Origin of the sequence: Pseudomonas sp. TUM22785 (genome assembly GCF_028198105.1) — a bacterium.
Classification (GTDB): Bacteria; Pseudomonadota; Gammaproteobacteria; order Pseudomonadales; family Pseudomonadaceae; genus Metapseudomonas; species Metapseudomonas solani.
Map to the genome: position 1 here is coordinate 1734162 of NZ_CP116239.1, position 110372 is coordinate 1844533.

At 67.3% G+C, this 110372-nt stretch carries 111 protein-coding genes and 2 pseudogenes (2 of these 113 cut by a window edge); 58 read left to right on the forward strand and 55 right to left on the reverse strand.

Features of this window, described 5'->3' with window-relative positions; all coding sequences use genetic code 11:
• Positions 1-267, reverse strand: the beginning of a protein-coding gene (locus tag PI990_RS08180) for a COG3650 family protein (RefSeq protein ID WP_021219233.1). 396 nt of this gene lie to the left of the window's left edge; the window shows 267 of its 663 coding nt (coding positions 1-267); it begins with the start codon at positions 265-267; its stop codon lies off the left edge, out of view.
• 70 nt (positions 268-337) lie between these two features.
• On the opposite strand from PI990_RS08180, the gene PI990_RS08185 reads away from it, so the two are divergent.
• The gene (locus PI990_RS08185) at positions 338-733 is read left to right on the forward strand and encodes a DUF488 domain-containing protein (protein WP_271660328.1); all 396 of its coding nucleotides are present in this window, start codon (positions 338-340) and stop codon (positions 731-733) included.
• Between the two features lie 3 nt (positions 734-736).
• Here PI990_RS08185 and PI990_RS08190 read toward each other — a convergent pair whose 3' ends face one another.
• Entirely contained in the window at positions 737-1336 is a 600-nt protein-coding gene (locus tag PI990_RS08190) for a short chain dehydrogenase (protein WP_043242784.1), read from the reverse strand.
• Between the two features lie 115 nt (positions 1337-1451).
• On the opposite strand from PI990_RS08190, the gene PI990_RS08195 reads away from it, so the two are divergent.
• Positions 1452-2366, forward strand: coding sequence for a LysR family transcriptional regulator (locus tag PI990_RS08195; RefSeq protein WP_271660329.1), 915 nt, complete (start codon positions 1452-1454; stop codon positions 2364-2366).
• 208 nt (positions 2367-2574) lie between these two features.
• On the opposite strand, the gene PI990_RS08200 is transcribed toward PI990_RS08195, so the two are convergent.
• From PI990_RS08200 to PI990_RS08220, 5 genes are all read right to left on the reverse strand, one after another.
• Entirely contained in the window at positions 2575-3276 is a 702-nt protein-coding gene (locus PI990_RS08200) for an ABC transporter ATP-binding protein (protein WP_021219237.1), read from the reverse strand.
• Between the two features lie 3 nt (positions 3277-3279).
• Entirely contained in the window at positions 3280-4047 is a 768-nt protein-coding gene (livG, locus tag PI990_RS08205; protein WP_021219238.1) for a high-affinity branched-chain amino acid ABC transporter ATP-binding protein LivG, read from the reverse strand.
• Positions 4047-5306 (reverse strand): high-affinity branched-chain amino acid ABC transporter permease LivM, encoded by a 1260-nt coding sequence (locus PI990_RS08210; RefSeq protein WP_021219239.1) that lies wholly within the window; start codon positions 5304-5306, stop codon positions 4047-4049. Before PI990_RS08210 ends, livG begins: the two co-directional genes overlap by 1 nt.
• A complete protein-coding gene (gene livH / locus PI990_RS08215) occupies positions 5303-6226 on the reverse strand; it encodes a high-affinity branched-chain amino acid ABC transporter permease LivH (protein ID WP_021219240.1) in 924 nt (307 codons plus the stop codon). The genes PI990_RS08210 and livH overlap by 4 nt, the downstream gene beginning before the upstream one ends.
• A 116-nt stretch (positions 6227-6342) precedes the next feature.
• Positions 6343-7464, reverse strand: a complete 1122-nt coding sequence (locus PI990_RS08220; protein ID WP_021219241.1) for a branched-chain amino acid ABC transporter substrate-binding protein — start codon at positions 7462-7464, stop codon at positions 6343-6345.
• Positions 7465-7763: 299 nt separating this feature from the next.
• On the opposite strand from PI990_RS08220, the gene PI990_RS08225 reads away from it, so the two are divergent.
• From PI990_RS08225 to PI990_RS08240, 4 genes are all read left to right on the forward strand, one after another.
• Positions 7764-8081, forward strand: coding sequence for a DUF2288 domain-containing protein (locus PI990_RS08225; RefSeq protein ID WP_021219242.1), 318 nt, complete (start codon positions 7764-7766; stop codon positions 8079-8081).
• 327 nt (positions 8082-8408) lie between these two features.
• Positions 8409-9293: an NAD(P)-dependent oxidoreductase gene (locus PI990_RS08230; protein WP_184491406.1), complete on the forward strand. Its 885-nt coding sequence runs from the start codon at positions 8409-8411 to the stop codon at positions 9291-9293.
• Positions 9290-10069 (forward strand): hydroxypyruvate isomerase family protein, encoded by a 780-nt coding sequence (locus PI990_RS08235; RefSeq protein WP_271660330.1) that lies wholly within the window; start codon positions 9290-9292, stop codon positions 10067-10069. Before PI990_RS08230 ends, PI990_RS08235 begins: the two co-directional genes overlap by 4 nt.
• 210 nt (positions 10070-10279) lie before the next feature.
• A complete protein-coding gene (locus PI990_RS08240) occupies positions 10280-11620 on the forward strand; it encodes a spinster family MFS transporter (RefSeq protein WP_043242830.1) in 1341 nt (446 codons plus the stop codon).
• Between the two features lie 232 nt (positions 11621-11852).
• Here PI990_RS08240 and rapA read toward each other — a convergent pair whose 3' ends face one another.
• Positions 11853-14702, reverse strand: coding sequence for an RNA polymerase-associated protein RapA (gene rapA, locus PI990_RS08245; protein WP_021219246.1), 2850 nt, complete (start codon positions 14700-14702; stop codon positions 11853-11855).
• 156 nt (positions 14703-14858) lie between these two features.
• Between rapA and PI990_RS08250 the strand changes: the two genes are divergently transcribed.
• The 4 genes from PI990_RS08250 (at position 14859) to ccoM (ending at position 16229) form a co-directional block, all read left to right on the forward strand.
• Positions 14859-15155 (forward strand): aspartate-semialdehyde dehydrogenase, encoded by a 297-nt coding sequence (locus PI990_RS08250; RefSeq protein WP_271660331.1) that lies wholly within the window; start codon positions 14859-14861, stop codon positions 15153-15155.
• A 41-nt stretch (positions 15156-15196) separates the two neighbouring features.
• Positions 15197-15793 (forward strand): alpha-ketoglutarate-dependent dioxygenase AlkB family protein, encoded by a 597-nt coding sequence (locus PI990_RS08255; RefSeq protein ID WP_043242776.1) that lies wholly within the window; start codon positions 15197-15199, stop codon positions 15791-15793.
• Positions 15790-15945 (forward strand): hypothetical protein, encoded by a 156-nt coding sequence (locus PI990_RS08260; protein WP_021219249.1) that lies wholly within the window; start codon positions 15790-15792, stop codon positions 15943-15945. Before PI990_RS08255 ends, PI990_RS08260 begins: the two co-directional genes overlap by 4 nt.
• 164 nt (positions 15946-16109) lie before the next feature.
• On the forward strand, positions 16110-16229 hold the full coding sequence (gene ccoM, locus PI990_RS31440; RefSeq protein WP_021219250.1) for a cytochrome c oxidase subunit CcoM: 120 nt from the start codon (positions 16110-16112) through the stop codon (positions 16227-16229).
• 216 nt (positions 16230-16445) lie between these two features.
• On the opposite strand, the gene PI990_RS08265 is transcribed toward ccoM, so the two are convergent.
• The 4 genes from PI990_RS08265 to PI990_RS08280 are packed head-to-tail and all read right to left on the reverse strand — an operon-like array spanning position 16446 to position 20062.
• Complete coding sequence (locus PI990_RS08265) at positions 16446-17531, reverse strand: ABC transporter permease (protein ID WP_265167878.1); 1086 nt, start codon at positions 17529-17531, stop codon at positions 16446-16448.
• Positions 17531-18475, reverse strand: coding sequence for an ABC transporter ATP-binding protein (locus PI990_RS08270; RefSeq protein WP_271660332.1), 945 nt, complete (start codon positions 18473-18475; stop codon positions 17531-17533). Before PI990_RS08270 ends, PI990_RS08265 begins: the two co-directional genes overlap by 1 nt.
• Positions 18468-19430 carry an HlyD family secretion protein gene (locus tag PI990_RS08275; RefSeq protein WP_271660333.1) on the reverse strand — a complete coding sequence of 321 codons (963 nt, stop codon included), beginning with the start codon at positions 19428-19430 and terminating at the stop codon, positions 18468-18470. The genes PI990_RS08270 and PI990_RS08275 overlap by 8 nt, the downstream gene beginning before the upstream one ends.
• Complete coding sequence (locus tag PI990_RS08280) at positions 19427-20062, reverse strand: TetR/AcrR family transcriptional regulator (protein WP_021219254.1); 636 nt, start codon at positions 20060-20062, stop codon at positions 19427-19429. The genes PI990_RS08275 and PI990_RS08280 overlap by 4 nt, the downstream gene beginning before the upstream one ends.
• Before the next feature lie 175 nt (positions 20063-20237).
• Between PI990_RS08280 and PI990_RS08285 the strand changes: the two genes are divergently transcribed.
• The 3 genes from PI990_RS08285 to PI990_RS08295 are packed head-to-tail and all read left to right on the forward strand — an operon-like array spanning position 20238 to position 23303.
• On the forward strand, positions 20238-22226 hold the full coding sequence (locus PI990_RS08285) for an FUSC family protein (RefSeq protein ID WP_271660334.1): 1989 nt from the start codon (positions 20238-20240) through the stop codon (positions 22224-22226).
• A complete protein-coding gene (locus tag PI990_RS08290; RefSeq protein ID WP_111260609.1) occupies positions 22213-22419 on the forward strand; it encodes a DUF1656 domain-containing protein in 207 nt (68 codons plus the stop codon). The genes PI990_RS08285 and PI990_RS08290 overlap by 14 nt, the downstream gene beginning before the upstream one ends.
• An 11-nt stretch (positions 22420-22430) precedes the next feature.
• The gene (locus PI990_RS08295) at positions 22431-23303 is read left to right on the forward strand and encodes an efflux RND transporter periplasmic adaptor subunit (RefSeq protein WP_271660335.1); all 873 of its coding nucleotides are present in this window, start codon (positions 22431-22433) and stop codon (positions 23301-23303) included.
• On the opposite strand, the gene PI990_RS08300 is transcribed toward PI990_RS08295, so the two are convergent.
• The 3 genes from PI990_RS08300 to PI990_RS08310 all read right to left on the reverse strand — a co-directional run bounded on the left by PI990_RS08300 (position 23290) and on the right by PI990_RS08310 (position 26101).
• Positions 23290-24438 carry an MFS transporter gene (locus tag PI990_RS08300; protein WP_271660336.1) on the reverse strand — a complete coding sequence of 383 codons (1149 nt, stop codon included), beginning with the start codon at positions 24436-24438 and terminating at the stop codon, positions 23290-23292. The genes PI990_RS08295 and PI990_RS08300 overlap by 14 nt on opposite strands.
• Before the next feature lie 239 nt (positions 24439-24677).
• On the reverse strand, positions 24678-25148 hold the full coding sequence (locus PI990_RS08305) for a MaoC family dehydratase (RefSeq protein WP_021219258.1): 471 nt from the start codon (positions 25146-25148) through the stop codon (positions 24678-24680).
• Positions 25145-26101, reverse strand: coding sequence for an alpha/beta hydrolase (locus tag PI990_RS08310; protein ID WP_271660337.1), 957 nt, complete (start codon positions 26099-26101; stop codon positions 25145-25147). The genes PI990_RS08305 and PI990_RS08310 overlap by 4 nt, the downstream gene beginning before the upstream one ends.
• 274 nt (positions 26102-26375) lie before the next feature.
• Between PI990_RS08310 and fadD2 the strand changes: the two genes are divergently transcribed.
• From fadD2 to PI990_RS08365, 11 genes are all read left to right on the forward strand, one after another.
• Positions 26376-28064: a long-chain-fatty-acid--CoA ligase FadD2 gene (gene fadD2 / locus PI990_RS08315; protein ID WP_021219260.1), complete on the forward strand. Its 1689-nt coding sequence runs from the start codon at positions 26376-26378 to the stop codon at positions 28062-28064.
• Between the two features lie 285 nt (positions 28065-28349).
• Positions 28350-30035 carry a long-chain-fatty-acid--CoA ligase FadD1 gene (gene fadD1, locus PI990_RS08320; RefSeq protein WP_021219261.1) on the forward strand — a complete coding sequence of 562 codons (1686 nt, stop codon included), beginning with the start codon at positions 28350-28352 and terminating at the stop codon, positions 30033-30035.
• Positions 30036-30268: 233 nt separating this feature from the next.
• Positions 30269-31174 (forward strand): LysR family transcriptional regulator, encoded by a 906-nt coding sequence (locus PI990_RS08325; protein WP_271660338.1) that lies wholly within the window; start codon positions 30269-30271, stop codon positions 31172-31174.
• Between the two features lie 186 nt (positions 31175-31360).
• A complete protein-coding gene (locus PI990_RS08330; protein WP_271660339.1) occupies positions 31361-32893 on the forward strand; it encodes an MFS transporter in 1533 nt (510 codons plus the stop codon).
• Between the two features lie 13 nt (positions 32894-32906).
• On the forward strand, positions 32907-33968 hold the full coding sequence (locus tag PI990_RS08335) for an HlyD family secretion protein (protein WP_271660340.1): 1062 nt from the start codon (positions 32907-32909) through the stop codon (positions 33966-33968).
• Between the two features lies 1 nt (position 33969).
• Complete coding sequence (locus PI990_RS08340; RefSeq protein ID WP_271660341.1) at positions 33970-35418, forward strand: efflux transporter outer membrane subunit; 1449 nt, start codon at positions 33970-33972, stop codon at positions 35416-35418.
• 393 nt (positions 35419-35811) lie between these two features.
• The gene (locus PI990_RS08345; RefSeq protein ID WP_271660342.1) at positions 35812-36642 is read left to right on the forward strand and encodes an SGNH/GDSL hydrolase family protein; all 831 of its coding nucleotides are present in this window, start codon (positions 35812-35814) and stop codon (positions 36640-36642) included.
• A gap of 139 nt (positions 36643-36781) precedes the next feature.
• Positions 36782-40681 (forward strand): ATP-dependent RNA helicase HrpA, encoded by a 3900-nt coding sequence (hrpA, locus tag PI990_RS08350; RefSeq protein ID WP_271660343.1) that lies wholly within the window; start codon positions 36782-36784, stop codon positions 40679-40681.
• A gap of 3 nt (positions 40682-40684) precedes the next feature.
• The gene (locus PI990_RS08355; protein WP_442969321.1) at positions 40685-41221 is read left to right on the forward strand and encodes a DUF3087 domain-containing protein; all 537 of its coding nucleotides are present in this window, start codon (positions 40685-40687) and stop codon (positions 41219-41221) included.
• A 31-nt stretch (positions 41222-41252) separates the two neighbouring features.
• Positions 41253-41843, forward strand: a complete 591-nt coding sequence (gene pnuC / locus PI990_RS08360; protein ID WP_263403219.1) for a nicotinamide riboside transporter PnuC — start codon at positions 41253-41255, stop codon at positions 41841-41843.
• A 1-nt stretch (position 41844) separates the two neighbouring features.
• A complete protein-coding gene (locus PI990_RS08365) occupies positions 41845-42885 on the forward strand; it encodes an AAA family ATPase (protein ID WP_271660344.1) in 1041 nt (346 codons plus the stop codon).
• A 429-nt stretch (positions 42886-43314) separates the two neighbouring features.
• On the opposite strand, the gene PI990_RS08370 is transcribed toward PI990_RS08365, so the two are convergent.
• Positions 43315-44487: an MFS transporter gene (locus PI990_RS08370; protein WP_271660345.1), complete on the reverse strand. Its 1173-nt coding sequence runs from the start codon at positions 44485-44487 to the stop codon at positions 43315-43317.
• A 100-nt stretch (positions 44488-44587) separates the two neighbouring features.
• On the opposite strand from PI990_RS08370, the gene PI990_RS08375 reads away from it, so the two are divergent.
• Positions 44588-45487, forward strand: a complete 900-nt coding sequence (locus PI990_RS08375) for a LysR family transcriptional regulator (RefSeq protein ID WP_271660346.1) — start codon at positions 44588-44590, stop codon at positions 45485-45487.
• Here PI990_RS08375 and PI990_RS08380 read toward each other — a convergent pair.
• On the reverse strand, positions 45484-46254 hold the full coding sequence (locus tag PI990_RS08380; RefSeq protein WP_271660347.1) for a class I SAM-dependent methyltransferase: 771 nt from the start codon (positions 46252-46254) through the stop codon (positions 45484-45486). The two genes, PI990_RS08375 and PI990_RS08380, sit on opposite strands and share 4 nt — an antisense overlap.
• A 145-nt stretch (positions 46255-46399) precedes the next feature.
• On the opposite strand from PI990_RS08380, the gene PI990_RS08385 reads away from it, so the two are divergent.
• The 6 genes from PI990_RS08385 (at position 46400) to PI990_RS08410 (ending at position 52351) form a co-directional block, all read left to right on the forward strand.
• Complete coding sequence (locus tag PI990_RS08385) at positions 46400-46831, forward strand: HIT family protein (protein ID WP_184490771.1); 432 nt, start codon at positions 46400-46402, stop codon at positions 46829-46831.
• 516 nt (positions 46832-47347) lie between these two features.
• Positions 47348-48469: a beta-ketoacyl-ACP synthase III gene (locus tag PI990_RS08390; protein ID WP_271660348.1), complete on the forward strand. Its 1122-nt coding sequence runs from the start codon at positions 47348-47350 to the stop codon at positions 48467-48469.
• The gene (locus tag PI990_RS08395) at positions 48469-49080 is read left to right on the forward strand and encodes an RNA polymerase sigma factor (protein ID WP_271660349.1); all 612 of its coding nucleotides are present in this window, start codon (positions 48469-48471) and stop codon (positions 49078-49080) included. The genes PI990_RS08390 and PI990_RS08395 overlap by 1 nt, the downstream gene beginning before the upstream one ends.
• A complete protein-coding gene (locus PI990_RS08400; RefSeq protein ID WP_184490769.1) occupies positions 49074-49307 on the forward strand; it encodes an anti-sigma factor family protein in 234 nt (77 codons plus the stop codon). The genes PI990_RS08395 and PI990_RS08400 overlap by 7 nt, the downstream gene beginning before the upstream one ends.
• A gap of 270 nt (positions 49308-49577) precedes the next feature.
• The gene (locus PI990_RS08405) at positions 49578-50888 is read left to right on the forward strand and encodes an OprO/OprP family phosphate-selective porin (protein ID WP_184490768.1); all 1311 of its coding nucleotides are present in this window, start codon (positions 49578-49580) and stop codon (positions 50886-50888) included.
• A gap of 329 nt (positions 50889-51217) precedes the next feature.
• Complete coding sequence (locus tag PI990_RS08410; protein WP_271660350.1) at positions 51218-52351, forward strand: GNAT family N-acetyltransferase; 1134 nt, start codon at positions 51218-51220, stop codon at positions 52349-52351.
• Between the two features lie 21 nt (positions 52352-52372).
• Here the strand turns inward: PI990_RS08410 and PI990_RS08415 are convergent, their stop codons facing one another.
• The 5 genes from PI990_RS08415 to PI990_RS08435 form a co-directional block, all read right to left on the reverse strand.
• Positions 52373-52636 (reverse strand): DUF2790 domain-containing protein, encoded by a 264-nt coding sequence (locus PI990_RS08415; RefSeq protein ID WP_271660351.1) that lies wholly within the window; start codon positions 52634-52636, stop codon positions 52373-52375.
• Positions 52637-52998: 362 nt separating this feature from the next.
• On the reverse strand, positions 52999-54828 hold the full coding sequence (locus PI990_RS08420) for an ABC transporter ATP-binding protein (protein WP_271660352.1): 1830 nt from the start codon (positions 54826-54828) through the stop codon (positions 52999-53001).
• A gap of 53 nt (positions 54829-54881) precedes the next feature.
• Entirely contained in the window at positions 54882-55436 is a 555-nt protein-coding gene (locus PI990_RS08425) for a peptidylprolyl isomerase (RefSeq protein WP_271660353.1), read from the reverse strand.
• Between the two features lie 2 nt (positions 55437-55438).
• Positions 55439-56239, reverse strand: coding sequence for an alpha/beta fold hydrolase (locus PI990_RS08430; RefSeq protein ID WP_271660354.1), 801 nt, complete (start codon positions 56237-56239; stop codon positions 55439-55441).
• Positions 56240-56252: 13 nt separating this feature from the next.
• Positions 56253-57179, reverse strand: a complete 927-nt coding sequence (locus PI990_RS08435) for a LysR family transcriptional regulator (protein WP_043244406.1) — start codon at positions 57177-57179, stop codon at positions 56253-56255.
• 104 nt (positions 57180-57283) lie between these two features.
• Here PI990_RS08435 and PI990_RS08440 point away from each other — a divergent pair, with 104 nt between their 5' ends.
• The 3 genes from PI990_RS08440 (at position 57284) to rarD (ending at position 59713) form a co-directional block, all read left to right on the forward strand.
• On the forward strand, positions 57284-57598 hold the full coding sequence (locus PI990_RS08440; RefSeq protein WP_031286869.1) for a hypothetical protein: 315 nt from the start codon (positions 57284-57286) through the stop codon (positions 57596-57598).
• 170 nt (positions 57599-57768) lie between these two features.
• A complete protein-coding gene (locus tag PI990_RS08445) occupies positions 57769-58368 on the forward strand; it encodes an FMN-dependent NADH-azoreductase (RefSeq protein WP_271660355.1) in 600 nt (199 codons plus the stop codon).
• Positions 58369-58798: 430 nt separating this feature from the next.
• Positions 58799-59713: an EamA family transporter RarD gene (gene rarD / locus PI990_RS08450; RefSeq protein ID WP_271660356.1), complete on the forward strand. Its 915-nt coding sequence runs from the start codon at positions 58799-58801 to the stop codon at positions 59711-59713.
• Here the strand turns inward: rarD and PI990_RS08455 are convergent.
• Both PI990_RS08455 and PI990_RS08460 read right to left on the reverse strand, forming a co-directional pair.
• Entirely contained in the window at positions 59706-60122 is a 417-nt protein-coding gene (locus tag PI990_RS08455) for an NUDIX hydrolase (protein ID WP_271660357.1), read from the reverse strand. The two genes, rarD and PI990_RS08455, sit on opposite strands and share 8 nt — an antisense overlap.
• Complete coding sequence (locus tag PI990_RS08460) at positions 60119-60664, reverse strand: dihydrofolate reductase family protein (protein ID WP_271660358.1); 546 nt, start codon at positions 60662-60664, stop codon at positions 60119-60121. Before PI990_RS08460 ends, PI990_RS08455 begins: the two co-directional genes overlap by 4 nt.
• Before the next feature lie 201 nt (positions 60665-60865).
• Here PI990_RS08460 and PI990_RS08465 point away from each other — a divergent pair, with 201 nt between their 5' ends.
• The 4 genes and pseudogenes from PI990_RS08465 to PI990_RS08480 all read left to right on the forward strand — a co-directional run bounded on the left by PI990_RS08465 (position 60866) and on the right by PI990_RS08480 (position 64695).
• Positions 60866-62200, forward strand: a complete 1335-nt coding sequence (locus PI990_RS08465; protein ID WP_031286867.1) for a DEAD/DEAH box helicase — start codon at positions 60866-60868, stop codon at positions 62198-62200.
• 179 nt (positions 62201-62379) lie between these two features.
• A pseudogene (locus PI990_RS08470) lies at positions 62380-62691 on the forward strand (DUF1294 domain-containing protein); the annotation flags it as partial.
• A 137-nt stretch (positions 62692-62828) separates the two neighbouring features.
• A complete protein-coding gene (locus PI990_RS08475) occupies positions 62829-63884 on the forward strand; it encodes a phosphorylcholine phosphatase (protein WP_043244397.1) in 1056 nt (351 codons plus the stop codon).
• A gap of 82 nt (positions 63885-63966) precedes the next feature.
• Positions 63967-64695 (forward strand): substrate-binding periplasmic protein, encoded by a 729-nt coding sequence (locus PI990_RS08480; RefSeq protein WP_037020943.1) that lies wholly within the window; start codon positions 63967-63969, stop codon positions 64693-64695.
• A gap of 18 nt (positions 64696-64713) precedes the next feature.
• On the opposite strand, the gene PI990_RS08485 is transcribed toward PI990_RS08480, so the two are convergent.
• Both PI990_RS08485 and PI990_RS08490 read right to left on the reverse strand, forming a co-directional pair.
• The gene (locus tag PI990_RS08485; RefSeq protein ID WP_043244395.1) at positions 64714-64998 is read right to left on the reverse strand and encodes a hypothetical protein; all 285 of its coding nucleotides are present in this window, start codon (positions 64996-64998) and stop codon (positions 64714-64716) included.
• 68 nt (positions 64999-65066) lie between these two features.
• Positions 65067-66839 (reverse strand): S8/S53 family peptidase, encoded by a 1773-nt coding sequence (locus PI990_RS08490; protein ID WP_271660359.1) that lies wholly within the window; start codon positions 66837-66839, stop codon positions 65067-65069.
• Between the two features lie 152 nt (positions 66840-66991).
• Here PI990_RS08490 and PI990_RS08495 point away from each other — a divergent pair, with 152 nt between their 5' ends.
• The gene (locus tag PI990_RS08495) at positions 66992-67390 is read left to right on the forward strand and encodes a transcriptional regulator (protein WP_271660360.1); all 399 of its coding nucleotides are present in this window, start codon (positions 66992-66994) and stop codon (positions 67388-67390) included.
• A 214-nt stretch (positions 67391-67604) separates the two neighbouring features.
• Here PI990_RS08495 and PI990_RS08500 read toward each other — a convergent pair whose 3' ends face one another.
• Positions 67605-67913: a hypothetical protein gene (locus PI990_RS08500; protein WP_043244393.1), complete on the reverse strand. Its 309-nt coding sequence runs from the start codon at positions 67911-67913 to the stop codon at positions 67605-67607.
• Between the two features lie 204 nt (positions 67914-68117).
• Between PI990_RS08500 and PI990_RS08505 the strand changes: the two genes are divergently transcribed.
• Positions 68118-69407 carry a phospholipase gene (locus PI990_RS08505; RefSeq protein ID WP_371877134.1) on the forward strand — a complete coding sequence of 430 codons (1290 nt, stop codon included), beginning with the start codon at positions 68118-68120 and terminating at the stop codon, positions 69405-69407.
• Positions 69408-69532: 125 nt separating this feature from the next.
• The gene (locus PI990_RS08510; protein ID WP_263403239.1) at positions 69533-70156 is read left to right on the forward strand and encodes a hypothetical protein; all 624 of its coding nucleotides are present in this window, start codon (positions 69533-69535) and stop codon (positions 70154-70156) included.
• Between the two features lie 3 nt (positions 70157-70159).
• On the opposite strand, the gene PI990_RS08515 is transcribed toward PI990_RS08510, so the two are convergent.
• A complete protein-coding gene (locus PI990_RS08515; RefSeq protein ID WP_271660361.1) occupies positions 70160-70876 on the reverse strand; it encodes an rRNA pseudouridine synthase in 717 nt (238 codons plus the stop codon).
• Positions 70877-71005: 129 nt separating this feature from the next.
• Positions 71006-73324 (reverse strand): LTA synthase family protein, encoded by a 2319-nt coding sequence (locus tag PI990_RS08520; protein WP_271660362.1) that lies wholly within the window; start codon positions 73322-73324, stop codon positions 71006-71008.
• Between the two features lie 256 nt (positions 73325-73580).
• Between PI990_RS08520 and PI990_RS08525 the strand changes: the two genes are divergently transcribed.
• Positions 73581-74420, forward strand: a complete 840-nt coding sequence (locus PI990_RS08525) for a CvfB family protein (RefSeq protein ID WP_021216923.1) — start codon at positions 73581-73583, stop codon at positions 74418-74420.
• 190 nt (positions 74421-74610) lie between these two features.
• On the forward strand, positions 74611-74880 hold the full coding sequence (locus PI990_RS08530; protein WP_021216922.1) for a DUF3509 domain-containing protein: 270 nt from the start codon (positions 74611-74613) through the stop codon (positions 74878-74880).
• 174 nt (positions 74881-75054) lie between these two features.
• On the opposite strand, the gene PI990_RS08535 is transcribed toward PI990_RS08530, so the two are convergent.
• The 3 genes from PI990_RS08535 to PI990_RS08545 all read right to left on the reverse strand — a co-directional run bounded on the left by PI990_RS08535 (position 75055) and on the right by PI990_RS08545 (position 77194).
• Positions 75055-75381 (reverse strand): hypothetical protein, encoded by a 327-nt coding sequence (locus PI990_RS08535; protein ID WP_271660363.1) that lies wholly within the window; start codon positions 75379-75381, stop codon positions 75055-75057.
• A 266-nt stretch (positions 75382-75647) separates the two neighbouring features.
• Positions 75648-76172, reverse strand: a complete 525-nt coding sequence (locus PI990_RS08540; protein WP_271660364.1) for a DUF4124 domain-containing protein — start codon at positions 76170-76172, stop codon at positions 75648-75650.
• An 86-nt stretch (positions 76173-76258) separates the two neighbouring features.
• Complete coding sequence (locus PI990_RS08545; protein WP_271660365.1) at positions 76259-77194, reverse strand: DMT family transporter; 936 nt, start codon at positions 77192-77194, stop codon at positions 76259-76261.
• 123 nt (positions 77195-77317) lie between these two features.
• Between PI990_RS08545 and PI990_RS08550 the strand changes: the two genes are divergently transcribed.
• A complete protein-coding gene (locus PI990_RS08550) occupies positions 77318-78232 on the forward strand; it encodes a LysR substrate-binding domain-containing protein (protein WP_271660366.1) in 915 nt (304 codons plus the stop codon).
• Between the two features lie 112 nt (positions 78233-78344).
• Here the strand turns inward: PI990_RS08550 and PI990_RS08555 are convergent, their stop codons facing one another.
• Both PI990_RS08555 and PI990_RS08560 read right to left on the reverse strand, forming a co-directional pair.
• Entirely contained in the window at positions 78345-78521 is a 177-nt protein-coding gene (locus tag PI990_RS08555; RefSeq protein ID WP_021216917.1) for a hypothetical protein, read from the reverse strand.
• A gap of 100 nt (positions 78522-78621) precedes the next feature.
• The gene (locus PI990_RS08560) at positions 78622-78831 is read right to left on the reverse strand and encodes a cold-shock protein (RefSeq protein WP_021216916.1); all 210 of its coding nucleotides are present in this window, start codon (positions 78829-78831) and stop codon (positions 78622-78624) included.
• Positions 78832-79128: 297 nt separating this feature from the next.
• Between PI990_RS08560 and def the strand changes: the two genes are divergently transcribed.
• The 3 genes from def (at position 79129) to wecB (ending at position 82594) form a co-directional block, all read left to right on the forward strand.
• The gene (gene def, locus PI990_RS08565; RefSeq protein ID WP_043244388.1) at positions 79129-79668 is read left to right on the forward strand and encodes a peptide deformylase; all 540 of its coding nucleotides are present in this window, start codon (positions 79129-79131) and stop codon (positions 79666-79668) included.
• A gap of 104 nt (positions 79669-79772) precedes the next feature.
• The gene (locus PI990_RS08570) at positions 79773-81326 is read left to right on the forward strand and encodes a ComEC/Rec2 family competence protein (RefSeq protein ID WP_271660367.1); all 1554 of its coding nucleotides are present in this window, start codon (positions 79773-79775) and stop codon (positions 81324-81326) included.
• 113 nt (positions 81327-81439) lie between these two features.
• The gene (gene wecB, locus PI990_RS08575; RefSeq protein ID WP_271660368.1) at positions 81440-82594 is read left to right on the forward strand and encodes a non-hydrolyzing UDP-N-acetylglucosamine 2-epimerase; all 1155 of its coding nucleotides are present in this window, start codon (positions 81440-81442) and stop codon (positions 82592-82594) included.
• Between the two features lie 18 nt (positions 82595-82612).
• Here wecB and PI990_RS08580 read toward each other — a convergent pair whose 3' ends face one another.
• From PI990_RS08580 to PI990_RS08590, 3 genes are all read right to left on the reverse strand, one after another.
• A complete protein-coding gene (locus tag PI990_RS08580) occupies positions 82613-82951 on the reverse strand; it encodes a DUF2025 family protein (protein ID WP_271660369.1) in 339 nt (112 codons plus the stop codon).
• Between the two features lie 158 nt (positions 82952-83109).
• Positions 83110-83649, reverse strand: a complete 540-nt coding sequence (locus PI990_RS08585) for a hypothetical protein (RefSeq protein ID WP_271660370.1) — start codon at positions 83647-83649, stop codon at positions 83110-83112.
• Between the two features lie 173 nt (positions 83650-83822).
• On the reverse strand, positions 83823-83954 hold the full coding sequence (locus tag PI990_RS08590; protein WP_271660371.1) for a hypothetical protein: 132 nt from the start codon (positions 83952-83954) through the stop codon (positions 83823-83825).
• Between the two features lie 296 nt (positions 83955-84250).
• On the opposite strand from PI990_RS08590, the gene PI990_RS08595 reads away from it, so the two are divergent.
• The 3 genes from PI990_RS08595 to PI990_RS08605 all read left to right on the forward strand — a co-directional run bounded on the left by PI990_RS08595 (position 84251) and on the right by PI990_RS08605 (position 87555).
• Positions 84251-85054: a PP2C family protein-serine/threonine phosphatase gene (locus tag PI990_RS08595; protein WP_263403249.1), complete on the forward strand. Its 804-nt coding sequence runs from the start codon at positions 84251-84253 to the stop codon at positions 85052-85054.
• 22 nt (positions 85055-85076) lie between these two features.
• Positions 85077-86633: a serine/threonine-protein kinase gene (locus PI990_RS08600; RefSeq protein WP_271660372.1), complete on the forward strand. Its 1557-nt coding sequence runs from the start codon at positions 85077-85079 to the stop codon at positions 86631-86633.
• Between the two features lie 61 nt (positions 86634-86694).
• Entirely contained in the window at positions 86695-87555 is an 861-nt protein-coding gene (locus PI990_RS08605) for an FHA domain-containing protein (protein WP_021216907.1), read from the forward strand.
• Between the two features lie 26 nt (positions 87556-87581).
• On the opposite strand, the gene PI990_RS08610 is transcribed toward PI990_RS08605, so the two are convergent.
• From PI990_RS08610 to PI990_RS08625, 4 genes are all read right to left on the reverse strand, one after another.
• A complete protein-coding gene (locus PI990_RS08610) occupies positions 87582-88001 on the reverse strand; it encodes a DUF4019 domain-containing protein (protein ID WP_052351362.1) in 420 nt (139 codons plus the stop codon).
• Positions 87998-88294: a hypothetical protein gene (locus tag PI990_RS08615; protein ID WP_271660373.1), complete on the reverse strand. Its 297-nt coding sequence runs from the start codon at positions 88292-88294 to the stop codon at positions 87998-88000. The genes PI990_RS08610 and PI990_RS08615 overlap by 4 nt, the downstream gene beginning before the upstream one ends.
• Before the next feature lie 19 nt (positions 88295-88313).
• Positions 88314-88559 carry a hypothetical protein gene (locus PI990_RS08620; protein WP_184490746.1) on the reverse strand — a complete coding sequence of 82 codons (246 nt, stop codon included), beginning with the start codon at positions 88557-88559 and terminating at the stop codon, positions 88314-88316.
• A gap of 121 nt (positions 88560-88680) precedes the next feature.
• Positions 88681-89286, reverse strand: coding sequence for a glutathione S-transferase (locus PI990_RS08625; protein ID WP_271660374.1), 606 nt, complete (start codon positions 89284-89286; stop codon positions 88681-88683).
• Between the two features lie 127 nt (positions 89287-89413).
• Between PI990_RS08625 and PI990_RS08630 the strand changes: the two genes are divergently transcribed.
• Complete coding sequence (locus PI990_RS08630; RefSeq protein WP_271660375.1) at positions 89414-90313, forward strand: LysR substrate-binding domain-containing protein; 900 nt, start codon at positions 89414-89416, stop codon at positions 90311-90313.
• A gap of 54 nt (positions 90314-90367) precedes the next feature.
• On the opposite strand, the gene PI990_RS08635 is transcribed toward PI990_RS08630, so the two are convergent.
• Positions 90368-90760 (reverse strand): hypothetical protein, encoded by a 393-nt coding sequence (locus tag PI990_RS08635; protein WP_031286856.1) that lies wholly within the window; start codon positions 90758-90760, stop codon positions 90368-90370.
• Positions 90761-91787: 1027 nt separating this feature from the next.
• Entirely contained in the window at positions 91788-93053 is a 1266-nt protein-coding gene (locus tag PI990_RS08640) for an OprD family porin (RefSeq protein ID WP_021216892.1), read from the reverse strand.
• Positions 93054-93268: 215 nt separating this feature from the next.
• On the opposite strand from PI990_RS08640, the gene PI990_RS08645 reads away from it, so the two are divergent.
• Positions 93269-94603 (forward strand): CSLREA domain-containing protein, encoded by a 1335-nt coding sequence (locus tag PI990_RS08645; RefSeq protein WP_271660376.1) that lies wholly within the window; start codon positions 93269-93271, stop codon positions 94601-94603.
• Here PI990_RS08645 and PI990_RS08650 read toward each other — a convergent pair.
• The gene (locus tag PI990_RS08650) at positions 94582-95073 is read right to left on the reverse strand and encodes an Lrp/AsnC family transcriptional regulator (RefSeq protein ID WP_271660377.1); all 492 of its coding nucleotides are present in this window, start codon (positions 95071-95073) and stop codon (positions 94582-94584) included. The two genes, PI990_RS08645 and PI990_RS08650, sit on opposite strands and share 22 nt — an antisense overlap.
• Positions 95074-95214: 141 nt before the next feature.
• Between PI990_RS08650 and PI990_RS08655 the strand changes: the two are divergent.
• Together PI990_RS08655 and PI990_RS08660 are read left to right on the forward strand one after the other, a co-directional pair.
• A pseudogene (locus PI990_RS08655) lies at positions 95215-96465 on the forward strand (Zn-dependent hydrolase); the annotation flags it as partial.
• A 129-nt stretch (positions 96466-96594) separates the two neighbouring features.
• Positions 96595-97755: a diaminopropionate ammonia-lyase gene (locus tag PI990_RS08660; protein WP_271661280.1), complete on the forward strand. Its 1161-nt coding sequence runs from the start codon at positions 96595-96597 to the stop codon at positions 97753-97755.
• A gap of 47 nt (positions 97756-97802) precedes the next feature.
• Here the strand turns inward: PI990_RS08660 and PI990_RS08665 are convergent, their stop codons facing one another.
• Genes PI990_RS08665 through PI990_RS08675 form a run of 3 tightly spaced genes read right to left on the reverse strand, consistent with a single transcriptional unit; the run spans position 97803 to position 98625 of the window.
• Positions 97803-98075, reverse strand: coding sequence for a Rho-binding antiterminator (locus PI990_RS08665; RefSeq protein ID WP_271660378.1), 273 nt, complete (start codon positions 98073-98075; stop codon positions 97803-97805).
• Positions 98072-98338, reverse strand: a complete 267-nt coding sequence (locus PI990_RS08670; protein WP_271660379.1) for a DUF2024 family protein — start codon at positions 98336-98338, stop codon at positions 98072-98074. The genes PI990_RS08665 and PI990_RS08670 overlap by 4 nt, the downstream gene beginning before the upstream one ends.
• A gap of 56 nt (positions 98339-98394) precedes the next feature.
• Complete coding sequence (locus PI990_RS08675) at positions 98395-98625, reverse strand: glutaredoxin domain-containing protein (RefSeq protein WP_271660380.1); 231 nt, start codon at positions 98623-98625, stop codon at positions 98395-98397.
• 110 nt (positions 98626-98735) lie between these two features.
• Between PI990_RS08675 and PI990_RS08680 the strand changes: the two genes are divergently transcribed.
• The 3 genes from PI990_RS08680 to PI990_RS08690 all read left to right on the forward strand — a co-directional run bounded on the left by PI990_RS08680 (position 98736) and on the right by PI990_RS08690 (position 101009).
• Positions 98736-99299 carry a MarR family winged helix-turn-helix transcriptional regulator gene (locus tag PI990_RS08680; protein ID WP_043245904.1) on the forward strand — a complete coding sequence of 188 codons (564 nt, stop codon included), beginning with the start codon at positions 98736-98738 and terminating at the stop codon, positions 99297-99299.
• A 63-nt stretch (positions 99300-99362) separates the two neighbouring features.
• A complete protein-coding gene (locus PI990_RS08685; RefSeq protein ID WP_236234929.1) occupies positions 99363-99536 on the forward strand; it encodes a hypothetical protein in 174 nt (57 codons plus the stop codon).
• 123 nt (positions 99537-99659) lie between these two features.
• Positions 99660-101009, forward strand: a complete 1350-nt coding sequence (locus PI990_RS08690) for a CSLREA domain-containing protein (RefSeq protein WP_271660381.1) — start codon at positions 99660-99662, stop codon at positions 101007-101009.
• 437 nt (positions 101010-101446) lie between these two features.
• On the opposite strand, the gene PI990_RS08695 is transcribed toward PI990_RS08690, so the two are convergent.
• From PI990_RS08695 to PI990_RS08715, 5 genes are all read right to left on the reverse strand, one after another.
• On the reverse strand, positions 101447-102292 hold the full coding sequence (locus PI990_RS08695) for an aminoglycoside phosphotransferase family protein (RefSeq protein WP_271660382.1): 846 nt from the start codon (positions 102290-102292) through the stop codon (positions 101447-101449).
• Between the two features lie 23 nt (positions 102293-102315).
• On the reverse strand, positions 102316-102654 hold the full coding sequence (locus tag PI990_RS08700; RefSeq protein ID WP_111264020.1) for an FKBP-type peptidyl-prolyl cis-trans isomerase: 339 nt from the start codon (positions 102652-102654) through the stop codon (positions 102316-102318).
• 66 nt (positions 102655-102720) lie between these two features.
• On the reverse strand, positions 102721-103443 hold the full coding sequence (locus PI990_RS08705) for a transporter substrate-binding domain-containing protein (protein WP_271660383.1): 723 nt from the start codon (positions 103441-103443) through the stop codon (positions 102721-102723).
• Between the two features lie 105 nt (positions 103444-103548).
• Positions 103549-104676: a PilT/PilU family type 4a pilus ATPase gene (locus PI990_RS08710; RefSeq protein ID WP_271660384.1), complete on the reverse strand. Its 1128-nt coding sequence runs from the start codon at positions 104674-104676 to the stop codon at positions 103549-103551.
• A gap of 176 nt (positions 104677-104852) precedes the next feature.
• Entirely contained in the window at positions 104853-105134 is a 282-nt protein-coding gene (locus tag PI990_RS08715; RefSeq protein WP_111264017.1) for a peptidylprolyl isomerase, read from the reverse strand.
• A gap of 654 nt (positions 105135-105788) precedes the next feature.
• Here PI990_RS08715 and PI990_RS08720 point away from each other — a divergent pair.
• Positions 105789-106376 carry an eCIS core domain-containing protein gene (locus PI990_RS08720; protein ID WP_271660385.1) on the forward strand — a complete coding sequence of 196 codons (588 nt, stop codon included), beginning with the start codon at positions 105789-105791 and terminating at the stop codon, positions 106374-106376.
• Positions 106377-106382: 6 nt separating this feature from the next.
• On the opposite strand, the gene PI990_RS08725 is transcribed toward PI990_RS08720, so the two are convergent.
• The 3 genes in view from PI990_RS08725 to PI990_RS08735 are tightly spaced (at most 23 nt apart) and all read right to left on the reverse strand, a layout consistent with a single transcriptional unit that may run on beyond the window.
• Entirely contained in the window at positions 106383-107738 is a 1356-nt protein-coding gene (locus PI990_RS08725; RefSeq protein WP_271660386.1) for an HlyD family type I secretion periplasmic adaptor subunit, read from the reverse strand.
• Between the two features lie 9 nt (positions 107739-107747).
• Positions 107748-109907: a type I secretion system permease/ATPase gene (locus PI990_RS08730; RefSeq protein WP_271660387.1), complete on the reverse strand. Its 2160-nt coding sequence runs from the start codon at positions 109905-109907 to the stop codon at positions 107748-107750.
• A 23-nt stretch (positions 109908-109930) separates the two neighbouring features.
• Positions 109931-110372: the final stretch of a TolC family outer membrane protein gene (locus tag PI990_RS08735; protein WP_263403270.1), read on the reverse strand. The gene runs 914 nt beyond the window's last position; the window shows 442 of its 1356 coding nt (coding positions 915-1356); its start codon lies off the right edge, out of view; the stop codon is at positions 109931-109933.

Genomic DNA, 110372 nt, shown 5'->3' on the forward strand with positions numbered 1-110372 from the left:
GAGGTTGCCGCGCAGGTCGACGAACAGCGGGCCGGGGCCATCGTCCAGCAGGGTGGCGGCTTCCTGGAGGATGCCGGTGGCGCCGCTGTCGGCGACCACGAAGCGGCGCTGCTCGGAGCAGGGGCGGAACAGCAGATGGCCGGCGTCGGCGCTCAGCTCACCCTGGGTGCGTGGCGCCAGGGGCGCGGGTGCGTCTTCGGTGGCGAGCATCTGGCAGCCGGCGAAGAGGGGGAGCAGACTGAAAAGCAGTGGACGGACAACGCGCATCGGTGGGCCTCCTGAAGGGAGCGGCCACGTTACCGGGGCGCCTCGGTGATCTCAAGGGCGGGGAAGCAGGATGATCCAGTGCAGGCGGGTGTACGAGGAGAAGCGGGACGACGACGGCCAGCGGGTGCTGGTGGACCGGCTGTGGCCCCGGGGCTGCCGCAAGGAGGCGCTGGGGCTCGACGCCTGGTTACGCGAGGTGGCGCCTTCGGCCGAGCTACGCCGGGACTTCTGCCACGATCCGGCGCTGTTCGAGGAGTTCCGCCTGCGCTATCGCGGTGAGCTGGCCACCCACCCCGAGCATTGGCAGGGGCTGCTGCAGATGGCCCGGCAGGGCACCCTCACGCTGCTCTTCGCCGCCCGCGAGGAGCAGGCCAACAACGCCCGGGTGCTGGCCGAGTTCCTCGAGGAGGAACTGGACCGCGAAGGCCCGTCCAGCTCGCCGGTGTGTTACGCCGGCGAGGCTTGAGCCTTACCAGACGCGGTACACCTGGCCGGTCTGCGCGCCCTCGGCGCTCTTCGCATAGGCCAGGGCGGCGACGGCGGCCGGCACGGCCTTGTAGCCACGGAAGAAGGGGCCGTAGGAGGGCAGGGCCTCTTCGATCACCGTGGGGCTGACGCTGTTGATGCGCAGGCCGCGGGGCAGCTCGATGGCGGCGCTTTTCACGAAGCTGTCGAGGGCACCGTTGACCATGCTCGCCGAGGAGCCGGCGCGGATCGGGTCGTCGCTGAGCACGCCCGAGGTGAGGGTGAAGGAGGCGCCGTCGTTGGCGAACTCGCGGCCGATCAGCACCAGGTTCACCTGGCCCATCAGCTTGTCCGCCAGGCCCACGGCGAACTGCGCCTCGCCCATTTCCGCCAGCGCGCCGAAGTGCACCTTGCCGGTGGCGCTGATCAGCGCATCGAAGCGGCCGGTCTGCTCGAACAGGCGGCGGATCGACGCGGCGTCGCGGATGTCCACCTGGAAGTCGCCGCTGCTGTGGCCGACGCGGATGATCTCGTGGCGCTCCTTGAGCTCGTTGTCGATGGCCTGGCCGATGGTGCCGCTGGCGCCGATGAGGATGATCTTCATGGGTTCGATTCCTGCGTGTGTGGATGACTGAAGCCAGTGTAGAGTCGCTTTTGTTGTCGATAATCCAGGCAATCGGAAACCTGTGGTTCTCATATGGAAACAGTGAGGGGCTCCCATGAGCGAGATGGATGACCTGGCGGCCTTCGCCGTGCTGTTGGAGGCGGGCAGCTTCACCCGCGCCGCCGAGCGCCTGGGCTGCAGCAAGGGGCAGTTGTCCAAGCGCATGCGCCAGCTGGAGCAGGGCCTCGGCGCTACCCTGCTGCATCGCACCACGCGACGGCTGGACCTGACCGCCGCCGGCGCCGCGCTGCTGCCCGAGGCCCAGGCGCTGCTGGCCCAGGCCACCCGGGCGCGCCAGGCGGTGCAGCGCCTGCAGGAGGACATCAGTGGGCGGGTGCGCATCACGGTGCCGGTGTCCCTGGGGGAGACCTTCTTCGATGCCCTGCTGCTGGAGTTCACCCGTCGCTACCCCGAGGTGCGGGTGGAGCTGGACCTGAGCAACAGTTACCGCGACCTGGTCACCGAGGGCTACGACCTGGGAGTGCGCTCCGGCCCGCACCTGGACGAGCGCCTGGTGGCGCGGCCGCTGTTCTCCCTGGAGGAGATCACCTGCGCCGCGCCCGCGTACCTGGCCCGCCATGGCGAGCCCCAGGCACCGGCGGACCTGGCCGGGCACCAGTGCCTGCTCAACACCCATTACGCCGGCTTTGAAGAATGGCTCTACCACCGCCAGCGCCAGCTGGAGCGGGTCAGCGTGGCCGGCAACCTGGCGAGCAACCACTACAGCCTGTTGAAGAAGGCGGCGCTGTCCGGTGCCGGTATCGCCCGCTTGCCGTCCTACATGCTCCATGACGAACTGGCCGACGGCCGCCTGCAGTGGCTGTTGCGTGGCTACCAGACCCGGCAATCACCGGTGTTCCTCGTGCACCCCTACCAGGGCGGCCTGCCACGCCGCACCCAGGTGCTGATGGCGTACCTGCTGGACTGGTTCGAGCGCAGCCGCCAGGCGCTGGACAGGTTGGGGCTGTAGAGGGCTCCTGCTCAGCATGGGTTTCGCTGCGCTCGCGGAACGCCGCCCGACCCATCCTACGTCTGAGAAACCCAACGCAGCGGGGCTGGACAGTGCGATGTCGGGCCTCGTTGCGCTCGGCGCCAACCTGCGGCACGGCTCCCGGCCTTTGTTTCCGGCACCAATGAAAACGGCCCCGAAAGGGGCCGTTGTCGTATTGCAGCGGGGATCAGCCGCCCAGGTAGGCGTCGCGCACCTTGGGGTCGGTGAGCAGTGCTTCGCCGGTACCTTGCATGACGATGCGACCGTTCTCCAGCACGTAGCCGCGGTCGGCGAGCTTGAGCGCCTGGTTGGCGTTCTGCTCGACGAGGAACACGGTCACGCCATCACGGCGCAGCTGTTCGATGATGTCGAAGATCTGCTGGATGATGATCGGCGCCAGGCCCAGGGAGGGTTCGTCGAGCAGCAGCAGTTGCGGCTTGCTCATCAGCGCGCGGCCGATGGCGAGCATCTGCTGTTCGCCACCGGACATGGTGCCGGCGCGCTGCTCGAAGCGTTCCTTGAGGCGCGGGAAGAGGCCGAGGATCTTGTCCATCTGCTCGTCGTAATCACCCTTGGGCGTGAAGAAACCGCCCATGGCCAGGTTCTCCTCGACGGTCAGGCGGGCGAACACGCGGCGGCCTTCCGGCACCACCGCGATGCTCTTGCGCATGATGTCGCTGGATTCCTGGCCGACCAGTTCCTCGCCCAGGTAGCGGATGCTGCCGCTGGCGGCGCGCGGCGAGCCGCAGAGGGTCATCAGCAGGGTCGACTTGCCGGCACCGTTGGCGCCGATCAGGGTGACGATCTCGCCCTTGCTCACTTCCATGCTGACGTCGTGCAGCGCCTGGACCTTGCCGTAGAAGGTGGAAACCTTGTCGAAACTCAGCATGGCTCAGGCCTCCCCCAGATAGGCTTTGATCACATCCGGGTTGCTGCGGATCTGCTCCGGCGTACCGTCGGCCAGGGGGGTGCCCTGGTTGATCACGTAGATATGGTCGGAAATGCTCATCACCAGGTGCATGTCGTGCTCGATCAGCAGCACGGTGACGTTGTACTCGTTGCGCAGCAGGGCGATCAGGGCCTTGAGGTCCTCGGTCTCGCGCGGGTTGAGGCCGGCGGCCGGCTCGTCGAGCATGAGGATGCGCGGGCGCGTCATCATGCAGCGGGCGATTTCCAGGCGACGCTGCTGGCCGTAGGCGAGGGTACCCGCCGGGCGGTTGGCGACGTCGGTCAGGTTGACCTGCTCCAGCCAGTGCGCGGCGTAGTCCATGGCCTCGCGCTCGCTCTTGCGGAAGCCCGGGGTCTTGAACAGGCCGGCCAGGAAATTGGTGTTGAGGTGACGATGCTGGGCGACCAGCAGGTTCTCGACAGCGGTCATTTCCTTGAACAGGCGGACGTTCTGGAAGGTACGCACCACGCCCTTGCGGGCGATCTTGTGGCCCGGCAGGCCTTCGATCTGCTCACCGTCGAGGCGGATGCTGCCGCCGGTGGGCTGGTAGAAGCCGGTCAGGCAGTTGAACACGGTGGTCTTGCCGGCGCCGTTCGGGCCGATCATCGAGACCACCTGTTTTTCTTGGACGGACAGTGCCACGCCGTTGACGGCCAGGAGGCCGCCGAAACGCATGGAAAGGCCGCTTACTTCCAGGATCGGGCGGCTCATCACTTCAGCTCCAGGTGGGGACGTTGCATGGGCAGCAGGCCCTGCGGACGCCAGATCATCATCAGCACCATCAGGGCGCCGAACATCAGCATGCGGTACTCGTTGAATTCACGGGCGAGTTCCGGCAGCAGGATCATCACGATCGCGGCGAGGATGATCCCCAGCTGCGACCCCATGCCACCCAGCACGACGATGGCGAGGATGATCGCCGACTCGATGAAGGTGAAGGACTCCGGGGTCACCAGGCCTTGGCGCGCGGCGAAGAAGCTGCCGGCGAAACCGGCGAAGCAGGCGCCCAGGGTGAATGCGGAGAGCTTGATGATGGTGGGGTTCATGCCCAGTGCGCGGCAGGCGATCTCGTCTTCACGCAGCGCTTCCCAGGCACGGCCGATGGGCATGCGCAGGAGGCGGTTGATCACGAACAGGGTCAGCAGCACCAGCAGCAGGGCGATCAGGTAGAGGAACACCACCTTGTTCACCGAGTTGTAGGCAATGCCGAAGTACTCGTGGAAGGTCTGCATGCCTTCGGCCGCGCGGCGCTCGAAGGAGAGGCCGAACAGGCTCGGCTTCTCGATGTTGCTGATGCCGTTGGGGCCGCCGGTGATCTCGGTGAGGTTGCGCAGGAGAATGCGGATGATCTCGCCGAAGCCAAGGGTCACGATGGCCAGGTAGTCACCGCGCAGGCGCAGCACCGGGAAGCCGAGGATGAAGCCGAAGAAGGCCGCCATCAGGCCGGCGATCGGCAGGCATACCCAGAAGCCCAGGCCGTAGTAGTGCGACAGCAGCGCGTAGCTGTAGGCGCCCACGGCGTAGAAGCCCACGTAGCCCAGGTCCAGCAGGCCGGCGAGGCCGACCACGATGTTCAGGCCGAGGCCGAGCATCACGTAGATCAGGATCAGGGTGGCGATGTCCACCGCGCCGCGGGAGCCGAAGAACGGCCAGGCGAGGGCGACCACCACCAGGCCGAGGATGATCCAGCGCTGGGTGGAGGGCAGGGTGAGGAAGTTGCTGGTCTTGCTGGAGAGCTTCGGCAGCTTCGGCGCGTTTTCCAGGGCACTCGTCAGGCGGGTGCGGAACAACTGCCAGAAGAACATGGCGATGGCGCAACCGGCGATGGTCCAGAGCACGGCGGGGCTGGCGCCCTGCACCTGCAGGCTGATGCCCACGGTGCTGAGCTTCAGGCCCATCACCGGGTAGGCGACGGCCAGCACCAGCAGCGCGCTGAAGAACGCGGTCTTGAGGGATTTCTGGGTGATCATACTTTTTCGACCTCCGGACGACCGAGGATGCCGGTGGGTCGGAACAGCAACACCAGGACCAGCAGGCTGAAGGCCACCACGTCCTTGTACTGGTCACCGAAGATGTCGGCGCCGAAGGCTTCGGCCACGCCGAGGACCAGGCCGCCGAGCATGGCGCCCGGGATGCTGCCGATGCCGCCGAGTACCGCAGCGGTGAAGGCCTTGATGCCGGCGAGGAAGCCCAGGTGCGGGTTGATCACGCCGTACTGCATGCCCAGCAGCACCGCGGCGACGGCGGCCAGGGTGGCGCCGATGACGAAGGTGAGGGCGATGATGTTGTTGGTGTTGATCCCCAGCAGGTTGGCCATGCGGATGTCTTCCGCGCAGGCGCGGCAGGCACGGCCGAGGCGCGAGCGGGAGATGAACATGGTCAGGCCCATCATCACCAGGAAGGTGACGACGAAGATCAGCACCTGCATGTACGAGATGGTCACCCCGTTCATGGTGCTTTCACCGAACACGAAGTTCCCCGGAATCAGGTTGGGGATGGCTTTGTCCTTGGAGTCCTGCGCGAGTAACACCTCGTTCTGCAGGAATATCGACATGCCGATCGCGGAGATCAGCGGAATCAGCCGGTTGCTGCCGCGCAGCGGGCGATAGGCCACCCGTTCGATGCTGTAACCGTAGGCACTGGCGACGATGATGCTGGCGGAGAAGGCCGCGATCATGACGATGGGCAGGCTGTCGATGCCGAACATGGTGAGTCCGGCGATTACGATGAAGGCCACGTACGAGCCAATCATGTAAACCTCGCCATGGGCGAAGTTGATCATGCCGATGATGCCGTAGACCATGGTGTAGCCGATGGCGATCAAGGCATAGGTGCTGCCAACGGTCAGGCCGTTAACCAGCTGTTGCAGGTAGTGATAGAGATCAGGCATTCCCCAACTCCTCGGGCATCACGTAAAGCGGCGCTTGTGGCGCAGCGGAGCCCGTAAAACTCGGATAAACAAAGCCCACTGCGGGTGCAGTGGGCTCTGGGCTTAAGGCGGGAAGCTTATTTGGCTTCGGTTTTGGTGCCGTCCTTGTGCCATTCGTAAACCACGAAGCTGAAGTCCTTCAGATCGCCCTTCTCATCGAAGGAGAGGTTGCCGGTGGGGGTGGCGAAGCTGTTGGCGCGCAGGGCTGCGGCCACTTTGGCGGTGTCGTCTTCGCCGGCTTTCTTGATGCCTTCGGCAATCACTTGCACGGCGGCGTAGGCCGGGAATACGAACGGGCCGGTGGGGTCTTCGTTCTTGGCTTTGAAGGCATCTACCAGGGCCTGGTTCTTCGGATCCTGGTCGAAGGATTTCGGCAGGGTGACCAGCAGGCCTTCGGAGGCCGGGCCGGCGATGGCCGAGATTTCCTTGTTGCCTACGCCTTCCGGACCCATGAAGCGGGCTTTCAGGCCTTTCTCAGCCGACTGGCGCAGCAGCAGGCCCAGTTCCGGGTGGTAGCCGCCGTAGTAGACGAAGTCGACGTTGGCTTGCTTCAGCTTGGCGATCAGGGCGGAGAAGTCCTTGTCGCCGGCGTTGATGCCTTCGAACAGGGCGACCTTGCCGCCTTTGGCTTCCAGGGTCTGCTTCACGGCAGTGGCGATGCCTTCGCCGTACTGCTGCTTGTCGTGGATAACGGCGACGGTCTTCGGCTTGATGTGGTCAGCGATGAAGTTGCCGGCGGTCGGGCCCTGCAGGCTGTCCAGGCCGATGGTGCGGAACACCAGCTGGTAGCCACGGGAGGTGATTTCCGGGCTGGTGGACGCCGCGGTGATCATCAGGATGCCTTCGTCTTCGTAGATGTCGGACGCGGGCTGAGTGGAGCTGGAGCAGAGGTGGCCAACAACGTATTTGACGCCGTCGTTGACAATCTTGTTGGCTACGGCGACCGCTTGTTTCGGGTCGCAGGCGTCGTCGTAGACCACGCCTTCCAGTTGAGCGCCGTTCACGCCGCCAGCCTTGTTGATCTGCTCGATCGCCATCTTGGCGCCGATGAATTGCATCTCACCGTACTGGGCAACAGCACCGGTCACCGGGCCGGCCAGGGCGATCTTGATGGTGTCGGCGGCTACGGAGTAGCTGGCAACACCGGCGAGGGCCATAGCGGCGAACAGTTTGGAAATCTGCTTGGTAGCCTTGTTCATAGTGCTCCACTCTTATGTTTTTCGTTGTTTTTGTCCTGATTGCCTACAGGACAGGGTCCTTTGAGCCACCCCGCCATATCCCGCGGCAACTGTACCGGTACAGTGTAGAGTGCCGATTTGCGGCTTGAAAAGCCGACACATGGGGGCGGAATGTTCCTATGTCGCTAAATCGCAACAAACGTATAGAAAAACGGCGTGCCCTGGAGTGAGCGGGAGGCGTCAGGCTGGACTTGTGAACAAGATGGCCGGCGTTATCATTGCCCGCCCTGCAACCGTTACCTTTCCACTCAGAGCAAGCCATGAACGATTCATCAAGCACCCTCTATGCCAAGCTGCTCGGCGAGACCGCCGCCATCACCTGGGAGGAGCTGCAGCCCTTCTTCGCACGGGGCGCGCTGCTCTGGGTCGAGGGCGCGGAGGATCTGGTCGGCGTCGCCCTGGCGGTGGCCGAGGACGACAAGCCCAAGGTGGCCCAGCTGCTGGGCGCCGGCAGCCTCGCCAAGGTCGAGGAGAGCCGTGCCGAGGACCTGCTGGCACGAAACCCGAAGCTGTGGGCCGTGGTGGTGGCGCCCTGGGTGCTGGTCCAGGAGCGCGACGAGGCGCCGACCCGGCACTGATCCCCTGGCATTCCCGCGCGGACGACTCCGTTCGGGAATGCCTCCCTGCTCGATCCCGCCTTTCTAATCCCCTGACCCTCCGCGCCCGATGCGATATTCGGGGGCATGTCCCGCATCCGGCGCCTGATCGGGCGCACTGCCAGCGTTCGAGCACCCGCTCAAGGACGGGCCTTGGGGGTTTTTATGCCCTTATATGGCGCGCAGTGTTACCCGTTGCCTCCTTGTGGTGCGTGGCGAGTGGTGGGCGGCACCCCTTTACCTTTTCCGGTGCGTGCACGCCTTGACCGTTGGGTTTAGATTGGGCTCCCCGTTTTTCCGGAGCCCTCCATGACCCTCCCCAGCATCGCCTTCGCCGGCATCGGCCTGATGGGCCTGCCCATGACCCGCCGCCTGCTCGCTGCCGGCTACCCGCTGTCGGTGTGGAACCGCAGCCCCGACAAATGCGCCCCTCTCGAAACCCTCGGCGCCCGCCGTGTCGACAGCCCCGCTGCACTTTGCGGCAGCGCCGATATCGTCATGCTCTGCCTGGCCGATACGGCGGTGGTGCGCGAGGTGGTCTTCGGCCCTGGCGGCATCGTCGAACGCGCGAAGCCCGGTCAGTTGCTGGTGGATTTCTCCAGCCTGGAGCCCGCCGCCACACGCGAGATGGCCGCCGAGTTGGAGCGCCGCACTGGCATGCGCTGGGTGGATGCGCCGGTCTCCGGTGGCACCCCCGGTGCCGAAGCCGGCACCCTGGCGATCATGGCCGGCGGCCGGGTGGAGGATGTCGAGCGGGTACGCCCGGTCCTCGCCCACCTCGGCCAGCGCCTGACGCGCATGGGCGATGTGGGTGCCGGCCAGGTGACCAAGGTGTGCAACCAGATGATCGTCGCCTGCAATGCCCTGGTGATCGCCGAAGTGGTGGCCCTGGCGGAAAAGTCCGGTGTCGATGCCAGCCTGCTGGCCCCGGCGCTGGCGGGTGGCTTCGCCGACTCCAAGCCGCTGCAGATCCTCGCGCCGCAGATGGCCGAGAGCCGCTTCGAGCCGATCAAGTGGCACGTACGCACCCTGCTCAAGGACCTGGACACCGCCGTCAAGCTGTCCCGCGAGGAGGGCAGCGCTACGCCCATGAGCGGCCTGGCCGCGCAACTGATGCGCCTGCACGGCAGCCAGGGCAACCTGGCGCGTGACCCGGCGACCCTGGTCGAGATGTACCGCGAGGAGCAGGCATGAAGATCGCCGCCAACCTGTCCATGCTGTTCACCGAGGTGCCGCTGATCGAGCGCATCGGCGTCGCCGCGCAGGCGGGCTTCGAGGCCGTGGAAATCCAGTTCCCCTACGAACTGCCGGCCGGCGAGCTGAAGGCTGCGCTGGAGCAGGCCGGCCTGCCGCTGTTGCTGATCAACCTGCCCGCCGCCGACCTGCTGCAGGGCGGCCCGGGCCTGGCGGCGGTGCCGTCGCGCCAGGACGAATTCGACGCCGCCCTACGCCAGGTCTACGCCTACGCGGCGGTGGTCAACCCGCTGTTCGTCAACGTGCTGCCCGGCCGCCTGGCCGAGGGGCTGGACCGCGACACCGCGCTGGCGACCCTGGTGGCCAACCTGCGCAAGGCCGCCGACACCCTGCACCCGCTGGGTATCCAGGTGCTGGCCGAGGCCATCAACCCCATCGACATGCCGGGCTTCCTGATCAACACGCCGGAGCACCTGGATGAGCTGGTGCGCGCCGTCGACCGGCCCAACTTCGCCGCCCAGTTCGACCTCTACCACATGGCCCGCCAGGGGCTGGACGTGGCCGCCGGCATCCGCCTGCTGGCCGGGCGCATCGGCCATGTGCAGTTCGCCGACAGTCCCGGCCGTGGCGAACCGGGCTCGGGGGCGACGGATTTCCCGCCCTTGCTCGATGCACTGGACGCGAGCGGCTACGCCGGCTGGCTGGCCGCCGAATACCGGTCGGGCAAGCCGACCGGGGAGTCGCTCGGCTGGTTGCCCGCGTTCAAGGCCCGCTGAGGGGCTCTGGGGTAGCGGGCCGGTTCACCGCTCCGTTCGGAGCGGGAGCCTGTGAGCAGGACGATTCGGCGGAAGTGTTGGATTGTCCTACATAAAGCTGGCGAATGTTCGCAGACAGGAACGGTGCGCAAGGTCTAGATTGCGGCTTACAAGCCCGGCAGGCGGTTTGCCTGGCAGATAACAACAATCGAGACCGACCCCATGCAGCCTTTGCAGCCTTCCCCCCAGGCGGCGAACGCCTGGCGCGTTCTGTTCCTGCTGTTCCTTGCGAACCTGTTCAATTTCTTCGACCGCACCATTCCGGCCATCATCATCGAGCCGGTGCGCCATGAGTGGAGCCTCAGCGACTTCCAGCTCGGCCTGATCGGCACGGCCTTCACCCTCGTCTATGCCATCGCCGGCCTGCCCCTGGGGCGCATGGCCGACACCGGCTCGCGCAAGAAGATCATGGGCTGGGGCCTGGCGGTGTGGAGCGGCCTGACGGCGGTCAACGCCCTGGCCTGGAACTTCTGGAGCTTCCTGCTGATCCGCATGGGCGTCGGCATCGGTGAGGCCAGCTACGCGCCAGCCGCCAACTCGCTGATCGGCGACCTGTTCCCGGCCAACAAGCGCGCCCGCGCCATGGGCATCTTCATGCTCGGCCTGCCGCTGGGCCTGGTGCTGGCCTTCTTCACCATCGGTGCCATGGTCCAGGCCTTCGGCAGCTGGCGCGCGCCCTTCGTCATCGCCGCCATCCCGGGGCTGATCCTGGCGCTGTTCATGTTCTTCATCAAGGAACCGGCCCGTGGCGCGGCGGAGTCGGTCAAGGTCGACCTTTCGCCTGTGGATAAACCCTTGCGCCGGGTCCTGGCCATCCGCACCTTCTGGTGGCTGACCCTGGCGGGCCTCACCTTCAACTTCGCCACCTACGCCTGCAACTCCTTCATGGTGCCGATGCTGCAACGCTACTTCCTGCTGCCGCTGCAGAGCGCGGCCGTGGCCACCGGGATTATCTGCGGCGTCACCGGGCTGATTGGCCTCACCGTCGGCGGCTGGCTGGCGGACAAGGCCCACGAGAAATCCGAGCGCGGGCGCCTGCTGCTGGCCACCGGCAGCATGCTGGTCGCCACCCTCGCCACCGGCTTCGCGCTGTTCTCCGGGCGCATCGAGATCGGCCTGTTCGTGGGCGTGTTCAGCATCGGCTGGCTGTTCGCCTACACCTTCTATACCTGCGTCTACACCGCCATCCAGGACGTGATCGAACCGCGCCTGCGGGCCACCGCCATGGCGCTGTTCTTCGCCGGCCTCTACCTGCTCGGCGGCGGCCTCGGCCCGGTGGTCGTAGGCCTGCTCTCCGACCACTTCGCCCACGCTGCGATGTACGCCGCCGGTGCCAGCGAGATGACCGAGCAGTTCAAGGCCATCGGCCTGCACGACGCCATGTACCTGATCCCCGTGGCCCTGGGCCTGACCATGCTGGCGCTGTTCCAGGCCGCCCGCTGCTTCGGCCGCGATGCCCGCAGCATGCGTGCGGGGCTGGAGACGGGCAGCGTCAACGCGGTGCCGGCCTGAGGAATTCGTCTTTTGGATGAGGGCGGCGTTCCCTGAATGCCGTCTAGCCGGCGTGGGAGCGAATTCATTCGCGATGAACCCTGGCGCAAGGCCTCTCCTGTAACTCCGCTCGATGGGTTTCGCTTCGCTCTACCCATCCTACGAGCTGACCAGCCTACAGGCGCCGAAGCGGTTATGTAGGGCAAAGAAAAAGCGCGCCGAAGCGCGCTTTTTCATTTCCCGAGAACCTCGATCAACCCGCTACCAGCACGCGGATCGCCTCCAGGCGCAGGGCGGCTTTTTCCATCAGCGCCAGGCCGTCGTCACGCTGCTTGCGCAGGGCGTCGATCTCGCTGTCGCGGACGCTGGGGTTGACGGCCTTGAGGGCGATCATGCGCGCCAGCTCCTCGTCCAGCTCGGCGGTCAGGCGTTTCACCGCATCGGCCACGCGGGCTTCGTGACGCGGGCGGATCTTCGCTTCGGCGGCGTGGATCTGGGCCGAGAGCACATCGCGCTGGGCCTGGACGAACTTGTTGGCGCTGCCGCGCGGCACGCTTTCCAACTGGTCGTTGAGGGTGTCGAAGGCGACCTTGCTGGCCAGGTCGTTGCCGTTGGCGTCGAGCAGGCAACGCAGGGCGGCCGGCGGCAGGTAGCGGCCCAGCTGCAGGGAGCGGGGTGCCACCACTTCGCTGACGTAGAGCAGTTCCAGCAACACGGTGCCGGGTTTCAGCGCCTTGTTCTTGATCAGCGCCACCGAGGTGTTGCCCATGGAGCCGGACAGCACCAGGTCCATGCCGCCCTGCACCATGGGGTGTTCCCAGGTGAGGAACTGCATGTCCTCGCGGGACAGCGCCTGGTTGCGGTCGTAGGTGATGGTCACGCCTTCGTCGTCGCCCAGGGGGAAGCCGGCGTCGAGCATCTTCTCGCCCGGCTTGAGCACCAGGGCGTTCTCGGAGTGGTCCTCGCTGTCGATGCCGAAGGCGTCGAACAGGGCTTCCATATAGATGGGCAGGGCGAACTCGTCGTCCTGCTCGTGGATGGCTTCCACCAGGGCCTGGCCTTCGCCGGTGCCGCCGGAGTTGAGTTCCAGCAGGCGGTCGCGGCCGGCGTGCAGTTCGCCTTCCAGGCGCTTGCGCTCGGCCTCGGCCTCGTCCACCAGGGCCTGCCATTGCTCGTCGTCACCGCCGTCCAGCAGCGGCAGCAGGCGCGGGCCGAACTGGTGCTGCAGGGCGTTGCCGGTGGGGCAGGTGGCGAGGAAGGCGTTGAGGGCCTGGTTGTACCACTGGAACAGGCGCTCTTGCGGGCTGGTTTCCAGGTAGGGCACGTGCAGCTGGATGGTGTGCTTCTGGCCGATACGGTCGAGACGGCCGATGCGCTGTTCCAGCAGGTCCGGGTGGGCCGGCAGGTCGAACAGCACCAGGTGATGGGAGAACTGGAAGTTGCGGCCTTCGCTGCCGATCTCGGAGCAGATCAGCACCTGGGCGCCGAACTCCTCGTCGGCGAAGTAGGCCGCTGCACGGTCGCGCTCGAGAATGCTCATGCCTTCATGGAACACGGTGGCGGGGATGCCGGAGCGCACGCGCAGGGCATCTTCCAGGTCCAGGGCGGTCTCGGCGTGGGCGCAGATCACCAGCACCTTGAACTTCTTGAGCATCTTCAGGGTGTCGATCAGCCACTCGACGCGGGGGTCGAAGCGCCACCAGCGCTCGGCTTCATCACCGCTTTCCTGCTGCGCCTGGAAGCTGACTTCCGGGTACAGGTCGGGGTGCTCGCCCACCGGCAGCTCCATGTATTCCACGGGGCTCGGCAGCGGATAGGGGTGCAGGTTGCGCTCGGGGAAGCCCTGCACGGCGGCGCGGGTGTTGCGGAACAGCAGGCGGCCGGTGCCGTGGCGGTCCAGCAGCTCGCGCACCAGGCGCGCAGCGGCTTCGCTGTCGCCATCGGTGACGGCGGCCAGCAGGGCTTCGCCTTCGGCACCGAGGAAGCCGGAGATGGTGGCGTGGGCGCCGGGGGACAGGCGGCCCTGGTCCAGCAGCTCCTGCACGGCTTCGGCGATCGGCTTGTAGTTGGCGCTTTCGGCGCGGAAGGCTTCCAGGTCATGGAAGCGCGCCGGGTCGAGCAGGCGCAGGCGGGCGAAGTGGCTGTCCTGGCCCAGTTGTTCCGGGGTAGCGGTGAGCAGCAGCACGCCGGGGATGACCTCGGCCAGTTGCTCCACCAGGCGGTATTCATCGCTGGCCTGTTCCGGGTGCCAGACCAGGTGGTGGGCTTCGTCCACCACCAGCAGGTCCCAGCCGGCGGCGAAGGCGGCGTCCTGGGCCTTCTCGCTGTCCTTCAGCCACTCCAGGGAGACCAGCGCCAGTTGCGCGTCCTCGAAGGGGTTGCTGGCGTCACTCTCGAGGAAGCGCTCGGCGTCGAACAGGGCGACCTGCAGGTTGAAGCGGCGGCGCATTTCCACCAGCCACTGGTGCTGGAGGTTCTCCGGCACCAGGATCAGCACGCGGTTGGCGCGGCCCGAGAGCAGCTGGCGATGGATCACCAGGCCGGCCTCGATGGTCTTGCCCAGGCCCACTTCGTCCGCCAGCAGTACGCGCGGGGCGACGCGGTCGGCCACTTCACGGGCGATATGCAGCTGGTGGGCGATGGGTTGTGCGCGGGCGCCGCCCAGGCCCCAGAGGGAGGACTGCAGCAGGCGGCTCTGGTGTTGCAGGGTGTGGTAGCGCAGGCCGAACCAGTTCATCGGGTCGATCTGCCCGGCGAACAGGCGGTCGCTGGCCAGGCGGAACTGGATGAAGTTGGAGAGCTGGGTTTCCGGCAGGGTGCGTTCTTCGTGCTGCGCGGTGAGGCCGTGATAGACCAGCAGGCCGTCGATGTCGTCGACTTCCTGGACGGTCAGCTTCCAGCCGTCGAAGTGGGTGATCTCGTCGCCCGGCGCGAAGCGCACGCGGGTCAGGGGCGCATTGCGCAAGGCGTACTGGCGGGTTTCGCCCGTGGCCGGGTAGAGCACTGTAAGCAGGCGTCCATCCGATGCCAGGATGGTCCCGAGCCCCAGTTCCGCTTCGCTGTCACTGATCCAGCGTTGCCCCGGTTGGTACTGCTGCGCCATGCGTCTCTCCCACCATGCAAAAAAGCCGGCAAGTTTAACGGAACGCCGTGCCAAGAGCGACGGGACTTGCGCTCCATATGTCTGTTGCAGTGTAGCGAGCGGCGCTAAAGTAGTGACTCGCCCTGCCGACAGGCTGATCAGAGGAGGGCCAAAACCATGTTGCCGCCTATACCCCATAGCCTGGTGCCCGTGACCGCCCAGCAGGACGTGATCAAGCCGCGCCCGGACATACCGCCCGTCACCCCGGCGACGGAAAGCTCCGAGGAGAGCGCCATCGGCCTGGACCGGCGCCACCCCCAGGAGGCCGAGGAACTGCTTCGCGAGGAGCAGCGCCGCCGCCAGCGCCGTGGCTACACCGCCGAAGAGATCGCCGAGGGCGATGTCGAGCAGGCCGACGAAGCAGTGATCGAGCAGCTCCCGCGCCAGGGGCTGTGGGTGGATGTGGAAGTCTGAGGCGCGCATGATCCCCTGCCCGCACCTGATCGGTTGACCCCGTGGACCTGTTCGACGACATCCCCCTGGACCTGCCCGACGCCCACCTGCGTTACGAACCCCATTGGCTGGCCGCCGAAGAAGCCGACGAATGGCTGGCCCGGCTGCGCGAAGAAACCCCCTGGGAGCAACCCAGCGTCCACCTGCATGGCCGCGACTACCCGGTGCCCCGCCTGCTGGCCTGGTACGGCGACCCCGAGGCCGGCTACCGCTACTCTGGCCTGGTGCACCGGCCGCTGCCCTGGACGCCGCTGCTGGCGCAGATTCGCGAGCGCCTGCAGCAGACCGTCGGCCAGCCGCTCAACGGCGCGCTGCTCAACTACTACCGCGACGGCCAGGATTCCATGGGCTGGCACAGCGACGACGAGCCTGAGCTGGGCCGCGACCCGCTTATCGCTTCGCTCAACCTCGGCGGAACTCGGCGTTTCGACCTGCGTCGTAAGGGCAGTGGGCGCATCGAGCATTCATTGCAGCTCGGCCATGGCGCGCTGCTGGTCATGAGCGGCCCGACACAGCATCATTGGCAGCATCAGGTGGCGAAGACCCGCAGCCCTTGCGACCCTCGCCTGAATCTCACCTTCCGCTGGATCCGTTCATGAGCAATGACGAGAAACTGGTCGATTTCGGCGCCGAGCGTGACAAACGCATCCATGACCTGCACGAGAAACGCCTGAACGATGTGCGCAATGCCTTCGAGCAGGCCATGCCCCTGGGCAAGTCGAAAAAGCCGCGCAAGCCGAAAAAACGCTGAAACCCTCCGCTGTACCCCCCCTTTAAATTGACCTGGATCAGTTCCCCAACGGCCTTGCCGGTGGGGCTCTGCGCCTATTGATCCAGATCAATTTCCCCTTCCCGGTGCGGGCTTACCTTTGACCCATCGAAACACGGAACGCCACAAGAGAAGGAGGCACTCAAATGTTCATCGATGTAGTGGTTCTCGCCGGTATCGGGACCGTAGGTCTGATGGTCGCCTTCCTTGGAGGGTTCGGATATTTCATCTGGAAGGACTCCCACAAGCGCAACAAGAAGGCTTGAGTTCACCAGGTTCACAGGCACGCAAGGCACCTCGGGCGACTTCGGTCGCCCTTTTTTTCGTCCACGATTTTTACCCCGTGATGCTCCACGCCTTCACGTAGGGCGGGTGAAACCCGCGCGCGCTCTTGCTCCTACGGCTACGTATGAAACCGCGAGGTCCTCCGTAGCCCGGGCTTCAGCCCGGGACACCCACCCCACAGGGCCCAGGCCCGCCTCTCAATCCAGCCGCTTGTGCACCCGTGATACGGCGACGCCGAGCATCACCGCGGTGAAGGCCACCAGCGCCGCCATCTCCATCCATAACTCGGCCAGCGTGGCGCTGCGCAGCATGATGCCCCGCGCCAGGCGCAGGAAGTGGGTGAGCGGCAGCACCTCGGCGATCCACTGGGCGACGCGCGGCATGCCGGCGAAGGGGAACATGAAGCCCGACAGCAGTATCTGCGGCAGGAAGGTGAAGAAGGCCATCTGCATCGCCTGGAACTGGCTCTGCGCCAGGGTGGAGATGAACACGCCCAGGGTCAGGCTGGCGAAGATGAACAACAGCGCCGCCGCGTAGAGCGCCAGCAGCGAACCGCGCACCGGCACCTCGAACAGCAGCAGGCCGACGATGAGGATCACCGTCACCTGCACCAGGCCGATGCCGACGAAGGGCAGCACCTTGCCGATGGTCAGCTCCCAGGGCGAGACCGGCGTGGTGATCAGCATCTCCATGTTGCCGCGCTCCCGTTCGCGCACCAGGGCGATGGCGGTGAACAGCACCATGGTCATGGTCAGGATCACCCCGATCAGCCCCGGCACCGTGTTCAGCGGTGCCAGGCGCTCCGGGTTGTAGAAGTTCACCACCGACATCGCCTGGTTGCTGCGCCAGCCCTCCAGGGGGAAGCCCGCCAGTTGCCGGGCCGAGGCCTGCACCACCTGGTCGGAGCCATCCACCACCAGTTGCAGCGGCGGGCGCTCCGGGTCCTGGCGCTGGACGCGCGCCTCGAAATCCCGGGGAATCACCAGTGCGGCGCTGATGCGCCCGGCGCGCAGCAACTGGTCGATCTCCTGGGGGCTGCCCAGGTGGTAGCGGAAGTTCACCACCTGGCTGGAGCCGATCTCCGCCACCGCCTCGCGGGAGCGGGCGGTGTTGGCCTGGTCGAGCACCGCGGCGTCGAGGCCGCGCACATCCATGTTGATGGCGTAGCCGAACAGCACCAGCTGCATGATGGGGATGCCGACGATCATGGCGAAGGTCAGGCGGTCGCGACGCAACTGGCGCAGCTCCTTGAGGACGATGGCGCCCAGGCGGTGCAGGTTCATCACTTGGCCTCCGCTTTCTGCAGCGGCTGGTGGGTGACGGTGACGAAGACGTCCTCCAGGTTCGGCTCGGTTTCCTTCACCTCGGCCTCCACACCCTGCTCGGCCAGGCGCCGGGCGATGCGTTCATGGGCATCGGCCTCGGCGCTGAGCACCCGCAGCGAGGCGCCGATCTGAGCCATGGCGATCACCTCTTCGGCGCCCTGCAGCGCACGTTGCGCCTGGCGTGGCTGCGCGCATTCGATCAGCAGCGGGTGGCCGGGCAGGGCGCTCATCAGCTCGGCCGGGCTGCCATCGGCTACCAGGCGCCCGGCGTCGAGGATGCCCAGGCGCGTGCAGCGCTCGGCTTCGTCCATGTAGTGGGTGGACACCAGCAGCGTGGTACCGGCCTCGGCCAGCTCGAACAGCGAATCCCAGAATTCCCGGCGTGATTGCGGGTCCACCGCGCTGGTGGGTTCGTCGAGCAGCAGCAGGTCGGGCTTGTGCAGCACCGCGCCAGCCAGCGCCAGGCGTTGTTTCTGGCCGCCGCTGAGAGTGCCGGCGAGCTGCTTGCGGCGGTCCGCCAGCCAGTAGCGCTCCAGCAGTTCATCGATGCGCTGGCGCCCTTCGTTGCGGGGCAGGCCCTGCACGGCGGCGAGGAATTCCAGGTTCTCGCCGATGGTCAGGTCTTCGTAGAGGGAGAACTTCTGCGTCATGTAGCCGATGCGTCGCTTCAGCGCCTCGGCGTCGCGGGGGATCTGGCAGCCGAGCACCTCGATCTCGCCTTCGCTGGGCAGCAGCAGGCCGCAGAGCATGCGGATGGTGGTGGACTTGCCGCAGCCGTTGGGGCCGAGGAAGCCGAACACCTCGGCGCGGTTCACCTGGAGGTTGAGCCCGTCCACCGCCGCCAGCTGGCCGAAGCGCTTGGTCAGGCCCCGCGCGCGGATCACCGCCTCACCGTCACTCATCGCCCGGGCGCTCTGCATGCAGCGGCAGGCCGGCGGGCAGGCGCGCGGCGGCCTCGCCCTCCAGCACCAGTTCGGCGCGGTACACCAGGCGGCTGGCGTCGCTGCCGGTCAGGGCGTAGTAGGGGGTGAAGCTGGCCTCGCTGGCGATGCTGCGCACCCGCCCGCTGAACAGGCCGTCGACGCCCTCGATGCCCACCTGCAGGCGGTCGCCGATGGCGATGTGCGGGCGCAGCGGCGCGGGGATGAACAGTCGCGCATAGGGCGTCTCGCCCACCAGCAGGCTGGCCACCTCGGCATTGGCCGGTGGCTGGTCACCGGGGCGGAAGGGCAGGGCGTCGACCCGGCCGGCGCGGGGGGCGCGTATGTCCAGGTGCTCGCGGTCCACCTGCAGGCGCGCCAGCTCGGCACGGGCCGTCTGCAGCTCGGCATCGGCCTGGGCCAGTTGTTCCGGGCGGGTGCCGTTGGTGAGTTCGCGCAACTGCGCATCGGCGTTCTTCACCGCCGCATCGGCCTGGTCGCGGCTGGCGCGGGCGCGGTCACGTTCAGCGATGGCCACCTGGCCTCGCGCATAAAGGGCGGCGACCCGCTGGTAATTGCGCCCGGCTTCGGTGGCATCGGCGCGGTTGCGCACCAGGGTGGCGCGGGCGGCGTCGATGCTTTCCTGGCGTGCGCCGTTGCTCAGCTCATCCAGGCGCGCCTGGGCCTGGGCCACCTGGCCCCGTGCCTGGTCGAGGCGGGCGTCGAGGCGACGCGGGTCCAGCTCCAGCAGCAGTTGCCCGGCCTGCACCGAATCGCCTTCGGCCACCTTCCAGTCGAGGATGGTTTCCGAGGCCTCGGCGGGCACGCCGATCCGGTCCCACTCCAGGGTGCCGAGCAGCGGTTCGCTGTCGCGGCGATCGCAACCGCTCAACAGGGCCAGGCAAAGCAGGCCGGGAATGAAGGTGCGGGCGGTCATGGCGATACCTCCAGGCCGCGTTCGAGCAGGGCCAGGGTGTGGTTGACCAGGGCATCGTTGCCGATCTCCGGGTTGGCAAAGATGCCGCGCCAGAGCGGCGCTGCCGCGTGGGGCAGCATGGTCAGGCCGATCAGTGAGACCACCAGCAGACGCGGGTCGAGGTCCTTGTTGAGGGCGCCGCGCCCTTGGGCGGCGGCGAAGCGCTGGGCCAGCAGCACCGGGATCAGCGGGGCGATGCGCTGGGGCAGCTGCTCGCGCAGCACACCGCCTTCGCAGAGGATCTCGCGCACCCACAGCGGTGGAATCCAGGGGTGCTCTTCCACCGTGGCGCTGATGCCGCGCACGAACAGGCGCACCAGTTCCAGGGGATCGTCGCCGGCCTCTTGCAGGCGCGCGGCCAGGGTGCGGATCAAGGGCAGGAAACGCTCCTCCACCACCGCATCCACCAGGCGCTGCTTGTTGCCGAAGTAGTAATTGACCATCGCCGGCGTCACCCCGGTGCTCTGGGCGATGCCGCGCAGGCTGCTGGCATTGATGCCCTGGTGGGCGAAGGCGTCGCAGGCGGTGTCCAGCAGGCGTTCACGCTGCTGGGCTTCACCGCTGGGGCGTCCGGGGGCGCGGGGAGTGGTCATGGGGCTGTCCTGGGAGGCGATGGAAATTATTTAAATACTCATTTAATTAATTTTCAATGGGCAGTTTCACGATCTGCTGGACGGCAATTAGATAGCTTGCTAATAATTGTCGTCGTTGAATTCATCACCGGCCGAAGCGGCCTATCCTTCTGGCATTTCCTTCAAGGTCCTGCGCGTGCGCGATTCCCTGCGGGCGTTCGTCGCCCCCGACATCCCGGCTCTCCAGTTCGCCATCAAGACCCTCCTGGGCGGGGGGCTGGCGCTCTGGTGTGCGCTGCGTTTCGGCCTGGAACAACCGCAATGGGCGCTGATGACGGCCTTCATCGTCGCCCAGCCGCTGTCCGGCATGGTGGTGCAGAAGGGCCTGGCACGGTTGCTCGGCACCCTGGTCGGCACCGTCATGGCCGTGGTGGCGATGGCCCTTTTCGCGCAGACGCCCTGGCTGTTCATCCTCGCGCTGGCTACCTGGCTGGGCCTGTGTACCGCAGCCTCGACCATGCTGCGCAGCGCCTGGTCCTACTCCTTCGTGCTGGCGGGCTACACGGTGGCGATCATCGGCCTGCCGGCCATCGCCCATCCGCTGACCGTATTCGACCAGGCCGTGGCGCGCTGCACCGAGATCTGCCTCGGCATCATCTGCGCCACCGCTGTCAGCGCGCTGGTCTGGCCGCAACGGGTGGAGCGCCAGCTGGCGCGCCAGGCCGGCGATGCCTGGAACGCCGGCATCGCCGCCGCGCGTTCGGCGTTGCGCGGCGAGCCCCATGAACGCCAGGGCCTGCTCGGCGTGCTGGGGCGCATCGTCGCCGTGGACGCCCAGCGCGAGCACGCCTGGTTCGAAGGCAACCGTGGCCGCCAGCGCGCTGCCGCCCTGCGGGTGCTCAGCCGCGATTTGCTCAGCCTGCTGCGCCTGGCCCGGGGCGTGGCGCGGCAGTGGCGGCAACTGTCGGCGGGGGAGGCCGAGCGCCTGGCGCCCTGGATGGACGAGGTGCTGCAATGCCTGGCCGAGCCCGATGACGCCGCCTGCGAAGCCCTCGGCCAGCGCCTGCTGGACGCCGCCGAAGCCGATGACCTGGTGCCCGTGCAGCAGTATTGCCTGGGCCGCCTGGCGGTGATGCTGCGGCAGATGCGCGCCGCTGCCCAAGCCCTGCGCGCGGTGGAGCGCGGCGAGGCGCCGGACGATGCCGGCGCGCCGCTGTCCTGGCACCGCGACCTGCCCACCGCCTTGCTCTACGGCCTGCGCAGCAGCGTCGCCTTCGTCGGCCTGGCGTCATTCTGGCTGGCCACCGCCTGGACCTCTTCGGTGGGCGCGCTGACCCTCACCTGCGTGGTCTGCAGCCTGTTCGCCAGCCGCGAGAACGCCGAGCAGATCGGCCTGATGTTCCTGCGCGGCATCCTCTACGCGCTGCCGGTGGCCTTCTTCATCGGCCAGGTGGTGCTGCCGCAGATGAGCGGCTTCCCGCTGCTCTGCATGGCCCTCGGCGTACCGCTGTTCTTCGGCACCCTGGGCATGGCCAAGCCGGCACTGGGGGCGACGTCCACCTCCTTCTGCCTGCACTTCATCGTGCTTTGCGCACCGCAGAACACCATGCATTACGACGTGGCGCTGTTCCTCAACGAGGCCATGGCCATCCTCCTGGGCGTCGGCTTCGCGGTGCTGGTGTTCCGCGTCATCGTGCTGACCAACCCCGGCTGGCACGGGCGGCGCCTGCTCAAGGCCACCTTCCATGACCTGGGCCGCCTCACCCACCGCGCGCTGGCGGGCGCCGAGAACTGGTTCGGCGGGCGCATGGCCGACCGCCTGCTGCAGCTGGCGCGGCACTACCCGGCGCTGCCCAGCCAGTCGCGCAACCGCTGGGACGACGGCATCACCAGCCTCGACATCGGCGACGAACTGCTGCACCTGCGCCGCTGCCTGGCCGCCGGCGAGCGCTCGGTCGAGGCCTGCGAGGCGCGTTTCCTGCGCAGCATCGAGCCGCTGCTGGAGCGCGGGCCGGCGGCGTCGCTGGCGGGTGCGATGGACGAACCCTCGGAACAACTGATCCGCGCCCTGCGCGAGGCCGGCACCAGCATCGACCGGCGCCTGGCCCAGGCGGCCCTGCTGCAGCTGCGGCAGAGCTGGCGCCAATGGTGTGAACAACAGGAGGCGAGCCATGGGCTTGCGTGAATGGTCCCTGGGCGGCGTGCTGCTCAGCCCCTTTCTGATGTATGCGCTGGCGGCGCTGCTGGCGACGGGCCTGCTGCGCCTGGCCCTGCAGCGCGTCGGCATGGCGCGCTGGATCTGGCACGAAGCGCTGTTCGACTGTGCCCTGTATGTCTGTGTCCTGTCGTTGCTGGTCGCCTGGTTCGGGCACTGGTGAAGGAGAAACCCATGCGTTCCACCCTGCGTATCGTCATCACCCTGGCCCTGGTCGCCGCCGCCATCGTCGGTGGCTGGAGCCTCTGGCAGCACTACATGCTCTCGCCCTGGACGCGCGATGCGCGCATCCGGGCCGACGTGGTGGTGATCTCGCCGGACGTCTCCGGCTGGGTCGTCGACCTCAAGGTCCATGACAACCAGCAGGTGAAGGCCGGCGACCTGCTGCTCAGCGTCGACCGCGAGCGCTACCTGGCGGCCCTGGAGAAGGCCCGCGCGGTGGCCGAGACGCGCCAGCAGCAGCTGCGCCTGCGCGAGCACGAGGCCTCTCGCCGCGCCCACCTGGGGCCGCAGGCGATCAGCGCCGAGCTGAAGGAGAACGCGCAGATCACCGCCGACATCGCCCGGGGCGAATATCGCCAGGCCCAGGCGGACGTGAAGGTCGCCGAGCTCAACCTGGCCCGCAGCGAAGTGCGCGCGCCGCGCAGCGGACAGATCACCAACCTGCGCCTGGCCCAGGGCAACTACGCCAACGCCGGGCAGCCGGTGATGGCGCTGGTGGATGACGCCTCCTTCTATGTGCAGGCCTATTTCGAGGAGACCAAGCTGCCGGGCATCCACGTCGGTGCGCCGGTGAAGATCTGGCTGATGAGCGCCGGTCGCCCCCTGACCGGCTCGGTGGAAAGCATCAGCCGCGGCATCACCGACCGCAACGCCAGCCCCGACGGCCAGTTGCTGGCCAACGTCGAGCCCACCTTCAACTGGGTGCGCCTGGCCCAGCGCATTCCGGTGCGGATCAAGCTCGACCCGGTGCCGGACGACATCCAGCTCAGCGCCGGGATGACCGCCAGCGTCACGGTCGGGGACGAAACCATCATCCAGGAATGACCTGCGGCGCCCGTCGCGCCAGCAGCGCGCAGGCCAGGGCGGCGGCCACCAGCAGGCAGCCGACCCAGGGCGTCAGCAACAGGTCGCGGTGCGCGGCCAGGCCCCCCACCGCGCCGCCGAGGGCCACGCCCAGGTGCATCGCCGAGCTGTTCACCGCCACCGCCGCTTCGGCGCTCTGCGGGTGGCGGGCCAGCAGGTAGCTCTGCACCACCGGCGAGATCATCCAGCTCAGCGCACTCCAGGCCATCAGCAGCGGCACCGACAGCGGGCCTCCCACGGCCAGGGCCAGGCTGGCGAGGGCCAGCAGGAACAGGCCGGGCACCCCCACCAACGCCCGTTGCGGGGCCACCCGGTCCACCAGCAGCCCGCCGAGCCAGCCACCGCTCACCGCGGCCACGCCGAACAGAAGGAACATCAGGCCGCTGTCGCCGGCACCGCTGGCCTGCCCGGTGGCCAGCAGCCAGGGGCCGAGGAAGGCGAACAGGCAGAAGTGCCCGCCGATCATCAGCACCGAAACGCCGTGCCCCAGCGCCAGGGCCGGATGGCCGAGCTGCAGGCGCCAGGCGCTCCAGCCGGGGAGGGCGTCGGCGTGGCCAGTGGGCAGCAGGCGGTGCAGCAGCCAGGCCAGGGGCAGGGAGTACAGGCCGATGCCGGCGAACACCCAGCGCCAGCCGAAGGCGTCGCTGACCAGGATGCCCAGGGGCACCCCCAGCACCAGCGCAGCACTGACGCCCATGAACACCAGGCCGATGGCACGCCCCCGGAATTCCGGCGCGGCCATGCGTGTCGCCTGGGTGGTGGTCAGCACCAGGATCAGCCCGCAGCAGGCGGCCATGGCCACCCGTGCCAGGGCCAGCGCCAGGTAGCCGGGGCTCAGGGCCGCCAGCAGGTTGGCCAGGGCGAAACCCAGCAGCGTCAGGCACAGCAGGCGCCGCCGTTCCAGGGCACGGGTCGCCCACCACAGCAGCGGCGCGGCGATGGCCAGAGTGAGGGAAAACAGGCTGGTGAGCTGGCCGGCGGCGGCCACTTCCACGCCGAGGTCACGGGCGAGTTGCGGCAGGATGCCGACGACGATGTTCTCGTCGAGGCCGACGGCGAAGGCGGTAAAGGCGAGCAGGGCGAGGCGAAGATCCATGGCGATCCGAAACTCCCGGTGGGCAGGTTTCGGGCGCGTGGCCTTCGGTTATCCCTGTTGAGGTGATGAGCCCCGATTCTTCGGCAGCTCCGAGTGGAATTGAAGCACCGTTGGGAAGTCGGGTGTGGATCGGTACGGGGCAGTGTTGAGCCTCGTTCCTCGGCGCCAACCTACGGGGGATGCGCGAGCTGGAACGAAAAAGCCCGGCGATGGCCGGGCTTTTCCTACGTCTGCGGGGCTCAGCCGATGGTGATCGGCGGCAGCTCCGGCAGTTCGATGGCGAGGGACTGCTTGGGCGCGAGGACTTCGGCCTCGCCGTCCACCACCTGCTCGGCGTTCTGGTTGAACACGCGGGTGGCGATGCGCACGCGGTTCTTCGGCAGCTTCTCGAGGATTTCCAGTTCCACGGTCAGGGCGTCGCCGAGCTTCACCGGGCGGGTGAACTTCAGTTGCTGGCCGAGGTAGATGGTGCCCGGGCCGGGCAGCTCGCAGGCGATGGCCGCGCTGATCAGGGCGCCGCTGAACATGCCGTGGGCGATGCGCTCCTTGAAGATCGTGCCGGCCGCGTACTCGGCGTCCAGGTGCACCGGGTTGCGGTCGCCGGAGAGGGCGGCGAACAGCTGGATGTCACGCTCTTCCACGGTCTTGGCGTAGCTGGCCTTCTGGCCGACTTCGAGGGCGTCGTAGGTGAAGTTGGTTACCTGGGTCATGGGGTGTCCTTGTTCGGTTGGCAGTAGCGACTGTGGGCAAGGGCATGCTCCAGCCAGTCGAGCAGGTGGGCCGTCACCTCGTCACGGTTGGTCTCGTTGAGCAGCTCGTGGCGGGCGTCCGGGTAGATTTTCAGTTGCACGTCCTTGATCCCGGCCTCGCGCAGGGCGCGGGCGAGGTCGTCCAGGCGGCGGCCGTCGCTGACCGGGTCGCGTCCGCCGCCCACCACCAGCAGCGGCAGGTCGGGGTCGATCTGCGCCAGGTGCTTGACCGGGGTGATGTTCTGAAGCCCGCCGAGCAGGTCGAGCCACAACTGGTTGGTGCAGCGGAAGCCGCACAGCGGGTCGTTGACGTACTTGTCCACTTCGTCCGGGTCGCGGCTGAGCCAGTCGAACGCGGTGCGGTTGGGCTTGAAGGCCTTGTTGAACGAGCCGAAGGAGAGGAACTCGATCAGCGCGCTGCGGCCATTGGCGCCCTGGCGCCAGCGCTCCAGGCGGGCCACCAGGGCGCCGCTGCGGTACAGCGACACCGGCTGGTAGTTGGAACCGGAGAGGATCGCGCCCTGCAGGCTGCAGCTGTGCTGCATCAGGTAGGCCTGGCCGATGTAGCTGCCCATGCTGTGGCCGAGGAGGAAGATCGGCGCTTGCGGGTGCTGCTGGCGGATGTGGTGGTTGAGGCTGGCCAGGTCGCCGATCACCTTGTTCCAGCCGTCGTGCTCGGCGTACAGCCCGAGGATGCCGTGCTGGGCGGTGCGGCCGTGGCCGCGCTGGTCATGCACGTAGAGTTCCAGGCCCGCTGCCACCAGGGCCTGGCCCAGGCGTGCATAGCGGCCGCCGTGCTCGGCCATGCCGTGGGCGACCATCACCACGGCCCGGGGCTGGGCGTCGCCGCTCCAGCGGTTGACGTGCAGGGAGGCGCCGTCGCTGGCGGTGAGCCAGAAAGCATCGTGGTGCATGGCCAATCCTTGTGGCGTTGGGGTGTCGACGCATTGTGCACGGGCGGCCTGGCGGCGCAAAGCTCGGCACGTGGCTGACTGATCGGTTCCCTGCGGAACCGCTCGGGCAATGGCCGGTCAAGGTGCAGCGGGCCGCTCAGGCACGGGCGATGGCGGCAAGATTCACACTGTCTATGACGCGTTCGCGAGTATTTGCGTACGGGTGCGGACCTGCTAATTTCCGGGCAGTCCCGCTCGCGGGCCAGACACATTCAGGGCAAAGAGGATAAGAACAATGCAACCTGATTTCTGGAGCGACAAACGCCCTGCTGGCGTCCCCGACCAGATCGACCTGACCGCCTATCGCTCGGTGATCGAGGTCTTCGAACGTTCCTGCAAGAAATTCGCCGACCGACCGGCCTTCAGCAACCTCGGCGTCACCCTGACCTACGCCGAGCTGGACCGCCTCTCCGGCGCCTTCGCCGCCTACCTGCAGAAGCACACCGACCTCAAGCCGGGCGACCGCATCGCGGTGCAGATGCCCAACGTGCTGCAGTACCCGATCGCCGTGTTCGGCGCCCTGCGCGCCGGGCTCATCGTGGTCAACACCAACCCGCTGTACACCGCCCGCGAGATGCGCCACCAGTTCAAGGACGCCGGCGTGCGGGCACTGGTCTACGTCAACCTGTTCGGCAAGCTGGTGCAGGAAGTGCTGCCGGACACCGAAATCGACTACCTGATCGAAGCGCGCATGGGTGACATGCTGCCGAGCCTCAAGGGCTGGCTGGTCAACACCGTGGTGAAGAAGGTCAAGAAGATGGTCCCCGACTTCCACCTGCCCCAGGCGGTGTCCTTCAAGGCCGCGCTGAAGCAGGGCCAGGGCCACGCGCTGAAACCGGTGAAGGTGAGCCTGGACGACATCGCCGTGCTGCAGTACACCGGCGGCACCACGGGCGTGGCCAAGGGCGCGATGCTCACCCACGGCAACCTGGTGGCCAACATGCAGCAGGTGGATGCCTGCCTGTCGCAGCTTGGCCCGGACGGCCAGCCGCTGATGAAGCAGGGCCAGGAGATCATGATCGCGCCGCTGCCGCTCTATCACATCTATGCCTTCACCGCGAACTGCATGTGCATGATGGTCAACGGCAACCACAACGTGCTGATCACCAACCCGCGCGACATCCCCGGCTTCGTCAAGGAGCTGAAGAAGTGGCGCTTCTCCGCGCTGCTGGGCCTCAACACCCTGTTCGTCGCGCTGATGGACCACCCCGAGTTCAAGGACCTGGATTTCTCCAACCTCAAGGTCACCAACTCCGGCGGCACCGCCCTGGTGAAGGCCACCGCCGAACGCTGGCAGGCCATGACCGGCTGCTCGGTCGTGGAGGGCTACGGCCTCACCGAAACCTCCCCGGTGGCCAGCACCAACCCCTATGGCACCCTGGCGCGCCTGGGTACCGTGGGCATCCCGGTACCGGGCACCGCCTTCAAGGTGATCGATGACGACGGCGCCGAGCTGCCCCTGGGCGAGCGCGGCGAGCTGTGCATCAAGGGCCCGCAGGTGATGAAGGGCTACTGGCAGCGCGAGGAAGCCACCGCCGAGGTGCTCGACGCCGAAGGCTGGCTGAAGACCGGCGACATCGCGGTGATCGACCCGGACGGCTACGTGCGCATCGTCGACCGCAAGAAGGACCTGATCATCGTCTCCGGCTTCAACGTCTACCCCAACGAAATCGAGGACGTGGTCATGGCCCACCCGAAGGTGGCCAGCTGCGCCGCCATCGGCGTGCCGGACGACAAGTCCGGCGAGGCGGTGAAGCTGTTCGTGGTGGCCCGCGAGGGCGGCCTCAGCGTCGACGAGCTGAAGGCCTACTGCAAAGCCAACTTCACCGGCTACAAGGTGCCCAAGCACATCGTCCTCAAGGACGCCCTGCCGATGACGCCGGTCGGCAAGATCCTCCGTCGCGAACTGCGCGACATCGCCTGACCCTTCCCCCCATCCCCGGCCCGAGAGGGCCGGCGGATGCGCTGCGATCCCTCTGCGACGCCTTCTGCACGCTGTTTAGAGAAACTACTCTAAAGATGACCAAGGTCATTGCATCCGGTCATTTTAATGACTGATAAGGCCTTCTTTGGCTCTGGTCGCCCATTTGCAAAGCTGCTACTCTCGGCGCGTTTTTTTGCCCTGGAAAGGGCTTGAACGACTGCACAGAACACAACAAACAACTGCCTCCGGCAGTGAAGATCAGCTGTTGCTTAGGAGTGGGCTTCCATGACCGAAAATTTCTGGAAGGACAAATATCCAGCAGGCATTCCTGCGGAAATCAATGCCGACGCGTATCCCAATATCCAGGCGGTATTGAAAGAGTCCTGCCAACGCTTTGCCGACAAGCCCGCTTTCAGCAACCTGGGCAAGACCATCACCTACGGTGAGCTCTACGAGCTGTCCGGCGCCTTCGCGGCCTACCTGCAACAGAACACCGACCTGCAACCGGGCGATCGCATCGCCGTGCAGCTGCCGAACGTGCTGCAGTACCCCGTGGTGGTCTTCGGTGCCCTGCGCGCCGGCCTCACCGTGGTCAACACCAACCCGCTGTACACCGCGCGGGAGATGGAGCACCAGTTCAACGACTCCGGTGCCAAGGCCCTGGTCTGCCTGGCCAACATGGCCCACCTGGCCCAGGACGTACTGCCGCGCACCGGCATCAAGCACGTCGTGGTCACCGAAGTCGGCGACATGCTGCCGGCGCTCAAGCGCCTGCTGGTCAACAGCGTCGTCAAGTACGTGAAGAAGATGGTCCCGGCCTTCCACCTGCCCCAGGCGGTGAAGCTCAACGATGCCCTGGCCAAGGGCCGTGGCAAGCCGGTCAAGGATGCCTCCCCGGCAGCGGGCGACATCGCCGTGCTGCAGTACACCGGCGGCACCACGGGCGTGGCCAAGGGTGCGATGCTCACCCACCGCAATCTGATCGCCAACATGCTGCAGTGCAAGGCACTGATGGGCGCCAACCTCAATGAAGGTTGCGAAGTGCTGATCACGCCGCTGCCGCTGTACCACATCTACGCCTTCACCTTCCATTGCATGTCCATGATGCTGACCGGCAACCACAACGTGCTGATCAGCAACCCGCGTGACCTGCCGACCATGGTCAAGGAACTGGGCAACTGGAAGTTCACCGGCTTCGTGGGGCTCAACACCCTGTTCGTCGCCCTGTGCAACAACGAGGACTTCCGCAAGCTCGATTTCTCCGCCCTGAAGCTGACCCTGTCCGGCGGCATGGCCCTGCAACTGGCCGCGGCCGAGCGCTGGAAAGACGTCACCGGTTGCGCCATCTGCGAAGGCTTCGGCATGACCGAAACCAGCCCGGTGGTGTCGGTGAACCCGTTCCAGAGCATCCAGATCGGCACCATCGGCATCCCGGTCCCCTCGACCGAGTGCAAGGTGGTCGACGACGAGGGCAACGACCTCGCCATCGGCGCCATCGGTGAGCTCTGCGTCAAGGGCCCGCAGGTGATGAAGGGCTACTGGCAGCGCCAGGACGCCACCGACGAGATCCTCTCGGCGGACGGCTGGCTGAAGACCGGCGACATCGGCCTGATCCAGGAAGACGGCTACATGCGCATCGTCGACCGCAAGAAGGACATGATCCTGGTCTCCGGTTTCAACGTGTACCCGAACGAGCTCGAAGACGTGCTCGCCACCCTGCCGGGCGTGCTGCAATGCGCCGCCATCGGCATCCCGGACGAGAAATCCGGCGAGGCGATCAAGGTCTTCGTGGTGGTCAAGCCGGGCGCCAACCTGACCAAGGACGAGGTGATGCAGCACATGCGCGCCAATGTCACCGGTTACAAGATGCCCAAGGCCGTCGAGTTCCGTGACAGCCTGCCGACCACCAACGTCGGCAAGATCCTGCGCCGTGAACTGCGTGACCAGGAACTGAAGAAGCTCAAGGGCTGATCCGTTCCGCCCTGAACAAGCCCCGCCTCTGCGGGGCTTTTTCTTTTCTGGCAGTCGCATCTAGGTGCGCCTCCGTAGGATGGGTAGAGCTCTGCGAAACCCATCACCGCGAAGTAGCCGGACTGCTCCGCAACTGGGTGCCGGGCGATGGACTCGATCCCGCCTGTGATGCCTCGACGCCCCATTTCCCGCCCGCTAGAGTGCCGACTCTCGCGACCGCCCTGGAGCCGGCCATGCCCTTGCCCGATCTCAACCTGCTGGTAGCCCTGGACGTGCTGCTCGACGAAGGCAGCGTCGCCGGGGCCGCGCGGCGCATGCACCTGAGCGCGCCGGCCATGAGCCGCACCCTGGCGCGCATCCGCGAGGCAGTGGGCGACCCGATCCTGGTGCGTGCCGGTCGCGGCCTGGTGCCCACGCCCCGGGCCCTGGAGCTGCGCGAGCAGGTGCGCGACCTGGTGGAACGCGCCAGCAGCCTGTTCCATGCCGACCAGGTGGACCTCTCCGGCCTGGAGCGCACCTTCAACATCCGCACCAACGACATCTTCATGGTCTGCTACGGCGGCCGCCTGTTCGAACTGGCCCACCGCGAGGCGCCCGGGGCCGTGCTGCGCTTCGTCCCGGAAATCGACGGCGACGACGACGCCATGCGCGCCGGGCGCATCGACCTGATGATCGGCGCTTCGCTCACCCTGTCGCCGGAGATCAAGTCCCAGGGCCTGTTCGAATGCCGCTTCACCGGCCTGGTGCGCGAGGGCCACCCGGTACTGGAGGGCCCCCTCGACGCCCAGCGCTTCGCCACCTTCGAGCAGATCAGCGTCTCCCGCCGCGGCCTGGCCCGGGGCCCCATCGACCAGGCGCTGGCCGAGCTGGGCCTGTCGCGCAAGGTGGTGATGATCGCCCCCAGCTTCTTCTCCGCCGTGCTGGCCATGCTGGAGTCCGACCTGATCCTGCCGATGCCCGACCCGGTGGCCAGCACCTGCCGGCGCCTCGGCCTGCCCCTGCGCGCCTTCGAGATTCCTCTGCCGCTGGAGACGGTGCGGGTGCGCCAGTCCTGGCACCCGCGCTTCGACAACGACCCGGCTCACCGCTGGTTGCGCGGCCTGATCAAGCGCTGCTGCGAGGAAGGCCTGCCCGGCTGATCACCCCTGTGAGGTGCCTGCCCCGCAGGGAGGGGGCTCGCTTATTCGTGCGCTCAGCGCACTCGTAAATTAGAAATATTGCAATTTTCGGCATGCCATGGCCGCCCATAGACTTCCCGCGTATCCCTGAAACCCGGAAGTCCCCATGTCTTGCATGCACTCGCGCGCCAGCGGAGCACCGCTCCGATGAACGCGCCCCTGTCCCTGCCCCAGGCCGCCGCCAAACCCGCCGCCGCACCGGTGCCGACGCCCTTCGGGCTGCGCATCGTCGTCGGCCTGGTGGGCGTGTTGCTGGCGGTGCTGGTGGCCGGCTTCAACGAAAACGTCACCAAGGTCGCCCTGGCCGATATCCGCGGCGCCATGGGCATCGGCCGTGACGAAGGCACCTGGCTGCTGGCGCTCTACGCCGCGCCTTCGGTCTGCGCCATGGCCTTCGCCCCCTGGTTCTCGGTGACCTTCTCCCTGCGCCGCTTCACCCTCGCGGCCATCGGTGCCTTCATGGTGCTGGGCCTGCTCAGCCCCCTGGCGCCCAACCTGCAGTGCCTGATGGCCCTGCGCGCCCTGCAGGGCCTGGCCGGCGGGGCGCTGCCGCCGATGCTGATGACCGTGGCGCTGCGCTTCCTGCCCGCCAACATCAAGCTCTACGGCCTGGCCGGCTACGCCCTGACCGCCACCTTCGGCCCTGGCCTGGGCACGCCGCTGGCGGCCTTTTGGGTGGAGGTCGTCGGCTGGCGCTGGGCCTTCTGGCAGATCATGCCCCTGAGCCTGTTGGCCCTGGCTGCCGTGTCCTGGGGGCTGCCCCAGGACCCGCTGCGCCTGGAACGCTTCCGCCAGTTCGATTGGCTGGGCCTGCTATTGGGCTTCCCGGCGCTGTCGATGCTGGTGGTCGGCCTGGTGCAGGGTGACCGCCTGGACTGGTTCGAGTCGCCGCTGATCTGCCTGCTGCTGGGCGGGGGCTCGGTGCTGCTGGTGCTGTTCCTGCTCAACGAATGGAAGCACCCGCTGCCGTTCTTCAAGCTGCAGCTGCTCAAGCTGCGCAACCTCAGCTTCGCCCTGTTCGTGCTGGGTGGCGTGCTCTTCGTGCTGCTCGGGGTCATCAGCGTGCCCTCCGCCTACCTGGCCCAGGTGCAAGGCTACCGGCCGCTGCAGAGCGCCCCGGTGTTCCTGGTGGTGGCCCTGCCGCAACTGCTAGCACTGCCCCTGGTGGCGGCCCTGTGCAACCTGCGCTGGGTGGATTGCCGCTGGGTGCTGGCCTGTGGCCTGGCCATGCTCGCCGTCGCCTGCTGGCTGGGTGCCGGGCTGACCTCGGCCTGGGTGCGCGAAGACTTCTACCTGGTGCAGGCGCTGCAGATCTTCGGCCAGCCCATGGCGGTGCTGCCGCTGCTGATGCTCTCCACCGGCAGCATCACACCGCCGGACGGCCCCTTCGCCTCGGCCTGGTTCAACACCATCAAGGGCTTCGCCGCCGTGCTCGCCGGGGGCGTGCTGGAAGCCCTCGGCACCCTGCGCCTGCACCTGCATTCCGCCCAGCTGGTGGATCGCCTGGGCAACAGCCCGCTGCTGGAGGAGGGCGCGCAACTGGCCCGCCGCGTCCACCAGCAGGCCTCGGTGCTGGCCTCCGCCGACCTCTACCTGTGCCTGGCCGCTCTGGCGGCCGCATTGATCATCGCCATCCCCTTCGTGCCCACGCGCATCTACCCGCCGCGTGCCCCAAGCTAACGGAAGAATCATCATGACCGACACACGACCCCGTACCCCCCTGATCGCCGGCGCCTTGCTGGCCGGCGCCGGCCTCATCGCCTGGAGCGCCTGGCACTTCACCGCCGGCGGCCGTGGCGAAGGCACCAACGACGCCTTCGTCCAGGCCGATTTCACCCTGGTGGCACCCAAGGTCTCCGGCTTCATCGGCGAGGTGCTGGTGGAGGACAACCAGCCGGTGACGGCCGGCCAGCTGCTGGCGCGCATCGACGACCGCGACTACCGCGCCGCGCTGTCCGGCGCCCGCGCCGAAGTGGCCAGTGCCGAGGCCCGTCTGGCCAACGCCCGGGCCACCCTGGAGCGGCAGGACGCGCTGATCCGCCAGGCCGAGGCCACGGTGGAGGCGGACCGCGCCGAGATGGAGTTCGCCCGTCACGAGCTGGAGCGTTACCAGCACCTGGCCGGGCAGGGCGCTGGCACCCTGCAGAGTGCCCAGCAGGCGCGCAGCCGCTTCGACACCAGCCGTGCGCGGCAGGCCGAACACGCCGCCGCATTGCTGGCCACGCGCAAGCAGACCGACGTGCTCGCCGCCCAGCGCGACGCCGCCCAGGCCGCCCTGGAGCAAGCCCGTGCCGGCCTCGAACGGGCCGAGCTGGACCTTTCCCACACCGAGCTGCGTGCGCCCATGGACGGCACGGTCGGCCGCCGCGCGGTGCGGGTCGGCGCCTTCGTCAGCCCCGGCCAGGCGCTGCTGGCGGTGGTGCCCCTGGCGCGCGCCTACGTGGTCGCCAACTTCCAGGAAACCCAGCTCACCCACATGCGCCCCGGCCAAGTAGTGCAGGTGACCGTGGACAGCTTCCCCGGCGAGGTGCTGCGCGGTCGCATCGAGAGCATCGCCCCGGCCACCGGTGTGACCTTCGCCGCCATCGCCCCGGACAACGCCACCGGCAACTTCACCAAGGTGGTGCAGCGCATCCCGGTGAAGGTCCGCCTTGACGAGGGCCAGCCCCTGGCTGCGCGCTTGCGGGTGGGCATGTCGGTGGAAGCCGACGTGGACACCCGTGGCGAGCCCGAAGCCCTGGCGGGGGTGAACTGAGATGCGTCGACACGCGACCCTGCTGGTCCTGGCGATGGGCCTCGGCGCCTGCAGCGTCGGCCCGGACTTCACCCGGCCCGACGCCGAACTGGACACGAACTGGACCCTGGCCGACGACGCCGACCTGCCGAGCCGCGCGCTCCAGGCCGAGCTGGAAGAACGCTGGTGGGAGGGTTTCGGCGACCCGCTGCTGGCTTCGCTTATCCACCGCGCCAGCCACGAGAACCTCGACCTGCTCGCCGCCGCCAGCCGCGTGGAGCAGAGCCGCGCCGCACGTCGCAGCGTGGCCGCCGGGCAGGCGCCGGATCTCGGTGTCGGCGCGGGCTACAGCCGCGCACGCAACAGCCAGCGCGGCCTCTCCGACCCCTCCGGCGAGTCGGGCCGCGCTGCCTACAGCCTCTGGCAGGGCGGCCTGGACATGGCCTGGGAGCTGGACCTCTGGGGCCGGGTAAGGCGCGAGGTGGAAGCGGCGGACGCCGGCGTGCAGGTCTCCGAGGAGACCCGCCGGGGCGTGCTGCTGGCGGTAACGGCGGAGACCGCGCGCGGCTACATCGAGCTGCGTGGTGTGCAGAACGCCCTGGCCATCACGCTGCAGAACCTGGAGATCGCCCGGCGCAGCCTGGCCCTCAACCGCACCCGCCTGGCCGATGGCGTCGCCACCCAGCTGGAGGTGGCCGAAGCGGCGGCACAGGTGGCCAGCCTCGAATCGCGCCTGCCGCCCCTGCGTCAGCGCGAGGCAAGCCTGGCCAATGCCCTGGCCCTGTTGCTGGCGCTGCCGCCCGGCGCGCTGCGCGAGGAGCTGGCGGCCCGGGAGGCTCCGGCCATTCCCACGGGCCCGGCACGGGTGCCCCTGGGCCTGCCCAGCGAACTGGCCGAGCGCCGCCCGGACATCCGCCGCGCCGAAGCCGCCCTGCACGCCGCCACGGCCGAAATAGGCGTGGCCGAGGGCGACTTCTACCCGCGCATCACCCTCTCCGGCGACCTGGGCTTCCAGGCCCGGCAGCTGGACGACCTGGGCTGGGACGCCCGACGCTTCGCCTTCGGCCCGGCCCTGAGCCTGCCGCTGTTCGACGGCGGCCGCCGGCGCGGCACCCTGGAACTGAGCAAGGCCCGCCAGCAGGAAGCCGCCATCGCCTACCGCAGCACCGTGCTCGCCGCCTGGCATGAAGTGGACGACACCCTCGGTGCCTACCAGGCGCAGCAACGCCGCCAGGCCAGCCTGGACCAGGCGGTGGAACACGCCCGCGTGGCCCTCGACAACGCCGAACGCCAATACGGCCAGGGCACGGTGGACTTCCTCAACGTGCTCAGCGTGCAGAACGCGCTGCTGGCCAACCAGGCCGAACAGGTGGACAGCGCCACCGCCGCCGCCCTGGCGCTGGTGGACCTCTACCGCGCCCTTGGTGGCGGCTGGCAGGCGTTGGAAGGGGAGGGTGCGTCGGGGGCCTGATACCGGCGGGCGTTGGTATTCGGTTTCCGGGTGAAGGCCGATCGCGAATGAATTCGCTCCCACGGGGGCGGCGCTGCGCGCCGCTTGGCGACTGAAGTCGCCCCTACATCCCGGCCACCGTGCGGAGCCGATCGATGGGTAGGGTGGAGGTCGCTCTTTACCTCCACCGGGCGGAGTCAAGCTGGGCGCGACCTGCCATGCCCCCGGGCTGAAGCACGGGCTACGGGTCTGAAACCCCCGGGCCAGCCGCTTCGCTAGCTCTACCGAACGGTATGACCTCTCGTCGCCCCTGGCCGGTGCCAGCATTGCGACAGCTGTCGATTCGCATAATCTGCGCCGGTCCGCGGGCCCCTGACCCGCGCCGTTACGCTTTCCTGGGGGACCTCCATGCGTATGAATGTGCGTCGAATCCTCCTGGCCTGGATGCTGGGAGTTGTCGTCGTCGGCCCGACCGTGGCCGCTGAAAACCCGTCCGCGAAACCGGTGATCGGTTCCGCCTCGCAACAGGCCGTGACGGGCCGCCCGCTCAGCGTGCTGTTCGTGGGCAACAGCTACACCTTCTACAACGACCTGCCGCGCATGGTCCGGCAGATGTCCCTCGACGCCGCCCAGCCGCGCCCGCTGGACGTGCGCGACGTCACCTTCGGCGGCGCCAGCCTCGAAGCCCACTGGAACCGTGGCGTGGTGCAGAAGGTGCTGGCCAGCCAGCACTGGGACTATGTGGTGATCCAGGACTTCAGCACCATGCCGGTGGACAACCCCGAGAAGACCCGCAAGTACGTGCGCCTGATGGCCGCCGAGGCACGCAAGGCCGGTGCCCAGCCGATCCTCTACCTGACCTGGGCGCGCCAGGCGATCCCGGCCATGCAGGCGCAGCTCGACAGCGTCTACACCGGGCTGGCCAACGAGACCCATTCCCTGCTGGCCCCGGTCGGCCAGGCCTGGAAGCAGGCCCTGGCGGCCACGCCGCAACCGCACCTGTTCATCGAGGACGGCAGCCACCCGAGCTACAGCGGCAGCTACCTCACCGCCTCGGTGTTCTATTCGCTGATCTACGGCGTGCAGCCGCCGGCGCCTTCGTCCGAACAGGCCGCGCGTTTGGATCGCGACAGCAGCGGCAGCGCCCTGCAAGGCTTCGCCTGGAGCTCCCTGCAGGCTCAGGACCTGGCCCTGCGCACCGTGCCGCAGGAGCTGCGCAGCCTGCCGATCACCGCCACCCGCTGAGCCGTCCCACCTCGCCCCGCCCCGCCCCGCCCCACCCCACCCCGCGTTGCCGAGCCGTCGGCACGCGGGGCGCTTGCCGATGCGGTATGGGGGCGGAATCTGCGACAATCGCGCCTTTGCCACGATTGCCCAGCGCCTGATGACCGACATCGCCTCCCTGCACAAGAACCTCGATCACGCCCTGATCGCCGACCGCCATCGCCTGCGTCGCCAGCTCCATGAGCTGCACAAGAAGCCGGACGAGGCCAAGTTCGCCCAGTGGCTGGAGCGCTTCCAGGCGTCCTGCGCCAAGGTCGAGGCGCGCCGCAGCAGCGTGCCGCGCATGCGCTACGACGACGCCCTGCCCATCGCCGCCAAGCGCGACGAGATCAAGGCCGCGCTGGAGAAGCACCAGGTCCTGGTGATCGCCGGCGAGACCGGTTCGGGCAAGACCACCCAGTTGCCGAAGATCTGCCTGGAAATGGGCCGTGGCACCCACGGCCTGATCGGCCACACCCAGCCGCGCCGGCTGGCCGCGCGCAGCGTGGCGACCCGCGTGGCCGAGGAGATCGGCACGCCCCTGGGCGAGCTGGTGGGCTACCAGGTGCGCTTCGAGGACCAGTCCAACGAGCGCAGCCTGGTCAAGCTGATGACCGACGGCATCCTCCTGGCCGAAACCCAGCATGACCGCCTGCTCGAGCGCTACGACACCATCATCGTCGACGAGGCCCACGAGCGGAGCCTGAACATCGACTTCCTCCTGGGCTACCTGAAAACGCTGCTGCCACGGCGCCCGGACCTGAAGCTGATCATCACCTCGGCGACCATCGACTTGGAGCGCTTCTCCAAACACTTCGGTGACGCACCCATCGTCGAAGTCTCCGGCCGCACCTACCCGGTGGACACCTGGTACCGGCCCCTGGCCGCCGAGGTGGACGAGAACGGCGAGGCGCTGTTCGACGACCTGTCGGTGGACCAGGGCATCCTCCGCGCCCTGGACGAGATCGCCGACCACGAGCGCGCCGAGGGCAAGCGCCCGGGCGACGTGCTGGTGTTCCTCCCCGGCGAGCGCGAGATCCGCGATGCCGCCGAGGTGCTGCGCAAGGCCAACCTGCGCCTGACCGAGGTGCTGCCGCTCTACGCACGGCTGACCCCGGCCGAGCAGCAGAAGATCTTCGCGCCCATGGCCGGCCGCAAGATCGTGCTCGCCACCAACGTTGCCGAAACCTCGCTGACGGTGCCCGGCATCCGCTACGTGATCGACAGCGGCACCGCGCGCATCAGCCGCTACAGCTACCGCGCCAAGGTCCAGCGCCTGCCCATCGAGGCCGTGTCCCAGGCCAGCGCCAACCAGCGCAAGGGCCGTTGCGGCCGGGTCGAACCGGGCATCTGCGTGCGCCTCTACAGCGAGGAGGATTTCCTCGGCCGCCCCGAGTTCACTGACCCGGAGATCCTGCGCACCAACCTGGCGGCGGTGATCCTGCAGATGCTCCACCTGCGCCTCGGCGAAATCAGCGACTTCCCCTTCATCGAGCCGCCGGACGGCAAGGCGGTGAGCGACGGCTTCACCCTGCTGCAGGAACTCTCGGCGGTGAACCGCGAGGGCCAGCTCACGCCCCTGGGCCGTCAGCTGGCGCGCCTGCCGGTGGACCCGCGCCTGGGCCGCATGGTGCTGGAAGGTGCCCACCAGGGCAGCCTCGACGAGGTGTTGCTGATCACCAGCGCACTCTCGGTGCAGGACCCGCGCGAACGGCCGATGGAGCGCCAGCAGGCCGCCGACCAGGCCCACGCGCAGTGGAAGGACGTGGATTCCGACTTCGCCGCGCTGGTCAATCTCTGGCGCGGCTTCGAGGAACAGCGCCAGGCGCTGGGCTCCAACGCGCTGCGCACCTGGTGCCGCAAGAACTTCCTCAACTACATGCGCCTGCGCGAGTGGCGTGATGCCCACCGCCAGCTGACGCTGATCTGCCGCGAGCTCAAGCTGACGCTCAACAAGGAGCCGGCGGACTACCCGCGCGTGCACAAGGCGCTGCTCTCCGGCCTGCTCAGCCAGATCGGCCAGAAGAGCGAGGACGGCGACTACCTCGGCGCCCGCCAGCGGCGTTTCTGGATCCACCCCTCGACCGTGATCGCCAAGAAGCGGCCGCAGTGGATCATGGCCGCCGAACTGGTGGAGACCACCAAGCTGTTCGCGCGCATGGTCGCCAAGATCGACCCCGACTGGCTGGAGCCCCTGGCCGGCCACCTGGTGAAGAAGAACCACCTGGAGCCGCACTGGGAGAAGAGGCGCGGCCAGGTCGTGGCTTACGAGCAGGTCACCCTCTACGGGCTGATCGTGGTCGGCCGGCGCCCGGTGCACTACGGGCCCATCGACCCACCGGTGGCCCGCGAGCTGTTCATCCGCGAGGGCCTGGTGCGTGGCGAGATCCACAGCCGCGCCAAGTGCCTGGCCGCCAACCGCCAGTTGCTGGAGCGCCTCGACGAGCTGGAGGCCAAGGCCCGGCGCCGCGACATCCTCGCCGACGAGGAAACCCTCTTCGACTACTACGCCGCGCGCCTGCCCGAGGACATCTACCAGACCGCCAGCTTCGAGAAATGGTACGAGCGCGAGCGGGCGAAGAGCCCCGAGCTGCTGATCATGCGCGAGGAGGACGTGCTGGCCCGCGACGCCAATGAAGTCACCGCCGCGCAGTACCCCGACACCCTGCGCATCGGTGACCTGCAGCTGTCGCTGGACTACCACTTCGAACCCGGCCACGCCCGTGACGGCGTGACCCTGCGGGTGCCGGCGCCGCTGCTGCCGCAACTCCAGGCCGAGCGCCTGGACTGGTTGGTGCCCGGGCTGCTGGAAGCCAAGTGCGTGGCCCTGGTGCGCAACCTGCCCAAGGCCATCCGCAAGAACTTCGTGCCGGTGCCGGACTTCGTCAAGGCGGCGCTGGCCAAGCTGGTCTTCGCCGAGGGTTCGCTGCCCGAAGCGCTGGGCCGCGAGCTGCAACGCATGACCGGCTCGCGGGTGCCCGAGGAGGCCTGGACGGAAGCCGCCGCGCTGCTGGAAGGGCACCTGAAGATGAACATCGAGGTGGTTGACGCCCGCGGCAAGTTCCTCGGCGAGGGCCGCGACCTGGCCGAGCTAACCGCGCGCTTCGCCGAAGCCAGCCAGGCCGCCCTGGCCATCCCCCAGGGCGACAAGGCGCAGAAGGCGGTGGAAGCCAAGGTGTTCGCCGAGGTCGCCGAGAAGACCCAGCAGAAGATCGCCGGGCTTTCCATGACCGTCTACCCGGCGCTGGTGGAGGAGGGCGGGGTGGTCAAGGAACACCGCTTCCCGACCCAGGCCGAAGCCGAGTACCAGCACCGTCGCGCCCTGCAGCGCCTGCTGCTGCAACAGCTGGCCGAGCCGGCCAAGTTCCTCCGTGGCAAGCTGCCGGGCCTCACCGAGCTGGGCCTGCTGTACCGCGACATGGGCCGGGTCGACGCGCTGGTGGAGGACATCCTCCTGGCCAGCCTCGACAGCTGCATCCTCGAAGGCGAAACCAACCTGCCCCGCGATGGCGCGGCGCTGGCCTCGCTGGCAGAGAAGAAGCGCGGCGCCTGGGCCGAGCACGCCGAGCGCCTGGCGCGCCTGGTGCTGGACATCCTCAAGCTGTGGCACGGCCTGCAGAAGCGCTTCAAGGGGCGCATCGACCTGGCCCAGGCAGTGGCACTGAACGACATCAAGGCGCAGCTGGGCAACCTCGTATACCCCGGTTTCGTCCGCGAAACCCCGGGCGAATGGCTGAAGGAGCTGCCGCGCTACCTCAAGGCCATCGAGCAGCGCTTCGACAAGATCGGCGCCCAGCTGCAGCGCGACCGCGTCTGGTCCGGTGAGCTGGCCGGCTACTGGGAGCAGTACCAGGCACGCCTGGCCAAGCACGCCCAGGAGGGCAAGCGCGACCCCGAGCTGCAAACCTTCCGCTGGATGCTGGAGGAGTACCGCGTGTCCCTCTTCGCCCAGCAGTTGGGCACCAAGATGGCGGTTTCCGATAAACGACTGAATAAGCAGTGGACCCAGGTAGAGGCCTGATCGATGAGTGATGCGCTGTTCGACATCCGCCCCATGAACCCCGAGCAATACCGCGAGAAGACCCGGCGTATCGCCATCGGCATCGCCGTGCTGTTCATCGCCCTGGCCATGCTCATGGCCACCCTCAGCGTGCAGCTGTTCGGCACGCCGGGTGGCGATAACTTCCGCTGGAACCTGATCGGCGTGCTGGCCGGGGTGGCGATCACCCTGGCGCTGGTGCGCCTGCAACTGTGGCCGCGCCCCTTCATGGCGCCGGCGGTGTATGGCTGGCGGCTCAAGCGCAGCCTGATGCGCGTCACCAACCTGATGCACCGGGTCAAGGCGGGGGTCGCCGTGAACGACCCGGCGGCGATGAAGCTGCTGCGCTTCTACCACCTGGGCGTGACCCAGATGCACCAGCTGGACGGCAACACCTCCGACCTCAGCCAGATGGTCCACGAGATCGATGCGCACCGCGAAGCGCTGTTGGCACAGGGGCTGGATACCGAACAGACCCACCTCGACCCGGCCTGGCTGGAAGCGGTCAAGCGCTTCGGCTGAGCCCAGGCAGTACCGGACAAGGACTCCCCCCATGCCCTCCACCCTCGAACTCGTCGCCGACCTGGTCAACCTGATCGCCGTGCTGCTGGCCGCGCGCAACAGCGTGCACACCTGGTCCACCGGCATCCTCGGCTGCCTGCTGTTCGGCTGGCTGTTCTTCGGCGCGCAGCTCTATGCCGACGTCACCCTGCAAGGCTTCTTCATCATCACCAGCGCCATGGGCTGGTGGGCCTGGCTGCACGGCAACGCCGGCACCCAGCTGCCGGTGAGCCGCACCGCGCCGGCCAGCCTGTTGCGGATGGCGGCTTTGGCCGTGGTGGTGGCGCTGGCCTATGGCGCGCTGCTGCACCACTTCACCGACGCCTACGCGCCGCTGGTGGATTCCCTGGTGCTGACCTTCAGCGTGCTGGCGCAGTTGCTGCTGATGCGTCGGCGCCTGGAGAACTGGTACGCCTGGCTGCTGGTGAACACCCTGGCGGTGCCGCTCTATGCCTCCCGCGAGCTGTACCTCACCGCCGGGCTCTACACCCTGTTCTGGTGCAACGCCTGGTACGGGCTGTACTGCTGGCGCCGCGAGTTGCGCGAAGCCGCCACGCCCCTGGCCGGGCAGGAGCCGGCCTGAGGTGAGCGCGACCTTCCGCACCGGCCTGGTGGTGGGCAAGTTCTCGCCGCTGCACCTGGGCCACGAGCAGGTGATCCGCACCGCCCTGGGGCAATGCCAGCGCCTGCTGCTGCTGTGCTGGTCGCTGCCGGAACTGCCGGGTTGCGATGCCGAGCGCCGCGTACGCTGGTTGCGCCTGCGCTTTCCCGGGGTGCAGGCGGAAGTCGTCACCCCGGCACGCATCCAGGCCTGGCGCGAGCAGGGCAAGCGCCTGCCCGACCTGCCCCACAACGACGCCCCCGAGTTCGAACCGCGCCAGTTCGTCGCCGAGTTCTGCCAAGCGGTGTTCGGCACCACGGTGGATGCGGTGTTCACCAGCGAAAGCTACGGCGACGGCTTCGCCGAGCACCTGGCAGGCGTCTTCGGCCACCCGGTGCGGCACGTCTGCGTCGACCAGCAGCGCCTAGCCGTGCCCGTCTCCGGCACCCGGCTGCGCGCCGATCCCCATGGGCTGCGCGGCTTCCTCGCCCCCGAGGTGCACGCCGACTTCGTCGAGCGCATCGTCTTCCTCGGCGGTGAGTCCACCGGCAAGAGCAGCCTCGCCATCGCCCTGGCCTCAGCGCTCGACGCTCCTTGCGTGGCCGAATTCGGCCGCGAGCACTGGGTGGCGAAGGATGGCGCGCTGGAGTACGACGACCTGCTGCATATCGGCCGTACGCAGACGGCCCGGGAGGACCAGGCCGCGCTTGAGGCCGCGCGCTACCTGGTCTGCGACACCTCGGCGCTGACCACGCTGTTCTACAGCCACGCGATGTTCGGCCGCGCCGAAGCCGAACTCGCCAACCTGGCCGAACGCCCCTACACCCACAGCTTCCTCTGCGCCGACGACTTCCCCTTCGTGCAGGACGGCACCCGCCAGGACGAAACCTTCCGCCGCCGGCAGCAGGCCTGGTACCACGCCGAGCTGCAGCGCCGCGGCTGGCCCTACCAGGTGCTCACCGGCTCGCTGGATGCGCGGGTGCAGCAGGTGCTGGCCCACCTGCGCGACGCCTCCCCGGGCTGAAGCCCGGGCTACGGGCGGCACTCGGGCTGCTCCTGTGGGAGCGGATTCATCCGCGATCGATGCCTCTGCGATGCACCGTCCCGTAGGTTGGCGCCGAGCGTAGCGAGGCCCAACGCAGCGGAGCCGGGCATCGCAACGTTGGGCTTCGTTCCTCAACCCAACCTACGGGCGCTCTGTGCGAGGGTTTCCCGGGCTGAAGCCCGGGCTGTTCCTGTGGGAGCGGATTTATCCGCGATCGACGCCACTGCGAGGCACCGTCCCGTAGGTTGGCGCCGAGCGCAGCGAGGCCCAACGAAGCGGGGCTCAACCTTGCAATGTTGGGTTTCGTTCCTCTACCCAACCTACGGGGCTGCCGTCGGTGGGGACCTGGGAAAGCAAAAGGCCGCCGCTGGAGTGATCCAGCGGCGGCCTTTTCGTTACCGGCTTGGCTCAGGCCATGGCCAGGCGGGCGTCGCGGCGTTTTTCCAGGCGCAGGGCGAAGAGGGCGACGGCGAGAGCCAGCAGCGGCAGGCTGGCGGCGGCCCAGGGCAGGGCGGTGAGGCCGGGGCCCTGGTCGATGACGCTGCCGCCGAGCCAGGCACCCAGGGCGTTACCCAGGTTGAAGGCGGCGATGTTGAAGCTGGCGGCCACGCTCTGGCCGGCGCCTTCGGCCTTTTCCAGCACCCAGATCTGCAGCGGCGGCACGGTGGCGAAACCGGCGGCGCCGAGGAGGAAGGTGAAGGCGATCACCGCGGCCTGGTTCTCCAGCACGAAGCCCAGGAGGCCGAGCACTAGGGCCAGGGCGATCAGGCTGCCCAGCAGCGCCGGCAGCAGGCGGCGGTCGGCGAGGCGGCCGCCCAGTAGGTTGCCCAGCACCAGGCCGGCGCCGAATACCAGCAGCACCGGCGAGACGGCGGCTTCGCCGAAGCCGCTGACACGGGTCAGCAGCGGGGCGATGTAGCTGAACACGGTGAACACGCCGCCGAAACCCAGCACCGTGGTCAGTAGGCCCAGCAGCACGGCGGGGCGGCCGAGCACGCGGAAGTCTTCGCGCAGGCTGCTGGGGGCGGGCTTCTCGTGATCGCGGGGGACGAACAGGGCGATGATCACCAGCGCCACCAGGCCCACGGCGGTCACCGCCCAGAAGGCTGCGCGCCAGCCCATGGCCTGGCCGAGCCAGGTGCCGAAGGGCACGCCGAGGATGGTGGCGACGGTGAGGCCGGTGAACATGATGGCGATGGCCGAAGCGCGGCGGTCGGCGGCGACCAGGCTGGTGGCGACCACCGAGCCGACGCCGAAGAAGGTGCCGTGGGCGAAGGAAGTGAGCACCCGCGCGATCATCAGCGTGGTGTAGTCGGGGGCCAGGGCGCAGGCGAGGTTGCCGAGGGTGAAGATCACCATCAGCGCCAGCAGGGTGGTCTTGCGCGGCCAGCGTGCGCTGAGGGCGGTGAGCAGCGGCGCGCCGGCGACCACGCCGAGGGCGTAGCCGGAGATCAGCAGGCCGGCGGCGGAGATGGAGACGCCGAGGTCGCCGCCGACCTCCAGCAGCAATCCCATGATGATGAATTCGGTGACGCCGATGCCGAAGGCACCGGCGGTGAGGGCGTAGAGGGCGACGGGCATGATGCGGGCTCCGTGGATTAGTCGATGGCGGCCAGCTTATCGACGCCCTTTTTGTTGATATAGACTGCCTCCGCGCAAATCACTTGTGAGTTCAAGTCATATGTCCCGGCCCGATATCAACCGTTTCGGCGAGATGGATGTGTTCGTCCGCGTGGTGGAAACCGGTGGCTTCACCAGCGCCGCCCGTGCCTGCGGGATGACCCCCTCGGCGGTGAGCAAGCTGGTGTCGCGCCTGGAGGCGCGGCTCGGCGCGCGGTTGTTCAACCGCTCCACCCGGCGCCTGGGGCTGACCCCGGAGGGCGAGCGCTTCTACCAGCGCAGCCTGGGCATCCTCGCCGACCTCAACGAGGCCGAGCGCGAGGCGGGGGCCAGTGCACGGCCCCACGGGCGGGTGCGCATCAGCTGCAACGTGCCCATCGGCCGCCAGCACCTGATCCCGGTGCTGCCGGAATTCCTCGCGCTGTACCCGGAGGTGAGCCTGGACATCAGCCTCACCGATGCGGTGGTGGACCTGCTGGAGACCCGCGCCGATGTGGCGATCCGCAGCGGCCCGCTGAAGGACTCCGGCCTGGTGGCGCGCAAGCTCGGCGACTACGCCCATCACGTGGTCGCCGCGCCCGCCTACCTGGCCCGCCACGGCGTGCCGGCGACGCCTGCCGAACTGGCCGGGCACAACTGCCTCAACTTTAACTACCAGCGCGCCGGGCGCGACTGGCCCTTCCTCGGTGACGAGGAGGACGAGATGCCCCGGGGCAACCTGTCGATCAGCGATGGCGACGCCCTGCGCCACCTGGCCCTGGCCGGGCTGGGGCTGGCGCGGCTGGCCAGCTTCCAGGTGCACGACGACATCCGCGAGGGACGCCTGCAGGCGGTGCTGGAGGACTTCAACCCCGGCGACAGCAAGCCGGTCCACGCACTCTACGTCGGCCAGGGCGGGCACCTGCCGACGCGGGTGCGGGTGTTGCTGGATTTCCTCGCCGAGCGGATGCGCCTTCCCTAACCGAGCTTCTCGGCCCAGGTGGCGAGAAAGGTCGGCAGGTATCTATCGATCACGAAACGCGGGTTCGGCTGGGCGTCCTCATGGAAGCCGCGCAGCACGAAGCCGGCTTCCAGCTGGCCGCCGATCTGCTCCGCCAGGCTGTGGCCGAACACCAGGGCCTCGCCGCGTTCGTGCTTGGCCGCCAGCTCCTCCGGGCTCAGGTCGTCGAGGTCGGAGTAGGGCAGGGTGAAGCGCGGCTTGATCAGGCCCTGCTCGGCATGGCGCGGGTCACGGTCGGCGACGAACACCACCGGGTTGTAGAAGCTCGACAGCAGCCGGCCACCGGGGCGCAGCACACGGAAGCACTCGCGCCAGACCGGGCGGATATCCGGCACGTAGAGGTTGGAGATGGGGTGGAACACGCAGTCGAAGCGCGCGTCGGCCAGGGCCGAGAGGTCCAGGCCGTCGCGCTCGGCCACCTCGCGGTCGCGGGCGAGCTGCTCGGCGGAGGCGTCCAGCACCAGCACCTCGGCACCGGCGGCGGCCAGCACCGGGGCCTGCTGGCCACCGCCCGACGCCAGGCAGAGGATGCGCAGCCCGCGCACCTCGGGGAGCCAGCCGGCGGGCAGCGGGCTGGGAGTCAGGCGCACCTGCCAGTCGCCTGCGCGGGCGGCGGCGATGGTGGCGGCGTCCACGGGGCGCGACCATTCGCAGTGCTGCCGGGCCTGGCGGTCCCAGGCGGCGCTGTTGTGTTCGAGGATGTCCAGTGCGGGCTTGTGGCGGGGCATGTGGCGTTCCTTGCGGGGGTGGTCCGAGGGCACAAGGGTGAAGCGTCGTGGCCGGTTTGAAAACCGGAAACGTGCCGCGGGGGTTCAACCCGGCGGCGCCGGGCGTTAAGGTGCGCGGTCAGCAAACGGCAAATGGAGCGCCACGATGAGCCTTCACGGCACCTACGATCCGCAGAACGTCTTCGCCCAGATCATTCGTGGCGAGGCCCCTTGCTACACGCTCTATGAAGACGACGACGTGCTCGCCTTCCTCGATATCTTCCCGCAGTCCTACGGCCACACCCTGGTGATCCCCAAGCGTTCGGCGGCGCGCAATATCCTCGATATCGACGGCGACGCCCTGGCCAAGGTCATGGCCGTGGTGCAGCGCCTGGCCCGGGTGCTGGTGGAGGAGCTGGAGCCGGCCGGCGTGCAGGTGGCGCAGTTCAACGGCGCCCCGGCGGGGCAGACGGTGTTCCATATCCACATGCACATCGTTCCCCGTTTCGAGGGCGAGTCCCTGGGCATCCATGCCAGCAAGAAGGCCGATCCGGCTGAGCTGGAGGCGCTGCAGGCGCGCTTGCTCAAGCGCCTCTGAAGTCCGGGGTGTGCCGCGACGACCGGCCTCGAAACCGGTCGTTTGCGCGTTATCAGCCGACGATTCGGCCTTTTTAGCCGCACATAAGCCGATTTTCCCGGTCGTCCGCCTGTGTCCTGGCTACGGCGCCGAGCATCTATAACAACATTGAAGGACTCGTTTGTAGGCTTAATCCTACATATCGAGGCGTTTTCGCCACCTTCAGCGGGCTTTTCCCAACTCGCTCCATGCGCCGGCCGATGGTCTGACGCAGCGGCGCCGATGCCCCGGAAAGACCCGCTCTGTGGCAGAATTCGCGGCTTGCGTGAGAGGCCGTTGCTATCCTTCGGCGACCCGCGAGCGGGCCCCAGTGCCCTGCCGCCGTGAAGCCTCCGGCCTGCCCGCTACAACAAGGATTCGCTGTTCCATCCCGCCAGGCGGGGTGAGCCTTTTTCCAATGCTGGTCGAGCCTTCGCCCAGCGCCCAACTGCCCAACCGGCTGTGCCTGCTCACAGCCCAGTAACGAGAGGATCGACCGTGCACAAAGTCGTGATCAGTGGCACCGGCCTTTACACCCCGTCCCAGAGCATCTCCAACGAAGAACTGGTGGCCTCGTTCAACGCCTACGTCCAGGCGTTCAACGCCGAGAACGCCGCTGCCATCGAGCGTGGCGAAGTCGAGGCGCTGAGCGAATCCAGCGTTGCCTTCATCGAGAAGGCGTCGGGGATCAAGAGCCGCTTCGTGATGGACAAGGACGGTATCCTCGACCCGCAGCGCATGGTTCCGCGCCTTCCCGAGCGTTCCAACGAAGAATGGGGCGTGCTCTGTGAAATGGCCGTTGGTGCCGCCAAGCAGGCCCTGGAGCGCGCCGGCCGCACCGCCGCCGACATCGATGGCGTGATCGTCGCCTGCTCCAACCTGCAACGCGCCTACCCGGCCGTGGCCATCGAAGTCCAGGCCGCACTGGGCATCCAGGGCTTCGGCTACGACATGAACGTCGCCTGCTCCTCGGCCACCTTCGGCATCCAGGCGGCGACCACCGCCGTGCAGACCGGCCAGGCCCGCGCCATCCTCATGGTCAACCCGGAAATCTGCACCGGCCATTTGAATTTCCGTGACCGCGACAGCCACTTCATCTTCGGCGACGCGGCCACCGCAGTGATCATTGAGCGTGCCGACCAGGCCACCTCGAAGTACCAGTTCGATATCGTCGGCACCAAGCTGCTGACCCAGTTCTCCAACAACATCCGCAACAACTTCGGCTTCCTCAACCGCGCCGCGGAAGAGGGCATCGGCGCCCGCGACAAGTTGTTCGTGCAGGAAGGCCGCAAGGTGTTCCGCGACGTCTGCCCGATGGTCGCCGAGCTGATCGCCGCGCACCTGCAGGAGAACGAGCTGGACGTCGCCGACGTGAAGCGCTTCTGGCTGCACCAGGCCAACCTCAACATGAACCTGCTGATCGCCCGCAAGCTGCTGGGCCGTGACGCCGAGGCCGAAGAGGCGCCGGTGATCCTCGACACCTACGCCAACACCAGCTCCGCCGGTTCGGTGATCGCCTTCCACAAGCACCAGGACGACCTGCCCAGCGGTTCCCTGGGCGTGCTCAGCTCCTTCGGCGCCGGCTACTCCATCGGCAGCGTGATCCTGCGTAAGCACTGATGGCCGCCCCTGCGGACAGCGAGCTGCTGCCCCGCCTGCGGGCGGGGGAGCAGCGGGCCTTCCGCGAACTCATCGATGCCTACCAGGGCGCCATGCGCGCCGTGGCCTTCGCCATCGTCGGCAGCCCCCATGCCGACGAAGTGGTGCAGGACGCCTGGCTCGCCGTGGTGCGCAGCCTGGACGGTTTCCAGCAGCGCTCCAGCCTCAAGACCTGGCTGCTGACCATAGTCGCCAACACCGCCCGCACCCGCCTCAAGCAGAGCCGCCGCGAAGTCCTGCTCGACGACCTGCCCGCGCCCCACGGCACCGTGGATGACACGCGCTTCGCCGCCAACGGCCACTGGTTGGCCGGCCCTGCCACCTGGCACGAAGATTCCCCCGAGGCCCTGCTGGCCGAAGAGGAGCTGCGCGAGTGCCTGGAGAAGACCCTGCTGAGCCTGTCCGACCTGCAGCGCAGCGTGTTGCTGCTGCGCGAGCGCCAGGGCCTGGAATTGCAGGAGATCTGTAACCTGCTGGAGGTTTCCCTCTCCAATGTCCGGGTGCTGTTGCACCGTGGGCGCCTCAAGCTGTTCGCCACCCTGGAGCATTTCGAGGAGACGGGCCAATGCTGAACTGCCGGGAGCTGGTCGCCCGATCCAGCGACTACATCGACGGCCAACTGGGTTTCGTGCAGCGCCTGGGCGTGCGCCAGCACCTGCTGATCTGCCCCCATTGCCGGCGCTTCCTCGCCCAGCTGAACCTCACCCGTGAAGTGCTCAGGCAATTGCCCGAAGCGAGCCCGGAAGGTGATGAAAAACTGGCCGAACGGCTCGCTCGGGCACGTAACGAAGCCTCCTGAGCCAGGTCATCGCGCCGTAATATTTCAGTCGTGTTGTCATAATCGGTTGCACGCTACTCTGCGACAACTTGCCGCTTCGCTTGCCCGCAAAGCCCGTCCTAGAGCGGTTTTTCCTATATTCCCAATGGCGATGAAAAAGTTCCTTTGTCATAAAACATTTATCTAAAAGCAACTGAGCTGAAATAACCCCCCGCCAACATTCCCCCCCAGCACAAACGAGCCCAACGCTCGGGTGTTTTCCAGCACTAAAGACCAACAGGGGAATCTTCGATGATCCGTAAGCACTTCGCCGGTTTTGCCGCCAGCGCCATGGCTCTGGCCATTTCCGCCCAGGCTTTCGCTGGTACCGTCACCACCGACGGCACCGACATCGTTATCAAGACCAAGGGCGGCCTTGAAGTCGCTACCACCGACAAGGCGTACAGCTTCAAGATCGGTGGCCGCCTGCAGGCTGACTACAGCAGCTTCGACGGCATCTACACCAAGAACGGCGATTCCGCCGACGCGGCTTACTTCCGTCGTGCCTTCCTGGAAATCGGTGGCGTGGCGTACACCGACTGGGCTTACCAGATCAACTACGACTTCTCCCACAACGCTGGCAGCTCCGACGACGGTTACTTCGACGAGGCCTCCATCGCCTACACCGGCTTCAACCCGGTGGTGATCAAGGTTGGTCGTTTCGACCCGGAATTCGGCCTGGAAAAAGCCACCAGCTCCAAGTGGGTGACCGCTCCTGAGCGTAACGCCTTCTACGACGTCATCGACTGGGCCAACGGCCACCAGAACGGCATGGGCGCCCAGGTCTCCACCACCATCAGCAACTACGCGTACCTGTCCGGTGGTGTGTTCTCCAAGGACAACAACGACACCGATGGCAAAGCCAACAAGCAAGTGAACCTGCGTGGTGTGTTCGCTCCGATGGCTGAAGCCGGCAACGTTCTGCACTTCGGTGCCAACTTCGCTCGTCGCGACGTATCCGACTCCACCATCGACTCCCGCTTCCGCAGCCGCCTGGGCATGCGTGGCGTTGAGACCCTGGGTGGCAACGATGCCGGCACCAACGGCAACCGCGTGGTCTTCGGTGGTGCAAACACCCGGCCTGCCGGTTCCTATGACGACGACACCGCCTGGGGTCTGGAAGCGGCTTGGGCCACCGGCCCGTTCTCCCTGCAGGGCGAATACATGAAGCGCAAGATGAAGGCCGACTCCGCCGCCTTCCAGGACATCAAGGCCGACGGCTTCTACGTACAGGCGGCCTACACCCTGACCGGCGAGGCACGTGACTACAAGCTCGGCAAGTTCGACAAGATCAAGCCGAACAACAAGCAGATCGGCGCTTGGGAACTCTTCTACCGCTACGACAGCATCAGCGTGGATGACGGTAACGTGACCACCGCTTCCGCTACCCGCGAAGTCGGCGACGCCGAGGCCAAGGTGCACAACCTGGGCGTGAACTGGTACGCCAACGAAGCCGTGAAGATCAGCGGTACCTATGTTCGTGCCGCCACCGACAAGGTGACCAACAACGTGGGCGACGACGACGGCGACGGCTTCGTCATCCGCGCGCAGTACGCGTTCTAAGCAATACCGTTCATCCGCTCCTTCTTGAGCCCCGCTTCGGCGGGGCTTTTTTATGGGCGTGTTTTTCGCGATGTCCGGGAGGGGTAAGGGGTCGTAGGTTGGCTAGAGGCACGAAACCCAACGATGCGAGGTCCCGCCCTGCTCCGTTGGGCCTCGCTGCGCTCGGCGCCAAGCTACGGCGGAACCCTCCGGGCTCATCGCGGATGAATCCGCTCCCACGGTGGGTGCGCATGTTCTTGTGGCAGCGGTTTCAACCGCGAAAGAACATCGTCGATGAATTCTCTGCGACAGGCTTTTTTTCGCCGGCGCCGCAGGCCAGACTTGTCGCCATGCCGATCCAGACCCTTTCCCGCCTTTCCGAAGTCGATGCCGCCAGCTGGGATGCCCTGCTGAAGGACGACCAACCCTTCCTGCGCCATGCCTTCCTCGCCACCCTGGAGGACAGCGGCAGCATCGGTGGGCGCAGCGGCTGGTGGCCGGCCCATCGCCTGTTGCGCGGTGCGGGCGGCGAACTGCTCGCGGCCATGCCGGCCTATGTGAAGGCGCATTCCTATGGCGAGTACGTGTTCGACTGGGGATGGGCCGATGCCTGCCAGCGCGCCGGCATCGACTACTACCCCAAGCTGCTCGCCGCTGTGCCCTTCTCGCCGGTGCGGGGTGCACGCCTGCTGGGCCATGACGAGGCGGCTGCGGCGCAGCTGATCGACGCGCTGGTGCCCGAGCTGGAGGTGGCGGGGCTGTCCGGTTTGCACATCAACTTCACCGACGCCTTCGCCGATGCCCGCCTGCAAGGGCGTGAGCAGTGGCTGGAGCGCCTGGGCTGCCAGTACCACTGGCACAACCGCGGCTATCGCGACTTCCAGGATTTCCTCGATGCCTTCTCTTCGCGCAAGCGCAAGCAGGTGCGCAAGGAACGCGAGCAGGTGGCGGGTCAGGGGATCGCGTTCGAGTGGCGCGAAGGGAATGAGCTGAGCGAGGCGGAATGGGATTTCGTCTACGCCTGCTACGCCAACACCTATGAGGTGCGCGGCCAGGCGCCGTACCTGACGCGGGTGTTCTTCAGCCTGCTGGCCGAACGCATGCCCCAGGCCATTCGCGTGGTGCTGGCGAAACAGGGTGCGCGGCTGGTGGCCATGGCCTTCTCGTTGATGGATTCGGGGTCGCTGTACGGGCGTTACTGGGGCTGCCTGGCGGAGTTCGACCGCCTGCATTTCGAGACCTGTTTCTACCAGGGCATCGACATGGCCATCGCCGCCGGGTTGCCGCGCTTCGACGCCGGCGCCCAGGGCGAGCACAAGCTGATCCGTGGCTTCGAGCCGGTGATCACCCGCTCCTGGCATTACCTTTTGCACCCCGGCCTGCGCGAGGCGGTGGCGGGCTTCCTGGAGCAGGAGCGCCCCGCGATCCTCGGTTATGCCGAAGAGGCGCGGGGCATGCTGCCGTATCGCAAGTCGGGGGAGTGAGCCCCCGGTTGCCGATGGGGATCAGCTGTTGCTGACGCTGCCGCCCCATTCGAGGAACTTCATCTTGTGCACTTCACCCTTGCTGTCTTCGTAGACCAGCACCACGGGCACGACGCCGGATTTGCTGGTGTTGTCGGTGCGGTAGATGACTTTCTGCACGTCCACGTTCATGCCGTAGTGGTAGTCGACGGCGGTCAGTTCGGCGCCCGGTTCGCGGCTTTCGGCGGCGAAGACGGCGGGGGCCAGGCTGGAGAGGACGGCGGTAACGGCGGCTGCGATTTTCATGCTGATCTTTCCTCGATTGGGCGGTTGGAAAGCTTCAACTGAAACCCGGTGCGCGATGGCTTCCTGCTACGGGTTTGGGTTGCTGCTTTGTACGGGGCCTATATGACCACCGCCGTTTTCATCGCGGAAATTGATGGTTGTTGTAGTCGAGATCATCGGTATCGATAGTGGGTTCGTCGTGGCGAAACCCACGGGGGGCAGCGTGTTTGGGGTGGCCATCGCGGCCCCGTTCATCACCGCTGGTGGATGGGTGAAGCGGCATCCACCCTACGTGTGCGCCGCCTCGGGGTCGCCCGTGACGTAGGGTGGAGGTCGCTCTTTACCTCCACCGTGCGGAGGTCGGGTCAGGGCTCGGGCTGCGTTTAGTCGACCCCGACGAAGCCGCCGGTCTGGTGGTGCCAGAGGCGGGCGTAGAGGCCGCGCTGGGCGAGGAGCTCGGTGTGGCTGCCGCTTTCCACCACGCGGCCCTGGTCGAGCACCACCAGGCGGTCCATGCGGGCGATGGTGGAGAGGCGGTGGGCGATGGCGATCACCGTCTTGCCCTGCATGAGGGTTTCCAGGCTTTCCTGGATCGCCGCTTCCACTTCCGAATCGAGCGCCGAGGTGGCCTCGTCGAGGATCAGGATCGGCGCGTCCTTGAGCAGCACGCGGGCGATGGCGATGCGCTGGCGCTGGCCGCCGGAGAGCTTCACGCCGCGCTCGCCGACATGGGCATCGAAACCGGTGCGGCCCTGGGCGTCGGAGAGGTAGGGGATGAACTCCGCCGCGCGGGCCTTGCGCACCGCCTCCCAGAGTTCCTCGTCACTGGCCCCAGGCTTGCCGTAGAGCAGGTTGTCGCGGATCGAGCGGTGCAGCAGCGAGGTGTCCTGGGTGACCATGCCGACCTGCTCGCGCAGGCTTTCCTGGGTGATCCGGGCGATGTCCTGGCCGTCCACCAGGATGCGCCCGCTGTCCAGGTCGTAGAGGCGCAGCAGCAGGTTGACCAGGGTGGATTTGCCGGCGCCGGAGGGGCCCACCAGGCCGATCTTCTCGCCGGGGCGCACCTCCAGGTCGAGCTCCTCGAACACCGTGCGGCCCTTGCCGTAGTGGAAGCCGATGTGCTCGAAACGCACCTCGCCACGGGGCACCTGCAGGGGCTTGGCGTCGTCGTGGTCCTGCACGTCGCGGGGCTGGGCGATGGTCTGCATGCCATCCTGCACCTGGCCGATGTTTTCGAAGATGCCGCTGACCACCCACATGATCCAGCCGGACATGTTGTTGATGCGGATGACCAGGCTGGTGGCCAGGGCGATGGCGCCGACGGTGATGATGTCCTGGGTCCACAGCCACAGGGCGAAGCCGGTGGTGCCGACGATCAGCACGCTGGAGAGGGTGGTGATGACCACGTCCATGCCGGTGACCATGCGGTTGGTCTGCTGCACGCGGTGCACCTGCTCGCTCAGGGCTTCGCGGGCGTACTGCTCCTCGAGGCTGGTGTGGGCGAACAGCTTGAGGGTGGTGATGTTGGTGTAGCCGTCGACGATGCGCCCCATCAGCCGCGAGCGCGAGTCCGAGGCGGCCACCGAGCGCAGCTTGACCCGGGGCACGAAATACCAGAGTGCGGCGATGTAGCCGGCGATCCACAGCAGCAGCGGGATCATCAGGCGCCAGTCGGCCTCGGCGAACAGCACCAGGGCGCTGACGGCGTAGATCAGCACGTGCCAGATGGCGTCCACCGCCTGCACCGCCGAATCACGCAGGGAGTTGCTGGTCTGCATGATGCGCTGGGCGATGCGCCCGGCGAAGTCGTTCTGGTAGAACGACAGGCTCTGCTTGAGCACGTAGCGGTGGTTCTGCCAGCGGATCAGGTTGGTCAGGCTGGGGTTGATGCTCTGGTGCACCAGCAGGTCGTGCAGGCCGTTGAAGATCGGCCGCAGGATCAGCGCCACCACCAGCATCCAGATCAGCTCGTTGGCGTGGTCGGCGAAGAAGGTATCGGCTGCGCTGTGCTGGGCCAGGTCGATGATGCGGCCGAGGAAGCTGTAGAGCGCGACGTCGATCAGGGCGACTACCAGGCCCACCAGCAGGAGGATCGCGAACACCCCCCAGACCTGGCGCAGGTAGTGGAGGTAGAACTTCACCACGGTGCGTGGTGGCGTGGTGTCGGGAGCGGGTTTGAAGGTGTCGATCAGGTGTTCGAAACGGCGAAACATCCTTCGGGTCCTTGTCGGGGGGAGCGGCCCGCTGGGTGACGGGCCGCCTTGGTTCAGAGCCGCTTGGCGGAGACGATCACCACCGGTTTCAGCGGTACGTTCTGGTGCATGCCACGGTTGCCGGTGGGCACGTTGGCGATCTGGTCGACCACGTCGAGGCCGCGTACCACCTTGCCGAACACGGCGTAGCCGAAGCCACGGGCGCCGTGGTCCAGGGCCGGGTTGTCGCGGTGGTTGATGAAGAACTGGCTGGTGGCCGAGTCGGTAGCCTGGGTGCGCGCCATGGCGATGGTGCCGCGCACGTTGTGCAGGCCGTTGTCGGCTTCGTTCTTGATCGCGGGACGGGTGCTCTTCTCATCCATGGCGGCGTCCATGCCGCCGCCCTGGATCATGAAGCCGGGGATCACCCGGTGGAACACGGTGCCGTCGTAGAAGCCGGCGTCCACGTAGTCGAGGAAGTTCTTCACGGTGATCGGCGCCTTGGCGTCGTCCAGCTCCAGCTCGATCTCGCCGGCCGTGGTGTTGATCAGCACATGGGGCTTGTCGGCCGCCATGAGGTTGGCAGTGAACAGCAGGGCGCAGGCCGCGAGGGCGATTTTCTTCAGCATGGTCATTGTTCCTTGTGGGCCGCGACTTCTTCGAGGAAGCCGAGGAGGGTGGCGTTGAAGCGTTGTGGTTGATCCAGGGGCGTGGCGTGGCGGGAGTCTTCGATGACCACCAGGCGCGCGTTGGGCATTTCCCTTACGTAGGCTTCCTTCTGCGCGACCGGCGTGTAGTCGCGGTCGGCCGTGATCACCAGCGTAGGACAGGTGATGCGGCCGAGGCGTTCCCGCACGCCCCAGCCGATGATCGCGTCGAGGGAGGCGAGGTAGGCGCGCTTGTCGTTCTGTGGCCAGCGCTCCTCCACCTTGCGCCGCAGCTCGGCCTGTTCCGGGCGGGGGAACAGCAGCCGCGCCAGGGCCTTGGCGATGGTGTCCAGGCTCATCAGCCGCGAGAGCGTCCAGCGCCGCGCCACTTCCCAGTATTCGCGCGGGCTGCGGGGCTTCACCTCGGGCCCGCTGTTGACGATGGTCAGGCTCTGCAGCAGGTCGGGGCGGTCGACGCCGAGCTGGAAGCCGATCATGCCGCCCATGCTGATGCCCACCAGGTGCACCGGTGGCAGTTGCAGGTGTTCGATGAGGGCGGCGACGTCATCGGCGAAGTCGGCGATGGCGTAGGGGCCTGCGGGTTTGTCGGAGCGGCCGTGGCCGCGTACGTCGAGGGCGATCACCCGGTAGTGCGCGGCGAGCACCGGTATCTGGTATTCCCAGTCGCGGGTGCTGGAGCCGAGGCCATGCACCAGCAGCAGGGGCGCGCCGTGGCCGTATTCCTCGTAGTGCAGCTGACAGTCGTCGTTATCGAACCAAGACATGGTCGTCTCTCCCTCAGGCGTTGGGCAGGGGGGCGGCGAAGGGCGCGTTGAGCGGCGCCGAGTCGAAGGTCTTGATCAGCTCGACGAGTATCTGCGAGGCCGGGCCGAGGGCCTTTTCCTTGTTGGCGTAGAGGAAGAACCCGGGGTGGCGGGTGGCGCCCTGGTCCATGGGCAGCGGCTTGAGCAGCCCGTCCTTGAGTTCGCGTTCGATGATGTGGCGCGGCAGCCAGGCGAAGCCCAGGCCATTGCTGACGAAGTTGGCGGCAGTGGCCAGGCTGCCGACCGTCCAGCGCTGCTCGGCGCCGAGCCAGCCGACATCCCGGGGCTGGGTGCGGCCGGAGTCGCGAATCACCACCTGCAGCTGGGTTTCCAGGTCATGGAAGGTGACGTCGCGCTGCAGACGGTGCAGCGGATGGTCGGGGTGGGCGACGGCGACGAACTCGACGTTGCACAGCTCGGTGCCCAGGTAGCCGGGGATGTTGAGGCCGGTGATGGCCAGGTCGGCGGTGCCTTCGAGCAGCACTTCCTCCACGCCGGAGAGCACTTCCTCGCGCAGGCGCACGCGGCAGCCGCGGCTCTGTGGCATGAAGGCGGCCAGGGCGCGCAGCAGGCGCGCGGTGGGGTAGGCGGCATCGACCACCAGGCGCACTTCGGCTTCCCAGCCCTGCTCCATGTGATGGGCGAGTTCTTCCAGCTGGCTGGCGGACTTCACCAGTTGCCGCGAGCGCCGCAGCAGCACCTCGCCGGCTTCTGTGAGTACCGCCTTGCGCCCGTCGATGCGCAGCAGCGGCACGCCGAGTTGCTCCTGCATGCGGGCCACGGTGTAGCTGACCGAGGACTGCGAACGGTGGGTGGCTTCCGCGGCCTGGGCGAAGCCGCCATGGTCGACCACCGCTTGCAGGGTCCGCCACTGATCCAGGGTTACCCGGGGCGCTTTCATGCCTTGCTCCTTCTTCTTGTGTATCGGTCAGGAAACATGCGGCCGTGCCGATGACCTCGCCTGACGCTCTGTGTAAGCTGGCGGTCCCGCGCTGGAGACCCCCAATGAAAAGAATGCTCTGTGCCGTCCTGGCCTGCCTGCCCGTCGCTGCCTTCGCTTACCCCATCGAGGTGGAGAAGCAGTACAACGGCAGCGAGATCTCCTATACGACCGACGATATCGATCACAACATGGGCTCGATCAACGTCTACAACCTGGGCGAGGCCCGCGCCGAGTGCACGGTGCGCTTCGTCAACGGACCGGAGACGCCGAAGATCCGCCGCGCCGTGATCGACGGCGGCAAGAGCGTCTACCTCACCGCCAAGTTCAACCGCAGCATCATCCGCCTGCGCATCGGCCTCACCTGTAAGCCCGCCTAAGGGAAAGCTCCGATAGAGAAGTCAGCACTGGGCTCCAGCCTAGTGAGGGCTTCTTTATAAATCAATTTTGTCGATTGTTAGTAGCGGATTAATTCGCTTTTTTATCGAATTGTGTCTGGATAACCTGCGCTCCATCGAATTCCACCCCACTTATCGATGGAGCAGCAAACATGTCCAACGTCCTCGTGATCGAAAGCAGCGCCCGCCAGCAGGGTTCCGTGTCCCGCGACCTGACCCAGGCCTTCATCGCCCAGTGGCAGGCCGCCCACCCGGCCGACCAGGTCAAGGTCCGCGACCTGGCCGTGGAGCAGGTGCCGCACCTGGATGCCGACCTGCTGGGTGGCTGGATGAAGCCCGCCGACCAGCACAGCGCAACCGAACAGGCCGCCCTGCAGCGCTCCAACCTGCTGACCGAGGAACTGCTGTCCGCCGACGTGCTGGTACTGGCCGCGCCCATGTACAACTTCGCCATCCCCAGCACCCTGAAGGCCTGGCTGGACCACGTGCTGCGTGCCGGCGTCACCTTCAAGTACACCGAGACCGGCCCCCAGGGCCTGCTTACCGGCAAGCGCGCCTATGTGCTGACCGCCCGTGGCGGTGTCTACGCCGGCGGCCCGTTCGACCATCAGGAGCCCTACCTGCGCCAGGCCCTGGGCTTCATCGGCATCCACGATGTGTCGTTCATCCATGCCGAAGGCATGAACATGGGCGCCGAGTTCCAGGAAAAGGGCATCGCCCAGGCCAAGGCCCTGGTGGCCAAGGTCGCCTGACGCCACACCGCTTCGCTCCACTCCTTTGTGCTCATCCCTTGCCCGGCCCCATGGCCGGGCTTTTTTATGGGCGCGCGAAATACCCCTGCACGGTGGCTGCCCGGACGGTGGAGGTCGCTTTTTACCTCCACCAGGCGGAGTTGAGGTGGGAGCGGCAGCATGGGTTTCGCGGAGCTCTACCCATCCTACGGGCTTTCGTTTGGCTGTGGATTGGAGTGCGCATTGCTCTTGGCGTGCCCTACGGGCTTTTGTCGAAAGGGCTCCTGGTAGGAAGGTGCCGCTTTCAGGCCTGCCGATGCCGGGTTGGTCCCAGCGGGCCCGCCGGCGGGTGGGTAAGCTTTCCCTGGTGGCGGCGAGCGGGTATTTTCGCCGGCTGCAATCAGAGGCCTGCCATGTCTTCGTTCATTTCTCCACCCGTTGCGGTGCGGCCATGAGGCTGTCCGGGCGCGGTGTCGCGCTATCCCTTACCGCGTCGGTGCTGTTCGCCCTGATGCCTGGCTACGTGCGTGAGCTGGCGCCGCTGGATGGCTTGCAGATCTTCGCCCAGCGGGTGCTTTGGTCGATTCCGGCGGTGTTGTTGCTGGTGGCGTTGATGAGGCAATGGGCGGTATTGCGTGATGTGCTCGTGCGCCTGCGCCGGGAGCCGTTGCTGCTGGCGGCCTTGCCATTGGCCGCGCTGTTGATCGGGCTGCAGTGGGGCCTGTTCCTCTGGGCGCCGTTGCAGGGGCGGATGCTGGAGGTGTCCCTCGGCTACTTCCTGCTGCCCCTGGTGATGGTGCTCTGCGGGCGCCTTTTCTATAACGAGCGCCTGCGCCCGCTGCAACTGCTGGCGGTGCTCTGTGCCGTGGCCGGCGTGCTCCACGAGCTGTGGATGACCCGCGCTTTCTCCTGGCTGACCCTGGTCACCGCGCTGGGCTACCCGCCGTATTTCATGCTGCGCCGCTGGATGCGCCTGGACGCGCTGTCCGGTTTCATCCTGGAGATGGCGGTGCTGGCGCCGCTGGCGGCCTGGCTGATCATCGTCCATGGCCCGGAGGGGGCTTTCGTCCAGGCACCGCAGCTGTGGTGGCTGATTCCCGGCCTGGGCCTGCTCGGCACCCTGGCCTTCGCCGCGATGATGGCCTCCAGCCGGCTGCTGCCGCTGGGGTTGTTCGGCATCCTCAGCTATGTGGAGCCGGTGCTGCTGTTCGCGGTGGCGGTGGCGTTCCTGGGCGAGGCCTTCGACCCGGCGCAGTTCTGGACCTACCTGCCGATCTGGCTGGCGGTGCTGCTGATCGGCTGGGACAGCGCACAGCTGCTGCGCAAGCAGGCGCGCCAGGAACGGGCTGCTCGCGCCCTCAGCTGAGGGCCGCAGCGCCCGGGTGATCGGCCAGCGCGGCCAGCACTTGGTCGCGCAGCAGCGGGGCGAGGTCGGCGGGCGGGGTGGCGCCCGGGGCCAGCCAGGCCAGTTCTTCCAGTTCGGCTGCCGCGGCCACCGGCTGCGACAGGCGGCCGACGAAGATTTCCGCATCCACCCAGGTATCGGGCTCGTTGGCCGCGGGCGCACGGAAGCGGCCGAGGGGCTGCAGCGCGCTGGCGTCCATCTCCAGGTCGAGTTCTTCGAGCAGCTCCCGCTGCAGGGCGGCGAGGGCGGTTTCGCCGGGTTCGCGCTTGCCGCCGGGCAGCATGAAGGCGCGCGTGCCGCGTTTGCGTACCAGCAGCAGGCGCTGGTCGGCGTCGAGCAGGCAGGCGGCGGAGAGGATCAGGGTGGTCATGGATTGGGGGCTTCCGGCAGCAGTTTGTAGTGCAGCTGCACCACGCCGGTGGCGAAGCTGCGTTGTTCGTGGAGTTGCAGGCGTCGCTCCAGCCCGGTGGCGAACATCTGGATACCGGCGCCGAGCAGGTGCGGGACGACGCTGACGATCAACTCGTCGATCAGCCCGGCCGCGTAGCAGGTACCGGCCAGGGAGCCACCGCCCACCAGCCAGACGCGCTTGCAGCCGGCCTCGGCCAGCTCCGCCAGGGCTTCGGCCGGGGTGCTATGGGCGATGCGGACCTGGGGCGCTGCGGGTTCGAGCTCCGCGCGGGTGAGCACGGTACAGGGCTTGCCCGGGTAGGGCCAGGCGCCGCCCATGGCCAGCACGGTTTCGTAGGTGCCGCGACCCATCAGCAGGCCATCGATGCTGTCGTAGAAGGCGCCGTAGCCGTGGTCATCGCCGGATTGCTCCAGCGGCTGCAGCCAGTCGACGCTGCCGTCGGGGCGGGCGATGTAGCCGTCCAGGGTGGCGGCGACGTAGTAGATCAGCGATGCGCTCATGCAGGGCTCCGACGGGTGGGCTGTGGCCGGCGGTGAAATCCGTCGGGGACTGAAGCTGTTGGAGTGGAGCACGGCCCTGTGGGTTCAGCAATCGCCGCAACGTCGGGAAATCAGCGTGGGGCGCACAGAATTCGGGTGTTCGGGCGCGACAACCGGTAACCTATGCAGCTGTTTTTCAAGCTTTCGATCGAGGTAGCACCCGTGTTCTCCCAATTCGCCCTGCACGAACGTCTGCTCAAGGCCGTGGCCGAGCTGAAATTTGCCGAACCGACGCCCGTGCAGCAGGCGGCCATTCCCCCGGCGCTGGAAGGGCGTGACCTGCGCGTGACCGCGCAGACCGGCAGCGGCAAGACCGCCGCCTTCGTGCTGCCGCTGCTCAATCGCCTGATCGGCGAGGCCAAGCCGCGCGAGCGCATCCGTTCGCTGATCCTGCTGCCGACCCGCGAGCTGGCCCAGCAGACCCTGAAGGAAGTGGAGCGTTTCTCCCAGTTCACCTTCATCAAGTCCGGCATCGTCACCGGCGGTGAGGACTTCAAGGTGCAGGCCGCCATGATGCGCAAGCTGCCCGACGTGCTGGTGAGCACCCCGGGCCGCCTGATCGAGCACCTCAATGCCGGCACCGTCGACCTCAAGGAAGTCGAAGTGCTGGTGCTGGACGAAGCCGACCGCATGCTCGACATGGGCTTCGCCGAGGACATGCAGCGCATCACCGCCGAGTGCGCCAACCGCAAGCAGACCCTGCTGTTCTCCGCCACCACCGGCGGCGCCGCGCTGCGCGACGTCTCGGCCAAGGTGCTGAACGACCCGCTGCACCTGCGCCTGAACGGCGTCGAGCAGCTCAACGAGTCGACCCGCCAGCAGATCATCACGGCCGACGACATCGCCCACAAAGAGGCCATCGCGCGCTGGCTGCTGGCCAACGAGGACTACCAGAAGGCCATCGTCTTCACCAACACCCGTGCCCAGGCCGACCGTTTCTACGGCCACCTGGTGGCGGCTGGCTACAAGGCCTTCGTGCTCCATGGCGACAAGGACCAGAAGGACCGCAAGATGGCCATCGACCGCGTGCGCGAGGGCGGCACCAAGGTGCTGGTGGCCACCGATGTGGCAGCCCGTGGCCTGGACATCCAGGGCATGGACCTGGTGATCAACTTCGACATGCCGCGCTCCGGTGACGAGTACGTGCACCGTGTCGGCCGTACCGGCCGTGCCGGTGGCGAAGGCACCGCCATTTCGCTGATCTGCCACAACGACTGGAACCTGATGTCCAGCGTCGAGCGCTACCTCAAGCAGAGCTTCGAGCGCCGTGTGATCAAGGAGCTCAAGGGCAGCTACAGCGGCCCGAAGAAGGTCAAGGCCTCCGGCAAGGCGGCCGGCGTGAAGAAGAAAAAGACCGACAAGAAAGCCGGCGACAAGAAGGCCTCGGCCAAGCCGGCCGCCAAGCGCAAGCCGTCCGGCCCGCGCCGCGACGAGTCCAAGGTGGTCAGCGCCGACGGCCTGGCGCCGCTGAAGCGCAAGAAGCCCGCGGCCGAGTGATCCGTCCGTTAGCGCGTGGCCTGCCGGTGGCGTTGCTGCCGTGGCTGGCCACAGCCGAGGCCCAGGTGTACCGCTGCACCCGGGCCGACGGCGGGGTGGAATTCACCGACCGCGGTTGCGGAACCCTCGAACCCTCCCGTTCGGGCGGCTTGGTGGACGGCCTGCCCTCCCTGCATTCCCTCCTGGACGCCGCCCCGGCGTTCATCCCCTACGGCTTCAGCCTCTGGCAACTGCTGGCGCTGGTCTACCTGGCGATGAGCCTGGTCTGCTTCATCGCCTACTGGCGTGACAAGCGCTTCGCCGTGGCCGGTGCCCAGCGCACACCGGAGTCGCGGCTGCACCTGTACGAGCTGCTCGGTGGCTGGCCGGGCGGCCTGCTGGCGCAGCGGCTGATCCGCCACAAGAACCGCAAGGTTTCCTACCAGGTGAAGTTCTGGCTGATCGTCGCCCTGCACCTGGGCTTGCTCGGCTGGTGGCTTCTGAGGCGCTGAAGCGCCCGCTGGCCGACGCTGGGAGGACGGTCGGCGTCGGGATTGGCCCGTGCAGGCTTGCCAGGCTTTGCTAGGGTCGATGAGCTGGAGCGAGGCTGCTCCCCACACGCTCATCCACCGCAGGGAACCAAGAACCGATGAAGCTCACCCGTACCCTTCTCGCCGCCGCGCTGTGCATGGGGCTGGCCGGCACCACCCTCGCCACCGAACTCAAGCACTGGCCGGCGCCCGCCGCCAAGCAGCTCGACGCGCTGATCGCGGCCAACGCCAACAAGGGCGCCTACGCGGTGTTCGACATGGACAACACCAGCTACCGCTACGACCTGGAGGAGTCCCTGCTGCCCTTCCTCGAAGCCAAGGGCGTGCTGACCCGCGAGAAGCTCGACCCCTCGCTCAAGCTGATTCCCTTCAAGGACGTGAAGGGCCACAAGGAAAGCCTCAACAGCTACTACTACCGCCTCTGCGAACTCGACGACCTGGTCTGCTACCCCTGGGTGGCCCAGGTGTTCTCCGGCTTCACCCTGCGCGAGCTGAAGGGCTATGTCGACGAGCTGCTGGCCTCCGGCAAGCCGGTGCCGGCCACCTATTACGAAGGCGACGAGGTCAAGACCATCGAGATCAACCCGCCCAAGCTGTTCACCGGCCAGCAGGAGCTGATGAACAAGCTGCGGGAGAACGGCATCGAGGTGTACATCATGACCGCCGCGCTGGAGGAGTTGGTGCGCATGGTCGCCGCCGATCCGAAGTACGGCTACAACGTCAAGCCGGAGAACGTCATCGGCGTCACCACGCTGCTGAAGGACCGCAAGACCGGCACCCTGACCACCGCGCGCAAGCAGATCGAGGAAGGCAAGTACGACGAGAAGGCCAACCTCGACCTGGAGATCACCCCCTACCTGTGGACCCCGGCCACCTGGATGGCGGGCAAGCAGGCGGCCATCCTCACCTACATCGATGAATGGAAGAAGCCCATCCTGGTGGGCGGTGACACGCCGGACAGCGATGGCTACATGCTCTTCCACGGCACCGACGTGGAGAAGGGCGGGCTGCGCGTGTGGGTGAACCGCAAGGCCAAGTACATGGACCAGATCACCGCCATGCAGAAGAAGAACGCCGAGGCCCAGGCGAAGCTCGGCCTGCCGGTCACCGCCGACCGCAACTGGGTGGTGGTGACGCCGGAGGAAATCCAGTAGCCGGCCATCCGTCACGCTGCCATCCCCCTGCGCAACCGCCCCGTCAGCGGCTATGCTGCGAGCTGTAACGCAAGGGGGTGGCATGGGCAGAAGGCTGCTATGTGGCGTGTTGTTGCTCGGGCTTCCCTGGCTGGCCTTGGGGGAGGAGTTGCGTTTCGGTTTCGGTACCCAGAAACCGCCCTATGTCTATGAGGGCGAGGAGCGTGGCCTGGAGTTGGAGATCATCACCGCTGCCGCCAAGGCGGCGGGCTTCACCTTGCAGTACCACTACCTGCCGGCGGAGCGCCTGCACCTGCTGCTGGGGCGCGGCGAACTGGATGGCATCGCCACCACCAGCGAGCACAGCGGTGTGCCGGCTTTCTATTCCGAGCCTTATATCCAGTACCACAACTACGCCATCGCCTTGGCCCGAAACGGTTTCCGCCTGGAAAGCATTGCCGATCTGGGCAAGCACTCGGTCAGTGCCTTCCAGCGGGCGCGCTACCTGCTGGGCGACGAGTTCCAAGCCATGGTGGAGGGAAACCCGCGTTACCGCGAGGAAGCCCAGCAGATCACCCGCAATCGCCTGCTCTACTCAGGCCGCATCGAGGTGGTGATCGGCGACAAGCGCATCATCGACTACCTCAACCGCGAGGTGGTCAGCCAGGTGGACATCAGCCAGCCGATCATCTGGTACGACCTGTTCCCGCCCACCCCCTACAAGGTCGGCTTCCTCCACGCCAACCAGCGCGACCGTTTCAACAAGGGGTTGCAGATGATCCGCGACAGCGGCGAATACCGCGCCATCGAGAAGAAGTACGAGCACTACTGAGGCGCCCGCTCACTCCTGCTACTGCTTGGCATCGCTTTCGTCGCCGGCCTTGTCGACTTCCTGCTTGCGCTGCTCGGTGACGTTGCACTCGTCGTCACCCTCGCGGGCATCGGTCTTGAGCTTGTCCTGCTTGAGCTCTTCGTTGACCTGCTTGGCCTTCTGCGGGTCGCTCTCGGTGGCCTGGTGCACTTCGGCCGCCAGTTGCTCGCGCTTGGCGGTGGCCTCCTCGGCGCTGCACACGGCCAGGGCCGGCAGCGGGGCGAGCAAGGCAAGGGTGGCGCTCAATGCCAGTAAGCGGTTCATGGTGTTCTCCTTCGGGTGAATCGCACTCCTTAGGGTGGAGCGCCCGCGCGGGACAAAAGTTCAGGCTGTCAGCGCACCCGGTCGCGGCTCTGCACGGCGAGATCCAGGGCCTTTTGCATGTCCAGCCGTGCCGAGCGGCCGACGTCCTTGTCGTTGAGCTGGTAGTTGCGTTCCGACGGCAGGATGGGCGCGGTGAGGTCCTCGGCGTCCATGGGCTCGAAGTCGTAGTCGCCACCGATGGTCATGGCGCTGCGGCGCAGCAGCATGCGCACCTGCTCGGGTTGCAGGCGCGGGTTGATCGAGAGCATGGCGGCGACGATGCCGGTGACCATGGGCGTGGCGTAGGAGGTGCCGCAATGCACCTCGCCGGGCTCGTTCTCGCCCCGGGTGGAAGCGCGGGCGCAGGCGGCGGCAGTGATGTCCACGCGCATGTCGATGTTCGAGGAGTCGCGCTTGACCACATAGGCCGGGTCGTCGATGCCCACGTCGTCGCGCTCGCTGCGCTGGTGCCCGCCCACCACCAGCAACTGGTCGGTGATGAAGGAGGAGGGCAGGCGGTATTCGTCGGTGCCGGAGAAGGAGGCGCCGTTGCCGGCGGAGTTGATCACCAGCACGTCCGGGTGTTCCTTGCGCAGCCAGAGGAAGAACTCTTCCAGCAGTTCCTCGTAGCCGCTCATGGCGATGCCCGAGCGCACCAGGGAGTCCACGTCGTCGCCCTTGACGTTCTTCGCGCCGACGCGGTGGATGCCCCAGCTCCAGTTGAGGACGCGCACACCGTCCTCCACCAGGTTCACCGAGGCGGCGACGTTGGCGGTGATGCCGGCGTCGGAGTTGCGCTCCACTATCACCTCGAAGCCGTTGCTGGCCTTGTCCAGCCCGCGTAGGAAGCCGGTGTTGCCGCCCTGGTCCCAGCGCGCGGCGAGGATGCCGGCGACGGTGGAGCCATGGTTGTCGGGCTTGGCCGCGTCACGGGCGTAGAGGCAGGTGCGCGGTTGTTCGCCCTTGCAGCCGCCGAGGTAGTCGGCGAAGTCGGGGGCGTCGAAGTCGACGTTGCGCTCGATCACGCCGATGCGCAGCGGGCGTGTGTCCACCGGCGCCTGGCGTGCGGGGATGCGCCGTTGGTAGTAGTTCACCGCGTCCATGAAGCGGTTGGCGGCCCACTCGTCCGAGTCCTTGCCGGGTTTGCTCGGCTCCTGGCGAGCGGCTTCGGCTTCCTCGCCCTTCTCGGGAGCGGATTCCTCCACCACCACCGCGTCGACGCTGGTCTCGCTGCCGATGCGCAGGATCAGCGCGTCGCGCTCGGTGAGGTTCTTCACCGGCAGGCGCAACTGGTAGGTGTTCAGCGGCGGGATGGCGCCCACCACCTTGGCGCCGTACTTGCCGGCCAGGCGCTCGGCCTCCTTGCGGCCGTCGTGGCTTTCCTCGATCAGCAGGCTGACCAGGTCGACGTAGGTGGTCAGCCCATCCATGTTCTTCTCCACTTCGGCGGGGCCGGCCGCCAGCACATGGCTGCCGTTCAGCGACAGCCACACCGGGTTGCTGGTGCGCTCGCCGTCCTCGAGCCAGAGCGGGCCGCTTTCGTGCTCGCGGTGGTCCAGGCGCAGTTTCAGGCCGCCCTTGTTGCGGGTCACGCTATCGGCGGGCAGTGGCTTGCCGTCCAGCAGCAGCCGGGGCGTGGCCTCGCCCAGGCCGCTGACCCGCAGGCACCAGTCCTGGCGCTCGTGCTCCAGCAGGTCGCCGCAGCGTTGCAGGGCCTCCATGCGCAAAGGTTCTTCGGCACTGGCGAAGGGGCTGGCGAGGGCCAGGAGCAGGGCGGTGACGGGGGCGTGGTGCAGCGGCATGGGCGGGCCTTGGTAGAGGTTGTCCTGCTGTTCCGACCGCGCGCGCCCGGCTTTCGTTCAGGCTGACCGTTCACCCATCAGGTCGAACCACGGCGGCGCGTGGGCAGTCGGAAATCACAGGACGCCCCATCCCCCACACCTGGAGAAATGCCATGAACAGCTACGACTGGGAGCTCATCGAACTGCTGCTGCACAAGGTGCAGGAGTCGGCCAACGTCAACTTCGCGCCCCGTGAATACGCCGCCGAACTGGCCGAGCAGCGCCAGGCTGCGGGGCGCCAGATTGGCGGCACGCTCGACCACCTGAAGATGCTTGCCGCCGACTACGAACGCATTCTGTTGCAGGGCGGCTATATCGAGTCCCGCCCGGAGAGCGAGGGCGGCAATGGTGAGAACTTTGTCCTCACCGAGCGCGGCAGCCGCCTGCTGGAGCTGACCAACAGCAGCCTGCCGGCCAACCTGCAGTTCCGTGAGCAACTGGCCGAGAAGGGCCAGGCGGCGCTGACGCCGGAAGTGTTCGACGAGCTATCGGCGAAGGCGGCGCGGGCTTGATTGCCTGGGCGGTGGTGAGGCAGCGCTGCGCGCCGCTGGGCGACTGAAGTCGCCCCTACAGTCGCCCCTGCGCAACCGCCGTTCGAAGCCGTCTGGGTGGGAGCGAATTCATTCGCGATGGGTGTGGTTCGGGCATTTCCGGTCGGGGAAACGCCGAACCGTTGGGCCTCGCTGCGCTCGGCGCCAACCTACGCGCCAACCTGCAGCGACTACATCAATAGATCGGCGGGGTTTCCGGCAGCACGTCCGGGTCGGGGATGAAGGGCATGGCCCAGGGGTCGAGGTTGCGGCCCTGGTGGGCGAGGTCCATCCGCGCCTGCTCCAGCACCCCGGCCAGGCGCACCGGGTTGGCGTATTGGGTGCTGCGGATGTGGCCGATATCCAGGACCTTGTGCCCGTGCAGGTCGGTCACGGTGAGGCTGAAGCTGTCATCTTCCTCATGGGCCAGGGCCTTGCAACCGTAAGGGAGGAAGGCTTCGGTGGCCAGGCGCATGGCAGTGTCCAGGCTGATTGGCGTGGTCATGGCAGTCTCCGGCTGCAGTGCATGAGTTAGGTGGACAGCAGGACGGGGGGAGGCGGTTCCGCCGGGGTGACGAACTGCAGGCGGCCGATTTGGTGAGTCGCCTGTCCCGCCTGGACAGTGCCCAGCGCGCCCCGGGATTGTTACCCTTCGATGACAAGCGCCGCGCAAGACGGCGCTCCTGGTTTCGGAGCTTCGATGAAACGCCTGCTGCTCGCCCTGTCCTGCCTGTTCGCCTGCGCGCCCGCCACCTTGCTGGCCTGGTCCAATCACTCCCTGGGCACCTGGCTGGCCCTGTCCGATCTCCAAGAGCTGCGCCAGGCCGAACCGGTGCAGGTGGAGTCGCTGGAGGCCTTCCTCGCCGCCGAAGGCGTGGCGCTGGAGCAACTGCTGGACGAGCAGGAGGCGTATGCGCGGGAGAACTTCCCCGGCTACCCGGCACGCCCCGATGACCTGCGCTGGCTGCCCGACTCGGGCGGTGATCGCCGTCGCGCCTTCTTCATGGCGCTGCGGGTCAACCCGGAAATCCGCCTGGCCAGTTTCGTCCAGGCGCTGCCGGGGCTGCAGCTGCCGGACCATCGCTTCCTGCCCGCCGAGCAGGTGCTGGTGTTCCGCAAGCTCAACCTGTGGAACGAGTGGCGCTTCATCGCCCTCTCGCCCGGCGAGCACATCAGCCCGCTGGCGGTGCTGGCCAGCGCGGCGGATGAGCCGGACTACGGCCACGACATCAACCTGTTCAGCGACAACCCGGGCGAGATGGGCGCGCGCTATGGCTTCGGCACCCAGCCGTTCGGTGATTCGCGCTTCGAATACTCCTCCCAGGCGCCGTTCCACATCGGCTATTACCACGAGTCAGAGCTGATCTTCCGCGCCGCGCCCTTCCTCACCCGCACCTACCCGGAAATGCGCGTGCAGCAGTACCTGGGCCTGGCGCGCTTCGCCTTCGAGAGCGGCCACGACTACTGGGGCTACCGCTTCCTCGGCTGGGCGTTGCATTACGTCCAGGACCTGACCCAGCCCTACCACTCCAAGGCACTGCCGGGCGAAAGCACCGCCACCCTGATGTGGACGGCGATCAAGGCCGCCGCCGGCGACACCGCCGACAAGGAAGCGGCCATCGAGCGCGTCGCCACCCGCCACACCGAGGTGGAGAAGTACCAGGCCGATTGGTTGCGCCGCCTGCTGCGCGAAGGCAGCAACGACAGCCCGCTGCTGGCCGCCTACCGCGACCGCTCGGCGGACGCCGACTACCCGCCCTTCGACCTGGGCTACCTGCGGGACGTGGTGTCCCTGGAGGCCTATGACGCTGCCGACGGCTTCGACGATCGCATCGGCGCCTGGCTGGCCAAGGGGCAGCCCGGTGCCGACTTCAGCCAGGGCAACCAGCTGAAGCCGCCAGCCACCGATCCCGAGCTGGATGCGGTGCTGGTGCAGCTGATCCGCCACTTCGCCGGCCACAGCCGCAACCTGGTGCGCACCACCCTGCAGAACCCCTGAGACGGCGCCGCGCACCGGGCCGGGCGGCTCGTCGGGTTGCCCCCGACCTAGGCGGCCATGGGCGAGTGGGCGAACCCCGTGCCAAGTCCAGCGGTCACAACTCCAGGTGACCGATGGAGGCCGGCATGCACATCAAGCTGATCGAAGGGTTGCAGTGGAGCACCGAACCCGGTGGCTCCGGCGGCCTGTGCAACAAACGCGGGGAGAAGGTGCACCTGCGCCAGGGTGATATGGACGGCGCCTGCGGCCCCTACTGCCTGGTGATGGCGATGCTGGCGCGCAACCAGCTCAGCCGGCGCCAGGCCAAGGGGCTGGAACGGGTGGACTCGCGCACCCGCTACGGGCGCCTGATGGAGGCGCTGAATCGCCACGAGACCCTGGTGCGGGTCGGCACCACCGGGCATGACCTGCTGGCCCTGCTGCGCGAGGTGAACGACAAGGAGCACCGGGTGGTGACCGGCAGCGGGGTGGAGATGGTGCGTCAGGCCCGCGCCCACCTGGAGGACGACTTCCCGGTGTTGCTGGGCTTCCACGGCCACAAGGGCAGCGACATCCGCCACTGGGGCCTGGCCATCGGCATGAGCGACGACGCGTTCTTCCTGCTCGACCCGGCCCATGAGCTGCAGCCCGGCCTGGCCTGGAACGCCATCCTCACCAGCGAGGCCCATGGCTCGCGCTTCGGCTATCGCTACATCAATGCCAAGGGCACCTGGGCGGTGACCCTGAAGGAAATGCTCGCCCTGCTCTGAGCCCTAGAACTTCTCGTTGGCGTTGAGGTAGCGCCACTGGCCCGGCTGCAGCTTGGCCATGGCCACGCCGCCTATGCGGATGCGCTTCATCGCCACCACTGTGAGCCCCACCGCTTCGCACATGTGGCGGATCTGCCCCGGCTGGGAGCCCTTGAGGGCAAAGCGCAGGCGGGTTTCGTTCTGCCAGCTGACCTTCATCGGCGGCAGGGCCTGGCCCTTGTAGCTGAGGCCGTGGCACAGGCGCTTGAGGCCGTGCTCGATGATCTGCCCGGTGACTTCGACGATGAACTCTTCCTCCACCTTGTTGGCGTGATCCAGGCGACGGGTCACGCCCCAGTTCTGGGTGAAGACCATCAGGCCGCTGGCGTCGGTCTCCAGCGGGGTCAGCAGGTTCTGCCGGATGAAGTGCTTTTTCAGAGGGCGCATGCCGGGCTGGTCAGGGGTGAGGTTGTCCGCCACCAGCAATTGCAGCACCGAGTTGGCACCCATGCCGATGCCATAACCTGCGGGCTTGTTGAGCAGCAGGGTGACCGGCTCCACCGTGGCCGCCACGGCATTGGGCAGCAGCACGACCTGTTCGTCGAGCACCTTGAATTGCGGTTCCTCGACCACCTTGCCGTTCACCGTCACCCAGCCGTTCTCGATATACAACTCGGCATCGCGACGGGAGCAGGGCACGAGTTCGGCAAGGCGTTTGGACAGGCGCACGGGTTCGGACATGACGGGGTACCGGAAGAGGGGCGGCCATTGTAACCGCGGAAGCGCTGCGGCGGCGCGCCGATGCGGGCGGTCGGCCGAATGGAATCGGGCCGGAAGAGTCCGGCCCGATGGGGTGCTGCGGGGAGGCGATCAGTGCACGCGTATTTCCACTTCCTGGGGCACGTCGAGTGTCTCCAGGTCGCCCGCGGCTTCGGTGCTTTCCGGCTGGTTGGCGAACAGCCCCAGCAGGCGCGACATCGGGTGATGGGGCTTGGCGCCTTCGGCGAGCTGGGCGCCGCCTTCCACGGCTTCCACCGGCTCGGGCAGCATCTCGGTGACCACCTTGAAGTCGGTGATCTGGATGGTGCCGCGCCCGGCCGCCAGCAGGTGGAAGGAGAACGCCTTGCGGGCCTGCGGGTTGTCGAAAGCGAAGGTGATGGACACCGGCTTGCCCTTCTTCAGCAGCGGCAGCTCGGGGATGGGCAGGGCCACGTCACGCTCGAATTCCTTGGTCTTGAGCTGCAGCTGCGCGCCCTGGCGGTCCATCTGCAGCACGTTGATGCCCAGGCGCACGGTGGTCCGGCTGTTCTTCGGCAACTCCATGTACTGGGCGCCGATCAGGTTGTCGGCCCAGTCGTCACGGGCCTTGTCCTTCAGGCGGATGCGCTCGCGGGTGGCGAACTGGTATTCCTGGCCGAGGGCGCCGCCCAGCAGCGATTGATCGAGCAGGGCCGCGCGCTGGCTGACCAGGCGCGCCTGCTTGCCGCTGAAGCGACCGAGGAAGCGCGCTTCGTCGGCGATGAAGCCCTCGCTTTGATAACGGCGGCAGACCTGCTGGAAGTCGCACTCGGTGAAGGTGCCGCGGCCGTCGTGCTGGCGCAGCATGCCGTTGGTGTAGGAGATCATTTCACGGCCGCTTTCGTAGTCGCGGAACAGCGAGCGGCCGGCCAGGTTTTGCGGCACCTTGTAGCCGAAGTAGTCGAGGATCGAGGTGGTCAGGTCGACGTGGCCGTACACGCCGCTCTTGATCGGCGGCAGCGAAGCCTGCTCCGGCGCCAGTACCAGGTTGAAGCCCCAGGCGGACGCGAGGCGGACCTTGTCGATGCCGTGGGACTCGTCCGAGGTGATGATCACCAGGGTGTCCTTGAGTACGCCCTGTTTTTCCAGGCCGGTGAGGAAGGCGTCGACGGCGTCGTCGAGGTAGGCGATGGCGGCCTTCTTGGCGTCGGGGTAGCGCGCCAGGTACTCATCAGGTGCCGAATAGGGCTGGTGGGTGCCGACGGTGAGCAGGGTCAGCATCCAGGGTTTCTTCTGCTGGCGGATCTGCTTCACGTAGCCCAGCGCGCCTTCGAAGAAGGCCTTGTCGTCCATGCCCCAGGGGAATTCCAGGTAGGCCTTGTTGCGGAACCAGTCGCGGCCGAGGGTCTTGTCGAAGCCCATGGCTGGCATGACCTTGTCCTTGGCCATGAAGCGCAGCCCGGCACCCTGCAGGAAGTGGGTGGCGAAGCCGTGGCGGTGCAGCTGGGCGGGCAGGCAGTCCTTGGCCCGCGAGGGGTTGTTCAGCAGCTCCAGGCCCTTGGGCGTGCCGGAGTCCAGCTTGCTGTAGTCGCCGCAGAGCATCGAGTAGAGGCCGCGGATGGTCTGGTGGCTGTGCAGCACGTAGTCCGGCGTGGTCATGGCGCGCTCGGCCCATTGGCTGAGGCGCGGCATCAGCGATTCCTGGTAGCTGCTGTTGATCGCCGCGCGGTTGGCGGCGATGTAGGCACCGGGGATGCCTTCCAGGGTGATCACCAGCACGTTGCGCGCGCGGCCGGGCTCGGCCAGCAGCGGGGCGCCGTCGAGGTCGAGGCGGGCCAGGCCGGCGATATCCGGCGGCGCGTCGGGCTGGTCACCATCGAGCCAGTCTTCCACCGCCAGTTGGCCGCTGTTGAGGGCACCGGCCAGCAGCTTGTGGGGCAGGTTGAACTGCTGCCACTGCTCGGCTTCGCTCGGGCGCAGGTACTGGATGGCGGCATGGCTGGCCAGCAGGGCCACGGGCACGGCCAGCCAGGCGCGCGAGGGGCGCTGTTGCGGGCGGCGCCAGAGCAGGGCGCAGGCCAGCAGCGCGACGGCGAGGGCGATGGCCAGCCAGGGGTAGGTGAGGCCGCCGCCCTGGGTCGAATGGCCGACGAATTGCGGGTCCATCAGGTATTTGAGGTCGCTGGGCTCGGGCATGCGGCCCACGGCGCCGACCAGTTCGGCGGTGCCGAGGGTGATCAGGCTGGAGGCGACCATCACCGGCAGCGCCAGCCACAGCGGGCGCCGGTAGAGCAGGGCGATCAGCAGCGAGCCGATGGCAAGGTCCGACAGGTAGCCGAAGCCGTCGCTCCAGCCCAGCCACCAGCGGGCGGCGAGCGGAATGATCAGGAATAGAACGCCAAGGGGCAAAAGGTGCAGCGGTGAAGACAGCCAGCGGCTGGAAGGGCGCACAGGAACTCCTGAGATCAGACAGCGAGAATCCATGGGGGTGATGGACAAAAAAAGAGGCGATGGTGGTTCGCCGACATGATTCTGAAACATCGTTGTGCTTACGGCCAGTAGACAATCGGCCGCGCATCGAATTCTGTGTGCCGAGTCGTTTCTGCAACCTGGCGACGAGTGGTGGGGAAAGGCCGGTGGGCGGCGTGCATGGCCCGGTGGCGCGCCCGCCTGTAGAATGCCGGCCTTGTTCATTGAGGTAAGCAAGATGGCTCTGATCGGGCGATTCAATTCCCTGCCGGTGGTGAAGCACACCGAATTCGGCCTGTATCTGGACGGCGACCAGGACGGCGAAATCCTCCTGCCCAAGCGCTATATCCCGAAAGATCAGCCCACCGAGATCGGTGACTGGCTCAACGTCTTCGTCTACCTGGACAGCGAGGACCGCCTGATCGCGACCACGCAGAAGCCCAAGGTGCAGGTGGGCGGCTTCGCCAGCCTCAAGGTGGTGGAGATCAACCGCATCGGCCTGTTCCTCGATTGGGGCCTGCCCAAGGACCTGCTGCTGCCGCACTCGGAAGAGAAACGTCCGCTACAGGTCGGCGACTATTGCGTGGTGCACGTCTATCTCGATCGCCGCACCCGTCGCATCACCGCCACCGCGCGGCTGGACCGCTACCTCGACACCACCCCGGCGCGCTACAGCGTTGGCCAGGAAGTCGACCTGCTGGTGGCCGACGAAACCGACATGGGCTTCAAGGCCATCATCAATGACCGCCATTGGGGCCTGATCCACCGCAACGAGATCTTCAAGTTCCTGCGCAGCGGCATGCGCGAGAAGGGCTTCATCCGCGAAGTGCGCGCCGACGGCAAGATCGCCCTCAGCCTGCAACCGGTGGGCGAGCAGCTGGCCACGGGCCTCAACGAACAGATCATCGCCAAGCTGCGCGAAGAAGGCGGCTCCCTGGCGGTGAGCGACAAGAGCCCGCCTGAGGTGATCTCGCGACTGTTCGGCGTGAGCAAGGGCAACTTCAAGAAGGCCATCGGAGGCCTGTACAAGCAGGGCCTGATCCGCATCCACGACGACCGCATCGAACTGGTCGGCTGAACCCCGCCCACCCTTCGCGGCATTGCATTTCGCCCGGTCGATTTTTGCTCGATCGGGCAATATGCACGAAATCGCTGCGCTTCAATTCGCTCAACCCATTGATTTATCTGGGATTGCCGTTGTCAGAGAGCTGGCACGATGACTGCAATGAACCCCCTCAGGATAAAAAAGCTCACTGGGAGTGAACGATATGGGTCTCGACATCAAGAAGTTGGCCAAGGCCTTTCCGGACTACGAGTTCAGTGCGCAGCTGCGCCCCGATGGCGGCTACGTGGTTGCGCTGGAAAAGGACGGCACGCGTTTTCAGCGGGTCGTTCCGGCACTGAAGGTGCCCGAGCAACTGGAGTGGACCATCAGCACCATCAAGCGCGACATGGCCCTGGAACTGGGTGAGGTGCCGCCGGTGGAGTCGCTCAAGAGCCTGCGCAAGACGCCCCTGCCGCGTTACTTCAACGCCTGATTACCAGCGGCGCGAAAACGGCCATCAGCTTCGGTTGATGGCCGTTTTTTTGTGCCTGCGTTTTCTCCAGGAGGGAAGGGCGGCGTCGGGGTGTAGGGGCGACTTCAGTCGCCCACGGCGCGCAGCGCCGCTGTCCCACAGAGGAGCTCACGCGCCAATGGCCTTCCCGTTCGATCAGGTCTCGACGCCCTGCACGGGCGGCATCATCTGTTCGTCTTCGCCGGGTTCACGCTTGTCGGCCTGCTGCGGCGGCTGGTCCTGCTGATCCTGTTCCTGCTTTGGCTTGCCGAGCCAGTCCTGGGTGGATTTCTGGGCTTCGTCCACCTGCTTGTTGACCTGCTCCACCGCTTCGTTGATGGCTTCGCGGGCAACGTTTTCGGCGGCTTGCTGGGCCTTGTCGGCGAGCTTGTTGGCCGACTCTTCGGCCAGGTCGCAGCCGCCCAGGGCCAGCAGCAGGGCGCCGCCCAGGGCGAAGGAGGTGAGGCGGGAAGCGGATTTCATCTGGGTACTACTCCGTGGTGGCCGGGCCTGGTGAACGTGGCCCATGGACGCGCGGCATGATCGAACAGGACGGCTCGCGTTGGAACGCCCCGCTGCGGGGAAACTGTGTGCGGAGATGACAGGCGGGGAGGGTGGAACAAGCCTCGGGCCCCCAGCGGCGACTGTATTGGGCCCGAGGCTTTGAGGCCGTCGGTCAGCCGGCCTCGTACTCACTGACCGGCGGGCGACGGGGAAGGTTCCCAAATTGGCATAGAGGAGATGGGCGGTCAGGGACTGGTGTCGTCCGTACCTGGCTGATTTTGCTGGGAAGGGGGCGGCCAGCTCTGATGGCTGGATGGGTTTCGCTGGTCCAATTGGCGCTGCTGTTCCTGCACCTTGCGCTGCAGCTCCTGGATGCGTTTTCTATCGAAGTCGCGCTCGTAGCTTTCGTGCTTTTCCCGCTCGGCTCTTTCGCGCATCTCGCTGACCCGCGCATCGCGGCTGCTGCTGGCGCTGTCTTCGATCACGGTGACGCGTGAGCCCCGACCCGAGGAGTGGCTGCCTTCGTCGCGCTCTTCGTTGCGTGGGCGCGGTTGTTCGGCGCTGCCCTGGATATCGACCTGGGGCAGGTTGACCGGGGGCGGCGCCACGCCGGAGGGCGCAGCGGGCTCGATGATGCGGGTGGACTGGCCTTCGCTGGCTGGGCAGGGAACGGCGGAGTAGCTGGTGGTGCCGTCGTTGCCGACGCATTTGAAGACCTGGGCCTGTGCCAGGACCGGCAGCAGGCAGAGGCCGAACAGGGCGGATCTCAAAGTGCTTCCCTCACTTCGTTCGAAACGGCCGACAGGCTAGCAGCCGGCCGATGCGCACGAAAGAGGTGGCAACTCGCCGCAGGGGCTCAGGCGCCGGCGTTCGCCGCCCGCCGCCGGGCCAGGCGCTCGCGCAGCAGCTCGGCGCCGCTGACCAGCAGCAGCCCGGCCAGCACCAGCGTAGCGCCGAAGACGAAGCTGGAGGTCAGCGGCTCGTTGAGCACCAGCACGCCGAAGCCGACGCCGAAGAGCGGGGTCATGAACGACAGCATCGACAGGCGCGAGGCCAGGTAGCGACGCAGCAGCCAGAACCAGGCGACGTAACTGAACAGCGCCACCACCAGCACCTGGAAGCCGAGGCTGAGCAGGGCCCTGTCGCTCAGGTGCAGCTGCGTCTTGCCGGTGGCGAAGGCCACGCTGAGCAGCAGCACCACGGCGCCGGCGAGCTGATAGAAGAGGGTTTTCACCGGTGCCGCCTCGGACAGCGAGGAGCCACGGATCAGCACCGTGGTCGCCCCCCAGGCAATCGCGGCGATCACGCCCATGGCATCGCCCAGCAGGGTGGCGCCGCTGTCGTTTCCGGGGTTGCCGAGAAAGGCCAGGGCGATGCCGCCGAAGGCCACCATTACGCCGAGCCACTGCACCGGCGAGAGACGTTCCTCCGGCAGGATCAGGTGCAGGCCGAGGGCGGCGAAGATCGGGGCGGTGTAGAGGAACACGCCGATGTGCGAGGCGGTGCTGCGCACCAGGCCTTCGGAGATGAAGAGGAATTCCAGGGCGAACAGCAGGCCCACGCCCAGGCCCGGCAGCAGGGTGCCGTCACTGAAGGCGCCACGGCCTTCGCGCCACAGGGTGATGAGGCCGAGCACCAGGGCAGCGACGCCGGAGCGGATGGCCAACTGCATGATCGAGGAGACGTCGTCGTCCACCAGCTTGATCGACACCTGCTGGAAGCCCCAGATCAGGCACAGCACCAGCATCAGGCTGCAGGCGAACAGATCCAGGGGCAGGCGGCGGGCTTTCATCGATGGTCTCGCAAGGCAGGGGCCGCGAAGCAGGCGGCCAAGGCGGGCAGAATCGCTTCACGCCGCCTTGCATTCAAACGATGTTTTGTCATCATGCTTTGACTTCAACTCAAAGCAGAACCCATGCGTACGCCATCGCTCATCGCCTTGCGCGCCTTCGAGGTCGCTGCCCGTTGCCGTAATTTCACCGAGGCGGCCAGCGAGCTTTCGGTCACCCCCGGCGCCGTCAGCCGGCAGATCCGCCTGCTCGAGGAAGAGCTTGGCGTCAGCCTGTTCGACCGCACCCGCAACACGGTGACCCTCAACGACAATGGCCGGCGCCTGGCGGCCACCGTGTCTGAAGCCTTTGCACTGCTGGCGCACGGCGCCGATGCGTTGCGTGGGCTGCGCGAGGGACCGGTGCACATCACCTGCGCGCCCTCCATCGCCACCCATTGGCTGATGAAGCGCCTGAACCAGTTTTCCACCCTGCACCCGGACGTGACCCTCAGCCTGGAGTCCACCGAGGAGCTCATCGACCTGGAGCGGGGCGAGGCCAGCCTGGCCATCCGCTTCGTGACCGCCGGCACTCGCTTGCCGTCGAGCGAGCTGCTGTTTCGCGAGGCGTTCTTCCCGGTGTGCAGCCCGACCTATCTGCAACAGCACCCGCTGCGCGAACCTGCCGACCTGGTGGGGGCGCGGCTCATCCACGCCACCTGGAAGAGCGCGTCGAAGCTGAGCATCCCCAGCTGGGGGGATTGGTTCGACCAGCATGTCGGCCCCGGCGTGGACGCGTCGGCGGGCATGCGTTTCGGCCTGATCGGCCATGCGATCCAGGGGGCGGTCGCCGGCCAGGGGTTCGCCCTGGGCTCCACGGCCCTGGCGGGGGATGACATCGCCCAGGGTCGCCTGGTGCTGCCCTTCGGCCAGGCGTGCCGCATCACCACGCCCTGGGAATACCGCTTGGCCTGGAGCCGCAAGGCCACGCCCGGTGAGCGGCTGCGGCGGCTGATCGATTGGCTGGTGGCAGAGGCACGCAGCAGCGCCGCCGATATCTGACCCAGGCGGGTCGCGGCAGGCAGGAAAGGCGAGGGAAGCGAGGGAGGTGCTGCGAGGGTGGAGCTGCGCCCGGCGAATGAGTCATCTCACTCGCCAGGGGGCGCGGAGGGCGTTACTTGCCGATGCGGATGTGGCGGCTGGGAGCTGCCTGACCACTGACACCCTTGGCGATCTTCTGGATTTCGCCACCGGACTTCAGGAAGGCGGAAACCTGCTCGGCGATCGATTCGCTGGTTTCGACGGCGGGCGGAGGCTTGGGCTTGCTGCTGTGGGAGTTCTTGATGCGCATTGGGGGCTCCTTATCAGGACAGTGCCGCAGGGCTCGGCGGTGGAATAAATACCCTGAAAAAAAAACCGGCCCGAAGGCCGGTTTCTTTGTACGGCAGTGATTAGATCACTTGTACTTCGTCGGCTTGCATGCCTTTCTGGCCCTGCACAGCGATGAAGGAAACCTTTTGGCCTTCCTTCAGGCTTTTGAAGCCGGCGCTCTGGATGGAGCGGTAGTGAACGAACAGGTCCGGGCCGTTATCGGTGGTGATGAAGCCGAAGCCTTTTTCATCGTTGAACCACTTGACGGTGCCAGTTTGACGATCAGCCATTTTGAAACTCCTTGAACAAAGTTGACACGGCGTTGGAACTTTCCAGGCCGGACTGAGCGCAAAGAGTGGATAAATCGAAGGCTTGAAACCGTGGATCGATTTACGGTGACACATGCAGCACAGTGCGCAACACCATACCCGTCCGCGCGGGGATTGCCTATCGTTTTATTCGCATCGGCGAAAAAGGCTCCTTCCGTCTGTCGCTCCGCTTTCCCGCCGCGCTTCGCGGATGCCTTGCAACGCCGCGTGGTTACAGGCTTCATCCACTTTTGCCCTTACCTCGTCGAGCGCTCACCGATGATCCGAGAAATCCTCAAGATGGGGGACCCGCGCCTGTTGCGCGTTGCGCCTCCGGTCCCCGCCGAACTCTTCGGCAGCGATGAACTGCAACGCCTGATCGACGACATGTTCGAGACCATGCATCACGTCGGCGGGGTGGGCCTGGCCGCGCCGCAGATTGGTGTCGACCTGCAGCTGGTGATCTTCGGATTCGAGCGCAGCGAACGCTACCCCGATGCGCCGGCGGTGCCGCCGACCATCCTCATCAACCCGGTGATCACGCCCCTGGGCGAGGAACTGGAGGAGGGGTGGGAGGGCTGCCTGTCGGTTCCCGGCCTGCGCGGCGCGGTGAACCGCTACCGGGCCATCCGCTACCAGGGCGTCGACCCGCAGGGCAACGTCATCGACCGCCGCGTCGAAGGCTTCCATGCGCGGGTGGTGCAGCACGAATGCGACCACCTGATCGGCCGCCTCTATCCGTCGCGCATCACCGACTTCGCCAAGTTCGGTTTCACCGAGGTGCTGTTCCCCGGGCTCGATCCCGCCGCCGACGACTGACCGCGCCGCCCGACCTTGGTCGGGAAGCGCCGCTGCGCCCGGCAACCCGGCGTGACCTCTTCTATGCTCCTGCGCGCCCGACCATGCGCAAAAGGAGCCTGAGCATGACCACCACCGCTGCCGTGCTTGCCGTCGACCTGGCCAACGTCTACGACGCCCCCAAGGGCGGCAAGCTGCTCTACACCCTGGCCTGGGGTGACTATGTCGATGTGCTGGAGGTCACCGACACCCACCTGCGCATCGCCACCCACACCTACCAGGAGCGTTCCGACGGCAGCATCCTGCCGGTGGCCACGGAGGCCTGGCTGGTGCCGCCGAAATCCGCGCGACGGGCGAACGGTGGTCGCCTCAAGCCGGCCGACCTGGTGCTGCCGCGCGCGGAAAACCGCGTACTCAAGGTCAACTTCGTCGACGTGCAGCAGGGTGATGGCGCGGTGGTCGAGAGCCCCGGCGGCAAGGTGATGCTGGTGGATGGCGGCGACAACCAGATGTTCGCCCGTTACCTGGCGGCGCGTTATCGCGGCACCTCCGATGATGCGCCGCGGCCGATCGATTGCATCCTGGTGACCCACGGCGATGCCGATCACTTCTCCGGCCTGACCCAGATCCAGCGTTCCGAAACCAACGCCGAGCCGCGCAAGCGGCTGTTCATCGAGCCCCGGCGCATCTACCACAACGGCCTGGTGAAGCGTTCGAAGAGCGGGCGCAAGGAAACCGAACTACTCGGCCCGACCCTGGACGCCGACGGCCTCAAGCTGCTCACCCCGCTGCTGGACAGCCCATTGCAGGTGCCGGCGGAGGAGATGAACACCGACTTCCGCGCCTGGCGCAAGGCGCTGGAGGCCTGGCAGGCGCGGGCCGAGCGGCTGGGGAGTGCCCCCATCGAGTTCCGCCGGTTGTCCCAGGGGCAGCACGATGCCTTCGACTTCCTCCGTGACGAGGGGCTGGACGTGCAGGTGCTCGGCCCCCTGCTCAGCGAGTCCGGCGGCGCCAGTGGCCTGCCCTTTCTCGGCAGCCCGCCCTCCGGCCCGCGTATCGGCCACGAGTCGCTGGACATCGGCGCCGAGGGCTTCGCCGGCTATTCCGCGTCCCACACCATCAACGGCCACTCCATCGTCTTCCGCCTGCGCTACGGCGGCTTCAGCTACCTGTTCTGCGGCGACCTCAATGACGAGGCCGGGCGTACCCTGGCGCGGCAGCATGACAAGGGCGAGATCGACCTGCGCGCCGAACTGTTCAAGGTGCCCCACCACGGCTCGGCGGATTTCTCCGGCGGCTTCTTCAAACGCGTCGAGCCCATCGTCAACATCGTCTCCAGCGGCGACGACCCGATGAACGAATACATCCACCCCCGCGCCACCCTGATGGGCGCCCTGGGGCGCTACTCGCGGGTGGACGAGCCGCTGGTGTTCGTCACCGAGCTGGTGGCCTTCTTCCGTCTGGAGGGCTGGGCGCACCTCAGCGACAAGGACAAGGCGGAGAAGCGCGGCGACTTCTATGCCTTCAGCCGCAGCGCCTATGGCCTGGTCAAGACCCGCACCGACGGCAAGCGCCTGCTGGTCTACACCGACAGCGGCAAGGCCGAGCTCAAGGAAGCCTATTGCTACGAGCTGGATGCCGAGGGCGTGCCCCGGCCGGCGGTGGTGATCAAGGTCTAGGCCGGGACTGGACATCCCGCGCAAGCGGGGCTTTCCTCTCCTTGGGGCGTCCCGGCCGCGGCCGGGCGATGTGTTCCAGGGAAGTAACCCCCCACACCGCCAAGGAGTGAGTCATGGCCTACCGCGCAATGATGATCCTCGGTACCCGCGCCGAGGCCATCAGGATGGCCCCACTGGCCCGGGCGTTGATCCGGCTGCCGCAAATCCACCTGCATATATGCACCGCCGGGCCGGCTGGCGATGACTTGCCGCAGCTGTTGCAGGCGTTCGAGCTGGAGGTGGATGACGATCTCGTCGCCCTGATCGAAGCGCCCAGCCTCAACGCCTGTTCCCAGCACTTGCTCGGCCAGCTCGACCCCATCTATGCGCGCCTGCAACCCGATGCCGTGCTGGTGCATGGCGACACCACCACCAGCCTCATCGCCGCCTTGGCGGCCTTCCATCGGCGCATCCCGGTGGCCCATGTCGAAGCCGGGCTGCGCACCAGCGAGCCCCAGGTGCCCTGGCCCGAAGACGCCAACCGGCGCCTGGCTGCGGTGCTCGCCGACCTGCACTTCCCGCCCACCCGCAAGGCACGGGACAACCTCCTGCGTGAAGGCGTGCCTCTGGAGCGGATCGAGGTCGCCGGCAATACGCTGATCGATGCGCTGCTGTGGATGCGCGGCCACCTGCGGGGTCGCAGCTGGCGCCCGGAGCCGACATCGCCCCTGGCGCGGCTGGGTGAGTCACGTCGGCTGGTGCTGGTCAGTGGCCAGCGCCGGGACAGCCTGAGCCCCGGCCTGGAACGCACCTGCCAGGCCCTGGCGACGCTCGCCGGGCGGTATCCGGAGGTGGATTTCGTTTGCGCCAAGGACCTCGTCCCGGCGCTGCGCGAGCCGGTGCAGGCGCTGCTGGCCGGGCATGCCAACCTGCTGTTGCTGGCGCCCCAGGACTACCGCCACTTCGTCTGGCTGATGGATCACGCCTACCTGATCCTCACCGACTCGGTGGATATCCAGGAGCAGGCGCCGGCGCTGGGCAAGCCCTTGCTGGTGCTGCGCAAGCTCGCCGAACGGCCCGCCGTACTGGAGGGCGGCACCGCGCTGCTGGTGGGCACCGATGTGCACCGCATCGTCGACCAGACCGCCTTGCTGCTGGAGGATGCCGAGCTGCACGAGCGCATGAGCCGGCCCTTCACCCCCTATGGCGATGGCCACGCCAGCGAACGCATCGCCGCGCGGCTCTGTGCCTGGCTGGAACAGCGGCGGGCGGAAAAGCGCTGCGCCTGAGCCGGGACGGGGGGGGCTTCAGGCCTCCAGAGTGGTGGGCTTGAGGCAGCGCTCGGCGGTGATTTCCGGCAGGTCCTTGCGGCGCATGTAAACGCGTAGCGGCTCGGTGACATTGAGGCGGTCGTCGATGTTCTGCTCCAGCAGCAGCTGGATCAGCTCGCGCTTGAGGGTCATGGTGCGGTCGCCGTGGGGCTGCCAGACGAATTCGCAGGCCGGCATGATGCTGTCGTTGTCCACGTCCATGCCGAAGGAGTCTTCGCTGAAGCGCACGATGTGCCGCCCGGTCTTGGTGTTGAGGCCGACGAAGCCGGCCAGCTGATCGGCGGCGGCGCAGATGCCGCTGGAGGTGATGCTCATGGGTAAACCTCGCTGGAGGGTCCTTGGACCCGGGTCTGGTCTACACGCGCAGGCGAAGCGATGGCCCGGTCTGGCGCCGGGCTCGGCGAGGGATTGTGCAGCAGGAAAGGCCAGGCGGGAGGACGGCGTATTGCCGCAGGCCGCCGCCCGGCCGGGGCTCATTCTTCCGGCGGCGCTGCGGGCGGCGGCGGTGGCGGGGCAACCAGGGCATTGACCACCGCCAGGGCTTTCTCGAAGGAGGGGTAGCCGCTCTTGGCGACATCCAGGTTGGCGTAGTCGGCGCGGTACAGCTCGGCCTTCAGCGGGTCGGCCTCGGTGATCAGGAAGGGCTCGGCGTAGATCTTGTAAAGCAGCGCCGTGGCATGGGGGTGGTGCTTCGCCGCGGCCTGTTCCAGCAGGCTGAGCACCTCGTCCACCTGCGGGCCCTCGTGGATCTTCAGCACCGCCTGGTAGAAGGGCACCTCGCCGCGCCGGTCTTCGGCCTCTGCACGGCTGAGCAGGGCCGAGGCCAGCTCGAAGCTGTCCGGCTCGCCGGAGGCGACCAGGATCTTCGCCTGCAGCATGTCGTTCTGGTACAGCAGACGCTCTTCGCGGCACTGCTCGCCGGACATCGGCTCATCACAGGACTGGGAAGCGCAGCCGGCCAGCAGCGGCAGGCCCAGCGCGAGCATCCATGCGTTGACACGTTGGTAGACCATCGATCGTCCTCGGACCCCGGAGAATAGGTGCTTCGACCCCCGCCGCCGCGCTGGGTTCGCCGCCATGCGAAAGCGCCCGGCACCGGAGTTCCGGTACCGAGCGCTGATAGAAGTTGATCCACTGGATGGCGGCCCTGTTCGTTCAGCCCGCCGTCCCCCTGCCTGCTGACAACCTAAGGCAACGCCGCATGGCTGCCCAGGAGGCCGTCACCATGCTTCTTGTCACGTTTGGCCACGCGCTTTTCATGGGCGCTCTTCAGCGGCTTCTTCTTGCTTTCCTTCTTCGCATTCATGCCTTTGCTCATGCGGTTTCTCCGTCAGGTAGTCGGGGTGGTGCATCCATGCCATGCAACGCTCTTGATCACCCGCACCTCCTTCGGCTGCCCGAGCCGGCCATTTGCTGCTACACCCAGAAAGCATAGTCGGGAAGTGGCGCTCTGCAGGCCGCGACAAAGCCTCGACTGTTTAACACTTGGGCATGGAAAGCCGCGACAGCGCCCGCCCGGGGTCGCATCATGCCGGGTTGCGGTGGCGGGCCGGGGGCGAGCCTCTTGGAACCGCGCCGGATGACTTCACGCGGCGGCAGTACGGACGGAACAGCATGGGAATGACGCCTGGCCAGGAACCCCTGGGCTATGCGGCGCAATCGGTCGCAGGTCGGGTTCGCGATCACAACGAAGATGCACTGCTGTGCAGGCCGGCGCTCGGCCTCTGGGCGGTCGCCGACGGCATGGGCGGCCACAGCTGCGGCGAGGTGGCCAGTGCCATCGCCCTGGAAACCCTGGAGCGCGAACTGGCCGCCGGCCTGCCCCTGGAAGTGGCCGTGCACGGTGCCAACCGTGCCGTGCTGGAGGCTGCTGCCGGCCTCGACGACGAACGCCGGGGCATGGGCACCACCCTGGTGGCCGTGCGTTTCCAGGGCAGCGACTTCGAGCTGGCCTGGGTCGGCGACAGCCGCGCCTACCGCATCGACGCCGCCGGTATCCACCAGATCAGCCGCGACCACAGCTGGGTCCAGGCCCTGGTGGATGCCGGCCAGATGACCCCGGCGGAGGCCCGTGTCGACGCCCGCCGCAACGTCATCACCCAATGCCTGGGGCGTGACGACCAGGAACTGGAAGTGGGCCTGCTCAACGGCAGCCTGCAACCCGGCGAATTGCTGCTGTTGTGCAGCGACGGCCTCAGCGGCGAGCTGGAGGACGGGGAGATCCACGCCCAGTGCAACAAGGCCCGGACGCTGGACGGCATGGTCGATCAGCTGATCGTGCTAGCCAATAGCCATGGCGGCAGGGACAATATCACCTGCATCGTGCTGGGCCTGCCCGCGCAGGAGCAGGAAGCGCCGCCGGAACCCCCGCCGCGCTCCTTCCTCAGCCGCTTGTTCAAACCCCGAAAACAACGATGAATCCGACGCGCATCGACTCCCTATGAATGACAGCTTGCTAGAAATACCCGGCTACAGCGTCCACGGCCGGTTGGGCAAGGGCGGCATGGCCGAGGTCTACCTCGCGACCCAGGAGTCGCTGCATCGCCAGGTGGCGGTCAAGGTGCTGCAGCGCCTCGACGACGAATCCTTCAGCAAGCGCTTCGTCAAGGAAGCGCACCTGGTCGCCTCCCTGCATCACCCCTCCATCATCACCATCCACGACATCGGCCAGCTCGCCGACGGGCGCTACTACATCGCCATGGAGTTCGTCGCCGGTGGCGACCTGGCCCAGCACCGGGGCGAGCGCTTCGAGCCGCAGCGGGCGCTGGACATCGTCCGGCAGATCGCCGCCGCGCTGGTGGTGGTGCACGACAAGGGCATGGTCCACCGCGACATCAAGCCGGCCAACATCCTCTTCCGCGAGGACGGCACCGCGGTGCTCAGCGACTTCGGCATCGCCAAGGAGCTGGAACTCGACAGCGAGCTGACCCAATACAACGTCGCCGTCGGCAGCCCCGCCTACAGCAGCCCCGAGCAGGCCCAGTGCCAGCCGCTGGATGCGCGCAGCGACATCTACAGCCTGGGCGTGATCCTTCTGGAGATGCTCACCGGCGCCAACCCCTATCGCGGCTCCAGCTACACCCAGACGGTGATGAACCACGTGCAGCTCGAACTGCCGCGCCTGGTCGGTGCCCTGGAGCCTTATCAGTTCCTCCTCGACCGCATGCTGGCCAAGGACCCCGAAGAGCGCTTCGTCGACTGCCGCGTGCTGCTGGCCAGCCTGGCCGAGCTCAACGAGGGCGAGATGGACCACACGCGCCTGACCCCGACGCACAAGCCCGATACCCGTGAGCGTGCCACGCGCCCGCGCAAGGCCGCAGCGACCACGCCGCAGGCTGCCGCGCAACCCGCGCCGCGCCGTGGCCTGCCGGTGTGGGGCTGGGCACTGCTGGGGATGATCCTGCTCGCGGTCGGCAGCGGCTTCGGCTACCACCTGCTGCAACAGAAGAAGATCGACGACCTGCTGGCCCAGGGCGAGCTGCGCCTGGGCGCCGGCAGCCTGGTGGAGCCGGCCGGTGACAGCGCCGAGCACTACTTCAACCAGGTGCTGGCCCTGGATGCCGGTAACGCCGCCGCCACCGCCGGCCTGGCCCGTGTGCTGCAAGCGCGGGTCGACGGCCTGGTGGCCCTGGGTGACCAGCGCCTGGCCGAAGACCGTCTGCTACAGCCCGAGGGCGACAGCGCGGTGGCCTACTACCAGAAGGCGCTGGCCCTGCAGCCCGAGAACTCGCATGCCTTCAGCGGCCTCGAGCAGGTGGCGCGGCGCTTCGCCCTGCTGGCCGAGGACGCCTACGGCCACCGTGAATTCACCCTGGCCCAGGAATACATCAAGGGCGGCCTCGCGGTGGCGCCGGAAGACCCGCAGCTGTTGCAGCTGCAGGCCGACCACGCCACGCGCGTGCGCAAGGCCCAGTTGGTACGCAACGCCAGCCAGGCGCGGCAGCAGCAAAAGACCGCCAACCCGGTCAAGCGTTTATGGAATCGCATCTTCGACTGATGCGCGTTAACAGGTCAGCTGGGCGATCGGCTTGGCGCAACCAGGATCAAGGATTTCGGACATGCTCAGGATTCACTTCGCAGACAATCGCCAGGAGCCGGTCTGGCTGGTGGACGAACGCTTCACCATCGGCCAGGACGCGCGCAACAACCTGGTACTGAACGAGGTCGAGGTCAGCCCCTTCCACGCGGAAATCCGCCAGGACCACGGCCTCTACTACCTCACCGACTGCGGCACCCGCAGCGGCACCTTCGTCAACGGCGAGCGCATCGGCGCGCGCTACCAGCTGCGCTCCGACGACCGCGTGCGCATCGGCACCCTGGAGCTGCTGCTGGTGGACCCGGCCAAGGTCAAGCCCAAGGCCGCGCCCACCGCGCGCTGGTTCCTTCAGGTGATCAAGGGCGAGCACGAAGGGCAGAAGTACCACGTCACCGGTTCCATGACCTTTGGCCGTTCGGTGAAGTGCGAGCTGTGCTTCAGCGACCTGGAGCTGTCCCGCCGCCATGCCGAGTTCTTCCTCAAGGACGACGTGCTGGAGATCAAGGACCTGGCCTCGGCCAACGGCGTGTTCGTCAACCAGCAGAAGGTCGGCACCGCCGTGCTGGCGCCGGGCGACCAGGTGCGCATGGCCTCGGTCACCCTGCTGGTGATCGGGCCCAAGGTGGAAGTGCGCCAGGCTGCCGACGAAGACGCCACCCAGTTCGTCCGTGTGATCGACCTGCCCAAACCCGTTGCCACGCCGCGCCCGGCCAGCCAGCCGGCGGTGGCCAACCCGTTGCACGCTGCTCCGGTCGCAGCTGCAGCCGAAGCTCCGGTAGCCAAGGCCAGCGATGACGAGCGCACCGGGCGCCTGGTGCTGATCGGCGGCATCGTCCTGGCCGTGCTCGGCGCTGCCGCCGTGGCCGCCAAGTTCCTGCTGTAAGGCCCGCTGGCCGGCCTGCGCGACCTTCAGTCGACGTAGTAGCCGGCCACCCGCCAGGTGCCGTCGGTGTCACGCATCGGCGTCACCGTCTCCACCGCATCACTGTGGTGCTCGAAATTGCTGCGGTATTCCAGGATCACGTACTCGCCGTCCGGCAGGCCCGGCAACTGGGTCGCGTACTTGGCCGACTGCAGGATGCGGGCGCGCACCGGACCCAGCGGCGAGCGTAGGTCCACCGCCAGGTTGATCCAGTCGTAACGCGTCACCGAGTGACGGAACAGGCTCGCCGCCTGCTGCCAGCTGCTCAGGTAATCCTCCCGGTCGGCGATCACCAGCCAGGCGCGCGCGGCGGCCTTGGCCTGCTCGATCTTCTGCGCTTCCGAGGCCTGGGCCAGGGTGCAGGCCAGCAGGCCGAAGGCCAACAGGGCGCTGCGTAACATCTTCATCCTTCTCTCCTTGAGCCGACGGCTTGCCCGCCGATGCGATACACCTGGTGCAGCACGATGCGCAGCGCCAGGCGGCTTTGTGCGTCGTCCCGCGGCAGGTCGAAGCGGGGTAGCCAGGCACGCCGCGAGCGGATGTCCGCCCAGCGCCGGCCGTTACGAATGCGGAAATGGCAGAACGGCTGCTGCCCCAGGTAGAAGCTGCCGGGGCGCGGCTCGCTGATGCGCGGCCAGTTCCTGATCTCTCCCAGCAGTTGACCGAGGTCCGCCAGGCCATGTTCCGGTTTTCGCGCCATGGGGCCTCCGGGCCGGGGCTCAGAAGACATAGCGCGCGGGACTGCCAAGCAGTGTCCGTGCCAGCGGGCCGGGTTGGGGCAACTCCAGGCTCAACGGCAGCACGGGGGCGGGGCTTTGCGTCGTGGTGGTGGGCAGATACAGGTCCTGGGCGTGGCCCTTGTCGAGGCGGGCCAGGGCCTGCCAATCGGCGGCGGCCAAGGTGCCGGTAAGCGCTGCCAGGCCGGCGATGGCCAGCAGCAGGTCGAAAGCGCGGGTGAGGGTCATGGCGACTGTCCCTGTCGGAATGGTGGTCGCCTGCACGAACGGCAGGCCGCCGGAGCTGCCAATCCTAGGCCGCCACGGCGGGGGAATATTGCCTGCTTTGTCGGGGAACTGTGAAGCTTTGTTAAGTCATGGGCGTAGCGACGAAGGCCGGCAGGCGCTCGGCGCGTTCGGCGAAGTTCGCCAGCACTGGGTAGCCCGCGGGCTCCAGTTCCTCGGCGATTACCAGGCGCGCGAAGCCCCAGGCCACCGCCAGGCTGATACCGTCCTGGCCCATCTCGCGGCCTTCCGCCAGGGGGCGCCGGGCCAGCTCCGCCTCCAGTTCGCTGCAGGCCGCGTGCAACTGGTAGCGCACCCGCTCCAGCCAGGGTGCGTGCTGCTTCTCCTGGGGGCGCAGTTCCTTCTCGTAGACGATCTGCACCGCCTTCTCGCACAGCGCCAGGGCCAGGCCCACCACCCGCAGGGCCTGGGCGCGCGGCGCCGCTGCGGCGGGCAGCAGGCTGCGGCCGACGAGGGTTTCCAGGTAGTCGAGGATCAGGCCCGAGTCCATCAGCACGGTGCCGTCGTCGAGCACCAGGGTGGGCGCCTTCACCACCGGGTTGATCGCCTTGAAGGCATCGAAGTGGCGAAACACCGAAACCGCCTCGTGCTCGAAGGGGATGTCCAACAGGTGCAGGCTGATGGCAACCCGGCGGACATAGGGTGAATCCAGCATACCGATCAGTTTCATTAACAGGTTCCTTGGCGGGTGGCGGGGAGTCCAGTGGCCGTAGGGACGGGCCAGGAGCTGAAAAATAGCCGCTCGCAGGCTCCGCGAATATCGATAGTTTCTGCCGATTCCTGTTAGTTTCACTTACATGAAAAACCTGCCTCCCCTGGCCTCGTTGCGCAGCTTCGAGGCGGTGGCGCGCCTGGGCAGCATCACCCGGGCCGCCGCCGAACTGCACGTCACCCACTCGGCCATCAGCCAGCAGATCAAGCAGCTGGAGCAGTTGCTGGGCCTGGTGCTCTTCGTTCGCGAAGGGCGCGGGCTGCGCCTCAACGAGGACGGCCGCCTCTATGCCTTGCAGATCCGCCGGGCGCTGGAGGACATCGGCGAAGCCACCCGCCTGGTGCGCGACCGCCCCGAGCGCGAGGCGCTGACCATCGCGGTGATGCCGTCCTTCGGCGCCCAGTGGCTGCTGCCGCGCCTGTCACGCTTCCAGGCGCGCCACCCGCTCTACCGCATCCACCTGCAGGCCAGCCTCGGGCTGCAGGACCTGCGCCAGTCGGGCATCGACCTGGCCATCCGCATGGGCCAGGGCAACTGGGAGGGGCTGGAGCGACGCCGGCTCTTCGATGACGAACTGCTGCTGGTGGCCTCGCCGCGCTTCAACGGCGGCGACCTGCCACAGACGCCCCAACAGGCTTTGCACCTGCCGCTGATCCGCACCGCCGAACCCTGGCTGCGCTGGTGCCAGGCCGCCGGCGTGGAGGAGCCGCCAGCCGACCAGGGCCTGTGGATAAACGATTCCAACCTGGTTCTGGAGGCCCTGCGCCTGTGCCAGGGCATCGCCCTCGAACGGCGCAGCCTGGTGCAGGGCGCACTGGCCCGTGGCGAACTGGTGCAGCTCACCGGCATCAGCGTGCCCTACGCCTTTCCCTACTGGCTGGTGTGGCAACCGGGCGACGGCGTGGGCCAGAAGCACGAGGATTTCGGCACCTGGCTGGACGAGGAGGCCGCCCTCTATCGCGCGTCCATCGGCCAGGAGCAATGATCGGCGTGCAATAAAAAGGGAGCCCTGGGGCTCCCTTTTGCGTTGCGCGGGGCGTCAGTCCGCCAGGCGCTGGTCGCGGCGCAGCTGCAGCAGGTCACCCTTGGTGCACTGCTGCGGCTGGGCGGAGGTCAGGTCGTAGCAACGCTGACCGAAGCCCATGGGCCAGTAAATGATGGCGAAGGGCGGCCAGAAGATCGACGCCACGCGGAAGCGCGCGCGCAGCTTGCCCTGCTGAACCAGCGTGCCGTGGCTGTCGGTCAGCTTGTAGGGGATGCCGCCGGCGGAGCTCCAGAAGAACGGGCGGGTGGTGACCATGCCCTGGCTGAACTGCTGGGGACGCTCGTAGACGGAAACCTTGGTGTCTTCCGGGAGCTTGAAATAGGTACGGGTGGAGCAACCCCCCGCGACCAGGGCCACCGCGACGATGGCGGCCGTGCGCTTGAACATCTTCACATCCATTCCTTTATGGGTACGACTTCATCCAGGGCGGCCAGGCCGCCGGGCGCGCATGTTGCCCATCTTTCGCTGATGGCGCCAGGCCATTAGTCGGTTGCGCCGCCGATCGGCCGCTTTTTTGTGCGCCGGTCGAGGTTGAAGCGGGGAGCCGCAAGCCCCGCTGCGCCGACCTCCGCTCTTTTGTGGGAGCGGGGATTCATCCGCGATGCTTTCAAGGGCGCGTGCATCGGGTAGGCGTAGGGTGGCGCGTAGGGTGGGCTTCAGCCCACCGCTTATCGAAGCGTGGGTCTATCGCCGAGCACCTCCCCTGCACCTGATTGCCGAGCAAATACCCTGCACCCATGCCGGGTTGCACCCGACCTACGAAAGCGAAGCTCCGTCTGCCCGGTGGGAGCGGTTTCAACCGCGAAGAGCTGATCGCGAATTCATTGGCTCTGTCTGCGTTAAGTGTTGCTAGAGGATTTGAGTCCAGCTGATTGCCGAGCTCTGGTGATGTTTCTGGTTTCGCCCCCCCGGGCGAGTCCCTTTTTTCAATCGCCAAAAAAGGAACCAAAAACGCTTGCCCCATCATCCGGCCCCGGCTTCGCCGGGGTTCCCTCACTCCATCGTCGCTCTGGGGGCCGGCGCGATGGGCCATCCATGGCCTGGCGCGCCTCTCGCGGCATCCATGCCGCTCGTCCCCCGGCGCAACGACTGCGTTCGGCCTCCTGGAGGGGCCTTGGCGGTTGCTCCAACTTTCTTCGTCCAGCGCATCGCCACGTGGTGCGCACGGACTTTCGTAGGATGGTGTAGAGCGAAGCGAAACCCATGCGGTGGAGGTGGCACGAACCCTTGGGCGCCCGGAAATGGCCGGGCTTGAGCCCTTGCATTAAAACCACAACAGCTAACGCAGACAGAGCCAATGAATTCGCTCCCACTGGAAGAGGGTGGTGCAGGTAGCACGCTTGCCTGGCGCTCCCACCCCCACAAAAAAGCCCCGACGCTTTCACGCCGGGGCTTCTTGTTCACGAGGGCTCGATCAGAAGATGTTGACCGGGTACTCGACGAATACGCGGACTTCGTTGCCGTCGTCGACGTAGCTGCTGATGTTGTTGGAGGCACGCAGCATGGAGCCGCGCAGCTTCATCTTCAGGTCCTTGGCCGGGCCTTCCTGGACCACGTACTGCACCTGGTTGAAGATTTCGCGCTCCTGGCCGCGGCCGCCCTGGCCGGCGTCGATGTTGTCGCCGCGCACGTAGGCCACGCGGTAGCTCAGGCCGGGTACGCCGTATTCGGCGAAGTCCAGGCCGTAGGCAACCTGCCAGGAGTTCTCGTCCTTGCCGTTGAAGTCGGACCAGTAGGAGTTGGCCAGCCAGATGGTGGTGCCGCCGTCGCCGATGTAGTCGCCGCTCTGGTAGCCGCCGTACAGGTAGCCGATGTCACCGCTGCTGCGCTGGTGCGCCAGGGTGAAGGAGTGGCCGCCCAGGGCGTAGGTGGCTGCCAGGCTCCAGATGCGGTTGTCGCGCGCGTCGCTGGCGGCGAACTCCTTGTCCAGGCGGGTCTTGTAGCCGTTGAAGTCCAGGGTCACGGACTGGTCGTCGGCCACCGGGATGATGTAGTTCAGGTTCAGGTACTGCTTCTTCAGCACGTCCTTCACGTCGGAGGCGTAGAGCGAGGTGCTGAACTGGTCGTTGAACTTGTAGCTGCCGCCGTACACGTCGATGCGCTTCAGGCCGCCGCTGTCGCGGGCCTCGGCGCTCTTCTGGGCTTCGGCGTTGAAGCGGCCGACGTTCAGTTCCAGGCCTTCGATCTCCTTCGAGGTGATCAGGGTGCCGGTGTAGCTTTCAGGCAGCAGGCGGGAGTCGTCGTAGCTCAGTACCGGCAGGGCGGGCATCTGGTCGCCGACCTTGATCACGGTGTTGGAGATGCGGGCCTTGATGGCGGCGCCGGCACGGGCGATGTCGTCCTGGGCGTGGCCGCTGTCACCGGGCTTGAAGAAGTCGATGCCGGCAGCGCCGACGCGGCCTTTGCCACCGTCCAGGCGCAGGGCGTACAGGCCGAAGGCGTCGACGCCGAAGCCTACGGTGCCTTGGGTGAAGCCGGAACTGAAGTTACCGATGAAGCCTTGGCCCCACTCCATGCGGTCGGACTTGGTGTGCTTGTAGTCACGGTTCATGTAGGCGTTGCGCAGCAGCACGTTCAGGCTGCTGTCTTCGACGAAGCCCTTGGATTGCGCCTGCTCATTGGCGAAGGCGGGGGCAGAGGCAGCGATGCAGAGGGCGATCAGGCTCAGGTTTTTTTTCATTGTAGGTACTGCTCGGTTTTCGAAAGGCGGCGATTCTGAACAAGTCGCACGGTGGGTTCAAGACCGTCGAAGAGCCGGGTGGCGTGCACGTGATGACCTGTCGTCGGCGCGTCGCACCACCAGGGGGGATAACCGCAGCGTCGCGCGGTCCATTCCAGATCGGCCCAGGGAAGGGCGGCTCCGCACGATTCCAGCCCCTGAAGAAGGACTCCTCCATGGCGACCGATCCGTCCACCCGCACCGCGTTCCTTTCCCTGCTACTTGGCCTCGCTGCCCCGGCGGCCCTGGCCGAAGACATTCGCGTCAGCAAGACCGGCGACAGCGACGACGGCGTCTGCAACGCCGATTGCTCCCTGCGCGAGGCCATCGCCTACGCCGCCGCGCAACCCGGCAGCCACCGCATCCAGCTGGCGGAAGGGCGCTACGTGCTCGACGCCATTGATGCGGCCCGGGGCACTGCCGACGAGGGGCTGGTGGTCAGCGGCGAGCTGACCCTTATCGGCGCCGGCACCGGCAGCACCGTGATCGACGGCGGCAACAACGGCCGCCTGTTCAGCGTCACCGAGGGCGCGCGGCTGCACCTGGAGCAACTGAGCCTGCGCAACGGCCGCAGCGCAACCCGGGGCGGCGCGCTGCTCAACCAGGGCGAGACGACCCTGGAGCACGTCGAGTTGCGCGACAACCACGTCTACGCCATCGACTCCGGCCCCGACCATGGCTGGGGCGGCGCCATCGCCAACTACGGCTGGCTGGACATCCGCTCCTCGCGGCTGATCGACAACCAGGCCTTCTCCGAAACCACCGATGAAGTCAGGGGCGGCGGCCTCTACAACGCCGGCCAGCTGCGCATGCGCAACTCCACCCTGGAGCACAACAGCAGCTCCAACGGCGTCGACAACGGCTTTGGCGGTGGCCTCTACAACCAGGGCTACGCCGACATCGCCCGCAGCGCCCTGGTGCGTAACAGCCAGGGCGAAGGCGGGCTTGGCGCGGCCATCCTCAATACCGGGGTGCTGCGCCTGGTCAACAGCACCCTCAGCGCCAACCAGACCTATTTCGGCCGCGGCGTGCTGGTCAACGGCCGGCCCCAGGGCCAGGGCGGGGAGGGCGCCCAGGCGCTGCTGGGCAACGTCACTGTCGCCAACAACGGCAACTTCGGGCTGATGAACTTCGCCTCGATGGCGGTGCGCAACAGCCTGGTGGCCGGCAACCGCTACATCAACGACGACAGCGAGGTGTTCGTGCGCAACTGCCTCAACCAGGGCAGCTACTTCAACGTGCGCGGCCTGATGCTGGGCAGCGACGGCCACGGCTGCAGCGCCGACCTGCCGCTGGACGACGCGCGCACCTTCACCGAAGTGCTCGAGGCGCTGAGCGCCGCACCCGGGGCGCCGGCCCTGCACCCGCTGCGCCCGGGCAGCCCGGCCATCGACGCCGGGGTCGGCACCTGCACCGCCAGCGACCAGCGCAAGCTCCCGCGCCCCCAGGACGGCAATGGCGACGGCGTCGCCGGCTGCGACCTGGGCGCCTACGAGCGCGCGGCGCCCTGAGGCGCGTCGAACCCGGTGGGGATCTCCAGCCCCACCTTGACGTTGCTCATGGAGACCAGGGTCTTGAAGCGCCGCACGTTGTTGCTCTCGAAGAACAGGCTGCGGGTCAGCTCGGTGTACTGCTCCATGGTGCGCACCGCCAGGATCAGCACGAAATCCCACTCGCCGGCGGTGTAGTAGCACTGCTGCACCTGGGGGCAGCGAGCGAAGCTGCGCTTCATCGCATCGAGCAGGTCGATGCGCTCGCTCTCCACCTCCACCTGCACCACCAGGGTCAGCGGGTGGCCCAGTTGCTCCGGCTCCACCAGCGCCACCTGGCCACGCACGATGCCCTCGTCGCGGTAGCGCTTCAGGCGTCGGTTCACCGCGGCGGCGGAGAGGTTAACCCGCTCGCCCAGCTCGCTTTGCGGCAGCGTCGCATCGCGCTGGATTTCCGCGAGCAGGCGGTGGTCATAGTCATCGAGGGTCATGGTTGCAATTCCTTAGTCAAGAAGCGCCGGCAGGTGAAATGGAATTCCACTTGAGCGGCTGATAACGCAAAAGAACGGCGGTGAGTGGGAAATATTATTTCACCACCTCGGTATTTCCCACCCAACCCGGAGCACCCACACATGGCAGCACACCGCGAAGCCCCCTTGCCCCGCCTCGATGGCGAGCGGCTCCTGGCACAACTGGCCGAACTGGGGGAGGTGGGCGCGGACGACAGCGGCGGCCGTACCCGCATCGCCCTCAGCGACACGGAAAAGGCCGGCCGTGACCGGGTGGTGGGCTGGATGCGCGAGCTGGAGCTGGAGGTGCGCATCGATCGCATCGGCAATATCTTCGGCACCCTGCCGGGCGGTGCGGCGGGGACGCCGACATTGATGATCGGCTCGCACATCGACAGCGTCGCCAACGCCGGTGCCCTCGACGGTTGCTACGGCGTGCTCGCCGGGCTGGCGGTGGCGCGGGCCTTTCGCGAAGCGGGAATCGAGCCGGTGCGGCCGATCACCGTGGCCGCCTTCACCAACGAGGAAGGCGTGCGCTACCAGCCGGACATGCTCGGCTCCCTGGTCTACGCCGGCGGCCTGCCCGTGGAGCAGGCGCTGGACATCACCGGCAGCGACGGCAGCCGCCTGGGCGACGAACTGCGCCGCATCGGCTATGCCGGCGACATGGAGCCCGGCGCCATCCCCGTGCACGAGTACCTGGAGCTGCACATCGAGCAGGGCCCGGTGCTGGAGGCGGAAGACCTGGAGATCGGCGTGGTGGAAAACCTCCAGGGCATTTCCTGGCAGCAGGTCACGGTGCGCGGCCACGCCAACCACGCCGGCACCACACCGACCCGCCTGCGCTACGACGCCGGGCTGGTGGCCGCCACCATCGTCCAGCAGCTGCGGCTGATCGCCGACGAGGCCGGCACCACCCTGGCCACGGTCGGCTGCATGCGCTTCGAGCCCAACCTGATCAACGTCATCCCGCGCCTGGCCAGTTTCAGCGTCGACCTGCGCGACCCCGACGAGCAGCGCCTGAAGAGCGTGGAGCGGCGCCTGCAGGGCTACCTCACCACCCTCGCCGAGCACCGTGGCGTGCAGATCGACAGCCAGCTCCTGGCCCGTACCCAGCCGGTGGAGTTCGACCCGCAGCTGGTCTCGGCGATCGAGGCTACCGTGCAGCGCCAGGGGCTCAGCTACCGGCGCATGACCTCCGGCGCCGGGCACGACGCGCAGATGATCGCGCGCATCGCCCCGGCGGCGATGATCTTCGTGCCCAGCCGTGGCGGTGTCAGCCATAACCCCCGCGAGTTCACCGAGGACGGGCAATTGCTGGCCGGCGCGCAGGTGCTGCTGGACGTGGTGATCGACCGCCTCGGCGCCGCCCGCCAGGCCCAGCGCCACCCGGCCCGGAGCGCCGGCCCCGAGCTGCCGGACCCGCAGCAGGTCGCGCCCCTGGAACTCCTGCTCAACCGCCGCGCGGTGCATGGCGGCTACCCCACCGACCTGCGCGCGCTGATGAACATCAACCAGGCCAGCCAGGACCGCGCCTGGCTCGCCAACTGGTCCGAACTGAGCCCCCGCGCCACGCCGCTGTGGAGCCTGCCCGACCTGGCCGCACGCCTGGGCATCGCGCGGTTGTGTATCAAGGACGAATCCCTGCGCTCGCCGCTGGCCAGCTTCAAGGCCCTGGGCGCACCCATCGCCCTGGTGCGCCTGATCCTGCGGCGTTTCCCCGCCCAGGACTTCGACGCCGCCAGCCTCCTGGCCGGCGAGCACCGTTCGCGCCTGGCCGGCTTCACCGTGGTCAGCGCCACCGACGGCAACCACGGCCGCGCCCTGGCCGCCGCCGCCCGCAGCATCGGCTGCGACTGCGTGATCGTGCTCCACGCCAACGTCAGCGAGGAGCGCGAGCGTGCCATCGCCGCCTACGGCGCACAGGTGCGGCGCATCACCGGCAACTACGACGATTCGGTGGAGGAGGCCGCCTCCCTGGCGGTCGCCTATGGCTGGCAGGTGGTGGCCGACACCTCCTGGGATGGCTACGAGGAAATCCCCCGCGACGTGATGCAGGGCTACGGCATCATCGCCGAGGAAGTGATCGAAACCGCCGGCGTCGACGCCTACACCCACATCATCCTGCAGGGCGGCGTCGGCGGCCTGGCGGCAGGCATCGCCAGCTACTACTGGGAGCGCTGCGGCGCCACCCGGCCGACCCTGCTGGTGGTGGAGCCGAGCCAGGCCGACTGCCTCTACCAGAGCGCCCTCGCGGGAGCGCCGGCACGGGCCACGGGCTCGGTGGATTCGGTGATGGCCGGGCTCGCCTGTGGCGCCACCTCGCCGCTGGCCTGGCGCTTCCTGGAGGGCAGCATCGACGCCTTCCTCAAGGTCGAGGACGCCGACGCGGTCACCGCCATGGGCGTGCTCGCCACCGGCAGCGCACGGGACATCCCGGTGATCGCCGGCGAGTCCGGCGCTGCTGGTCTCGCCGGGCTGCTGCGCCTGCTGGCCGAACCCGAGCGCGCCGCCGAACTGGGCCTGGACGCCAGCGCCCGGGTGCTGCTGATCAACACCGAAGGCGCCACCGCTCCCTCGGTCTACGAGGAACTGGTGGGCGAACCCGTCGCCTCGGTGCTCGCCCGCCAGCGCGACTGGGCGGCGGCCAATCTGGGGCGTTGAGGAGGCTGTCGGGTTGCACCCGACCTACTGGGAGATGCGGCCTTGCATCAGGGAATCGAACAGGCCGCACCAGCCAGCAGCACCCGGCCGAAACGGGCGCCGGGGTCCAGCGGGGTGATCGCCAGCAGCCGGTCGAGACGCACCTCGCGCTGGTCGTCGAAACGGAGGAATTCCTCCTTGCTGGCGGCGGTGCGAGTGGTCAGGGCGCGGGCTTCGAAGGGCTCGCCATCGCTCAGCTCCACCCGCAGCCGGTAGCCGTGCAGGCAGGCGATCTCCAGGTAGTCGTGGAGATCGCAGTGCAGCGGTCGGTAGGTGTTCACGATGCCGCCTCGAAGCCTTGCAGCGGGATGATGAAGTAGCCGTCGCGCGCGATGGCCGCGGCCACCGGCTCCGGGGCCGACTCGCTGTGGCAGTACAGGCACTGGCTCTGGGCGATATCGGCGTCGGCCAGGCCGAGGCTGCCCAGCCAGTCGCGGGCGAAGCGTTCGGCGCGGGGTTGCTCGGCCGAGTCGATGAGCACGTCGAAGTGCAGGTAGCGCCCGTCACAGGTGCGCACGTGGGTGTCGAATACCTTGATTTGCATGGTGGCTTGCTCCTGGGTGAAGCGGGTCGCGATGGCGGCCGCGACCCGCCGGCGGATTACTTGAGGTCGGCGATGGCGGCGCCGAAGTTCAGGTGCAGCACCTGGCCGTCCACCACCAGGGCGGGGACCGACTTCACGCCGACGCTTTCCGCCTCGGCGACACGGGCCGGCACATCGCCGAGGTGGACGATCTCGACCTTCACCTTCGGGTCGAGCAGGCCGATGAGGGTGCGTTCGGCTTCGACGCAGACGGGGCAACCAGCGTGGTAGTAGCGAGCTTGGGTCATGGCGTTTCTCCGGTAGTTGGTATCGGATCGATACCATTCGAGAGCAAGGCTACGACCAATGAGGTTTTGTCGATATAGTTTTTATTCGATACTATCTATCGACGAAATCAATGGAGGGAAATGCCGTGCTGTTCGACCTGCTGGAACGCCTCTCCAGCCTCACCCGCGTCTGGTTCCGCCAGCACCCGCTGCTGGCCGAGCTGCAGCCCATCCAGTTCAGCGCCTTGCTCTACCTGGCCCGTTGCAACCGCTATTCCGACACGCCCCTGGCGGTGACCGACTACCTGGGGCTGACCAAGGGCACCGTGTCCCAGTCCCTCAAGGCCCTCGAAGCCAAGGGGCTGCTGGTCAAGCGGCCGGACCAGCAGGACCGCCGCAGCGTGCATCTGGAGCTGACCGCGCCGGCCCGCGAGCTGCTGGGGGCGGTGCTGCCGCCGGACTTCCTCGCCGCCGCCACGGCGCGCATGGGCCCCGCCGCCGGGGACCTCGAAGCACTGCTGGGCGACCTGCTGCGTAATGTGCAGCGCAGCGTCGACGTGCCCTCGTTCGGCCTGTGCCGCACCTGCCGCTTCCACCGCACGGTGGACGGCCTGCCCTTCTGCGGGCTGACCGAGGAGCCCCTGGCCGCCGGCGACGAGGCGCTGATCTGCCGCGAGCACCAGGAGCCCGCCTAGCGGCGGGGTTGAACCCCGGGCGCAGCGGCGGACTCCACCCTCTGTGAGCCCGAGGAGAGCGCCATGAACCCCACGCCCATCGAGGCCGGCCGTCGCCCGGCGCGCCGCCCACCCGAACCCCTGCCCGACGGTGGCAGCGCCCGCGACCCGGAGCCCGATCCCTTCCTCAAGGACCCGGAGCGACCAGTGGGCGAAATCCACCGGAACCAAGGTCGAAAACGCCCGGTCCATCACTAGCCGCGTAACGAGGCGTTGCGCGGCTGGAGCGGAAGCCGCGTCGTGTCCGCGCCCTAAGGAATCGACAGGGCAGGGCCGCCGTGCGTCCCGTGGACGCCCTGTCCTCGACACGCAGGACAGCTCATGCACAAGCCGCTCATCTCCCCCCTCGCCACCGCCACCCTCGTCGCCCTGGTACTGGGCAGCCAGGTCGCCCACGCCGCCGACTTCATCGTCAACCAGACCGAAGACAGCTATGACGGCGTCTGCGATGCCCACTGCTCGCTGCGCGACGCCATCTCCGCTGCCAACGCCGCACCGGGCCCGGACCGCATCGTCCTCCAGGCGCAGACCTACCGCCTGAGCCTGCCGGCCGGCCGCGACGAGGAGGGCGACGTCGTCGACGAAGACGACAACCTCAATGGCGACCTCGACATCCATGACGCCCTGGAAATCATCGGCCAGGGCCCGGCCGCCACCGTGATCAGCGGCACCCCCCAGGCCAACGACCGCCTGCTGGAAGTGTTCGACGGCGCCCGCGTGGTGCTGGAGCGCCTGCGCCTCACCGGCGGCCACAGCTCCACCTACGGCGGCGCCCTGGAGAACCATGGCGAGGTGGTGTTGCGTCAGGTGGAGGTGAGCCGCAACAGCTCTACCGGTGCCTTCAGCCCCGGCAACGGCGGCGGCATCGCCAACGACGGGCGCCTGGCCGTGCACCGCTCGGTCATCGCCAACAACCGCGCCGGGGCCGGAGAGGGCCACTTCGGCCTGGGTGGCGGCATCTACAACACCGGCGAGCTGCTGCTGCGCGACAGCAGCGTGCAGGGCAACTCCGCCAGCGACGACGATGACGCCGGCTACGGCGGCGGCCTCTACAACCGTGGCACGGCCGACGTGGCGCGGACCACCTTCAGCGGCAACGGGTCCAGTTTCGGCTCGGCCATCGGCAACGACGGCAAGCTGACCCTCGCCAACTCGACCCTCAGCGGCAACACCCAGTACTACCGGGCCCAGGCCACCCTGAACAACGGCCAGCCCTGGATCAGCGCCACACCGGAAGCGCTGCTGGTCAACGTCACCATCGCCAACAACAGCGGCGGCTACGGGTTGATCAACACAGGCTCGGTGACCCTGCGCAACAGCATCATCGCCGGCAACCTCGACGAGGGCCTGGAAACGCCGATGAACTGCGACAACCAGGGCGCCCAGGCGCAATACAGGGCCATCGGCCTGTTGCTGGGAACCGGGCCCGGCAACTGCACCGGCGAGCTGTACGTGGAACAGACCGACGTCTTCACCAAGGTGCTCTACCCCCTGGCGGACAACAACGGCCTGACCCAGACCCACGCCCTGCGCCCGCGCAGCCCGGCGGTGGACGCCGGCATCGGCAGTTGCACCGCTCACGACCAGCGCGGCTCCAAGCGCCCCCGTGACGGCGATGGCGACGGTGTCGCCCGCTGCGACCTGGGTTCGTACGAGCGGCCGAAGCCGTAGGTTGGCGAAGCGTGCCGGTGCGTAGGGTGGATGACGCTCTTTTCATCCACCAGGCGGAGCGGGTGATGGCGCTGGACCGAAGCCCGGGCCGCGCTGCGCCTTTCGCGAATGAATTCGCTCCTACAGCCCTCGATGCACCGAACACACCGGATGCACCGTCCCTGTAGGGGCGACTTCAGTCGCCAAGCAGCCCGTAGGGCTGCCCATCTCCACAGCGCACGGTGCATGCCGGGGTGTAGGGTGGATGACGCTCTTCTCATCCACCAGGCGGAGCGGGTGATGGCGCTGGACCGACGCCTGGGCCGCGGTGCACTTTTCGCGAATGAATTCGCTCCTACAGCCCTCGATGCACCGAACACACCGGATGCACCGTCCCTGTAGGGGCGACTTCAGTCGCCAAGCAGCCCGTAGGGCTGCCCATCTCCGGCACAGAAACGCTACTGCGTCGCCAGCGCCTCCAGCGCCATGGCCCCCACCGCCAGGTCGATATCGGCATTCGGGTCATCGTCGTCGAGGAACCAGGCGGCGGAGAGGCCGCACCAGGCCACCAGCCATTGCAGCAGGCGCTGGCGTTCCAGGCCGGATTCGCGGCAGACGATGGCCAGGCGCCGCTGGAAGCGGGCCGGGTCGGTGCCCACCGGGCGGCTGGGGTCGCAGAGGTCGGGGTTGGCGAAGATCACCGCATAGTCCAGCGCGCGGTCGCCCACCAGGCCCTTGGGGTCGATGGCCAGCCAGCCGCGCGGGCCGAAGTCGAGGAGGTTGCCGTGGTGCAGGTCGCCGTGCAGCAGCCGTTGTTCGCAAGGTGCGGCCAGCAGTTGGCGGGCCAGGGCATCGGCTTCGACGAGGAAGCCGCCGTGGCGGCGTGCGGCAGGTGCCAGGTCGGCGAACCAGCTGTGCAGGTCCTTCAGCCCTTTGGGCCGGGGGCCGTCGTAGGCGTGGAGGCGGGCCAGGGCGCGGCAGAGCAGGGCGGTGGCCAGGTCGTCGTCACCGTCCTGGGCCATGGCGATCAACGGGTCGCCGCCGCGCTCCAGCAGCAGGCCATCGCCGTCGATCTCCAGCACCCTCGCCGAGCCTGCACCCTTCCAGGCCCGCATCACCTGGGCGCCGAGGCGTTCGTCCTCGTTCTGGCTGACCTTGAGCATCGCGGCCTGGCCATCCTGGCGCACCGGTAGCAGCGCGCCGCTGGGGGTGAGCAGCGCCTCGCCGTCCTGCGTCAGCCGCCAGCGTTGCAGGTAGGGGGCGAAAAGGGCTTCGGCCTCGGCAAGGGTGGGGGCGGGGGGCATGGCGTGGCCTCGTGAGGGTGGGGTCAATCGTCCCGGGTCAGCACTTCCAGCAGCTCGATCTCGAACAGCAGGTTCGAGTTCGGCGGGATCCTGCCCACCTGGCGTTCGCCGTAGGCCAGGTGCGCGGGGACCTGCAGCTTGCGTTTACCGCCCACCTGCATGCCCATCAGGCCCTGGTCCCAGCCCTTGATCACCCGGCCGGTGCCGATGACGCATTGGAAGGGGCGGCCTTTTTCGATGGAGGAGTCGAACAGGGTGCCGTCCTCCAGCCAGCCGTTGTAGTGGGTGGTGATCAGTGCACCCTTGACCACGGCCTTGCCGTCGCCCGGGTGGATGTCCTCGATCTTCAGTTCGTCGCTCATGGCTGCTCGCTCGCCGTTGGGGTGCCGCGTTTTCGCAGGAAGCGCCGTGCTTGGCAAGGGGCCGTTTCAGGGGGCGGCGCCTTTGCCGATGCGTTGTATGGCCTGGTCGATCCGCTCCAGTGTGTCGGCGCTCACCGCATGGCTGCACATCAGGTGGCGCGGGCGACCCGGGGGCATGTCGGGGAATTCCAGTCGGACGAGCTCCTGCAGGGCGTAGCCGGGCTGGCCTGCGGCCCAGCGGAAGTCGTAGGGGTCGGTGAGGGTGTAGTCGAAGCGGTTGGAGGCCAGCAGGCGTAGTTGGTCGATGGGCGGCTGGTTGCTGGGCACCACGGCCTTGCCCATGCCGGCGATCCGTCGGTCCAGTTCCTCGCCATAGGAAAAGCCTTCGGACACGCCCAGGCGAAGCTGCGGGTCCGCCATCAGCTGGCGCAGGCTCTTGAAGCCGCCGAGCCGGGGCAGGGCGGTGCGGCTGGTGACCACGACCAGGCTCAGGGGCGGGCGGATGGGCAGGCTGAAGTGGGCGAAGCGCGCACGTTCCGCAGTGCGTATCCAGCCAACCGAGCAATGGGCGCGGTGCTCGTTCTGTATCTGCCAGAGGATGCGCTTGGCCGGCAGGGTTACCAGTTCCACCTCCAGGCCTGCACTGGCGAACAGGTGCCGGATTTCTTCGCGACTGCCGTCGTTCTTCTGGAACAGCGTGGAGTCGTCGATGAAGCTGACCCGGAGCGACGGCAGGGATGGCTCAGCGCCGCCGAAGCCGGATTGGAACAGGAGCAGCAGGGCGGCCACGGCTGGAAGGCGTCGACGGATGGCGATTTCAAAGTCTCCATGTGGGGGCTTGGGGCGGAGACCGGGCGGGTCAACGGATGAGCTGAGTGTAGTAAAGCGCGGCCATCAATGGTCGCGCAGCACCTTGCGCTCGCTGTCCTGGGGGTCGAAGCCGCGTTCGAGCTTGATCTTCAGCGACAGGTCGGTGCGCGAGTCGGCGAACTTCAGCGCTTCGGAGAGGCTGATGCGCCCGGCTTCCACCAGCTTGAACAGGCTCTGGTCGAAGCTGCAGGAGCCGCTTTCCAGGGCGTTCTCGATGGCGCTCTTCAGCTCATGCAGCTCGTCACGCAGGATCAGGTCACGCACGTGGGGCGTGCCCAGCATCAGCTCCACCGCCGCCACGCGCTTGTGGTCGATGCCCGGTACCAGGCGCTGGCCGACCATGGCCAGGAGGTTCTGCGAGAGGTCGCCGAGCACCTGGCGCCGCGCCTCGTCGGGGAAGAAGCGGGTGATGCGTTCCACCGCGTGGCGGGCGCTGGTGCCGTGCAGGGTGGCCACGCACAGGTGGCCGGTCTCGGCGTAGTGCAGGGCGTGCTGCATGGTTTCGGCGTCGCGCACCTCGCCGAGCATGATCACGTCCGGCGCCTCGCGCAGCACGTTGCGCAGGGCGGCGGAGAAACTGTGGGTGTCCAGGCCGACCTCGCGCTGGTCGATGATCGAGCGGCGGTGGCTGTGGAGGAATTCGATGGGATCTTCGATGCAGACGATATGGCCGCTGCGCTGGGCGTTGCGGTGGTCGAGCATCGCCGCCAACGTGGTGGACTTGCCGGAGCCGGCGGCGCCCACCACCAGGATCAGGCCGCGATCCTGCAGGGCGAGTTTCTCCAGCAGCGGCGGCAGGCCGAGGCTTTCCAGGCTGGGGATGGTGGTCTTGATCAGGCGCACCACCATCGAGACCTCGCCGCGCTGCAGGTAGAGGTTGAGGCGGAAGCGGCCGCTGCCTGGCAGGCTGATGGCCAGGTTGAGTTCCAGCTCGCGGTCGAACTCTTCCTGCTGGCGTGGGCTGATCAGCTGCGCGGCCAGCTGGCGTACTTCGCCCGCCTGCAGTACACGCTCGCCCACGGGACGCGCGTGGCCCTCGATCTTGATGTGCGGCGGTGCGCCGACGCTGAAGAACATGTCCGAGCCGGCGTGCTGGTGCAGCAGCTCCAGGTAGGGGAAGACGCTGGGCGTCGTCTCGTTCGGGTCGCTCATCCTGCCTCCTTTCATCGAGGGGCAAGCCTAGCAGTGGTTCCGGCCAGGAGGCTATTAGGGGAAATTGCCGCAGGTTCGCGACCTGGTCGGGGGCAATCCTGCCGTGTGGCCGTGAAGTGGGGGGAGCGGAGGTGTAACGGGGAAGGGCGCCGTGATGACGACGCCCTGGCCGGGAATCAATCCTGGCGGCTGGTGACTTCCACCAGGTGGTAGCCGAACTGGGTCTTCACCGGGCCTTGTACGACGTTGACCGGGGCGCTGAAGACCACGGTGTCGAACTCGCGAACCATCTGGCCGGGGCCGAAGGAACCGAGGTTGCCGCCGTCACGGCTGGACGGGCAGGTGGAGTTGTCCTTCGCGACCTGGGCGAAGTCGGCGCCCCCTTCGATGGCGGCTTTCAGTTCGTTGCACTTGGCTTCGCTGGAAACCAGGATGTGGCGGGCGGTTGCGCGGGGCATGGCAGGACTCCTCTTGAAGAAAGCGCAGAGCCTACCGGAATCGAATGAGCCGTCAACGGCCGGTGGCGTGGGTGGTATGGCGCAGGGATGCAGGTTGGGTGAAGCCCGGCAGATGAATTGGCGTATTGGTGGAGTATTTTGAGCTCAGCTGATTTCCGAGCTTTGCTGGTGCTTCTGGTTTCGCCCCCCCGGGCGAGTCACTTTTCGCAGTCGCTCCAAAAGTAACCAAAAGAGCTTGCCCCTCCATACGGGTCTGGCTGAAGCCAGACTTCCCTCGCTCCATCGTCCTTCCAGGGGCACGCCGCGAAGGGCCATCCCTGGCCCATCGCGGCTCTCGCGACATCCATGTCGCTCAACCCCTTCCACGACGATTCGCTCGGCCTCCTGGGAAGGGGCGTTTGTCGCTGCCCAGCCTCCATTCCTCAACGGGTAGGCCGGGGTGCGCATCACCTTTCCGTGCGGGCGGCACGCCCTATGTGGCGCCTCGTAGGATGGGTAGAGCGAAGCGAAACCCATCGCGCGGAGTTATAGGCGAATCAGGTCTACCGTCTGGGCGGTGTAGGGTTGCGCCTACGGTGACGAATAACACCGTTTGCCGTTGTCTCAATGGCGCCTATCCACCACCATCGCCGCTTGGCCTTTCGAGAACCCTCCATGCCCCGCGCCTTGCCCGTTTCCCTGCTGCTGGCCCTGTTCATGACTTCTGCCCCGCACCTGGCGTTCGCCTGTGCGGAGGGGGAGACCGAGGTGTGCCTCGGCGGCTGCATCTGCGTGCCCGATCCCAACGGCGTACTGGCGCCTTATCAGGAGCAGGCCGGCGCGGTGGCCGCGTCGGCGCTGGAGGGCTGGTTGCTGCGTTCGCGGGAGTCGGCGGCGCGGCAGGGCACCTTGCCGATCCCGGCGGAGATACGCCAGCGCCTGCTGCCCTGGTACCCGGCCGAGCTGCTGGATGCGGTGCGCTACAAGGTGGGCGACAGCGACGAGATGAACGCCGCGCGCACCATGCTGCAGAACCCCGATATCAAGGCGGTGACCCTGGTGGACATCATCGTCTTCCGCACCGAGGACGCGGCCTTGCACGACGTGGCGCTGTGGGCCCACGAGCTGTTCCACGTGCAGCAGTACCGGGACTGGGGCAGCGCCGGTTTCGCCCAGCGCTACAGCCGCGATTTCAACGCGGTGGAAGCGCCGGCCTATTCCCGGCAGCTGGAGGTGAGCCGCGCCCTGCGGCGCGGCGAGTGAGGCGGATCAACGCTCGCGCATGGCTTCCGAGCGGGCCTTGAGCACCGGCTTGAGCAGGTAGTCGAGCACGCTCTTCTCGCCGGTGATGATGTCCACCGTGGCGATCATCCCGGGGATGATCAGCAGCGGGTGGTCGTCCTTGCCCAGGTGGCTTTTGTCGGTGCGCACCTGGATCAGGTAGAAGCTGTTGCCCTTATCGTCGGTGATGGTGTCGGCACCGATCAGTTCCAGCTTGGCCTTGAGGCCGCCGTAGATGGTGTAGTCATAGGCGCTGAATTTGACCATCGCCTTCTGCCCCGGGTGGAGGAAGGCCACGTCCTGCGGGCGGATGCGCGCCTCGATCAGCAGGTTGTCCTCCAGGGGCACCACTTCCACCATGTCGTTGCCGGGCTGCACCACGCCGCCGATGGTGTTGACCTTCAGCTGCTTGATCACGCCGTTGACCGGGGAGACCACGGTGGTGCGGGTGACGCGGTCGTCGATGGCCTTGCCAGTGGAGGTGATCTTCTGCAGCTCGGTGCGGGCTTCGTTGAGCTCCTTGAAGGCATCGGACTGGAACGACAGTTTGCTTTCTTCCATCTTCCGCTCGATTTCCTTCACCGCCGCCTCGGCCCGGGGGATGGCCAGGTTGGTGCCGTTGAGCTCGCCGCGCATTTCCACCGCGCTGCGGCGCAGGCGCAGGATTTCCACCTCGGAGATGGCGCCGGTGCCCACCAGCGGCTGGGACATGTTCAGTTCCTGCTGCAGCAGCCCCAGGCTGGAGGCGTACTGCTGCGACTTGGAGCGGAATTCGGCCAGTTCCTGCTGCTTCTGGCGCAGCTGTTCCTGGAGGATGTGCTGCTCGCTGTCCAGGCGCTGCAGGCGCTTGCGGTACAGCGCCAGCTCGTCCTCGGCCAGTTGCGGCGAGGCCTTGGCGATGTCTGCCGGCACCGTGAAGGGGCGGTCCTCGGCTTCGGCGGAGAGCCGCTGCACGCGGGCCATGAGCGCCAGGCGGTCGGCCTCGGTCTCGCCCTTGTTGGAAAGGAAGCGGGTGTCGTCGAGGCGCAGCAGCACATCGCCCTTGCTGACCACCTGGCCTTCGCGCACGAAGATCTCCGAGACGATGCCGCCTTCCAGGTTCTGGATCACCTGGATCTTGCTGGAGGGGATGGCCTTGCCTTCACCGGTGGTGACTTCCTCCAGCACGGCGAACTTGGCCCAGACCAGGGCGATGATCAGCAGTGTGCAGGCGACCCAGACGGTGATGCGGGTGCCGGTGGGGGAGTCCTCCAGGGCGGCGCCGTCCACCTCGGGCATGAACTCGGTGTCGGGCTTGCTGCCCAGGCCGCCGAAGTAGTCGCGGACCGAACGGGTGTTTTCCATGATCTGCTCCTAGACGGCCGCCGGGCCGACGCGGCCCTTGCGCAAGGCTTCGATTACCGCGTCCTTCGGACCGTCGGCGACGATGTGGCCGCCATCGAGCACCACCAGGCGCTCCACCAGGCTGAGCATGGAGGCGCGGTGGGTGATGAGCAGCACGGTCTTGCCCTGGGCCCAGCCATGCAGGCGGTTGCGCAGGATGTCTTCGCTGGTGTTGTCCATGGCGCTGGTGGGTTCGTCCAGCAGCAGGATGGGCGGGTCCAGCAACATCGCGCGCGCCAGCAGCACCGCCTGGCGCTGGCCGCCGGAGAGCAGCTGGCCGCGTTCGCCCACCGGGCGGTCGAAGCCCTGCGGGTGCTGGCGGGCCAGTTCGGTGACGCCGGTCAGCTCGGCCACTTCCAGCATCCGCGCGTCGTTCACGTAGCGCGCGCCGAGGGTCAGGTTGTCGCGCAGGCTGCCGGAGATCAGCGGCATGTCGTGGGTGACGAAGCCGATCTGGTGGCGCAGGTCGGCGACGTCCAGCTGGCGCAGGTCGATGCCGTCCAGCAGCAACTGGCCCTGCTCGGGGCTGTAGAAGTTCATCACCAGGCGCGCCAGGGTGCTCTTGCCCGAGCCACTGCGGCCGATGATGCCGACCCGCTCGCCGGCGTTCAGCCGCAGGCTGACGTTGGCCAGCGCGGGTGCGGCCTGGTCGGGGTAGCTGAAGCTCACCCCGCGCACGTCGATGGCGCCCTTGATGTGGGTGCGCTCAAGCGGTTGCTGCGTGTTCTCCCGTTCCTGGGGCAGGCCCATGAGCGAGTCGGTGCTCTTCATGGTCAGCTGCGCCTGCTGGTAGCGGGTGATCAGCCCGGCGATCTGCCCCAGCGGCGCCAGCACCCGGCTGTTGAGCATGTAGCTGGCCACCAGGGCGCCGACGCTGAGGTTGCCGGCGATGATGCTGTAGACCCCGGCGATGATCATCGCCAGGCCGGCGAACTGCTGCAGGAACATCGTGCCGTTGGTGACCACGGCGGAGAGGAAGCGTGCGTGGCTGTCGAGGCGGGTGAGGGCGCCGTGGGTGCGTTCCCAGCGGTGCTGGCGCTCGCTCTCGGCGCTGCAGGCCTTGAGGGTTTCCAGGCCCGAGAGGGTTTCGATCAGCAGCGCCTGGCGTTCCGCGCCCAGGGCCAGGCTGCGCTGCACGGTGTCGCGCAGGCGGGTCTGGATGATCCAGGCGAAGATGGCGGTGATGGGGAAGGCGAGCACCGGGATCACCACCAGCCAGCCACCGAGCAGGCCGATCACCAGCAGCATGAGGACGGAGAAGGGCAGGTCGATGAGGCTGGTGAGGGTCACCGCGGTGAGGAATTCCCGCAGGCCCTGGAAGTCGTGGATGCTCTGGGCGAAGCCGCCGATAGTGGTGGGCCGCGCCTTCATCGACATGCCGGTGATGCGCTCGAACAGCGTGGCCGAGAGCACCACGTCGGTCTTCTTGCCGGCGGTGTCCAGCAGGTGCGCGCGCAGCACCCGCAGCAGCAGGTCGAAGCCGGTACCGATGAGCAGGCCGATGGTCAGCACCCAGAGGGTGGAGGTGGCCTGGTTGGGCACCACGCGGTCGTAGGTCTGCATGACGAACAGCGGTACCAGCATGCCCAGCAGGTTGATCAGCAGGCTGGCCAGTACCGCATCGGTGTAGAGCCAGCGCGACAGCCGCAAGGTGTCGCGGAACCAGGATTTGACCCGGGGCACCAGGGGCGCGCGGGTCTCTTCCAGTTCATGGCGGGGGCGGGCGAAGAGGGCTTCGCCGCTGTACGCGGCGGCCAGCAGCTCGGGGTCGATCCACTGCTGGCCACCGTCCGACTCGCAGGGCAGGATCAGCGCGCGGCCGTCCTTGCCCCACTGGTTGAGCACCGCGCTGCGGCCGTCTTTCAACAGCAGCAGCACCGGTAGGTTGAGCGGTGAGATGGCCCCCAGTTCCCGGCGCAACAGGCGCCCTTGCAGGCCGACCCGTGCAGCGGCACGGGCCAGCAGGTCGGGTGTCAGTCGCTGGTTCGCCAGCGGCAGGCCGGCGGTGAGGCTGCCCCGGCTGGCGGGGCACTCATGCAGCCTGCACAGGATCAGCAAGCCGTCCAGCAACGGGTCGTCGTGGCTCTGCCGAGGGTCGACGGCGGCACCCGCCCTTTCCATGGTGGTCATCTACTGCTACTCCCGAACCGCGGTTACTTCATTTCCGGCAGACGGGCTTCGCTCTTCACTTCAGAAGCGGCGATGGCCTCAGCCGGGACGACGACGTTCTGCCGGCGCAGCAGATCGCCCATGGCGGAGATCACGCGGAACATGGCGAACTCTTCGGTGTAGCGCACCTCGACGTAACGCCGGTTGGCGGTGAAGAGTTCGTTGTCACTGTCGAGCAGGTCGAGCAGGGTGCGTTGGCCGAGGCCGAACTGCTGCTGGTACGCCTCGCGCACGCGCTGGGTGTAGTCGGCATAGTCACGCGCCTTGGGGGTTTGCTGGCGGGCGTTTTCCATGGCGTTCCAGGCCAGCGAGAGGTTCTCGTTGAGCACCCGCAGGGCGTTGTTGCGGATGTCCATGGACTGGTTGATCGAGTGCGCCGCCGCTTGCAGGCGGGCCTTGTCGCGCATGCCGTTGAACAGGTTGTAG

Bases quoted from the DNA above. Each gene is read 5' to 3' on its own strand.
- PI990_RS08185 (WP_271660328.1), top strand. From the start codon at position 338: ATGATCCAGTGCAGGCGGGTGTACGAGGAGAAGCGGGACGACGACGGC.
- PI990_RS08190 (WP_043242784.1), bottom strand. From the start codon at position 1,336: ATGAAGATCATCCTCATCGGCGCCAGCGGCACCATCGGCCAGGCCATC.
- PI990_RS08195 (WP_271660329.1), top strand. From the start codon at position 1,452: ATGAGCGAGATGGATGACCTGGCGGCCTTCGCCGTGCTGTTGGAGGCG.
- PI990_RS08200 (WP_021219237.1), bottom strand. From the start codon at position 3,276: ATGCTGAGTTTCGACAAGGTTTCCACCTTCTACGGCAAGGTCCAGGCG.
- livG (WP_021219238.1), bottom strand. From the start codon at position 4,047: ATGAGCCGCCCGATCCTGGAAGTAAGCGGCCTTTCCATGCGTTTCGGC.
- PI990_RS08210 (WP_021219239.1), bottom strand. From the start codon at position 5,306: ATGATCACCCAGAAATCCCTCAAGACCGCGTTCTTCAGCGCGCTGCTG.
- livH (WP_021219240.1), bottom strand. From the start codon at position 6,226: ATGCCTGATCTCTATCACTACCTGCAACAGCTGGTTAACGGCCTGACC.
- PI990_RS08220 (WP_021219241.1), bottom strand. From the start codon at position 7,464: ATGAACAAGGCTACCAAGCAGATTTCCAAACTGTTCGCCGCTATGGCC.
- PI990_RS08225 (WP_021219242.1), top strand. From the start codon at position 7,764: ATGAACGATTCATCAAGCACCCTCTATGCCAAGCTGCTCGGCGAGACC.
- PI990_RS08230 (WP_184491406.1), top strand. From the start codon at position 8,409: ATGACCCTCCCCAGCATCGCCTTCGCCGGCATCGGCCTGATGGGCCTG.
- PI990_RS08235 (WP_271660330.1), top strand. From the start codon at position 9,290: ATGAAGATCGCCGCCAACCTGTCCATGCTGTTCACCGAGGTGCCGCTG.
- rapA (WP_021219246.1), bottom strand. From the start codon at position 14,702: ATGGCGCAGCAGTACCAACCGGGGCAACGCTGGATCAGTGACAGCGAA.
- PI990_RS08250 (WP_271660331.1), top strand. From the start codon at position 14,859: ATGTTGCCGCCTATACCCCATAGCCTGGTGCCCGTGACCGCCCAGCAG.
- PI990_RS08260 (WP_021219249.1), top strand. From the start codon at position 15,790: ATGAGCAATGACGAGAAACTGGTCGATTTCGGCGCCGAGCGTGACAAA.
- ccoM (WP_021219250.1), top strand. From the start codon at position 16,110: ATGTTCATCGATGTAGTGGTTCTCGCCGGTATCGGGACCGTAGGTCTG.
- PI990_RS08265 (WP_265167878.1), bottom strand. From the start codon at position 17,531: ATGAACCTGCACCGCCTGGGCGCCATCGTCCTCAAGGAGCTGCGCCAG.
- PI990_RS08270 (WP_271660332.1), bottom strand. From the start codon at position 18,475: ATGAGTGACGGTGAGGCGGTGATCCGCGCGCGGGGCCTGACCAAGCGC.
- PI990_RS08275 (WP_271660333.1), bottom strand. From the start codon at position 19,430: ATGACCGCCCGCACCTTCATTCCCGGCCTGCTTTGCCTGGCCCTGTTG.
- PI990_RS08280 (WP_021219254.1), bottom strand. From the start codon at position 20,062: ATGACCACTCCCCGCGCCCCCGGACGCCCCAGCGGTGAAGCCCAGCAG.
- PI990_RS08290 (WP_111260609.1), top strand. From the start codon at position 22,213: ATGGGCTTGCGTGAATGGTCCCTGGGCGGCGTGCTGCTCAGCCCCTTT.
- PI990_RS08295 (WP_271660335.1), top strand. From the start codon at position 22,431: ATGCGTTCCACCCTGCGTATCGTCATCACCCTGGCCCTGGTCGCCGCC.
- PI990_RS08300 (WP_271660336.1), bottom strand. From the start codon at position 24,438: ATGGATCTTCGCCTCGCCCTGCTCGCCTTTACCGCCTTCGCCGTCGGC.
- PI990_RS08305 (WP_021219258.1), bottom strand. From the start codon at position 25,148: ATGACCCAGGTAACCAACTTCACCTACGACGCCCTCGAAGTCGGCCAG.
- PI990_RS08310 (WP_271660337.1), bottom strand. From the start codon at position 26,101: ATGCACCACGATGCTTTCTGGCTCACCGCCAGCGACGGCGCCTCCCTG.
- fadD2 (WP_021219260.1), top strand. From the start codon at position 26,376: ATGCAACCTGATTTCTGGAGCGACAAACGCCCTGCTGGCGTCCCCGAC.
- fadD1 (WP_021219261.1), top strand. From the start codon at position 28,350: ATGACCGAAAATTTCTGGAAGGACAAATATCCAGCAGGCATTCCTGCG.
- PI990_RS08325 (WP_271660338.1), top strand. From the start codon at position 30,269: ATGCCCTTGCCCGATCTCAACCTGCTGGTAGCCCTGGACGTGCTGCTC.
- PI990_RS08330 (WP_271660339.1), top strand. From the start codon at position 31,361: ATGAACGCGCCCCTGTCCCTGCCCCAGGCCGCCGCCAAACCCGCCGCC.
- PI990_RS08335 (WP_271660340.1), top strand. From the start codon at position 32,907: ATGACCGACACACGACCCCGTACCCCCCTGATCGCCGGCGCCTTGCTG.
- PI990_RS08340 (WP_271660341.1), top strand. From the start codon at position 33,970: ATGCGTCGACACGCGACCCTGCTGGTCCTGGCGATGGGCCTCGGCGCC.
- PI990_RS08345 (WP_271660342.1), top strand. From the start codon at position 35,812: ATGAATGTGCGTCGAATCCTCCTGGCCTGGATGCTGGGAGTTGTCGTC.
- hrpA (WP_271660343.1), top strand. From the start codon at position 36,782: ATGACCGACATCGCCTCCCTGCACAAGAACCTCGATCACGCCCTGATC.
- PI990_RS08355 (WP_442969321.1), top strand. From the start codon at position 40,685: ATGAGTGATGCGCTGTTCGACATCCGCCCCATGAACCCCGAGCAATAC.
- pnuC (WP_263403219.1), top strand. From the start codon at position 41,253: ATGCCCTCCACCCTCGAACTCGTCGCCGACCTGGTCAACCTGATCGCC.
- PI990_RS08370 (WP_271660345.1), bottom strand. From the start codon at position 44,487: ATGCCCGTCGCCCTCTACGCCCTCACCGCCGGTGCCTTCGGCATCGGC.
- PI990_RS08375 (WP_271660346.1), top strand. From the start codon at position 44,588: ATGTCCCGGCCCGATATCAACCGTTTCGGCGAGATGGATGTGTTCGTC.
- PI990_RS08380 (WP_271660347.1), bottom strand. From the start codon at position 46,254: ATGCCCCGCCACAAGCCCGCACTGGACATCCTCGAACACAACAGCGCC.
- PI990_RS08385 (WP_184490771.1), top strand. From the start codon at position 46,400: ATGAGCCTTCACGGCACCTACGATCCGCAGAACGTCTTCGCCCAGATC.
- PI990_RS08395 (WP_271660349.1), top strand. From the start codon at position 48,469: ATGGCCGCCCCTGCGGACAGCGAGCTGCTGCCCCGCCTGCGGGCGGGG.
- PI990_RS08400 (WP_184490769.1), top strand. From the start codon at position 49,074: ATGCTGAACTGCCGGGAGCTGGTCGCCCGATCCAGCGACTACATCGAC.
- PI990_RS08405 (WP_184490768.1), top strand. From the start codon at position 49,578: ATGATCCGTAAGCACTTCGCCGGTTTTGCCGCCAGCGCCATGGCTCTG.
- PI990_RS08410 (WP_271660350.1), top strand. From the start codon at position 51,218: ATGCCGATCCAGACCCTTTCCCGCCTTTCCGAAGTCGATGCCGCCAGC.
- PI990_RS08415 (WP_271660351.1), bottom strand. From the start codon at position 52,636: ATGAAAATCGCAGCCGCCGTTACCGCCGTCCTCTCCAGCCTGGCCCCC.
- PI990_RS08420 (WP_271660352.1), bottom strand. From the start codon at position 54,828: ATGTTTCGCCGTTTCGAACACCTGATCGACACCTTCAAACCCGCTCCC.
- PI990_RS08425 (WP_271660353.1), bottom strand. From the start codon at position 55,436: ATGCTGAAGAAAATCGCCCTCGCGGCCTGCGCCCTGCTGTTCACTGCC.
- PI990_RS08430 (WP_271660354.1), bottom strand. From the start codon at position 56,239: ATGTCTTGGTTCGATAACGACGACTGTCAGCTGCACTACGAGGAATAC.
- PI990_RS08435 (WP_043244406.1), bottom strand. From the start codon at position 57,179: ATGAAAGCGCCCCGGGTAACCCTGGATCAGTGGCGGACCCTGCAAGCG.
- PI990_RS08440 (WP_031286869.1), top strand. From the start codon at position 57,284: ATGAAAAGAATGCTCTGTGCCGTCCTGGCCTGCCTGCCCGTCGCTGCC.
- PI990_RS08445 (WP_271660355.1), top strand. From the start codon at position 57,769: ATGTCCAACGTCCTCGTGATCGAAAGCAGCGCCCGCCAGCAGGGTTCC.
- rarD (WP_271660356.1), top strand. From the start codon at position 58,799: ATGAGGCTGTCCGGGCGCGGTGTCGCGCTATCCCTTACCGCGTCGGTG.
- PI990_RS08455 (WP_271660357.1), bottom strand. From the start codon at position 60,122: ATGACCACCCTGATCCTCTCCGCCGCCTGCCTGCTCGACGCCGACCAG.
- PI990_RS08460 (WP_271660358.1), bottom strand. From the start codon at position 60,664: ATGAGCGCATCGCTGATCTACTACGTCGCCGCCACCCTGGACGGCTAC.
- PI990_RS08475 (WP_043244397.1), top strand. From the start codon at position 62,829: ATGAAGCTCACCCGTACCCTTCTCGCCGCCGCGCTGTGCATGGGGCTG.
- PI990_RS08480 (WP_037020943.1), top strand. From the start codon at position 63,967: ATGGGCAGAAGGCTGCTATGTGGCGTGTTGTTGCTCGGGCTTCCCTGG.
- PI990_RS08485 (WP_043244395.1), bottom strand. From the start codon at position 64,998: ATGAACCGCTTACTGGCATTGAGCGCCACCCTTGCCTTGCTCGCCCCG.
- PI990_RS08490 (WP_271660359.1), bottom strand. From the start codon at position 66,839: ATGCCGCTGCACCACGCCCCCGTCACCGCCCTGCTCCTGGCCCTCGCC.
- PI990_RS08495 (WP_271660360.1), top strand. From the start codon at position 66,992: ATGAACAGCTACGACTGGGAGCTCATCGAACTGCTGCTGCACAAGGTG.
- PI990_RS08500 (WP_043244393.1), bottom strand. From the start codon at position 67,913: ATGACCACGCCAATCAGCCTGGACACTGCCATGCGCCTGGCCACCGAA.
- PI990_RS08510 (WP_263403239.1), top strand. From the start codon at position 69,533: ATGCACATCAAGCTGATCGAAGGGTTGCAGTGGAGCACCGAACCCGGT.
- PI990_RS08515 (WP_271660361.1), bottom strand. From the start codon at position 70,876: ATGTCCGAACCCGTGCGCCTGTCCAAACGCCTTGCCGAACTCGTGCCC.
- PI990_RS08525 (WP_021216923.1), top strand. From the start codon at position 73,581: ATGGCTCTGATCGGGCGATTCAATTCCCTGCCGGTGGTGAAGCACACC.
- PI990_RS08530 (WP_021216922.1), top strand. From the start codon at position 74,611: ATGGGTCTCGACATCAAGAAGTTGGCCAAGGCCTTTCCGGACTACGAG.
- PI990_RS08535 (WP_271660363.1), bottom strand. From the start codon at position 75,381: ATGAAATCCGCTTCCCGCCTCACCTCCTTCGCCCTGGGCGGCGCCCTG.
- PI990_RS08545 (WP_271660365.1), bottom strand. From the start codon at position 77,194: ATGAAAGCCCGCCGCCTGCCCCTGGATCTGTTCGCCTGCAGCCTGATG.
- PI990_RS08550 (WP_271660366.1), top strand. From the start codon at position 77,318: ATGCGTACGCCATCGCTCATCGCCTTGCGCGCCTTCGAGGTCGCTGCC.
- PI990_RS08555 (WP_021216917.1), bottom strand. From the start codon at position 78,521: ATGCGCATCAAGAACTCCCACAGCAGCAAGCCCAAGCCTCCGCCCGCC.
- PI990_RS08560 (WP_021216916.1), bottom strand. From the start codon at position 78,831: ATGGCTGATCGTCAAACTGGCACCGTCAAGTGGTTCAACGATGAAAAA.
- def (WP_043244388.1), top strand. From the start codon at position 79,129: ATGATCCGAGAAATCCTCAAGATGGGGGACCCGCGCCTGTTGCGCGTT.
- PI990_RS08570 (WP_271660367.1), top strand. From the start codon at position 79,773: ATGACCACCACCGCTGCCGTGCTTGCCGTCGACCTGGCCAACGTCTAC.
- wecB (WP_271660368.1), top strand. From the start codon at position 81,440: ATGGCCTACCGCGCAATGATGATCCTCGGTACCCGCGCCGAGGCCATC.
- PI990_RS08580 (WP_271660369.1), bottom strand. From the start codon at position 82,951: ATGAGCATCACCTCCAGCGGCATCTGCGCCGCCGCCGATCAGCTGGCC.
- PI990_RS08585 (WP_271660370.1), bottom strand. From the start codon at position 83,649: ATGGTCTACCAACGTGTCAACGCATGGATGCTCGCGCTGGGCCTGCCG.
- PI990_RS08590 (WP_271660371.1), bottom strand. From the start codon at position 83,954: ATGAGCAAAGGCATGAATGCGAAGAAGGAAAGCAAGAAGAAGCCGCTG.
- PI990_RS08595 (WP_263403249.1), top strand. From the start codon at position 84,251: ATGGGAATGACGCCTGGCCAGGAACCCCTGGGCTATGCGGCGCAATCG.
- PI990_RS08600 (WP_271660372.1), top strand. From the start codon at position 85,077: ATGAATGACAGCTTGCTAGAAATACCCGGCTACAGCGTCCACGGCCGG.
- PI990_RS08605 (WP_021216907.1), top strand. From the start codon at position 86,695: ATGCTCAGGATTCACTTCGCAGACAATCGCCAGGAGCCGGTCTGGCTG.
- PI990_RS08610 (WP_052351362.1), bottom strand. From the start codon at position 88,001: ATGAAGATGTTACGCAGCGCCCTGTTGGCCTTCGGCCTGCTGGCCTGC.
- PI990_RS08615 (WP_271660373.1), bottom strand. From the start codon at position 88,294: ATGGCGCGAAAACCGGAACATGGCCTGGCGGACCTCGGTCAACTGCTG.
- PI990_RS08620 (WP_184490746.1), bottom strand. From the start codon at position 88,559: ATGACCCTCACCCGCGCTTTCGACCTGCTGCTGGCCATCGCCGGCCTG.
- PI990_RS08625 (WP_271660374.1), bottom strand. From the start codon at position 89,286: ATGAAACTGATCGGTATGCTGGATTCACCCTATGTCCGCCGGGTTGCC.
- PI990_RS08630 (WP_271660375.1), top strand. From the start codon at position 89,414: ATGAAAAACCTGCCTCCCCTGGCCTCGTTGCGCAGCTTCGAGGCGGTG.
- PI990_RS08635 (WP_031286856.1), bottom strand. From the start codon at position 90,760: ATGTTCAAGCGCACGGCCGCCATCGTCGCGGTGGCCCTGGTCGCGGGG.
- PI990_RS08640 (WP_021216892.1), bottom strand. From the start codon at position 93,053: ATGAAAAAAAACCTGAGCCTGATCGCCCTCTGCATCGCTGCCTCTGCC.
- PI990_RS08645 (WP_271660376.1), top strand. From the start codon at position 93,269: ATGGCGACCGATCCGTCCACCCGCACCGCGTTCCTTTCCCTGCTACTT.
- PI990_RS08650 (WP_271660377.1), bottom strand. From the start codon at position 95,073: ATGACCCTCGATGACTATGACCACCGCCTGCTCGCGGAAATCCAGCGC.
- PI990_RS08660 (WP_271661280.1), top strand. From the start codon at position 96,595: ATGAACATCAACCAGGCCAGCCAGGACCGCGCCTGGCTCGCCAACTGG.
- PI990_RS08670 (WP_271660379.1), bottom strand. From the start codon at position 98,338: ATGCAAATCAAGGTATTCGACACCCACGTGCGCACCTGTGACGGGCGC.
- PI990_RS08675 (WP_271660380.1), bottom strand. From the start codon at position 98,625: ATGACCCAAGCTCGCTACTACCACGCTGGTTGCCCCGTCTGCGTCGAA.
- PI990_RS08680 (WP_043245904.1), top strand. From the start codon at position 98,736: ATGGAGGGAAATGCCGTGCTGTTCGACCTGCTGGAACGCCTCTCCAGC.
- PI990_RS08685 (WP_236234929.1), top strand. From the start codon at position 99,363: ATGAACCCCACGCCCATCGAGGCCGGCCGTCGCCCGGCGCGCCGCCCA.
- PI990_RS08690 (WP_271660381.1), top strand. From the start codon at position 99,660: ATGCACAAGCCGCTCATCTCCCCCCTCGCCACCGCCACCCTCGTCGCC.
- PI990_RS08695 (WP_271660382.1), bottom strand. From the start codon at position 102,292: ATGCCCCCCGCCCCCACCCTTGCCGAGGCCGAAGCCCTTTTCGCCCCC.
- PI990_RS08700 (WP_111264020.1), bottom strand. From the start codon at position 102,654: ATGAGCGACGAACTGAAGATCGAGGACATCCACCCGGGCGACGGCAAG.
- PI990_RS08710 (WP_271660384.1), bottom strand. From the start codon at position 104,676: ATGAGCGACCCGAACGAGACGACGCCCAGCGTCTTCCCCTACCTGGAG.
- PI990_RS08715 (WP_111264017.1), bottom strand. From the start codon at position 105,134: ATGCCCCGCGCAACCGCCCGCCACATCCTGGTTTCCAGCGAAGCCAAG.
- PI990_RS08720 (WP_271660385.1), top strand. From the start codon at position 105,789: ATGCCCCGCGCCTTGCCCGTTTCCCTGCTGCTGGCCCTGTTCATGACT.
- PI990_RS08725 (WP_271660386.1), bottom strand. From the start codon at position 107,738: ATGGAAAACACCCGTTCGGTCCGCGACTACTTCGGCGGCCTGGGCAGC.
- PI990_RS08730 (WP_271660387.1), bottom strand. From the start codon at position 109,907: ATGACCACCATGGAAAGGGCGGGTGCCGCCGTCGACCCTCGGCAGAGC.